Annotated in this window: 102 protein-coding genes and 1 tRNA gene (2 of these 103 running past the window's edge); 44 read left to right on the top strand and 59 right to left on the bottom strand. The window is 58.6% G+C overall.

Going from position 1 to position 115343, the window contains the following annotated elements; translation table 11 throughout:
• Nucleotides 1-183 carry the 3' end of an AraC family transcriptional regulator gene (locus PH603_RS01060; RefSeq protein ID WP_289504064.1) on the top strand. It extends 741 nt beyond the left edge of the window, so the window shows 183 of its 924 coding nt (coding positions 742-924); its start codon lies off the left edge, out of view; its stop codon occupies nt 181-183.
• Between the two features lie 3 nt (nt 184-186).
• On the opposite strand, the gene PH603_RS01065 is transcribed toward PH603_RS01060, so the two are convergent.
• Both PH603_RS01065 and PH603_RS01070 read right to left on the bottom strand, forming a co-directional pair.
• On the bottom strand, nt 187-999 hold the full coding sequence (locus PH603_RS01065) for a ferredoxin--NADP reductase (RefSeq protein ID WP_289504065.1): 813 nt from the start codon (nt 997-999) through the stop codon (nt 187-189).
• Nucleotides 1000-1137: 138 nt separating this feature from the next.
• On the bottom strand, nt 1138-1455 hold the full coding sequence (locus tag PH603_RS01070; protein ID WP_289504066.1) for a CehA/McbA family metallohydrolase domain-containing protein: 318 nt from the start codon (nt 1453-1455) through the stop codon (nt 1138-1140).
• Nucleotides 1456-1654: 199 nt separating this feature from the next.
• Between PH603_RS01070 and PH603_RS01075 the strand changes: the two genes are divergently transcribed.
• On the top strand, nt 1655-3430 hold the full coding sequence (locus tag PH603_RS01075) for a monovalent cation:proton antiporter-2 (CPA2) family protein (RefSeq protein WP_289504067.1): 1776 nt from the start codon (nt 1655-1657) through the stop codon (nt 3428-3430).
• Nucleotides 3431-3437: 7 nt separating this feature from the next.
• On the opposite strand, the gene ybaK is transcribed toward PH603_RS01075, so the two are convergent.
• The 7 genes from ybaK to PH603_RS01110 form a co-directional block, all read right to left on the bottom strand.
• The gene (ybaK, locus tag PH603_RS01080; protein WP_289504068.1) at nt 3438-3911 is read right to left on the bottom strand and encodes a Cys-tRNA(Pro) deacylase; all 474 of its coding nucleotides are present in this window, start codon (nt 3909-3911) and stop codon (nt 3438-3440) included.
• A gap of 4 nt (nt 3912-3915) precedes the next feature.
• The gene (locus PH603_RS01085; protein ID WP_289504069.1) at nt 3916-5049 is read right to left on the bottom strand and encodes a PepSY-associated TM helix domain-containing protein; all 1134 of its coding nucleotides are present in this window, start codon (nt 5047-5049) and stop codon (nt 3916-3918) included.
• 105 nt (nt 5050-5154) lie between these two features.
• Nucleotides 5155-5616, bottom strand: a complete 462-nt coding sequence (locus PH603_RS01090; protein ID WP_289504070.1) for a DoxX family protein — start codon at nt 5614-5616, stop codon at nt 5155-5157.
• Nucleotides 5613-6362, bottom strand: coding sequence for an HvfC/BufC family peptide modification chaperone (locus tag PH603_RS01095; protein ID WP_289504071.1), 750 nt, complete (start codon nt 6360-6362; stop codon nt 5613-5615). The genes PH603_RS01090 and PH603_RS01095 overlap by 4 nt, the downstream gene beginning before the upstream one ends.
• Nucleotides 6359-7252, bottom strand: coding sequence for an MNIO family bufferin maturase (gene bufB, locus PH603_RS01100; protein WP_289504072.1), 894 nt, complete (start codon nt 7250-7252; stop codon nt 6359-6361). Before bufB ends, PH603_RS01095 begins: the two co-directional genes overlap by 4 nt.
• Nucleotides 7253-7254: 2 nt before the next feature.
• A complete protein-coding gene (locus tag PH603_RS01105; protein WP_289504073.1) occupies nt 7255-7551 on the bottom strand; it encodes a BufA1 family periplasmic bufferin-type metallophore in 297 nt (98 codons plus the stop codon).
• A gap of 78 nt (nt 7552-7629) precedes the next feature.
• On the bottom strand, nt 7630-8124 hold the full coding sequence (locus PH603_RS01110) for a YHS domain-containing (seleno)protein (RefSeq protein ID WP_289504074.1): 495 nt from the start codon (nt 8122-8124) through the stop codon (nt 7630-7632).
• 382 nt (nt 8125-8506) lie between these two features.
• On the opposite strand from PH603_RS01110, the gene PH603_RS01115 reads away from it, so the two are divergent.
• A complete protein-coding gene (locus PH603_RS01115; RefSeq protein ID WP_289504075.1) occupies nt 8507-9079 on the top strand; it encodes a TetR/AcrR family transcriptional regulator in 573 nt (190 codons plus the stop codon).
• 337 nt (nt 9080-9416) lie between these two features.
• Here the strand turns inward: PH603_RS01115 and PH603_RS01120 are convergent, their stop codons facing one another.
• From PH603_RS01120 to mutM, 10 genes are all read right to left on the bottom strand, one after another.
• Entirely contained in the window at nt 9417-10229 is an 813-nt protein-coding gene (locus tag PH603_RS01120) for a DNA adenine methylase (protein WP_289504076.1), read from the bottom strand.
• The gene (locus tag PH603_RS01125; RefSeq protein ID WP_289504077.1) at nt 10229-12580 is read right to left on the bottom strand and encodes a DGQHR domain-containing protein; all 2352 of its coding nucleotides are present in this window, start codon (nt 12578-12580) and stop codon (nt 10229-10231) included. Before PH603_RS01125 ends, PH603_RS01120 begins: the two co-directional genes overlap by 1 nt.
• A 313-nt stretch (nt 12581-12893) precedes the next feature.
• Nucleotides 12894-15326, bottom strand: a complete 2433-nt coding sequence (gene gyrB / locus PH603_RS01130; protein WP_289504078.1) for a DNA topoisomerase (ATP-hydrolyzing) subunit B — start codon at nt 15324-15326, stop codon at nt 12894-12896.
• A 31-nt stretch (nt 15327-15357) separates the two neighbouring features.
• On the bottom strand, nt 15358-16608 hold the full coding sequence (gene recF, locus PH603_RS01135; protein WP_289504079.1) for a DNA replication/repair protein RecF: 1251 nt from the start codon (nt 16606-16608) through the stop codon (nt 15358-15360).
• Between the two features lie 39 nt (nt 16609-16647).
• A complete protein-coding gene (gene dnaN, locus PH603_RS01140; protein WP_289504080.1) occupies nt 16648-17763 on the bottom strand; it encodes a DNA polymerase III subunit beta in 1116 nt (371 codons plus the stop codon).
• 332 nt (nt 17764-18095) lie between these two features.
• Nucleotides 18096-19472: a chromosomal replication initiator protein DnaA gene (gene dnaA, locus PH603_RS01145; RefSeq protein ID WP_289504081.1), complete on the bottom strand. Its 1377-nt coding sequence runs from the start codon at nt 19470-19472 to the stop codon at nt 18096-18098.
• A 593-nt stretch (nt 19473-20065) separates the two neighbouring features.
• Complete coding sequence (rpsT, locus tag PH603_RS01150; protein ID WP_289504082.1) at nt 20066-20329, bottom strand: 30S ribosomal protein S20; 264 nt, start codon at nt 20327-20329, stop codon at nt 20066-20068.
• A gap of 252 nt (nt 20330-20581) precedes the next feature.
• Nucleotides 20582-21358 carry an enoyl-CoA hydratase gene (locus PH603_RS01155; RefSeq protein WP_289504083.1) on the bottom strand — a complete coding sequence of 259 codons (777 nt, stop codon included), beginning with the start codon at nt 21356-21358 and terminating at the stop codon, nt 20582-20584.
• A gap of 89 nt (nt 21359-21447) precedes the next feature.
• On the bottom strand, nt 21448-21831 hold the full coding sequence (locus tag PH603_RS01160; RefSeq protein WP_289504084.1) for a hypothetical protein: 384 nt from the start codon (nt 21829-21831) through the stop codon (nt 21448-21450).
• Nucleotides 21832-21839: 8 nt separating this feature from the next.
• A complete protein-coding gene (gene mutM, locus PH603_RS01165) occupies nt 21840-22673 on the bottom strand; it encodes a bifunctional DNA-formamidopyrimidine glycosylase/DNA-(apurinic or apyrimidinic site) lyase (RefSeq protein WP_289504085.1) in 834 nt (277 codons plus the stop codon).
• A gap of 93 nt (nt 22674-22766) precedes the next feature.
• Here mutM and ubiE point away from each other — a divergent pair, with 93 nt between their 5' ends.
• The 7 genes from ubiE to PH603_RS01200 are packed head-to-tail and all read left to right on the top strand — an operon-like array spanning nt 22767 to nt 28808.
• On the top strand, nt 22767-23537 hold the full coding sequence (gene ubiE / locus PH603_RS01170) for a bifunctional demethylmenaquinone methyltransferase/2-methoxy-6-polyprenyl-1,4-benzoquinol methylase UbiE (protein WP_289504086.1): 771 nt from the start codon (nt 22767-22769) through the stop codon (nt 23535-23537).
• Between the two features lie 4 nt (nt 23538-23541).
• Nucleotides 23542-25059, top strand: a complete 1518-nt coding sequence (gene ubiB / locus PH603_RS01175; RefSeq protein ID WP_289504087.1) for a 2-polyprenylphenol 6-hydroxylase — start codon at nt 23542-23544, stop codon at nt 25057-25059.
• Nucleotides 25060-25095: 36 nt separating this feature from the next.
• Nucleotides 25096-26322 (top strand): bifunctional phosphopantothenoylcysteine decarboxylase/phosphopantothenate--cysteine ligase CoaBC, encoded by a 1227-nt coding sequence (gene coaBC, locus PH603_RS01180; RefSeq protein ID WP_289504088.1) that lies wholly within the window; start codon nt 25096-25098, stop codon nt 26320-26322.
• Between the two features lie 6 nt (nt 26323-26328).
• The gene (gene dut / locus PH603_RS01185) at nt 26329-26784 is read left to right on the top strand and encodes a dUTP diphosphatase (protein ID WP_289504089.1); all 456 of its coding nucleotides are present in this window, start codon (nt 26329-26331) and stop codon (nt 26782-26784) included.
• Nucleotides 26735-27559: a HesA/MoeB/ThiF family protein gene (locus PH603_RS01190; RefSeq protein ID WP_289504090.1), complete on the top strand. Its 825-nt coding sequence runs from the start codon at nt 26735-26737 to the stop codon at nt 27557-27559. The genes dut and PH603_RS01190 overlap by 50 nt, the downstream gene beginning before the upstream one ends.
• Nucleotides 27556-27978 (top strand): DsrE family protein, encoded by a 423-nt coding sequence (locus tag PH603_RS01195; protein ID WP_289504091.1) that lies wholly within the window; start codon nt 27556-27558, stop codon nt 27976-27978. The genes PH603_RS01190 and PH603_RS01195 overlap by 4 nt, the downstream gene beginning before the upstream one ends.
• Before the next feature lie 26 nt (nt 27979-28004).
• Nucleotides 28005-28808 (top strand): hypothetical protein, encoded by an 804-nt coding sequence (locus PH603_RS01200; RefSeq protein WP_289504092.1) that lies wholly within the window; start codon nt 28005-28007, stop codon nt 28806-28808.
• A 29-nt stretch (nt 28809-28837) separates the two neighbouring features.
• Here the strand turns inward: PH603_RS01200 and PH603_RS01205 are convergent, their stop codons facing one another.
• A complete protein-coding gene (locus tag PH603_RS01205) occupies nt 28838-29698 on the bottom strand; it encodes a prephenate dehydratase (protein WP_289504093.1) in 861 nt (286 codons plus the stop codon).
• 218 nt (nt 29699-29916) lie between these two features.
• Here PH603_RS01205 and PH603_RS01210 point away from each other — a divergent pair, with 218 nt between their 5' ends.
• A complete protein-coding gene (locus PH603_RS01210) occupies nt 29917-30549 on the top strand; it encodes a c-type cytochrome (protein ID WP_289504094.1) in 633 nt (210 codons plus the stop codon).
• 72 nt (nt 30550-30621) lie between these two features.
• A complete protein-coding gene (locus tag PH603_RS01215) occupies nt 30622-31137 on the top strand; it encodes a GNAT family N-acetyltransferase (RefSeq protein WP_289504095.1) in 516 nt (171 codons plus the stop codon).
• Between the two features lie 3 nt (nt 31138-31140).
• On the opposite strand, the gene PH603_RS01220 is transcribed toward PH603_RS01215, so the two are convergent.
• The 5 genes from PH603_RS01220 to PH603_RS01240 form a co-directional block, all read right to left on the bottom strand.
• Nucleotides 31141-32001, bottom strand: a complete 861-nt coding sequence (locus PH603_RS01220; RefSeq protein ID WP_289504096.1) for a C40 family peptidase — start codon at nt 31999-32001, stop codon at nt 31141-31143.
• The gene (locus PH603_RS01225) at nt 31998-32390 is read right to left on the bottom strand and encodes a MarR family transcriptional regulator (RefSeq protein ID WP_289504097.1); all 393 of its coding nucleotides are present in this window, start codon (nt 32388-32390) and stop codon (nt 31998-32000) included. Before PH603_RS01225 ends, PH603_RS01220 begins: the two co-directional genes overlap by 4 nt.
• A 118-nt stretch (nt 32391-32508) precedes the next feature.
• Nucleotides 32509-33915 (bottom strand): leucyl aminopeptidase family protein, encoded by a 1407-nt coding sequence (locus PH603_RS01230; RefSeq protein WP_289504098.1) that lies wholly within the window; start codon nt 33913-33915, stop codon nt 32509-32511.
• Between the two features lie 36 nt (nt 33916-33951).
• On the bottom strand, nt 33952-34272 hold the full coding sequence (locus PH603_RS01235; RefSeq protein WP_289504099.1) for a 2Fe-2S iron-sulfur cluster-binding protein: 321 nt from the start codon (nt 34270-34272) through the stop codon (nt 33952-33954).
• Between the two features lie 96 nt (nt 34273-34368).
• Nucleotides 34369-35994 (bottom strand): esterase/lipase family protein, encoded by a 1626-nt coding sequence (locus tag PH603_RS01240; protein WP_289504100.1) that lies wholly within the window; start codon nt 35992-35994, stop codon nt 34369-34371.
• 230 nt (nt 35995-36224) lie between these two features.
• Between PH603_RS01240 and ahpC the strand changes: the two genes are divergently transcribed.
• The 4 genes from ahpC (at nt 36225) to PH603_RS01260 (ending at nt 39543) form a co-directional block, all read left to right on the top strand.
• Nucleotides 36225-36788, top strand: coding sequence for an alkyl hydroperoxide reductase subunit C (gene ahpC, locus PH603_RS01245; RefSeq protein ID WP_289504101.1), 564 nt, complete (start codon nt 36225-36227; stop codon nt 36786-36788).
• Nucleotides 36789-36888: 100 nt separating this feature from the next.
• Nucleotides 36889-38469: an alkyl hydroperoxide reductase subunit F gene (gene ahpF / locus PH603_RS01250; protein ID WP_289504102.1), complete on the top strand. Its 1581-nt coding sequence runs from the start codon at nt 36889-36891 to the stop codon at nt 38467-38469.
• Nucleotides 38470-38626: 157 nt separating this feature from the next.
• The gene (locus tag PH603_RS01255; protein ID WP_289504103.1) at nt 38627-39208 is read left to right on the top strand and encodes a PadR family transcriptional regulator; all 582 of its coding nucleotides are present in this window, start codon (nt 38627-38629) and stop codon (nt 39206-39208) included.
• Between the two features lie 11 nt (nt 39209-39219).
• Nucleotides 39220-39543, top strand: a complete 324-nt coding sequence (locus tag PH603_RS01260) for a DUF2218 domain-containing protein (protein WP_289504104.1) — start codon at nt 39220-39222, stop codon at nt 39541-39543.
• A gap of 61 nt (nt 39544-39604) precedes the next feature.
• Here the strand turns inward: PH603_RS01260 and katG are convergent, their stop codons facing one another.
• Nucleotides 39605-41857 carry a catalase/peroxidase HPI gene (gene katG / locus PH603_RS01265; RefSeq protein ID WP_353507432.1) on the bottom strand — a complete coding sequence of 751 codons (2253 nt, stop codon included), beginning with the start codon at nt 41855-41857 and terminating at the stop codon, nt 39605-39607.
• Nucleotides 41858-42039: 182 nt separating this feature from the next.
• Entirely contained in the window at nt 42040-42909 is an 870-nt protein-coding gene (locus PH603_RS01270; RefSeq protein ID WP_289504106.1) for a MurR/RpiR family transcriptional regulator, read from the bottom strand.
• A 260-nt stretch (nt 42910-43169) separates the two neighbouring features.
• On the opposite strand from PH603_RS01270, the gene PH603_RS01275 reads away from it, so the two are divergent.
• Complete coding sequence (locus PH603_RS01275; protein ID WP_289504107.1) at nt 43170-45518, top strand: aminotransferase class III-fold pyridoxal phosphate-dependent enzyme; 2349 nt, start codon at nt 43170-43172, stop codon at nt 45516-45518.
• Between the two features lie 98 nt (nt 45519-45616).
• Here PH603_RS01275 and PH603_RS01280 read toward each other — a convergent pair whose 3' ends face one another.
• The 6 genes from PH603_RS01280 to PH603_RS01305 all read right to left on the bottom strand — a co-directional run bounded on the left by PH603_RS01280 (nt 45617) and on the right by PH603_RS01305 (nt 54915).
• Entirely contained in the window at nt 45617-46456 is an 840-nt protein-coding gene (locus tag PH603_RS01280) for a sugar phosphate isomerase/epimerase family protein (protein WP_289504108.1), read from the bottom strand.
• A gap of 21 nt (nt 46457-46477) precedes the next feature.
• Entirely contained in the window at nt 46478-48181 is a 1704-nt protein-coding gene (locus PH603_RS01285) for a GMC oxidoreductase (protein WP_289504109.1), read from the bottom strand.
• A 1-nt stretch (nt 48182) separates the two neighbouring features.
• Nucleotides 48183-48794 (bottom strand): gluconate 2-dehydrogenase subunit 3 family protein, encoded by a 612-nt coding sequence (locus PH603_RS01290; protein ID WP_289504110.1) that lies wholly within the window; start codon nt 48792-48794, stop codon nt 48183-48185.
• 133 nt (nt 48795-48927) lie between these two features.
• The gene (gene ygjK / locus PH603_RS01295; protein WP_289504111.1) at nt 48928-51315 is read right to left on the bottom strand and encodes an alpha-glucosidase; all 2388 of its coding nucleotides are present in this window, start codon (nt 51313-51315) and stop codon (nt 48928-48930) included.
• Nucleotides 51296-52096: a 3-keto-disaccharide hydrolase gene (locus PH603_RS01300; RefSeq protein WP_289504112.1), complete on the bottom strand. Its 801-nt coding sequence runs from the start codon at nt 52094-52096 to the stop codon at nt 51296-51298. The genes ygjK and PH603_RS01300 overlap by 20 nt, the downstream gene beginning before the upstream one ends.
• A gap of 101 nt (nt 52097-52197) precedes the next feature.
• Complete coding sequence (locus PH603_RS01305) at nt 52198-54915, bottom strand: TonB-dependent receptor (protein ID WP_289504113.1); 2718 nt, start codon at nt 54913-54915, stop codon at nt 52198-52200.
• Nucleotides 54916-55185: 270 nt separating this feature from the next.
• Between PH603_RS01305 and PH603_RS01310 the strand changes: the two genes are divergently transcribed.
• From PH603_RS01310 to PH603_RS01325, 4 genes are all read left to right on the top strand, one after another.
• The gene (locus tag PH603_RS01310; protein WP_289504114.1) at nt 55186-56733 is read left to right on the top strand and encodes a tryptophan halogenase family protein; all 1548 of its coding nucleotides are present in this window, start codon (nt 55186-55188) and stop codon (nt 56731-56733) included.
• 149 nt (nt 56734-56882) lie between these two features.
• Nucleotides 56883-57428 (top strand): hypothetical protein, encoded by a 546-nt coding sequence (locus PH603_RS01315; RefSeq protein ID WP_289504115.1) that lies wholly within the window; start codon nt 56883-56885, stop codon nt 57426-57428.
• 47 nt (nt 57429-57475) lie between these two features.
• Complete coding sequence (locus tag PH603_RS01320; RefSeq protein WP_289504116.1) at nt 57476-59446, top strand: TonB-dependent receptor plug domain-containing protein; 1971 nt, start codon at nt 57476-57478, stop codon at nt 59444-59446.
• Between the two features lie 122 nt (nt 59447-59568).
• Complete coding sequence (locus tag PH603_RS01325) at nt 59569-61371, top strand: methyl-accepting chemotaxis protein (RefSeq protein ID WP_289504117.1); 1803 nt, start codon at nt 59569-59571, stop codon at nt 61369-61371.
• Between the two features lie 258 nt (nt 61372-61629).
• Here PH603_RS01325 and PH603_RS01330 read toward each other — a convergent pair whose 3' ends face one another.
• A complete protein-coding gene (locus PH603_RS01330; RefSeq protein WP_289504118.1) occupies nt 61630-62319 on the bottom strand; it encodes a PEPxxWA-CTERM sorting domain-containing protein in 690 nt (229 codons plus the stop codon).
• A 535-nt stretch (nt 62320-62854) separates the two neighbouring features.
• Here PH603_RS01330 and PH603_RS01335 point away from each other — a divergent pair.
• From PH603_RS01335 to PH603_RS01345, 3 genes are all read left to right on the top strand, one after another.
• Nucleotides 62855-64120 carry a tyrosine-type recombinase/integrase gene (locus PH603_RS01335; RefSeq protein ID WP_289504119.1) on the top strand — a complete coding sequence of 422 codons (1266 nt, stop codon included), beginning with the start codon at nt 62855-62857 and terminating at the stop codon, nt 64118-64120.
• A gap of 83 nt (nt 64121-64203) precedes the next feature.
• Nucleotides 64204-64428 (top strand): helix-turn-helix transcriptional regulator, encoded by a 225-nt coding sequence (locus PH603_RS01340; RefSeq protein ID WP_289504120.1) that lies wholly within the window; start codon nt 64204-64206, stop codon nt 64426-64428.
• A 103-nt stretch (nt 64429-64531) separates the two neighbouring features.
• Nucleotides 64532-66322, top strand: coding sequence for a VRR-NUC domain-containing protein (locus tag PH603_RS01345; protein WP_289504121.1), 1791 nt, complete (start codon nt 64532-64534; stop codon nt 66320-66322).
• Nucleotides 66323-66385: 63 nt separating this feature from the next.
• Here the strand turns inward: PH603_RS01345 and PH603_RS01350 are convergent, their stop codons facing one another.
• Nucleotides 66386-67474, bottom strand: coding sequence for a hypothetical protein (locus tag PH603_RS01350; protein ID WP_289504122.1), 1089 nt, complete (start codon nt 67472-67474; stop codon nt 66386-66388).
• Nucleotides 67475-67638: 164 nt separating this feature from the next.
• Between PH603_RS01350 and PH603_RS01355 the strand changes: the two genes are divergently transcribed.
• On the top strand, nt 67639-67938 hold the full coding sequence (locus tag PH603_RS01355) for a hypothetical protein (protein WP_289504123.1): 300 nt from the start codon (nt 67639-67641) through the stop codon (nt 67936-67938).
• A gap of 127 nt (nt 67939-68065) precedes the next feature.
• Here PH603_RS01355 and PH603_RS01360 read toward each other — a convergent pair whose 3' ends face one another.
• Genes PH603_RS01360 through PH603_RS01370 form a run of 3 tightly spaced genes read right to left on the bottom strand, consistent with a single transcriptional unit; the run spans nt 68066 to nt 69821 of the window.
• On the bottom strand, nt 68066-68479 hold the full coding sequence (locus tag PH603_RS01360) for a hypothetical protein (protein WP_289504124.1): 414 nt from the start codon (nt 68477-68479) through the stop codon (nt 68066-68068).
• 8 nt (nt 68480-68487) lie between these two features.
• Nucleotides 68488-69021 (bottom strand): hypothetical protein, encoded by a 534-nt coding sequence (locus tag PH603_RS01365; protein ID WP_289504125.1) that lies wholly within the window; start codon nt 69019-69021, stop codon nt 68488-68490.
• On the bottom strand, nt 69018-69821 hold the full coding sequence (locus tag PH603_RS01370; protein WP_289504126.1) for a TIGR04255 family protein: 804 nt from the start codon (nt 69819-69821) through the stop codon (nt 69018-69020). Before PH603_RS01370 ends, PH603_RS01365 begins: the two co-directional genes overlap by 4 nt.
• A gap of 100 nt (nt 69822-69921) precedes the next feature.
• On the opposite strand from PH603_RS01370, the gene PH603_RS01375 reads away from it, so the two are divergent.
• Together PH603_RS01375 and PH603_RS01380 are read left to right on the top strand one after the other, a co-directional pair.
• Nucleotides 69922-70344 carry a hypothetical protein gene (locus tag PH603_RS01375; RefSeq protein WP_289504127.1) on the top strand — a complete coding sequence of 141 codons (423 nt, stop codon included), beginning with the start codon at nt 69922-69924 and terminating at the stop codon, nt 70342-70344.
• 50 nt (nt 70345-70394) lie between these two features.
• A complete protein-coding gene (locus tag PH603_RS01380; protein ID WP_289504128.1) occupies nt 70395-70730 on the top strand; it encodes an antitoxin Xre/MbcA/ParS toxin-binding domain-containing protein in 336 nt (111 codons plus the stop codon).
• A gap of 11 nt (nt 70731-70741) precedes the next feature.
• On the opposite strand, the gene PH603_RS01385 is transcribed toward PH603_RS01380, so the two are convergent.
• Nucleotides 70742-71566: a metallophosphoesterase gene (locus tag PH603_RS01385; protein ID WP_289504129.1), complete on the bottom strand. Its 825-nt coding sequence runs from the start codon at nt 71564-71566 to the stop codon at nt 70742-70744.
• 1846 nt (nt 71567-73412) lie between these two features.
• Between PH603_RS01385 and PH603_RS01390 the strand changes: the two genes are divergently transcribed.
• The gene (locus PH603_RS01390; RefSeq protein WP_289504130.1) at nt 73413-74339 is read left to right on the top strand and encodes a S8/S53 family peptidase; all 927 of its coding nucleotides are present in this window, start codon (nt 73413-73415) and stop codon (nt 74337-74339) included.
• A 471-nt stretch (nt 74340-74810) separates the two neighbouring features.
• Here the strand turns inward: PH603_RS01390 and PH603_RS01395 are convergent, their stop codons facing one another.
• The 6 genes from PH603_RS01395 to mobC form a co-directional block, all read right to left on the bottom strand.
• The gene (locus PH603_RS01395; RefSeq protein WP_289504131.1) at nt 74811-77099 is read right to left on the bottom strand and encodes a DotA/TraY family protein; all 2289 of its coding nucleotides are present in this window, start codon (nt 77097-77099) and stop codon (nt 74811-74813) included.
• Nucleotides 77099-77560: a hypothetical protein gene (locus PH603_RS01400; RefSeq protein WP_289504132.1), complete on the bottom strand. Its 462-nt coding sequence runs from the start codon at nt 77558-77560 to the stop codon at nt 77099-77101. Before PH603_RS01400 ends, PH603_RS01395 begins: the two co-directional genes overlap by 1 nt.
• An 89-nt stretch (nt 77561-77649) precedes the next feature.
• Nucleotides 77650-77856, bottom strand: a complete 207-nt coding sequence (locus PH603_RS01405; protein WP_289504133.1) for a hypothetical protein — start codon at nt 77854-77856, stop codon at nt 77650-77652.
• Between the two features lie 71 nt (nt 77857-77927).
• Nucleotides 77928-78128, bottom strand: a complete 201-nt coding sequence (locus tag PH603_RS01410; RefSeq protein WP_289504134.1) for a hypothetical protein — start codon at nt 78126-78128, stop codon at nt 77928-77930.
• Complete coding sequence (locus PH603_RS01415; protein WP_289504135.1) at nt 78125-79984, bottom strand: LPD7 domain-containing protein; 1860 nt, start codon at nt 79982-79984, stop codon at nt 78125-78127. The genes PH603_RS01410 and PH603_RS01415 overlap by 4 nt, the downstream gene beginning before the upstream one ends.
• Complete coding sequence (mobC, locus tag PH603_RS01420) at nt 79981-80448, bottom strand: plasmid mobilization relaxosome protein MobC (protein WP_289504136.1); 468 nt, start codon at nt 80446-80448, stop codon at nt 79981-79983. Before mobC ends, PH603_RS01415 begins: the two co-directional genes overlap by 4 nt.
• A gap of 401 nt (nt 80449-80849) precedes the next feature.
• Between mobC and PH603_RS01425 the strand changes: the two genes are divergently transcribed.
• Both PH603_RS01425 and PH603_RS01430 read left to right on the top strand, forming a co-directional pair.
• A complete protein-coding gene (locus PH603_RS01425; protein WP_289504137.1) occupies nt 80850-82205 on the top strand; it encodes a Y-family DNA polymerase in 1356 nt (451 codons plus the stop codon).
• Entirely contained in the window at nt 82202-82447 is a 246-nt protein-coding gene (locus tag PH603_RS01430; protein ID WP_289504138.1) for a hypothetical protein, read from the top strand. The genes PH603_RS01425 and PH603_RS01430 overlap by 4 nt, the downstream gene beginning before the upstream one ends.
• 10 nt (nt 82448-82457) lie before the next feature.
• On the opposite strand, the gene PH603_RS16495 is transcribed toward PH603_RS01430, so the two are convergent.
• From PH603_RS16495 to PH603_RS01445, 3 genes are all read right to left on the bottom strand, one after another.
• Complete coding sequence (locus PH603_RS16495; RefSeq protein WP_353507359.1) at nt 82458-82964, bottom strand: thermonuclease family protein; 507 nt, start codon at nt 82962-82964, stop codon at nt 82458-82460.
• A gap of 152 nt (nt 82965-83116) precedes the next feature.
• Nucleotides 83117-86197: an AAA family ATPase gene (locus PH603_RS01440; protein ID WP_289504140.1), complete on the bottom strand. Its 3081-nt coding sequence runs from the start codon at nt 86195-86197 to the stop codon at nt 83117-83119.
• Nucleotides 86194-87948, bottom strand: coding sequence for a hypothetical protein (locus tag PH603_RS01445; RefSeq protein ID WP_289504141.1), 1755 nt, complete (start codon nt 87946-87948; stop codon nt 86194-86196). Before PH603_RS01445 ends, PH603_RS01440 begins: the two co-directional genes overlap by 4 nt.
• A gap of 819 nt (nt 87949-88767) precedes the next feature.
• Between PH603_RS01445 and PH603_RS01450 the strand changes: the two genes are divergently transcribed.
• The 5 genes from PH603_RS01450 to PH603_RS01470 all read left to right on the top strand — a co-directional run bounded on the left by PH603_RS01450 (nt 88768) and on the right by PH603_RS01470 (nt 92325).
• Entirely contained in the window at nt 88768-89070 is a 303-nt protein-coding gene (locus PH603_RS01450; RefSeq protein ID WP_289504142.1) for a helix-turn-helix transcriptional regulator, read from the top strand.
• A gap of 143 nt (nt 89071-89213) precedes the next feature.
• On the top strand, nt 89214-89969 hold the full coding sequence (locus tag PH603_RS01455; protein ID WP_289504143.1) for a hypothetical protein: 756 nt from the start codon (nt 89214-89216) through the stop codon (nt 89967-89969).
• Nucleotides 89959-90924, top strand: a complete 966-nt coding sequence (locus PH603_RS01460; RefSeq protein ID WP_289504144.1) for an AAA family ATPase — start codon at nt 89959-89961, stop codon at nt 90922-90924. Before PH603_RS01455 ends, PH603_RS01460 begins: the two co-directional genes overlap by 11 nt.
• A gap of 12 nt (nt 90925-90936) precedes the next feature.
• A complete protein-coding gene (locus PH603_RS01465) occupies nt 90937-91866 on the top strand; it encodes a toprim domain-containing protein (RefSeq protein ID WP_289504145.1) in 930 nt (309 codons plus the stop codon).
• 258 nt (nt 91867-92124) lie between these two features.
• The gene (locus PH603_RS01470) at nt 92125-92325 is read left to right on the top strand and encodes a hypothetical protein (RefSeq protein ID WP_289504146.1); all 201 of its coding nucleotides are present in this window, start codon (nt 92125-92127) and stop codon (nt 92323-92325) included.
• 263 nt (nt 92326-92588) lie between these two features.
• Here PH603_RS01470 and PH603_RS01475 read toward each other — a convergent pair.
• A tRNA-Arg gene (locus tag PH603_RS01475) sits at nt 92589-92665 on the bottom strand.
• Between the two features lie 359 nt (nt 92666-93024).
• Here PH603_RS01475 and PH603_RS01480 point away from each other — a divergent pair.
• Nucleotides 93025-93393, top strand: coding sequence for an energy transducer TonB (locus PH603_RS01480; protein WP_289504147.1), 369 nt, complete (start codon nt 93025-93027; stop codon nt 93391-93393).
• Between the two features lie 88 nt (nt 93394-93481).
• Here PH603_RS01480 and nadB read toward each other — a convergent pair whose 3' ends face one another.
• On the bottom strand, nt 93482-95110 hold the full coding sequence (gene nadB / locus PH603_RS01485) for an L-aspartate oxidase (RefSeq protein WP_289504148.1): 1629 nt from the start codon (nt 95108-95110) through the stop codon (nt 93482-93484).
• Entirely contained in the window at nt 95107-96054 is a 948-nt protein-coding gene (locus tag PH603_RS01490; RefSeq protein ID WP_289504149.1) for an ABC transporter ATP-binding protein, read from the bottom strand. Before PH603_RS01490 ends, nadB begins: the two co-directional genes overlap by 4 nt.
• A 179-nt stretch (nt 96055-96233) precedes the next feature.
• Between PH603_RS01490 and PH603_RS01495 the strand changes: the two genes are divergently transcribed.
• Nucleotides 96234-96416 (top strand): zinc-finger domain-containing protein, encoded by a 183-nt coding sequence (locus PH603_RS01495; RefSeq protein ID WP_289504150.1) that lies wholly within the window; start codon nt 96234-96236, stop codon nt 96414-96416.
• Nucleotides 96416-99190, top strand: coding sequence for a DNA polymerase I (gene polA / locus PH603_RS01500; RefSeq protein WP_289504151.1), 2775 nt, complete (start codon nt 96416-96418; stop codon nt 99188-99190). The genes PH603_RS01495 and polA overlap by 1 nt, the downstream gene beginning before the upstream one ends.
• Here the strand turns inward: polA and PH603_RS01505 are convergent, their stop codons facing one another.
• The 4 genes from PH603_RS01505 to PH603_RS01520 form a co-directional block, all read right to left on the bottom strand.
• A complete protein-coding gene (locus PH603_RS01505) occupies nt 99191-100066 on the bottom strand; it encodes a hypothetical protein (protein WP_289504152.1) in 876 nt (291 codons plus the stop codon).
• Between the two features lie 63 nt (nt 100067-100129).
• Nucleotides 100130-101605: an inorganic phosphate transporter gene (locus tag PH603_RS01510; protein WP_289504153.1), complete on the bottom strand. Its 1476-nt coding sequence runs from the start codon at nt 101603-101605 to the stop codon at nt 100130-100132.
• Nucleotides 101606-101751: 146 nt separating this feature from the next.
• Entirely contained in the window at nt 101752-102192 is a 441-nt protein-coding gene (locus PH603_RS01515; RefSeq protein WP_289504154.1) for a hypothetical protein, read from the bottom strand.
• Between the two features lie 437 nt (nt 102193-102629).
• Nucleotides 102630-105680 carry an SBBP repeat-containing protein gene (locus tag PH603_RS01520; protein ID WP_289504155.1) on the bottom strand — a complete coding sequence of 1017 codons (3051 nt, stop codon included), beginning with the start codon at nt 105678-105680 and terminating at the stop codon, nt 102630-102632.
• A gap of 238 nt (nt 105681-105918) precedes the next feature.
• Between PH603_RS01520 and PH603_RS01525 the strand changes: the two genes are divergently transcribed.
• From PH603_RS01525 to PH603_RS01545, 5 genes are read left to right on the top strand one after another with little or no spacing between them, the layout of a single operon-like run.
• Nucleotides 105919-106221, top strand: a complete 303-nt coding sequence (locus PH603_RS01525; RefSeq protein ID WP_289504156.1) for a YggT family protein — start codon at nt 105919-105921, stop codon at nt 106219-106221.
• Complete coding sequence (locus PH603_RS01530) at nt 106211-106555, top strand: DUF167 domain-containing protein (protein WP_289504157.1); 345 nt, start codon at nt 106211-106213, stop codon at nt 106553-106555. The genes PH603_RS01525 and PH603_RS01530 overlap by 11 nt, the downstream gene beginning before the upstream one ends.
• A gap of 33 nt (nt 106556-106588) precedes the next feature.
• Nucleotides 106589-107482: a bifunctional methylenetetrahydrofolate dehydrogenase/methenyltetrahydrofolate cyclohydrolase FolD gene (folD, locus tag PH603_RS01535; RefSeq protein WP_289504158.1), complete on the top strand. Its 894-nt coding sequence runs from the start codon at nt 106589-106591 to the stop codon at nt 107480-107482.
• A 55-nt stretch (nt 107483-107537) separates the two neighbouring features.
• Nucleotides 107538-108161 (top strand): MarC family protein, encoded by a 624-nt coding sequence (locus PH603_RS01540; RefSeq protein WP_289504159.1) that lies wholly within the window; start codon nt 107538-107540, stop codon nt 108159-108161.
• Nucleotides 108162-108201: 40 nt separating this feature from the next.
• Nucleotides 108202-109860 carry a M28 family metallopeptidase gene (locus tag PH603_RS01545; protein WP_289504160.1) on the top strand — a complete coding sequence of 553 codons (1659 nt, stop codon included), beginning with the start codon at nt 108202-108204 and terminating at the stop codon, nt 109858-109860.
• A 114-nt stretch (nt 109861-109974) separates the two neighbouring features.
• Here PH603_RS01545 and PH603_RS01550 read toward each other — a convergent pair whose 3' ends face one another.
• From PH603_RS01550 to PH603_RS01565, 4 genes are all read right to left on the bottom strand, one after another.
• Entirely contained in the window at nt 109975-110901 is a 927-nt protein-coding gene (locus tag PH603_RS01550; RefSeq protein WP_289504161.1) for an AEC family transporter, read from the bottom strand.
• Nucleotides 110902-110910: 9 nt separating this feature from the next.
• Entirely contained in the window at nt 110911-112128 is a 1218-nt protein-coding gene (locus PH603_RS01555) for an argininosuccinate synthase (protein WP_289504162.1), read from the bottom strand.
• 105 nt (nt 112129-112233) lie between these two features.
• A complete protein-coding gene (locus PH603_RS01560) occupies nt 112234-112785 on the bottom strand; it encodes a sortase domain-containing protein (RefSeq protein WP_289504163.1) in 552 nt (183 codons plus the stop codon).
• Nucleotides 112782-114773, bottom strand: coding sequence for a marine proteobacterial sortase target protein (locus tag PH603_RS01565; protein ID WP_289504164.1), 1992 nt, complete (start codon nt 114771-114773; stop codon nt 112782-112784). Before PH603_RS01565 ends, PH603_RS01560 begins: the two co-directional genes overlap by 4 nt.
• Nucleotides 114774-114955: 182 nt before the next feature.
• Between PH603_RS01565 and PH603_RS01570 the strand changes: the two genes are divergently transcribed.
• Nucleotides 114956-115343, top strand: the 5' portion of a protein-coding gene (locus PH603_RS01570) for a 2OG-Fe(II) oxygenase (RefSeq protein WP_289504165.1). 359 nt of this gene lie beyond the right edge of the window; 388 of the gene's 747 nt are visible here — the first part of the coding sequence; the start codon lies at nt 114956-114958; the stop codon falls past the right edge of the window.

Below are 115343 nucleotides of genomic sequence, written 5' to 3' on the forward strand. Positions count from 1 at the left end.
ACATGCGAGGCCGCCAACGTCACCCACGCCGCCTTCAAGGTCGGCTACGAGAGCACGTCGCAGTTCAGCCGGGAATATACCCGCCATTTCGGCATTTCACCGAAGCAGGATGCGATGGCAGTGCGAGGGGGGACGGCGCAGCCCTCGGACCCGGCAGGCCATGCTGCCGGGCGGGCGGCCTGAGATTTAGCCGACGAAGGCGCGTTCGACGACAAACTCGCCGGGCGACGCGTTCGAGCCCTCTTCAAGGCCGGCGGCTTCCATCAGCGCCTTGGTGTCTTTCAGCATGTCCATCGAGCCGCAGATCATTGCGCGGTCAATCGCCGGGTCCAGCTGCGGCAGGCCGAGTTCCTTGTAAAGGTCGCCCGACTGGATGAAGCTGGTGATGCGGCCCATGCGCGAATAGGTCTCGCGGGTCACGCTATCAAAATAGAAAAGCCGGCCTTCGACCATCTCGCCGAGATATTCGTGTTCCTGCAGTTCGCGGACGAGGTTCTTGCCATAGTCAAGCTCGGCCACTTCACGGCAGGTGTGGGTCACGATCACCTTTTCGAACTTCTCGTAGGTTTCGGGGTCGCGAATGACGCTCGCGAACGGCGCGAAACCGGTGCCGGTGGAGAAGAGATAGAGATTGCGACCGGGCTTCAGCGCATCCATCACGAGCGTGCCCACGGGCTTGCGGCCCAGAAGCACGGTATCGCCCGGCTGGATCTTCTGCAGGCGCGAGGTCAGCGGACCATCGGGCACCTTGATCGAGAAGAATTCCATCTCCTCGTCCCAGTTGGGGCTGGCGATTGAATAGGCGCGCATCAGCGGCTTGGCGTTTTCGCCTTCACCGGCAAGACCGAGCATGACGAATTCGCCGGACCGGAAGCGGAAGCCCTGCGGCCGGGTGATCCGGAACGAGAAAAGGAAATCCGTCCAGTGGGTCACGGACAGAACCTTCTCCTCGGTCGGGGCCGAGCTCGAGCGTGCTTTAAGGTCGACATTCAAATTCATCGGGCGTCTCCGAACAACGTGAACTGACTGCCCGTGTTTATTGCAATTGATAATAACTCTCAACAATAAAGATCAGGCTGATGGTGGAGGTAACGGATATAGGGGTGCCCTGGCAAGCCCCTGGCGGGATGTTTATACTTAATGGGCCAGATAGATTGGATTACCGACCAGAATAAGGCGCCCATCCGCCTCCCGCACATTGGCCCTGACCCATGTGGTATCAGCCCTCAAAACATGGTCAAAAGTCATCGTGTGGAGGTCATCTTTATCAATGCTCACAGACTTCGTTTCGGTTCCGTTTTCAATGATCTGCACGCGACCGCCGCTTGCCGATTTCACCGTCACCGAAAGCGCCACGGACGGCGTGAAAGGGGCCATTTCGCCCATCACAAACGTGTGCCCGCCCGCCTGAAGGGCGAGATCGAGGATGGAATCCGCCCTGCCGGAAGCGTCCACAAACACCCGCCCCTTGCGGATGCCGTCGAGAATCGCGGCAGCATCCCTGCCCTTTGTCGGCACAAATGGCGTCGGCACGGCGATTGCGGCGGGGCGGTCCTGTGCCGGACAACAAAAATGCTTTCATGACACGGGCTTGATATGATCACATCGCATCAGGCGCCATGCGGCTCGCCGACAAGCCATCGGAGGACAGACCATGACAGGGGAAGCGATCACTGCCGCAGCGAGCGCCGCACATGACGGGGTCAACCTGCTCGGTATCGTCGTCCTTCTGGGTGCCGCCGTGATCGCCGTGCCGCTCTTCCGCCGCGCCGGGCTTGGCAGTGTGATCGGCTATCTTGCCGCCGGTCTTGCCATCGGCCCCTTCGGGCTCGGCTTCTTCGACGATCCGCAGTCGATCATCCATGTGGCTGAGCTCGGCGTTGTCCTGTTCCTGTTCCTGATCGGGCTTGAAATGCAGCCCTCGCGGCTCTGGTCGATGCGCGGCGAGATTTTCGGGCTGGGCATGCTGCAGGTAGGCATGGCCAGCGCGGCGATGGTCTGGGTCGGTATCGCCCTCGGCTTCCCGGTGGCACAAAGCTTCATCGCGGGTGCTGGCTTCGTCCTCACCTCCACCGCGATTGTGATGCAGACGTTGGCAGAGCGCGGGCAATCCGACCTGCCGAAGGGCCGCCGCATCGTGGCCATCATGCTTCTCGAGGACCTGTCCATCGTGCCGCTTCTGGCGCTTGTCGCTTTCCTCGCCCCCGGCGGCGCGGAGGCGACCCTTGCCGACCGGTTGACCGGCATTGCCATCGGCCTTGGCGCGATTGCCGCCCTTGTCGTTGCCGGGCGGTATCTTCTCAATCCCATGTTCCGGATCCTTGCCCGTTTCGGCGCGCGCGAGGTGATGACGGCCGCCGCCCTTCTTGTTGTGCTTGGTGCCGCACTCCTGATGCAGGCCGGCGGGCTTTCGATGGCGATGGGCGCCTTCCTCGCCGGGGTGCTGCTTTCGGAAAGTTCGTTCCGGCATCAGCTTGAAGCCGATGTCGAGCCCTTCCGGGGGCTGCTTCTCGGTCTCTTCTTCCTCGGCGTCGGCATGGCGCTCGATCTGGACGTTATCGCTGCAAACTGGCAGCTGATCGCCGTCTGCGTGCCGGCCTACATGACGCTGAAAATGATGGTCGTCTATATCGTCGCCCGCATCGCGCGGGCTGACCGCCGCGAAGCGCTGGAGCGCGCTGCCCTGATGTCCCAGGGCGGCGAGTTCGCCTTCGTCCTGTACGCGACCGCAGCCCAAACCGGCCTCATCAGCGGCCAGGGAAACGCAATCCTTAGCGCGATTATCATCGTCTCGATGGCGCTGACGCCGCTGATCCTCCTCTTGCATGACCGACTGGTGCCCGAGGCCGGCACCTCGCTTGATGGTGTCGATGAGGCCAAGGACCTTTGCGCCAATATCCTGCTGATCGGGTTCGGGCGGGTCGGCCAGATCGTCACCCAGCCACTGCTGGCGCGCGGCCATACCGTATCGATCATCGAAACGGACGCCGAAATGATCCGCGAGGTTGTCGATTACGGCTTCAAGGTCTGGTACGGCGATGGCACCCGGCTCGATATCCTGCGGACAGCGGGCGCGGCAGACGCGAGCCTTATTATCGTGGCCATCGATAATCCGAAATCGGTGACAAAGATCGTCGATCTGGTGAAACACGAGTTTCCCCTCGTCCCCGTGATCGCCCGCGCCTATGACCGGGTGCATGCGATCGAGCTCGTCAAGCTCGGCGTCGATCATCAGGTGCGGGAAACGGTCGAAAGCGCGCTGGCCATGAGCCGCGAGGCCCTCACCCGCCTTGGCGACACAGGAGAAGACGCCGACGAACTGCTGGCTTCGATCCGCGAAAGGGATAGCGAACGGTTTGACCTTGATGTCACCGGCGGCCTGCAGGCCGGTATCACCATGCTGATCGGCAATATCGACCAGCACCGCTAAAAGGCGTTCAGGCCGTGATGGCCGCAACGCTGGCGCCGGTGGCGGTGTGCAGGTCGGCCGGCAACAGGCGCAGTTGCAGACCGCGCTTGCCGCCATTGACGAACACATAGGGTTCTTCAAGCGCTGCCGCATCAAGGCAGGTCGGCAAGCGCCGCCGCTGCCCCAGGGGACTGACCCCGCCAACCTTGTAGCCCGTGATGCGCTCGGCCTCCGGCACCGGCATCATGGCCGCACTCTTGCCGCCGAAGGCAGCGGCCACCTTTTTCATGCTGGCCTCCCGGTCGGACGCGAGGATGATGCAGACGGGCTTGCCGTCAACCGCGGCGATCAGGGTTTTCAGCACGCGTGAAGGTTCCTCGCCCAAGGCTTCGGCAGCCTGCAAGCCTACCCGTTCGCCCTTCGGGTCATAGTCATAGGTGCGTGTCTCGAAGGCGACCGACGCCGCCTTCAAAGCCTTCGTTGCCGGGGTTTCGGTAGCCATCCGCTCAGGCCCGCTTGCGGCGAAGCGGCGTCACATATTTCCGCCACGCGAGCGCGATCCCGGTCCAGACCATGATGGCGGAGAAAAGCGACACGATCCCGGCGATGGTCTGTCCGATCACACCAAGCGCCTCGCCGGTGTGCAGGAAGCGCACCATGCTGCGGGCCTTGCTGGCGGGGGTCTTGTCCTCGAATCCGGCCCATCCGGCAACCGCGCCGCTTGCCCGGTCGATCAGCAGGTCGCCCTTCTTCGTGGGTTCACCGCCCATGCCCCAATCGAGCGTGAAAGTCACCAGCGGGTCCGCCGGTTTCGGCCAGGCGAGCGTGAGGCTGGTCCAGTCCTGCCGATGGCTGCTGGCAGTGGCGAGCATGGCTGAAAGCCCGACGCCCCCTTCCAATGCAGCTGCTTCTGTCCCAGGGGCCTTATCCGGCGCACGCCCACCACGCACCGGCACTTCCTCGCCCGCCAGCCGGTAAACCAGATTGTTCGCCCATTCATAATAGAAGACGGTAGCAGTTGCCGTGATCACCACAAGCGGCACGACCGACCAGATGCCCATCACATGGTGCCAGTTGAAATCGCGCGCGTGCGCATTTGCATTCTTCTTGAAGAACAGCACCTTGCGGACATTCACCCAGCGCAGCACAGGCGGGAACCACAGATAGATGCCGGAAAGCGCGAGGAACAGGAACATCAGGTTCGCTGCCCCCGTCACCATGCGGGCCGTATCGCGCGAGGCACCTTCAAGTGCGAACCAGCGGTGGAACTGCGTGGTCCATTGCATGAAGGCCTGCATGGCGGTTGGCCCTTCGGCGATCACGCGGCCGGTGTAGGGGTCGAGATAGAGCTTGTCGCTCCGCCCCCGCACCGCCACCACAGCTGCATCAGGATCGTTCCGGTAAATCAGCCGTGCGACCGGCCGCGACGGGTCCACCGCACTGGCAAATGCGTGCAGTTCCTCGGGCGACAGGGCCGTGGCACCCTCAGGCGGCACCACATCGAACTGCCGTTCGGACCATGCCACCATCTGCTTCTCATAGGTCAGCAGCACGCCGGTGACCGACATGGTGAGGATGACGATGCCGGCGAGGACACCGCAGATCAGGTGCGGCCAGTACAGCAGCTTGCGAAAGGGCATGGGCGAGGTCCGCTCAGAAAAAATTGCGATCAATTCTTAACTGAAATCGGATGTACCGTCCCTGCGCCCGCCCCGCAAGCAGAAAGGGCGGGCAGCCTTGTTTCTTCAGTCCCGCTTGGCCCGGCGCGCAATCAGATGGTCAAGCGACAAACGTCCCGGGCCGTAGGCCATGATCGCCAGTGCCAGCGCGAACCAGCCAAGGTGCGTGGAGAGGAATGCCGAGGGATAGACGAAGAGCTGGATCACCAGCGCCATCACGAAAAGGCCGAGCGCGGAAACACGGGTCGCAAGCCCCAGAAGCAGCAGGACCGGCAAGGCATGCTCGGCATAGGTTGCGAGCGGTGCGGCGATATCAGCAGGGATGACAGGCAGCTGATATTCTTCTTCAAACAGATAATAGGTGCTGTCGCTGATCGTCATCAGGCCTGTCACCTTGGTGCGGGCCGATACCCAGAAAATACCGGCAAGCCCCAGCCGCAGCGTCAGTTGAACGAGATCGGCCGGGATGCGGGTGAAGAGGCGCGTGTAGGTGACTGCCAGATTAGGGGTGTCTTTTTGAGGGGTCATTGGTCGTGCTCCTTGTTTTTATTGTTCACATCGTTCGGAACCAGCAGCCCTGACTGCACAAATCCGGCGAAGGCTCCGATCAGGCGGACGGCCTGTTCCTGGGTTGCCGTCGCGTCGAGGAGTGCGATCAGGGGAATATTGTTCACAAGCCCGGCCAGAACCGGCTCAAAATCCGCCGGGATGATCTCTTGCTGGACCCTGCCGTCCTGCGCCCAGACAGCTATGGTTTGCGCGGTCCAGTCCGGGATCGGTGCCAGTATTTCGGCCTGATGGCGTTCCCATATTGTGCCCGCCGGGAAAGGCGAGCGGATGAGGCTGGCACCCGGCGCCAACTGGCACGGTGTTTCAATCGCCACTTCGATATCGGCGCTGCTTTCGATCCGGAATACCGGATGGTCCGGGGCGATTGATGCCACGCACCGCGCCCATTCAATCCGCGCTACATCGGGGAGATAGGGCAGCGAACGGAGCGGCGGGAAGGCCTCCAGAAAAGCGGCGAAGGTATCGCCGTAAAGGTCAAGAATGGGCGAGACGGGCGGGTGATCGCCCACAAAAGCCCGCACAAGTGCCTCGAAATAGGCCTCCCCGACCAGTTGGCCGGTGACCGGGAATTTGGCGCCGAGAATGTCCGTCAGGCCCGCCAGAAAATTGTTCCGGTAAAGATTGAAGCGACCGCCGGTATTGATGATGCCAAGCGGCACATCCGCCGCCGGCGCGAGGACCGCCTGTGCAAATACCCGGTTCATGCTGCACCCGCCAGTTTCGGCCGCATCAGCAATCGCGCGTGATCCACTTCCACCAGAAGCTCGGCAAGCGGCGGGATATTGTTATCGCGCTCGATCAGCGTCGGGCGCGGCCCGGCGAGGGCGAGGAAATCTTCATAAAGCGCCCAGACAGCATCGGCGACCGCGTCGCCGTGGGTGTCGATCAGGACGGGGCTGCCGTCTTCGTCCAGGCTTTGCTCATGGCCGGCCAGATGGATTTCGCCAACGGCGCCAAGCTGGATGCGGGAGAGCCAGTCGCGCATGTCCCACCCGTGGTTCCGGGCGGAGACATAAAGATTGTTAAGGTCCAGAAGGAGGCCGCAACCGGTGCGGTGCACGAGTTCCGCGATGAAATCGGCCTCGAACAGGGTGTCCGACCGGAAGCGCACATAGCTTGCCGGATTTTCAAGGAGAATCCGCCGCCCGAGATATTGCTGCGCCTCGTTGATGCTCTCACCCATCCGGTCGATGGTCAGTCGGTTATAGGGGATGGGAAGAAGATCGTTGAGATAGATGCCATCGTCGCGGGACCAGGCGATATGCTCGGAAAAGCTCGCCGGTTTGACGGTATCGATCAGGTGCCGCAGCCGCGCCAGATGGTCGCGGTCGAGCGGGTCGTCACCGCCAAGCGAAAGGGCAACGCCGTGGACCGAGACCGGCCAGACCCTGGCGACATCCTGCAGCATTTCAAGGTTTGGTCCGCCGAGCATGAAATTCTCGGCATGGACCTCGACAAAGTCGATACTTGTGGGGTTGGCCAGAAGCTGCTTCAGGTGAGGCCGCTTCAGACCAACCCCGACACCAGGGGCAAGCTCCCGCCGGTTAGCGGGGGATGGGGCTGGGGGACCGGCGATGTCGAGCTTGCCAGCCATGGTCAGCTCTTTGCTTCCTCGTATTCGCTCAGCTGGCCAAAGCCGGTGGGCGAGGAAGGCGTTTCGATTGTGGTGCAGGTGCCTTTAGGAACGAGCTTCCAGGCATTGCCCTGAAAGTCGCGCTTGGAGCTGCCGGCGCAGGACGTGCCCGGCCCGGCGGCGCAATCATTGTAGCCGGCTTTCGAAATCCCGTAGCATTTCTCCTGCGGCTCACGCGCCTCGGCTGCCGAGGCGACCACCATGTTCGACATGACGACTGCGACCGCAGCCGAAAGATATGTCGCCTTCTTGATGTCCATTTGACTGTCCTTTCAATGAAGGGGGAAAAGGGTGCCGGGCGAGCGATGCCGCCGCCCGGCGAGGGGCACTCGGGGGGCTTAGTTCAGGGAAGCCGGGGTGCGGTACTTCAGGCCCGGCCAGTATTCGTCGGCTTTTTCGAGGTTGCCGGGGATATCGCGCTGCCACGCGACCGATACGTCCTTGTTGACGTTGAGATAGAGCTTGTCGTCAACGATCTTCCAGACATTCGGATCACCGTCGAGTTTCTTGCCAAGCGCTACGCCCATGGCGCAGAAGCCGCCATATTGCGGCAGGTAGCGGTCGGGGTCGGCCATGAAGGTGTCGCGGTTTTCAGCGCTGGCGAAATAGTAGGTGCCGCCGGTGTGCTGAAGGGCAAATTTCTTGTCACCTTTCTGCGGGCCGCCTGCCGTGAAGTAGGCAACGGGATCGTAGCCCTGCATGGCGAGGCCATGGGCATCGGCATTCACTTCAGAGGTCGAGGTTTCGACGACCGCGAAGCTCGGGGTCCCCATGGCGAAGGTGGCGGTTGCAAGCGCAAGACCGATTGCCGCAACTGCCGATCGAGAAGTCATTTTTTTCATTTCCAGTTCTCCTGTGTGACTCGGGTTGCATCTCGGGGGTCCGAGGTGCGGTTTCAGTTATTTTTGAGCTGTCGTTTTCAGTTCATTTCACCTTTTGCGAACGGGGGCTGTTGTTGACCCAGCCTTGTTCCCCTCCGCGCCGGTGTATCTGCTTTTTGAACCAGCCAACGTTGACTGATCGGTTAATGTAAATAACCAAGGGTAACCGACCTGTCAACGTTAAATTTTCCTATCACCCGAAAATTTCTCCGAAACCCCCGTGGTAAAACGTGAAAATTCTTTATTTTCCGGCGCTATTGCCTTTGCCAGCCACCGTGATATGGTGTTGACAGAGTCGTATATGTTATAGGTATTTCGGAGAAAGCGGCCGGCCATGAGCGCATCGAAGCGAGACGAACTGGTCCAGAGGGCGTTGAAGACATTCTACCAGGGTGGCTTCCACGCAATCGGGATGGACAAACTTGCCAAGGAAACGGGGGTCTCGAAGACCGCCATTTACAAGCATTTCCGCACCAAGGAGGATCTGATCCTTGCCGTGCTGCGGCTGCGGGATGAACAGTTCCGCAACTGGCTGATGCGCCGGGTGGCGGCGCTCGCCGAGGCGCCGGGCGCCCAGCTGCTGGCGATCTTCGATGCGCTGGATGAATGGTTCCGCGAATCGGATTTCAGAAGCTGCATGTTCATCAAGGCCTCGTCCGAATATCAGGACAGGGCCCATCCGATCCACGCCACGGCCGCCGAGCATAAAAGGCTTCTGCTGATCTATTTCACCGATCTCGCCCGCCGCGCCGGCGCGAAGGCACCCGAAGCACTGGCGCGCGAGCTGCTGACGCTCAAGGAAGGCGCCATTGTGCTGGCCCACCTGTTCGGCCCCGACGACGCCGCCCGCGACGCCCGCCGCACCGCCGAACGAATCCTGCAGGCGGAACTACCCGCCAAGGGGTGAATGAAAAAGGGGAGCTGGATGCTCCCCTTTTCGTATCTCGATTGTCGGCGACATTCTTCCGGCATTTCTGGCTCATCCTGCCGGCAGGCACGAACATCGTCGACCGGCTTAGGCGAGACCTGCATGTGCTGGGGTCGCTATCGATCGGGCTGATGACCTTCGACTAGGATGTCGCGGAAGGCTTGAAGATTGAGCGGCAACCGGAAGGAATGCCAAACCCTGACCGCACGCAGGTCTCACGCTCAGTCATCATGGAGCAAGGATTGGCCGGGGCGGCGATGATATAGATGATATTAAGGACGGACTGTTTTCCAGCCAAACCGCACTTTTCAATTCTTCATTCACGAAGGGCAGAAATAAGCAGCTCGCTTGAAAGAGTGCGGTTTTCTGCGTTGCCCGCAATGACGCTATGCCTCCAAAGTTTTTTCTGGTCTCCAAAACCACAATATAGATCTCTAATACTTTGATGGTCCGCATTGGTGAGTGCGAATGATACGCCTCGAGCATGCGCCCTTTTCAACGCATCACGTAATCTTTCCTGATCATTCCAAGAAAATATTTTCTGATTATATTTAACAAATCCATTCAAATTATGGCGAACTGTGTACGGAGGATCAACGAATATAAAATCACCTGTATGTGCTTCGTTGATTGCTTCCTCGAAGTCTTTGTTCTCCAAAATGACGCCCCTAAGTGCCTTGGACCAGGCTCCGAAATTATCGCTTTCAAAAATTACTGTTTGCTTAGTGCCAATAGGGACATTGAATTCGCCTTTTAAGTTCTCTCGATACAACCCATTCCAACAGGTTCGGTTGAGGTAGAGAAATTGTGCTGCTCTTTCTACGGCAGAATCAAATTGCTGTGCACGAGTTTGATAGTAGTATTCCTTGGAATGTGATTCTGCATGTCCTGCCAAGAGAATTTCAAAATCCTCCAGATTATCTCTAATCTGCTGATATAACTCAATCAGTCGCCCATTGAAGTCGCTCAAAATCGCATTTCTAGGCTGATTCTCGAAGAATACCGCGCCCCCCCCCAGAAAGGGCTCAATATACTTTCCGCTGAACTCAGGAAGTCTGAACTGGCCACTTTCAAAGAGCCAACGTTTGCCACCCGCCCATTTGAGAAATGGCTTAAGGGGTTTCCGCATTATAATGGCACCTTCGGGCTAACTTCAGAGCGAAGCCAATCAACGAATTCGAGGTCATCGTCGGTATAGGTCTTAAGTTGGTTTTTGTGAGCCGCTATGTTTCGAAGCTCATTGAATGTCTGAATCCAACCAAGATAGTATTTTTGACCCGAACGCTCGCCAGGCCGAGCATTTTTGAATACATGCTCAAAGTGTGACCAGTTATTGGGCTGTTTCACAATTTCCGCTAAATCAACAATGTTCAAGTAAGCTTCTTTTGGCTTCCTGCGCGCTTTATCTTTTTGTTGTGCATCGAAAGCATTTCTTCTAATCCTTTCGCTCTCCACACCGATTTCCCAAAAAGCTGGCTCATCGCTAGGTAGGCGATGTGTACCATGGACTTTCTTCAAAGTATCTATAACAAAGTCTGTCAGGCGCTCAGATAGTTTCATCAAAAACTGATTTACCTCATCAATTTTCTCAGAGCTAATTTGTTCCATCCATCTCTGAAACTCTTCCCCACCAAAGTCTGGGGTCTCTTCTCGTAGTATGCTCATCAAATTATAGGCATACTCCTTGACACCGCCTTCGCCAAATTTGCGTGAAAACTTGGATCGTATATCTTCATCAGATGCACGCCCAATATATTCAAAGATTGGCTGACAGAACTCCAGAATGTGAGCCACAAAATCACTAGGTTTCATTAAATCAAAATCGAGAGATTTTTTATGTGAAAGGTATGTGATGGACTCAGCGATTATGGTTAGGTGAGCACGAATACCCGGATTGACGGCTATATAAGCTTCCCGGCCAGCTTCCCAGCGTTGGGGGTGGGCTGCCCTAACCGCTTCGAAATAACCTCGCAAAATAAATCCTGCTCGTTCCACGGTAGCCTCATCGGTCTCCGCTGAGAGTGGACCGGGGGCTACAGATTTGCCCATTACCTTTCCAATCAATCCAGAGCGACGTATGCCATTTACCGCTTCGGATATTGTCAAATTTTGGTTTTGCTCTGGAGGGACCCCGGGGATCGCAAACCGACGTATCAATGGACTAGTTTTATCCGTGTTCAGAGATCTAACTATAGCTGACCCAAGCGCACTCAAAGCAGTTGTCGGCTCAGCGTCTCCCATTCTTATATCTGCTAGAAGACTAACAAGCAGACTTTTGGGGACGCTTTTTTGTTTGTGATTGATCGTAATGAATAGATCTGCCTCTTTTTGGACGGCCATTTTTTCAAAAGCGAGAACGAATAAGCTCTGATCAAGATATGCTTCGTCCAGATGGGAAAAGCCGTAGAGCCGATGTTGCCCATCAATTATCCATGCTGAGCGATATTTTGATGGCAATGTCAGCCAACCAAATTTGATATTTGGGTCAGTATTCTCAGAGTTCGATATAAGATCAAATCTTGGCTCATCTGAAAAGTTAACCAAGATATTTGTGGGGAAATAGCCGCCTTTTTCAATGAATGAACCAATTTCTTTAATTCTAGGAGCTGAAATCATTCGTTGGTAAGCGGGGCGCCCATCTGGATGGTTGAGCGCTTGGTGGTTTATAAATGCGATTTTCAGCAAATGTCGAGGTGACGTAACGAAACTATAGAATGTCTCCCCACCAATTTTTCCCCTTATCGCGGGAATCTTTACATCGGTGAGTCCAGGTACTTTTTGCCCCCTCAAGAATTCCCCGAGAATCTGGAAGCGACCTGCTGGTCCCATATGCTTAACAAACGTCTCAAAGTACTGAAGTTCATTTTCGGTAATAATTTTTATGTCATAGGCATCAGCCCGCTCGATATCTGGAACTGACCATAGAATATTGTCGGTCACATAAATCCAGATAATCTTTGGTCTTGCGCGTCCTTCAAACCGTTTGAAGACAACTTCGCGAAAATGTTGTTGTAAAGAAATCGTTTCATGCAAATCTTTCTGTAATGTCCGTCGGCCACGTTCGCTTCGCGATTTGCACTCAATGATAAGTGCTGTTTCCTCGTCTTCGGCATATACATCAATCTGCTTCTTGCCTGCTGACCCGTCTGGTCGTGTGTATTCAATGTTGAAGTTTGTTCCGTTTAAGGTTGGATAGCCCATCGCATGCATTAGGCACCACACGCGGTCTTCTAGCCACTTATCGTGCCTTTTCGGTCGCTTCATACTTGTCGTGCGCTTACCAGCACGGACAACAATCCAACCCTTTTCCTCTTCAATAGAGACGTCCGCCGGATGAACACTCTTTAATTCGTAATTTCTCTTACGCCTGCGCTGCTCACTTGCGAGCTCTGCCGCTGCGAGTACCAAAGGCGATAACGAGGAATTCTCGTTAGTAATGTTCAATTGGTCGGGTGAAAAACTTGAGTTGTTTTGATTCATTGAAGCAGGTCAGTCCCAGTATGGTTGGGTTTCATTGCCTCAATTGAAGGCTGTGCCACCAGCTCATGTCAAGAATTCATTCGTCTTATACGAGTATACTTGTCGGATTTCCATCCATGCAGATCCAAGTCTAAACGGGCGGAAATTGGAGAGCCGATAAGCACAATATCGAATGCTTCTGAGCGCTAGAGGATACTGCGCAAAACACCAAAGCTGCAACCTGTTGCACTTTATGTGTCACGGAGATGCATTTAATGCGTCACCCGTTGCACTTTATGTATCACCCGACAAGATGATCGCTGCCTGCCGACGTTTAAACGTCGAGGTTGGCGACGTTCAGAGCGTTGTCCTGGATGAAGGTGCGGCGCTCCTCGACCACATCGCCCATCAGCTTCGAGAAAATCTCGTCGGCTGTGTCGGCCTGCGCCACCTTCACCTGCAGAAGCGAGCGGACGGTGGGGTCGAGCGTGGTTTCCCACAGCTGTTCGGGGTTCATCTCGCCAAGGCCCTTGTAGCGCTGGATCGACAGGCCCTTGCGACCGAAGGCGAAGAGGATCGCCAGCATCTCGAGCGGCGTACCGACCGACTGGCTGTCCTCGCGGCGGGTCAGCGTGATGGGGCTCGCGAACAGGTCGCGCACGCCTTTCATGCGGGCATGGAGGCCGCGGGCTTCCTGGCTGTCCATCAGCTGGGCATCCAGCTTGTGAACGTCGGTCACGCCGCGCACTTCATGATGGAAGATATAGCCGCCCTCTTCCGCCGCCTTGCCGGACCAGCCGGCGTCGTCGGGGTTGATGGCAAGGCCGTTCAGGCGGTCCGCCACACGGGTGGCAATCGCCGTGCGGCCATCGATATCGCCCTGCAGGGCGGGGTCGAAACCGCCCAGAAGCGAGACGGTTTCCACGAGGCCGGCGTTATAGCGCGGCGGCACATTCTGCATCAGGTTGCGGATGGCGCGCGCCTCGCCCGCCAGGAACTTGATTTCCTCGCCGGCATGCTGGGCGCCGTTCGCGTCCACGATCACGACTTCCGAGGTGCCGGCATCGAGGAGATAGTCATCAAGCGCCTTGTCGTCCTTCAGGTAAACTTCGGACTTGCCACGCGCGACCTTATAAAGCGGCGGCTGGGCGATATAGACATAGCCGCGCTCGAACAGCTCCGGCATCTGCCGGTAGAAGAAGGTAAGGAGGAGCGTGCGGATGTGGGCGCCGTCGACGTCGGCGTCAGTCATGATGATAATCTTGTGGTAGCGGAGCTTCTCGATATTGAAGTCCTCGCGCCCGATGCCGGTGCCGAGCGCCGTGATCAGCGTGCCGATCTCGTTCGATGCCAGCATCCGGTCGAACCGCGCGCGTTCCACGTTCAGGATCTTGCCGCGCAGGGGCAGGATCGCCTGTGTGGCGCGGTGACGGCCCTGTTTCGCCGAACCACCTGCCGAATCACCCTCCACAATGAAGAGTTCGGATTTCGCAGGGTCGCGTTCCTGGCAATCGGCTAGCTTGCCGGGGAGCGACGCGATATCGAGCGCCCCCTTGCGGCGGGTCAGCTCGCGCGCCTTGCGGGCTGCCTCGCGGGCGGCGGCGGCGTCAACGATCTTGCCGATGATATTGCGGGCTTCGTTCGGATGCTCGCCAAACCATTCGGTCATCTTCTCGGAGACAAGGCCTTCAACGGCCGGGCGCACCTCGGACGACACCAGTTTGTCCTTGGTCTGGCTCGAAAATTTCGGGTCCGGAACTTTTACCGATAGCACAGCCGTGAGGCCTTCGCGGGCGTCATCACCCGACAGCTGCACCTTCAGCTTCTTCGCCATGCCGGATTCGGTGACATAGGCGTTGATGCAGCGGGTGAGCGCGGCGCGGAAGGCCGCAAGGTGGGTGCCGCCATCGCGCTGCGGGATGTTGTTCGTGAAGCAGAAGACATTCTCGTGATAGCTGTCGTTCCACTGCAGCGACAGTTCGGTCGTGATGCCGTCACGCTCGCCCATGATGGTGATGGGCTCACCAATGGCGGACGTCTTGTTGCGGTCCAGATATTTCACGAACGCGGTGATGCCACCCTCATAGTAAAGCTCGACTTCCTTCGGCTCGGCGTGGCGCTTGTCGGCCAGGCGAATGCGCACGCCGGAGTTCAGGAAGGCAAGCTCGCGGAAACGGTGCACAAGCCGCTCGAAATCGAACTCGATATTCTTGAAGGTCTCCACCGACGGCAGGAAGGTCACTTCAGTACCCTTCTGGCCGGGCTTGGCATCACCCATCACCTTCAGGTCTTCGACCGCTTCGCCGCGCTCAAAACGCATGGAATGCTCTTTGCCGTTCCGCCAGATGCGGAGCTCAAGCCAATCGGAAAGCGCGTTCACCACGGATACGCCCACGCCGTGCAGGCCGCCCGAGACCTTGTAGCTGTTCTGGTCGAACTTACCGCCGGCGTGCAGCTGGGTCATGATCACCTGCGCCGCCGATACGCCTTCCCCTTCGTGGATATCCACGGGGATGCCGCGACCGTTATCGGTGACCGAGCAGGAGCCATCAGCATTCAGGGTCATGGTGACAAGATCGCAGTGGCCGGCAAGGGCCTCGTCGATCGCGTTGTCGGTTACCTCGAACACCATGTGATGGAGGCCGGAGCCATCCTCGGTATCGCCGATATACATGCCCGGACGCTTGCGCACGGCATCGAGGCCCTTGAGGACCTTGATGCTGTCCGCGCCGTATTCGGTGTTTTGAGGAAGGGTGGTTTCACTCATGATACTGACCTTTTCAGTCCCGGAAATCGTGTCATTTGGCAGGGGCCACCTGGCCGCCTTCCACATTGAAAAACAGGGCGGACGTTTCCGCCGCCTCGAACACCGCCCGGTCAGTACCGGTGAGCCAGCACTGGCCACGGAGTTCGGAAAGAACCGCAAAAAGCGCAGCGCGGCGATCCGCATCCAGGTGCGCCGCCACCTCGTCCAACAGGAGCAAGGGGGCACGTCCCCGGTGCGCCGCTACGAGCCGCGCATCGGCAAGCGTCAGCGCGATCAGGAGCGCCTTCTGCTCACCGGTCGAGCATAACCCGGCCGGCATGTCCTTCGGGGCATGCACAACCAGAAGATCCGTCTTGTGCGGGCCGGTGCCCGCCCGGCCGGTCGCCGCGTCCACGCGCCGCGCCTCGGCCAGTTTGTCGCGGTAGGCAGCTTCCGCTTCCACGGGTGCCATGCCGTCCGCCATCAATCCTTCGAGCCAGCCATCGATCGCCAGCCGCGCCTCGGGGAAGGCTGCTGCCTCCGCGCCCTTGGGCTCGGCCAGGAACCCGGCAAGCTGCCCGGCGAATTCAAGCCGCGCGGCCGCCACTGCCGCACCATGCTCCGCCATCCGGGCCTCCAAGGCGCCAACCCACGCAGGATCGGCATGGGCCCCGCGGTCCGCGAGCAGGCGGTTGCGTTCCCGCATCACCCGCTCGTAAGCCGCAACCTGACGGCTATGATCGGGGTAAAGCCCGATCACCAGCCGGTCGAGGAAACGCCGCCGACCCGAGGGGGCCTCGATGAACAACCGGTCCATCTGCGGCGTCAGCCACGAAACGCTCCAGCGGTCACCCAGCGCGTTGGTGGAGCCCACCGTTTCGCCGTCGATCCGCACAAGCCGCCGCCCCGCGGGGCCGCTGTCGTCCTCGTCCGCATCGTCATCGTTGGCACCCGGCGCAGCACCTGCCTCGATCCCGGTGCCGACCTTCACGGGCTCATCGCCCAGCATCAGGTCCGCCGCCACCGCCCACGGGCCATCGGCCCCGAAACGGCTGACTTCACCAAGGGCGGCCCGCCTGAGGCCCCGGCCCGGCGCCAGATAGCTCAAGGCCTCCAGAACGTTCGTCTTGCCGGCGCCGTTCGGGCCTGTCAGTACCACCAAGGGGGCAGCCCCTTCCAGCGTCAGCCGGGCCCGGTCGTAACTGCGATAACGGGTCAATGTCAGGGACGTCACGGCAAGATCAAGCGGACCGGCCTTTGCCCTGCCCGCCATTTCCTGCTCATCCTCACGTCTTGCTGTCATCACCACGCCGTTATCCCGCCGTCAAAGGCCGGACGGGCCTCAGACCCGCATCGGCATCAGAACGTAAAGGGCACCTTCGTCCATCAGGTCGCGCAGGATCGTGGGCGCCTGCGGATCGGCGAGGAACACCTGCACCGTATCGCCTTCCACCTGGGCCAGGATGTCGAGGAGGTAACGGCTGTTGAAGCCGATATCCATCGCGTCACCGGAGTAGGCTGCCTGCAGTTCCTCGGTCGCGGTGCCGCTGTCGGGGCTGTTCACCGAAAGGGTGAGCGTATCGCCGTTCATCGACAGTTTCACCGAACGGGTCTTGTCGGAGCTGATGGTCGACACGCGGTCGGTCGCTTCGGCAAAGAGGCGGCAATCCATTTCAAGGCGCTTGTCGTTGCCCTGCGGGATCACGCGGCTGTAATCGGGGAAAGTACCGTCGATCAGTTTCGAGGTGACAATCACATGGCCGAAGCTGAAACGGATCTTGGTATCGGAAAGCGCGATCTTCACCTCGCCTTCATATTCTTCCACAAGCTTGCGGATCTCGGCGACGGTTTTGCGCGGCACGATCACGCCCGGCATGCCGGCGGCACCCTCGGGCACGTCCTGCTCGACCTGCGCCAGACGGTGGCCGTCGGTCGCCACGGCGCGCAGGCGCTGGCCTTCGCTGCTGTCAGCCACATGCAGGTAGATACCATTCAGGTAATAGCGGGTCTCTTCGGTCGAAACGGCGAAGCGGGCCTTGTCGATCAGGCGCTTCAGCTCACCTGCCACCAGCGCAAAGCGGTGCGGCAGGTTGCCTTCGTTCATCACCGGGAATTCGTCGCGGTCGAGGCACGCCAGCGTGAAGCGCGAGCGGCCAGCGGTCACCACCAGACGGTCGCCGTCCTCGAGGCTCAGGTCCACTTCCGAACCGTCCGGCAGTTTGCGGGCGATATCGAAAAGCGTGTGCGCGGGTACGGTGGTCGCCCCCGGGCGCCCGACCTTTGCCTCGGTTTCCTCGACAATCGCGATATCGAGGTCGGTAGCGGTGAGCGAAACCTTGCCGCCGTCCGCTTCGATCATCACGTTCGAGAGGATCGGCATGGTATTGCGCCGCTCGACGACCGACTGTACGTGGCCAAGCGTCTTCAGGAGGGCGTTGCGTTCGATGGAGACTTTCATAGGTGGATCTTCTTATCTGCCTCGGACTATCGGATGGCAAGGCACGGTGTTTTTCGGGGGTGACGCTCCCGCCCGGCACCGCTGACGCGGCCCCGTTCTGGGCTATCTCCAAGCATCAGGAAAGTCCCCCGGTCCCGGCCTTGATCGTATCGCCTCGACAATAGCGAATTTGCCCGCCAAACCAAACAAAAATACTCCTGAAAGGCGGATTTTTTTGCCCCCGCAAAATGGCGGATTTCTGCCGAGTCGGAGCGGGTTTCGGGTAGGCAGAGAAAAGGGGACGAAATGCCCCCTCAAATCGTGCTCAGGATAAGCGTCGGATCAGCCCCGGATCAGCCTTCAAGAAGCCGGAGAAGCCGGGTGATATCGTCCTCGAGATGGCTGTCATCGCGCCGCAGGTCCTCGATTTTCCGGACAGCATGCATCACCGTCGTATGATCCCGCCCGCCGAAGCGACGGCCGATTTCCGGCAAGCTGCGGCTGGTCAGCTGCTTCGCCAGGAACATGGCGATCTGGCGCGGCCGGGCGATATTGCGCGAGCGGCGCTCGGAAAGAAGATCGGCGAGGCGGATATTGTAATAGTCCGCCACCGCGCGCTGGATCTCGTCGATGGTCAGCTTGCGGTCGTTGGCGCGGATCAGGTCCTGCAGCACGTCGCGGGTCATGTCCATGGTGATCGGACGGCCCACAAGGGTCGCATAGGCCACAACCCGGTTGAGCGCGCCCTCGAGCTCACGCACGTTCGAGGTGATGCGGCGGGCGAGGAATTCAAGCACGTCAGCCGGTACATCGACGCCGGTTGTCTGCTCGGCCTTCGACTGAAGGATGCCAAGGCGCAGCTCATAGTCGGTCGGATGGATATCGGCCACCAGCCCCCAGCCAAGACGGCTGATGATGCGGTCCTCGATGCCCTGCAGGTCGGTCGGCGAGCGGTCGGCGGTGATGATCACCTGCCGGCGGCTGTCGACCAGCGCGTTGAATGTGTGGAAAAATTCTTCCTGCGTGCTGTCCTTGTTGGCGATGAACTGCACGTCGTCGATCATCAGGAGATCGACGTTGCGATATTTCTGCTTGAACTCGTGCGTGTCCTTGTAGCGGAGCGCCGCGATGAATTCGAACATGAACTTTTCGGCCGAAATATAGACGACCTTCTTGCGTGGCTTCAGGCGCTTCACCTCATGCGCGATGGCATGCATCAGGTGCGTCTTGCCGAGGCCCACACCTCCGTGCAGGAACAGCGGGTTGAAGGGTACATCATCCGATTCTGCGATGCGCTTGGCGGCGGCATAGGCAAGCTCGTTCGACTTGCCGACCACGAAACTGTCGAAGCTGTAGCGCGGATCAAGCGCGGAGCCCGTGTCCTGCGCCCGCGGCTCGATGATCGTCGGGGCCTGGATGCGGGTGACCTTCAGCACGTCCTCGTCATTCGCGGGGCGTGCCGCCGCGGTGCCGAGCCGGATGCTCAGGGCCTTCACGCGCGGGTCTTCGGCCACGAAGAAATCCTTCAGGCGCGGCGCATAATGCTGCTGGATATAATCCCGGTGAAATTTCGTCGGCGCGGTCAGTTCAACCGTCGAGCCATCCAGCCCGCGGTAGCCCATCTGCTCCAGCCACGACGAATAGACATGAACCCCGAACTCGGCCTTGAACTTCTCGCACACGCGCGACCAGGCTGCCACGCCACGGTCGATCCCCCCGGATGCCCCCATCGACTTAGACTCCTTTTCGTCGTTCATCGGTCTTGTAGCCTTTGCCGCTTCTTATTGTTTCGTCGGCCAATGCGTTACAGACCGCCCTGCCCAAACTCCAAGGGCGAAACATCCGCCCAGCCCACACGTGCCCGCGCACGCAATGTCGGTACCATGAATGGACGAAGCGAACCTTCGCCATCCGTTCCAACGTTTCATTGTCATATCCCGGCAGCGTGACCCCAGCCGTATCCAGCCTGTCGCTGTTACGTCTACGCCTGAGCCACTTGCGGATGCTCCCGAATGGGGAAGGGGGGGTATCCGACCGGCCTGCCGAGCCAGAGATGGAAAATACAGACGCCCCCCGGATGCGGCAACTGATTCGATGGCTGAAGCCAAAAGAATCTGCGGGGTCCAAGTCGCCTAGGGGCATGGGTGTGGGGTGACCTACTAGATGTTGTGATCGACCCTCACTTAGCCGGTCGCTCGCGCACGACCGAAAATTCCAAACTGTGCGAAAATGAAAAAGCCACCCGAAACTCGGATGGCTTTACCGCATTTCTGCGCGCCCAGGGGGCGAATCGGGCTGCCTGTTCAGGCAACCCGGCGATCGATCAGGCCATTGCCTTGATGCGAGCCGACAGACGCGAAACCTTGCGCGACGCCGTCTTCTGGTGCGAAACGCCTTTGGTCACACCGCGCATGATTTCCGGCTCGGCAGCTTTCAGAGCAACGTTTGCGGCGTCTTTGTTGCCGGTCGCGATGGCTTCTTCAACCTTGCGGACGAAGGTGCGGATACGGCTGACGCGTGCCTTGTTGATCTCGGCGCGGCGGGCGTTGGTGCGAATGCGTTTCTTGGCTTGCAGCGAATTGGCCATGTTTCTCTAACCTATCTTCTTTTCATGTCCCCTGTCGGGGGCTTGTTCTGTGGTCCGCAAGCCGCGCCGCTTAAACCCGTCCAGCGCACATGCGATCCGAATATTCCGTTTGTTGCCTCTGCCCCGAAGCCTAGTGGCCCCGGAAATCCGGCAATTCGAGGTCGGGTCTATAGCTCCGATCCCGACCCCAGTCAACACGAAAGGCTGGCAATGCCACCCTTTTTCGGGGCTGGAGCCACCCCGGCGCTTCCGTCAGCGGTTCTTGAACTGCGGCTGGCGCTTCTCGGCAAAGGCATTCATGCCTTCCTTCTGGTCTTCCGTCGCGAAAAGCGAATGGAACACCCGGCGTTCGAAAAGAAGGCCTTCCGAGAGGCTGACTTCGAGCGCACGGTTGGTGGCTTCCTTGGCAAGTGCCACCGAGGGGCGCGACAGGGCAGCGATTCCCGCTGCGATCTCGAGCGCCTTTTCGATCAGGTCCTCGGCCGGGAAGATACGGCTGACAAGGCCTGCGCGTTCGGCTTCCGTTGCATCCATCATGCGGCCGGTCAGCATCATGTCCATCGCCTTCGACTTGCCGATGACCCGGGTCAGGCGCTGGGTGCCGCCGATGCCGGGAATAACGCCAAGCTTGATTTCCGGCTGGCCGAATTTCGCATTCTCGCCCGCCACGATGAAATCACACGCCATGGCGATCTCGCAGCCGCCGCCAAGCGCGTAGCCCGCGACCGCCGCGATGACCGGCTTCCGGACTTTCGCGAACACCGCATTGATCTCGGCGAACTTGTCTTCGGCCAGCACGTCGGCGAATTCGAGCTCGGCCATTTCCTTGATATCGGCGCCGGCGGCGAAAGCTTTCTCGCTGCCCGTGATGACGATGGCGCCGATTTCCTCATTCGCCTCCAGCGACAGGAGCGCCTTGCCGAGTTCGGACAGGAGCTCCGCGTTCAGCGCATTGAGCGCTTCGGGGCGGTTGAGGGTGATAAGCCCGACACCTTCCTGGTGGTCGAGCAGAATGGTCTTGAAGGACATGGGTTTCCCTATGATTGCCTCGTTGGACCCGACTCCTACCCGCGACACCGGATTGAATCAAAGAAAATTGTATCTATCCGCTAGCGCTATCACTCGGCAGGTTCGAGCTTGATGACGATATAGCCCGCGCGACCCGTGGTCTTGCGGGGGCTGAGGGCCAGCTTGTCCTTGCCGCGTTCGCAGGCGAGCACCCCGCCATGCTCCAGGCAGTTCCAGCCAAGCGGCGGCAAGGCAAGGGCATAGGCATCAATCAGTTCGGCCGAGCTTTTGCCGCCCACCAGATGCACCTCGCCAAGGGTGCCCGATGGCGTGTCGAACAGCATCTTTTCGCCGTCCACCTCGCGCACGCCCGCAATCAGCGGCACGTCAGGAAAACCTTCGATAAATGCGTCGTCCGCCCCGGCATGGGGCGCGGCGAAAAGGCTGAGGGCAAGGGCGGTGAAGGCGAGTCGCAAAGGAAATTCCCGGGTCATCTGTCGTCTCAGCGCTGGCACGAAGGGCAGAAGAAGGTGGACCGGCCGGCCTGCGTGATACGGTGGATCGTACCGCCGCAGCCTGCTGTCCGGCATGCCTCGCCCTCGCGGCCATAGGCTTCGAACCTATGTTGGAAGTAGCCGAGCTCCCCGTCAACCTGTGCATGGTCCTTGAGGGTCGATCCGCCGGCGGCAATCGCCTCGTTCAGCACGTCTCTTATATGGGGCACCAGCCGTTCGGCCCGCTTGCCGGCGACCGTGGATGCCGTGCGGCGCGGACTGATCCCGGCCCGCCAGAGCGATTCGCAGACATAAATATTGCCAAGCCCCGCCACAAGCGTCTGATCCAGAAGCGCCGTCTTGATCGGCCCCGAGCGCCCCTTGAGGCCTGCCGACAGGATATCGGCATCAAAGCCATTCCCCAAGGGTTCCGGCCCGATCCGGGCGAGAAGCGGGTGACTGGCCGCCATATTCACATCAGTGAAGGCCACAAGGCCGAATCGCCGGGCATCGTTGAAGACGACCCGGTAGCCGGCGTCGGTGACAAAGATGATATGGTCATGCTTTGCGCGCGGCGGGGCACCCGCATCCGCCATGATCTGCACGCGGCCCGACATGCCGAGGTGCCAAATCATCACAAGGCCGTCATCCATCTCCATCAGCATATATTTGCTGCGCCGGGAAAGCCCTCTCACCTGCCGCCCCGTCAGGCGCGCAGCAAAATCAGCGGGCACCGGCAGGCGCAAGGTAGGCGCATGCGCCTCCACCCGGGCGAGCGTGCGACCGACAAGGACGGGGGCAAGGCCCCGCGTGACGGTTTCGACTTCGGGAAGTTCCGGCATAAGGCTAGTATTCCTGTCCCCGTTTGCGCTTGGCGGGACCGCCTCTCCGGGCTATGGTCCGCCGCGCACCAGCAATCGAGCGGAAGAAGGCATATGTCAAGGACGGATCAGACAGCACAAGGCAGCGCCGGGACCACCCATTTCGGGTTCCGCACCGTGGCCGAAGGCGACAAGGCGGGCCTTGTCCGCGCCGTGTTCGATTCGGTCGCTGACGATTATGACCGCATGAACGATGCCATGAGCTTCGGTGTCCACCGGCTGTGGAAAGACAGCCTGATGGACAGCATGCGCCCGCGACCCGGCATGAAGCTTCTGGATGTGGCGGGCGGCACCGGCGATATCGCCTTCCGTTTCCTTGAAGGGGCGCCGAACACCGAAGTTACCGTCTGCGATATCAATGCCGAGATGCTGCGCGTGGGCAAAAAACGCGCCGAGGAGCGCGGCTTTGCCGACCGTTCGGCCTTCGTGTGCGGTGACGCGCAGAAGCTGCCGATCCCGGATCGTTCGATGGACGCCTACACCATCGCCTTCGGCATCCGGAACGTGACCCGCATCCAGGATGCGCTCGATGAAGCCTACCGCGTGCTGAAACCCGGTGGCCGCTTTTTCTGCCTTGAATTCAGCCCGGCGGTCGTGCCGATGCTGAAAGGCGCCTATGACGCCTACAGTTTCCACCTCATCCCCTGGATGGGCGAAAAGATCGCCGGCGACCGCGACAGCTACCAGTATCTGGTGGAAAGCATCCGCCGTTTCCCGGAGCCCGAGACATTCGCCTCCATGATCGCCAAGGCGGGCTTCGGCCGGGTGAAATACCGCACCATGTCGGCAGGCGTGGTGGCGCTTCACAGCGGCTGGCGGCTCTGACGCGATGATCGCGAGCCTTCGTCACCTGTTCCGGCTTTATGGTCTGGCTGTCGGCCTGCGCCGCTACGGCGCGCTTCGCGCACTCGCGCAGATCGAAACCGTGCCGCCCGCAGCGCCGGGGCTTCTGCGTGCCCTCACCTTCTTCATTCCGCGTCGCCGCGGCCTGCCGGATGCGGCAGGCGAACGACTGGCGCTGGCACTGGCCGCCATGGGGCCGACCTATATCAAGATCGGCCAGACGCTGGCGACCCGGCCCGATCTTGTCGGTCGGCCACTTGCCGAAGGGCTCGCTACCCTGCAGGACAGCCTGCCGCCGTTCCCCTTCAAAGCCGCCCGCGCCACCATCGAGGCCGAGCTTGGCGGCAAATTGGAAGACCATTTCTCGGCCTTCGAGGAAACACCCGTTGCCGCCGCCTCCATCGCGCAGGTCCACAAGGCTATCACCAAGGATGGCCGCACGGTTGCGGTGAAAGTGCTGCGCCCCGGCATCGAGGCGCGCTTCTCGAAGGATCTTGCCCTTTTCTCGTGGCTTGCCGGGATCGCCGAGGCCAATGTGCCCAAGGCCACCCGCCTGCGCCCGGTCGCGGTCGTCGCCAAGCTGAAAGAAACCGTGCTGCGCGAGATGGACCTTAGGCTTGAGGCTTCGGCTGCGGCCGAGCTTGCCGACAATATGGCAGGCGAAGACGGGTACCGCGTGCCGCAGATCGACTGGGACCGCACGTCGAGAAGCGTGATGACGCAGGAATGGGCCGATGGTATCCGCCTTGGCGACCGCGACGCGCTCGTCGCTGCCGGACACGACCTTGAGGCCCTGTCCGCCCGCATCGCGCAGATCTTTCTGCGGCAGGCCATGCATGACGGTTATTTCCATGCCGATCTCCATCAGGGCAACCTGATCGTGGAGCCGCACGGCGGCATCGTTGCTGTCGATTTCGGCATCATGGGACGGCTTTCCAAACATGACCGGCGATTCCTGGCTGAAATCCTTTATGGCTTTATCGCGCGGGACTATCGCCGCGTGGCCGAGGTGCATTTCGACGCGGGCTATGTGCCCGCTAACCAGTCGGTCGAGGAGTTTACGCAAGCCCTGCGCGCCATCGCCGATCCGATCATGGACCTGCCGGTGGAAAAGATTTCTGCGGGCAAGCTTCTCGCTCAACTTTTCGCGACGACCGAGCGTTTCTCGATGCAGACCCAGCCACAGCTTCTCTTGTTGCAGCGGTCGATGGTGATGGCCGAAGGCATCGCCATGCATCTCAATCCGCAGGTCAATATGTGGCAGGTCTCGAAGCCGGTCCTTGAAGGCTGGATGCGCGATAACCTGTCGCCCGAGGCCCGCATCGCCGATTTCCTGAAAAGCCTGCCGCGCCTCATGGAGCGCCTGCCCGACCGGATCGACCGGCTGCTCGCCGAAAAGCAGGCAACTGCCCCGACCGTGATCGTGAAGCATGAAAGCCGCCTCGGCGCCTTCGCACTCGGCCTGTTGGCCGGTGCCATCCTGTTGAAACTTCTCCTTCTATAATGGCCCCGAAACCGCTTATATGACGGGGAGCAGGAAATGACGGAAAATCAGGCCATGACCCTTCAGGGGAAAAGCATCCTTCTTATCATCGGGGGCGGTGTTGCCGCCTACAAGGCGCTGGACCTTTCCCGCCGCCTGATGGAACGGGGGGCGCGTGTGCGCGGGGTGCTGACAGACGGCGGCCAGCAGTTCATCACGCCGCTTTCGGTTGCAAGCCTGACGGGCGAGCCCTGCTATACCGATCTTTTCAGCCTGAAGGATGAGGCCGAGATGGGCCATATCCGCCTGTCGCGCGAGGCGGACCTTGTGCTGATCGCACCGGCAACCGCCGACCTGATGGCCAAGATGGCAAACGGCCTCGCGAGCGATCTGGCCTCGACCATTCTTCTCGCCACCGACAAGCCGGTGATGGTGGCCCCCGCGATGAATGCCCAGATGTGGGCGCATCCGGCCACCCGCCGCAATATCGCCACCCTCAAGGGTGATGGCGTCACCTTCATTGAGCCCGGCGACGGCATCCTCGCCTGCGGTGAGGTCGGCCCCGGCCGGCTCGCTGAAGTGATGGATATGGTGACCGCCGTAGAAGCCCATTTCGGCAAAAGTCCTGCCCGTCCGCTCAAGGGCCGCCGCGTTATCGTAACCGCCGGGCCGACGCATGAGCCCATCGATCCGGTACGCTATATCGCCAACCGCTCGTCGGGCCGTCAGGGCTTTGCGGTGGCCGGTGCGCTTGCCAAGCTCGGCGCCGAGGTCACGCTTGTCTCCGGCCCCACCCATCTCGCCACCCCGGATGGGGTTTCCCGTGTGGATGTGGAAACCGCATGGCAGATGCAGGCGGCGGTCCGCAAGGCGCTGCCCGCCGATATCGCCGTGTGTGTGGCCGCCGTTGCCGACTGGCGGGTCGAGGGCGAAGGCGCCCAGAAGATCAAGAAGACAAAGGCCGGTATCCCGGCGCTCAATCTGGTTGAAAACCCGGACATCCTCGCCGGGCTTTCCTCGATGAAGGAAGGCCGCCCGGCGCTGATCGTCGGCTTCGCCGCCGAGACCGAACAGGTGATCGATTTCGCCCGTGCCAAGCGCGACCGCAAGGGCTGCGACTGGATCGTGGCGAATGATGTGTCCGCCGCCGGCGGCGCCATGGGCGGGGCCGACAACCAGATCCATCTCATCACACGGGAAGGCGAGGAAAACTGGCCGCGCCTCCCGAAGGAACAGGTCGCGGACCGGCTTGCCCACCGCATTGCCAGCCATTTCGGAGTTTGAAACTTTATGACCGACACGCTTTCGATCCATGTCACCCGCCTGCCCCACGGCCAGAACCTGCCGCTGCCGAAGTATGAAACTGAGCAGAGTGCGGGGATGGACCTGATGGCCGCGATCGATGCGCCCATTGAGCTGAAGCCGCTTGCCCGCACGCTTGTCCCCACCGGCCTCGCCATGGCACTGCCAAAGGGATACGAAGCCCAGGTCCGTCCGCGTTCGGGCCTTGCCGCCAAGAACGGCGTTTCGGTCCTCAATTCGCCGGGCACCATCGATGCCGACTATCGCGGCGAAGTGAAGGTGATCCTTGTGAACCTTTCCGACACGCCCTTCACCATCGAGCCCGGCATGCGGGTCGCCCAGATGGTGATTGCGCCCGTAACACAAGGCCACTGGGTCGAGGTCGACACCCTGGATGAAACCGCGCGCGGTGCAGGCGGCTTCGGCTCCACCGGTACGCGCTGACATCATGGATTTCACTGACGAGCAGCTGGAGCGCTACGCCCGCCATATCGTCCTCAAGGAGGTCGGCGGCGAAGGGCAGAAAGCGCTCCTGAAGGCACGTGTACTGGTGATCGGTGCAGGCGGCCTTGGCTCGCCGCTTCTCCTCTATCTCGCCGCTGCTGGCGTCGGCACCATCGGTATTGTCGACGATGACCGGGTGGCGCTGTCGAACCTGCAGCGCCAGATCGTTTATGGCAGTGACGATCTTGCCCAGCGCAAGGTGGATGCCGCGCGCGACCGGCTGCAGGCGCTCAATCCTGATGTGAAAATCGAACGCCACGTCCTGCGGCTCGATGAAACGAACGCCCGCGACATCGTGAAGAACTATGATCTCGTCGCCGACGGGTCGGACAATTTCGCCACGCGCCTGACGGTCAACGACGCCTGCGTGGCGCTCGGCAAGACGCTCGTTTCCGCCGCCATCGCCAGCTACGACGGCCAGATCGCGACCTTCAAGCCGCACGCCGGCAAGGGCCTGCCCTGCTACCGCTGTTTCGTGCCCGACCTGCCGGGCGAGGACGCCGACCGTACCTGCGCTGATACCGGCATCCTTGGCGCGGTGGCCGGTGTTGTCGGCAGCCTGCAGGCCTTGGAAGTGATCAAGGAAATCACCGGGATCGGCGACAGCCTTGCCGGCAAGCTGATGATTTTCGACGGGCTTTCGATGCGCACACGGCTGATCAGCCTGCCGAAAGAACCCGATTGCCCGGTCTGCCGCAAGGTGACCGAGCAATGAGCGCGCAGCGACCGAGCCGCCGCCCGATGACCCTGATGGTCATCAGCCCCTTTGCCGAACGCATCCATATGGCCCTGATGACCGGCGCCACCGGGGCCGCGATGGGCCTGCCCGTCACCTTCTTCTTTTCGAAAGGCGCGGTTCACGCGCTGAAAAAGGGCGGCTGGGAAACCCTAAAAACCAGCGACGGCCGCACGGTGCCGGATATGGACAAGGCGCAGGACAAGAAGGGGCTGGCGGATTTCTCGGTCCTGATCGACGCCCTTGCCGCCCTCGAGGTCCGCTTCGTGGCCTGTGAAAACGCCATGACGGAAGAAGAGCTGACGGTCGACGAGCTGATCACCCGCCCGGCCATAGAGCTTTCCGGCCTTGCCGACATCATCGAAAAAGGCCATGGCGGCGACTGGCTGACCTTCTGAAAAGTACCTTCCAAAAGGACAAATGAATGGTTTTGGCCCAATACCGCATCACCAAATACGACAAGTCGAAGCGTGATGGCGACGGAATATATTGGGACTGGTGGGACCAATGGACCGAAGCTCATCAAATTGGACGAGTGATTAGCGGACGCAAGGTCCGGTTTCGCGACTATCTCCGTGTCGAGAACAAATATATTGAGGCCGTGCTGAAATTGTTCGACGCCGCCGGTCACGCTCACCTGAGGCTTACGAACGTATCGCTCGACAAATGGAAGATGCAGAACCTGCGTAAGCGCAACAAGGATCTGCACAAAAGTGAGTTTTTTCTCCATCCTTTTGAAGAAGACATAGTCCTTGAAAGAGACGATATTCCCCGCGTCATGCGGATGATCCTGCGCGGCATTGGCTGGGGCAAGCTAGAGCTGCGGGACAAGTTTTACGTTCATTTCGCAGACGACTTTTACATGTTCGTTGGAACTGATCGCCCAGACAAACGTATCATAGCAAATATCGAGCAATCGGGGCTCTATTGCGAAGACTTTCAGACCCCCTTCTTTGTCGAGCCCCAGCTATTGGATATCTCGAGAGGTGGTCCGATAAATCATGACGATCCGGATGATTTTTTAGCTTGGGATGAGGCGTTCAGAATCCGCATCCCGCTCGAATCCCATGCAGCAGTTAAAGAGGCCTTTGGCTTTAGCGACGATCATCCCTTTGTGGGAGCGTGGGAAATAGAAGATATCGTCTCGCCGCAGCTCCAAGCCATCTGCGGTCACAATTTCGACTTCGCCAACTTCCGGTATTGGCTCCACACAGAAAGATGGGGCTGAGCTGAACCTGGCGCCGTTGCTACCAAAGCCTAGCCGACGGTGCGGAGCCGCGCCTGCGGATAGGTGCCGAGAAGCCGCACACGCTTGGTGTGGAAACGCAGTTCCTCCATCGCGCGGGAAACATTTGCCATGCCTTCGTGGCCTTCGATATCGGCATAAAACTCGCTCGCGGTGAAGCTGTCCGATTCGTAATAGCTTTCAAGCTTGGTCATGTTCACATTGTTGGTCGCGAAGCCGCCGAGCGCCTTGTAAAGCGCGGCGGGGATGTTGCGCACCTCGAAGGTGAAGCTTGTCATCATCGGCACGCTGAAATCGGGGTTGGCAAGCGGGCTGCGCGACAGCACCACGAAGCGCGTGGTGTTATGCCCCTGGTCCTGCAGGTCGGCTTTCACGACGCGCAGGCCATAAACCTCTGCCGCCAGCTGGCTGGCAACCGCCGCGACCGACTTGTCGCCGCGCTCGGAGATTTCCTTGGCGGCCCCGGCGGTATCATAGAAAGGCATCGAGGTCAGCCCGCGGTCGCGGATCGCGTTGCGACACTGGCCGAGCGCCTGCACGTGGCTGATCACAGCCTTGAGGTCGGCATCGGTCGATTCCTTCAGGGCCAGAAGGCAGTGGCGGATCGGCTCGAAATGCTCGTCGATAATATAAAGGCCCGAACCCGGCAGCAGCATATGGATATCGGCAACCCGGCCCGCGGTCGAATTTTCGATCGGGATCATGGCAAGTTGCGCCTTGCCCTTCTTCACTGCCTCAAGCGCGTCATCGAAGCTCGGGCACGGCAGAGCGGCCATGTCCGGAAACTTGGCCGTCGCTGCCATGTGCGAATAGGCGCCAAGCTCGCCCTGGAAGGCGATTGTGTTCGATGGATCGGTGGCAGTCGGGCTCATTTCCGGGCTTTCGGTTAAATAATTCAGGGCTGACTTTGTGCCAAGCGCCCCCTCGGCTTGTCAACCGGCGTGAGCGCAGGCTGGCCGCGCATGCAAAGTTTTTGGCGAAAGGGCGAAAATCGTGTAAATCACGGCTTGAGTAAGGGCAGGGGTGCCGCTATTGTCGCCGCGAATTTTTGTCGCTTTGTGGCGCTTGCCCCTCCAAAGGAGAAGAGCCTGTGGATTCCTTCGAGTGGAATAAAGTCTTCGCGTCGGTTATTGCCGGTGCGCTTGTCATCATGGTGATCAGCACGGTTTCCGAGTCGATCTTCCATAAAGAACATGCCGAAAAGCCGGCCTTCACGATTGAAGTTGCCGATGCTGATGCCGGTGCGGATGAAGCTGCGGCCGAAGAAGGCCCGTCGCTTGCCGTGCTGCTGCAAACCGCCGACCCGGCCAAAGGCGAGCGTCAGTTTGCCAAGTGCAAGGCCTGCCACACCGTCGATCAAGGCGGCAAGAACGGCACCGGCCCGAACCTTTACGGCCTGATCGGCCGTGCCATCGGCGGCCATGAAGGCTTCAAATATTCGTCGGCTGTTGCAGGCCATGGCGGTGAATGGACCTACGAGCTTCTGGACCACTGGCTTGCCAGCCCGAAAAACACCATTCCGGGCAACTCGATGTCCTTCGCCGGTATCGGCAAGGCCGACCAGCGCGCCGACCTGATCGCTTTCCTGCGCCAGCATGCTGACGCCCCGGCTGACCTGCCGGTTGTCGAGGAAGCCCCCGCTGAAGAAGCCCCGGCCACTGAGGAAGCTCCCGCTGAGGAAGCTCCGGCCGAGGAAGCCGCGACGGCAGCCACCGGCTCCTGATCGTTCGGGAAATGTAAATCAAGAGAAGCGGCGGGCCCCACGGTCCGCCGTTTTTCGTTTGGGAGATACCCTATGAAGGTGATGGAGCTGAGCGGCAATCAGGCGCGGGACCGTGCGAAAGAACTGGCCTTCGTGCTGTATGACTGCGTGGCCGGCGGGGCATCCGTCAGCTTCATGGCGCCCTTTCCGGCAAAAGACGCCTATGCCTTCTGGCTTTCAGTGGCAGAAGGCATAACGCGTGGTGAACGCCACCTTCTGGTCGCCGAAGTCGATGACCAGATCGTCGGCACCGTGCAGCTGGTGGTGAATACCCCGCCCAACCAGCCACATCGGGCCGACGTTGCCAAAATGCTGGTGCACCGGTCAGCGCGCGGCAAAGGCGTGGGCGCGGCCCTCCTGCAAAGGGTCGAGGCAACGGCCCTCGCGCTTGGCCGGACCCTTCTGGTGCTGGATACGGTCACAGGCAGCCCGGCGGACCGGCTGTATCGCCGGCACGGCTGGCAGGAAGTCGGCGTTATCCCCGATTATGCCCTGCTGCCTGAAGGCGGACTTGTCTCGACCACTGTTTTCTACAAGAAACTTGGCTGAATTTCAGGGGCGACGATAGCCGAGGAAGGCGGGGTTCTTGCCCTCGGCGGTCAGCCAGTCGGCGACTTCCGACACCCGGTTGATCGTGACCGCCATATGGGTGGCGTTTGCGTGGATCATCCGGGTTTCATCCACCATCACCCCCACATGGCCGGGGAAGAAGGCGAGATCACCGCGTGAGGGCGCCTCCCCGTCGGCGAGCGGGGTGCCGATGCTTTCGCGCTGCAGGTCGCTGTCGCGGTGAACGCGCTTGCCCACCGCCGCCATGGCGAGCTGCACAAGCCCGCTGCAATCAAGCCCCATGAAGGTGCGCCCCCCCCACAGATAGGGCGTGCCGATGAAGCGCTCGGCAATCGTGGTAAAATCGAGCGCCGGCACCGCACAGAGCGACGCCACATGGCCCGAGAAGATCCAGCCCCCGTGGCTGAGCGGCAGGAAACGCTGGCGCGGTACATCGTCCGCGAGCGACACAAGCGCCCCCATCGGCAGCGGCATCACGGGTTCGGCCTTCAGGTCCGGGTCGCTGTAAAGATGGGTGATACCGGCGGTGACGCGGTGCGAAGCCACCAGCCCGCCGATGCGTTCAAAGCCGCTCGCCTGCGCCCAGCCGACATAGGCATCCATCAGATTGACGACCTTCACCCAGCCGCCGGCCTGATCGAGGATCGCGACCGGCTCGCCGTAAAGGATTTCGCTCACCGCGCGGGCGCCGTCATCGGGCGTTGCCTTCAGGGCTGCCCAAGGCAGGCGGCAATGGGCATCGACACTGACAGCCGGATCGAGCCGGTTGTCGGTTTTCACCCGCTCCTTGGGATCAAGGAGCGGCGGGAAACGGTCGATTGTCCAGAGGTCGGCACGGTTCATTGGTCGGACTTGCCCTCCGACACTGCTGCTTCTGCGGCGTCTTGCTCGTCCAGTTCACGCTCGGCCTGCACCAGCCGGTCCGAAAGCTCGCTCAGGAACACCGCGCCCTTCACCGTGCGCTGCACCAGCACGCTACGCTTGTCGGCGTCATCGCGCTTGCGCTTGGCGAGGCCAAGGCGGGACAGTGTATCGAGCGCGCGGGTGATCACCGGCTTCGTCACATTATGTTCTGCGGCAAGACCCCGCACCGTATGGGGCGGCTCGGTCATATAGACACTGAGAAGGACAGACATCTGACGCATCGTCAGGTCCGGCTTGCGGTCGCGCACATCGGCGAGCATCGCCTCGCGCCACAACCGCAGCATCTTCGGGTTCGTTTTTTCGCTCATCGCCCAACCCCCATGACCGGAGGCCGGATGATCAGCACGCCCCCGAAACAATCATGGTCGGAGGGTCGCCGATTCGGGCCGCCGGGTCAAGGCGGGCACCATCACTTTTGGTTGGATTTCAGGCGCCGAAGCGATCCTCAAGGTAGCGGAGCATGGCACGGATGACCTGCGCCTCCCCGCCCTTGGGCCGGCCGGGGCGCGGCTTGGCGTTCCAGGCATAGATATCGAAATGCAGCCAGGGGAGCCCCTCGCCCACGAACCGCTGCAGGAAAAGAGCTGCGGTGATCGATCCCGCAAAGCCGCTTTCGGACGAATTGCAAAGGTCGGCAATGGGGCTGTCCAGATCGTCGCGGTAGCCGGTATGCAGCGGCATCCGCCACATGGGGTCGCGCACGTCGCCCGATGCTTTCTCAAGCGCTTTCCAGACACCCTCATCGTTTGCATAAGCCGGTGGCAGCTCCGGCCCGAGCGCCACGCGCGCCGCGCCGGTGAGGGTCGCAAAATCGATCAGGATATCCGGCGTTTCCTCGCTTGCAGCCGTCAGTGCGTCCGACAGGACCAGCCGGCCTTCGGCGTCCGTGTTGCCGATCTCGACCGAAAGCCCCTTGCGGGTCGGGAACACATCGCCGGGGCGGAAAGACGAACCAGACACCGAGTTTTCAACCGCCGGGACAAGCACCCGCAGGCACACCGGCAGGTTACGGCTCATGATCAGGCGGGCAAGGCCCAGCGCATGGGCAGCCCCGCCCATATCCTTCTTCATCAGCCGCATGCCGGAGGCGGTCTTGAGGTCCAGCCCGCCGGTATCGAAACACACGCCCTTGCCGACAAGCGTCACTTTCGGCGCGTCCTCGTCGCCCCATGTCATGTCGATCAGGCGGGGGGCACGCCCCGCTTCCGCTGCGCGGCCGACCGCATGGATCATCGGGTAATTTTCGTCGAGCAGCTCCTCGCCAACGAGGGTGGAAATCGCGGCGCCGAATTCCTCAGCCAGTTCCTCGGCGGCGTCCTGCAGCGCGTCCGGCCCCATGTCTTCAGCCGGTGTGTTGACAAGATCGCGCACCAGCGTCACCGCCTCGGCTTCTTGCCACACCGGCACGGGGTCGGCACCGTCCGGCAGCATCAGCACCACGGGTGTCTTGCCGTTTGCTGCCTTGTAGCGGTCGAACCCATATTGGGCGAGGCACCAGCCAAGGGCTGCCGTTTCGGCGAAGGTGCGGCCCGCAGTTGCCAGCTTGTAGGTACCCGCAGGCACTGCCGCCGGGACAGCTGCGATCACGAAGGGATCAAGCGCCTTGGCGTCACGGGCGCCAAGCCCCACGAGCACCGCCTTCACACTGCCCTTCGGGCCGGGCACGAGGCAGACGCTGTCTTCCCCCGCCTTGAAACCGACCGTCGCCGCCCATTCGCGCGCGCCTACCGGCAGGCGTTTCCCGTTCGCGAGATCGGCGGGCGACACCAGATAGATCGGCGTGGCGTCCAGCGTCTTGTCAAACGGGGCGAGGCATTCGATGGGGGCGGGCATGGGATATCCTTTCCGCTGGATGACCGGGCGGGGATCTTAAACTTCAGGCGCGATGGTGACGGTGAGGCCTTCCATGTCGCCCGAGACCTCGATCTGGCACGACAGGCGGCTTTTGCCCGGCTGGAAGCATTCGCTGTCTTCGATCAGCATGGCTTCATCATCTGCCTGGGTCGGGAGCTTTTCATACCAGCCGTCTTCCACATAAACGTGGCAGGTGCAGCAGGAACAGCAGCCGCCGCAGATGGCTTGCAGATCGTCGAAATCGTTGGCGCGGATATTTTCCATCAGGCTCATGCCTTCGTCGGCATCGATGGTGCGCGTCTGACCTGCGAGATTGGTGACCGAAATCTTGACCATTGCTGGCTCCTGTAACGTAACTGAAATCGGGCGCCAGTGGAGCCCATGACCGACCCAAAATCAAGGGGGCTTTCGGCTAAGGGCCGACGCTGAGGCTCAGTCGCCCGCTTCCGGCGGCCAGCGGCGAAGATGATCCAGAACGAAGTCGAGCGTTTCGGGTTTGCGGAAACTGTCGTGGCCCGAGCGGACAACCAGTTCGTCCGCACCTGCTACATGTGCGCTTTCATAGGACACCACCCCGTCCGTAGCCGTGCAGTCCGGATCGACCACACAGTCAGCCCCCTTCTTGACACCGATCACGGAAACTACCGTCGCGCCTTCGGGCAATGGCAATTCCGACAGCTTCTGCACCATCGGATGACGGGGACTGAGCGCCCCCACGCTGCTGGAGCCCCGCCGCGCGATATAGGGTGCCATGTCGGGGGTCACCTGCGCTTCAAATTCGGATTCTCCCGCAAAAATCTGCCGAAACTCGCTCGGGATGGAAATCAGCGCCGAGCCGATCCGGCCGATAACACCATCCGCAATCGCGCTGCCCCGGTGCGGCGTATTGATGAAGCCGACAAAGCCGATGCCGGGCTCGCGCCGGGGCATCATGATTTCCTTCCATGTCTGCAGATGTGCCGGGTCCACCGCCAGTTCTTCGGGCGGTACTGTGAAGGTGATGTCCCAAAGCGCGCTGCCGGCATCTGTGGAAAGGATGCGGGCGATGATCCCGCCCATGCTGTGGCCGATCACCGCCATATGGCGCCGTGGCATGTCGGCCCCTGCCGGATCATTCCGGTCCAGAAGCTCATTCAGCGCCCGACGCAGGCGTGAGGCAGTGTAGAAAGACGGCACTCCGGTCGGATAGAAAGCATGCCACACCTGATAGCGGGCATGCAGGTCCGAATCCGACAGGATGCCGAGCGTCAGATCCCGCCAGATGAGCGGGCTCGATTTCAGCCCGTGGATCAGGAGTACGGGGATACGGCCCGGGTCATAGGGCTCGATCAGGTAAATGCCATCCGGGTGCCCGGTCATGCCGGCAGGGTTCGCCAGCCCCTTGCGGATTTCACGGTCGATCTGTTGCCGCGAGGCCGCAACCAGTTCCAGAAGCTGGAGATAGGCCTGCCCGCTGGCATCCGCATAGCCACGCCGGTGCAGCGCAGGTTCGGTTTCCTCGTAAAGCCGAATCAGGAGGCCACCATCCGCATCGAGCGTTGGATCGGCCACCATGGCCACAGCATCATACATGCCTTCAGGCGGATAATTGGGGAAGTGTTCGTCGCTATTATCGCGCTGGCGCACCAGCGGCATGCCAAGGCCCGGCAACACACCGATAGCCGGGGTGCCATCGACCCCATAATCTTCGGCCAAGAGATACGTGGCGTCCGCCTGCGTCTCGGTCACGATGCGGATATTGGGGGCGATCTGAAGCTCGGGCCGGAACCGGCGTTTGCCGCGCTCATAGGCGAGCCGCGCGAGATAGCGAAGGCTTTCCGCTTGCGCTTCGCCCCCGCACCAGAGGCGCAGGGCGTGCCCTACTGATTCCGATGGCGCCGCACTTGCGGCTTTTTCGCACGCTGCGGCTTCTTGGCTGTCTGGAATGGCAACTGCCGTTTCCACCACCATCAGCCGCGGCTTCGGCTCTGGCCTGTGCTGCAGCGTCAGCGGCCCGCAACCGGCAAGCAGCGAAACAGCCGCTGTCAGCAAGGCACGACGGGAAAGCGCGAATATCATACGGCAACTCCGGCACGGCAGGGGAAAGCGACAGTCAAGCGCCTGAACAGACACCGTCATCCTGCCACAGAGCCCGTGCCCGCAACAGGTGCTTGGCGGTGCGCCTCTCAATTAATCTTGTTTTTCGATTACTAAATCGAAATCTATCGATTGGATCAATTTCAGCGCCACGGGTATCTAGGGGGTGCAGCCGGAAACGGCGACCCATTTTTCAAACAGGAGACATTCCCGTGAGCTTGATCAACAAATCGATCCCGACCTTCAAAGCCGAAGCCTTCCATGACGGCGAATTCCGCACCATCACCGATGCCGACGTGAAAGGCAAATGGGCGATCTTCATCTTCTACCCGGCCGACTTCACCTTCGTCTGCCCGACCGAACTTGAAGACATGGCCCATCACTATGAAGAGCTCCAGAAGCTCGGCGTTGAAGTTTACTCGGTCTCGACTGACACCCACTTCAGCCACAAGGCCTGGCACGATAGCTCGGATGCCATCGGCAAGATCAAGTTCCCGATGCTCGGCGACCCGACCGGTACCATCACCCGCGGTTTCGACGTGATGATCGAAGAAGACGGCCTTGCCCTGCGCGGCACCTTCCTCGCCAACCCCGAAGGCATCATCAAGGTTGCCGAAATCCACGACCTCGGCATCGGTCGCTCGGCCAAGGACATGGTCCGCAAGGTCAAGGCTGCCCAGTATGTCGCGACCCACGATGGTGAGGTCTGCCCGGCTGCCTGGGAAGAAGGCCAGAAGACCCTGACGCCGAGCCTCGACCTCGTCGGCAAGATCTAAGTAACACGCGTTTCCTCCCTGAGCACTGGCGGCACACCTTTCAATCCCCTCGGGGTGTGCCGCCATTTCTTTGCCCAACGCCCAAACACGGAGCCCCATCATGTTCAACAAGGAAACCCTCGACGCCCTCAAAGGCTATCTGGCCTCCATGCAGCATGACATCACCTTCGTGCTGCAGACGGGTGAGCACGCCAAGCGTGCCGAACTGAAAGAATTTCTGGAGGCCGTAGCCTCCACCTCCCCGCGCGTGGCCCTCACCGAGCGCGACACCGGAGGCCTGCTCGCTAGCCCCGTCAGCTTCCTTCTGGAACGCGACGGCGTGGACAGCGGCGTGCGCTTCTCCGGCATCCCGGCAGGCCACGAGTTCAATTCGCTGATCCTTGCAGTGCTGCATCTCTCCGGCACGCCGATCAAGCTGGATGACACGATCCGCGGCCTGATCGAAGGCGTGGCCGAAACTTTGGACTTCAAGGTTTTCGTCAGCCTGTCGTGCCACAATTGCCCGGACGTGGTTCAAAGCCTCAACCAGTTTGCGGCCCTCAACCCCGAGATCCGCAGCGAGATGATCGATGGCGGCGTCTTCCCGGAACTTGTGGCTGAGCACAATATCCAGGGCGTGCCGACGGTGATCCTGAACGGCAAGCCGTTCGCCACCGGCAAGATCGATACGTCGGTCATCATCGCCAAGCTTCTGGAAGCCTATCCGCACCTGAAAGACGGTGCCGCGAAGAAAGCCGAACCCCTGCCCCTGCAGGACGTGACAGTGATCGGCGGCGGCCCGGCCGGTGTGAGTGCCGCCATCTATGCCGCCCGCAAGGGCCTGAAGGTGACGATGATTGCCGAACGCTTCGGCGGTCAGGTCAAGGATACGATGGGAATCGAGAACCTCATTTCCGTGCCCAAAACCACCGGCCCCGAGCTTTCGAACAACCTGATGGCGCACCTCAAGGACTATGAAGTGACGCTGAAGGAGCATGTCCGCGTCGAGACGGTTGAAAAAGGCCCGATCAAACGTCTGACACTGACCTCCGGTGAAGTGATTGCCACCCGCAGCCTGATCGTCGCGACCGGCGCCCAGTGGCGCCAGCTGGGCGTGCCCGGCGAGCGCGAGAATATCGGCCAGGGCGTGGCTTACTGCCCGCACTGCGACGGCCCCTTCTTCAAAGGACGCGACGTGGCGGTGATCGGCGGTGGCAACTCGGGCATCGAGGCAGCCCTTGATCTCGCCGGGATCGTGAAATCCGTCACCGTGTTCGAGTTCCTGCCCGAACTGAAGGCCGACAAGGTTCTCGTCGATCAGGCCCTGAAGCGCAGCAACATCACGATCGTGAAGAATGCCGCGACGAAGGAAGTGACCGCCGCCGACGCCAAGGTGAACGGCCTTGTCTACGAAGACCGCGCGACGGGCGAACAGAAGCGCTGGGACGGCGCCGGCATCTTCGTGCAGATCGGCCTTGTTCCGAACAGCAAGTTCATGGAAGGCATCGTTGACATGACCCGCTACGGCGAGATCAGGATCAACGAGAAGGGCGAAACCTCGGAGCCCGGCATCTATGCCTGCGGCGACGTGACGACCGTGCCCTACAAGCAGATCGTGGTTGCCATGGGCGAAGGCGCCAAGGCATCGCTCGCCGCCTTCGAATATCTGATGCTCAACGAGGCCGAAAGCCTCGCCGCCTGACCGGCACAGACCAGAAAAACCAGAAGCCCCCGTGCCCCCGTGGTCCGGGGGCTTTTCTTTTGTCCTGAACGCACCCCGGCAACATCATCGGTGGCTCTTGACAAAAACATATTAAGATATATCTTAGTCACATCTGAAACACTCAAAGAGAAAAACAATGAGACACAGACAGCACAGATTCGCCCATGGCCCGAACCGTCACGACGAAGCGAGGGACGACGATCTTTTCCATGAAGGTCATGAACACCGGCACCGCCATGGTCCCGGCTACGGTCGGCGCCGCATCCTGGATTCCGCCGAGCTGCGGCTTGTCCTCCTCAAGCTGATCGCCGAGGAACCCTGTCATGGTTACGACCTGATCCAGGCGGTGGGGACGCTGACCTCCAGCGCCTATGCACCGAGCCCCGGTGTGGTTTACCCCGCGCTTTCGATGCTGGAAGACACCGGGCTGATCGATCCCGTCCAGTCCGAAGGGGCGAAGAAGGCGTTTGCCATCACCAATGCGGGCGAGACGGAACTCGCCGAGAAAGCGGACATGGCGGAAGCCATCTTCCAGAAGCTTTCGTCGCTGACCCCGGCTGAGGAAATGCCCGACGCCGCCCCCGTGAAGCGCGCCATGAACAACCTGCGTTTTGCGCTGCGCACTGCGCTGCACCGGACGGGTGCCCGCAAGGATCTGGCCCACGATATCGCCACCATCCTTGATACGGCGGCCCAGCAGATCGAGCGGCTGGAATAAGGAGAAAGGCCATGACACACGCATCGAAAGCCGATGTCCCCACCCCCAATGCCAGCCGTTACCTGCAGCAGCTGTGCAAGCACTGGGGCCATAATCTGGCGGTGGAATTTACCCGCGAGGCCGGCACTGTCACCTTCCCCCGGGACGCCCGCGGGGCCGACTGGCCGGGAGACGCGCGGCTCACGCTTGCGGCCAATGCCGACACACTGACCTGCCATCTGGCAGCAAGTGCGGACGCGCAACTTGAAGCCCTGCAGGGCACGGTGGAGCGGCATATCAATCGCTTCGCCTTCCGCGAAGGCGAGCTCGCTTTCGACTGGCAGCAGAGCCAATAGATCAAACGAAAACGGCGGTGCCAGTGGCACCGCCGTTTCCCTGTTCAGCTATGAGGCCGGATCAGTAACGACCGAGGTTCATCACCTTGGTCCAGGCGGCCACGAAGTCCCCCACGAACTTGTCTTCGCCGTCAGCGTAAGCGTAGACCTCGGCAATCGCCCGCAGCTCGCTGTTCGAGCCGAAGGCGAGATCGACCGGCGTTGCCGTCCATTTCAGCTTGCCGGTTGCCCGGTCATGGCCTTCATAAACGCCTTCGGTCTTTTCCGCTTTCCTCCACTCGGTCGAGATATCGAGGAGATTGACGAAGAAGTCGTTGTTGAGCGTGCCCGGCTGGTCGGTGAAGACCCCGTGCTTCGCTTTGCCGGCATTGGCACCAAGCGACCGCATACCACCCACAAGCGCCGTCATTTCCGGCACCGACAGATTGAGGAGCGCTGCTTTTTCCACCAGCATTTCGGCGGGCGAGCGTTTGTTGCCCGCTTCGAAATAGTTGCGGAAACCGTCAGCTGTCGGCTTCAGGAAGCTGAAGGACTGGACGTCCGTCATCGCCTGCGTGGCATCGTTGCGGCCCGGCGTGAAGGGAACCTCAACCGGATGCCCGGCCTTCTTCGCCGCATCTTCGATCGCTGCGGCACCACCAAGGACGATCAGGTCGGCCATCGACACTTTCGTGCCGTCTTTCTGGGCCTTGTTGAAGTCCTTTTGGATGCCTTCAAGCTTCTTCAGCACCTTCTGCAGTTCAGCCGGATCGTTGGCAGCCCAGTCCTTCTGCGGGGCGAGGCGAACACGGCCGCCATCGGCGCCGCCGCGCATGTCGGTCCCGCGGAAGCTTGCAGCCGACGACCATGCCGCACGGACAAGCTCATCCGTCTTCAGCCCGGACGACAGGATCTTCGCCTTCAGGTCCTTCACGTCAGCGGCATCGACAAGCTTGTAGTCAACCGCCGGGATCGGGTCCTGCCACGCCAGTTCTTCCTTCGGCGCCATGGAGCCGAGGTAACGCGAACGCGGACCAAGGTCACGGTGGGTCAGCTTGAACCAAGCCTTGGCGAAGGCAAGCTCAAACTCTTCCGGGTTTGCAAGGAAGCGTTTGGTGATCTTGGCATATTCAGGATCTTCGCGGAGCGCGAGGTCGGTCGTGAACATGATCGGCGCGTGGAACTTCTCCGGGTTGTAGGCATCCGGCACCATCTCTGCCGCGTTCGGATCATCGGGGACCCACTGCGTGGCACCGGCCGGGCTCTTCGTCTTTACCCAGTTGAAGGCATAGAGGTTTTCGAGATAGTTCATGCTCCACTGCGTGGGGCTCACCGTCCAGGCGCCTTCAAGGCCCGAGGTGATCGTGTCGGCGCCCTTGCCGGACTTGTATTTGCTTTTCCAGCCCTGGCCCTGCGCTTCAACGCCTTCAGCTTCCGGATCAGCCCCTACATATTTGGACGGATCAGCCGCACCGTGCGCCTTGCCGAAGGTGTGACCGCCGGCGATCAGTGCCACGGTTTCTTCGTCATTCATCGCCATGCGACCGAAGGTATCGCGGATATCCTTCGCGGCGAGGAGCGGATCGGGCACGCCGTTCGGGCCTTCCGGGTTCACATAGATGAGGCCCATCTGCACAGCTGCGAGCGGGTTTTCGAGATCGCGTTCACCGCTGTAGCGCTTGTCGCCAAGCCATTCGCCTTCAGGCCCCCAGTAAACTTCCTCGGGTTCCCAGCCATCAACACGGCCACCGGCGAAACCGAAGGTCTTGAAGCCCATCGATTCCATGGCAACGGTCCCGGTGAGCACCATCAGGTCGCCCCAGGAAATCTTGTCGCCATATTTCTGTTTGATCGGCCACAGCAGGAGCCTGGCCTTGTCGAGGTTGGCGTTATCGGGCCAGCTGTTCAAGGGCGCGAAGCGCTGCATGCCGCCGTCCGAACCGCCACGGCCGTCCATCACGCGGTAGGTGCCGGCGCTGTGCCAGGCCATGCGGATGAAGAAGGGGCCATAATGGCCATAGTCAGCCGGCCACCAGTCCTGCGAGGAGGTCATCGCCGCCTCGATATCCTTTTTAACAGCCTCGAGGTCGAGGGTTGCGAATTCCTTCGCATAGTCGAAACCGGCCCCCATCGGGTCGGATTTCGCCGAATTCATCCGAAGCGGGTCAAGGTCCAGCCGGTTCGGCCACCAGTAATCATTGGTCGGGCCGCCGTCCTTCATTGCCACATGGGCAGTCTTGGCGGCAGTCTCCTCCGCAATGGCAGGGTTCACCAGTGCCGTGGACGAAACGCCCATCGCCAGCACTGCAAGTAAAGGCATCGATTTTCTGAATATCGACATGATTGGTCTCCTTCCATTCCCCTCTGGACGTGGAGATTTCCACGAGGCCCACAGGATATGGGACGAGACTTTCTGCGGATAATTGAAAAACCAGATAACCGTTTAAGGAGAATTCGATTAGTCAGGCTATGGCTTCACCGGCTTTTTCGATGAAGCCGAGTCGCGGATACTGCAATTCAACCAGCCGTGCTGGTGTCATCGCTTAGCTGGCTGCGGAATTTCTCATAGCGGGCCATATGATCGGCGAAGCTGCCATCCATCCGGTTGGTCACCGCTGCAACAAGCGCCTCGCTCAAAGCCACCGCCGCCGCCTGGCTGTCGAACGGGGTCGGAAACTCGATCCGCACCGGCAGCACGATATCGGCAACCTCCGCCACCGGCGACAGGTAAGGATCGGTGATCAAGAGCACCGTTGCGCCGGCCTTGGCAGCTGCACTGGCGAAGCGGCGGGTGCTTTCGCTGTAGCGCCGGAAATCATAAACAACCGCCAGCGTGTTGCGGCCCATCTCCATCAGGGCACGGGTCCGCGCCTGTGCGTCCTCGGCCACGAAGGCGGTGCGCGGGCGCAGCTGCTGCAACTGCAGCACCAGATAATGGGCGACAAGCTGCGAAGTGCGTCCGCCGACGGCCACCACCGGGTGCTTCTGGTCACTCAGCAGCTCGACCGCGCGGTCGAACTCGGCAAGCGGCAGGCGCGACAGGGTTTCCCTGAGGCCATCTTCAAGCACCGAAAAGGCAGCTGCCGCCGGATGATCGCCGGGAGGCAGCTCCTGCCCTTCAAAGCGCGAAAGCGGCGTCTGGCTCCTTGCCTTCACCTCGCCGATCAGATGCTGCTGGAAGGCCGGATAGCTTTCGAACCCCAGCCGGGCAACAAAGCGGATCACCGTCTGCCCGCTGACCGCGCTGCGGCTGGCGAGCTCCGCCACCGTTTGCAGGCCCGCGGCGGGATAGTCGGCAAGCAGCACGCGCGCCACCTTGCGTTCCGATTTGGTGAAGCTTTCCGTCTCGTTGCGGATACAGTCGAACAAGGATTGACCGGCTTCCAAATTTCATCTCCCCTGATCGCCAAGCAGGCAGGCAATTCAACTCGTTGTCGCATATTGTGCAGAACATGCCAATAATGCGCTGGCATCCGGCAAACGGGCTATCTGTGCCAGATGTGAACGCTAGCATTATTTTGGAATAAATATCACATATTTCCTTTGTGCAGCAATTTTGGTGTGTTAACAACAATCGAAAGCGGCAGAAGCCGAGCCAGAAATTCGGCCCAACTGCCCCCATGTCCCGCTTGGAGTTGTCAGCAGGTATGAGCACATTCAGGACTTCCCCGCCCGCCTTGACGGGTGACGAGATTCTGGCACTGGCCGAACACCTTTACGGGCTTCAGGGCCGCCAGTCGCCGCTTGTCAGCGAACGCGACCAGAATGCGCTTATCGATGCGGATGGCGCCCGCTATGTGCTCAAGATCGCCAACCGGGCGGAACGGACCGAATTCCTCGCCTTCCAGAACGCGGCGCTGACCCATGTGGCAACCGCAGCCCCCGGCCTTGGCGTTCCCCGCCTGATTGCGGACCGCAGCGGCAATGCCATCGCCACCCACATGGCACTGGGCGAACCGCATGCCGTGCGGCTGCTGACCTATCTCGAAGGCAAGCTTTTCAGCGAGGTGCCCAAGACCCCTGCCCTCTTTGCCGGGCTTGGCCGTTATATGGGCGGTCTTTCGAAAGCGCTGAAAAGCTTCGGCCACGCCGAGGCGCATCGCAGCGATTTCCTGTGGAATCTCGATAACGTCGCGGCGCTTAAGCCCTATGTCGCCGATATCGTCGACCCTGCGACCCGCGCCCGCGCCGCCGCCGCCTTCGCGCATTACCGCCAGCATGTGCTGCCCCGACTTGGGGAACTGCGCGCTGCGGTGATCCATAATGACCTCAATGACAATAATATCGTCGTCGCGGCAGACGGCGAAACGATCGCCGGCGCCATCGACTATGGCGACATGGTCTTCGCCCGCCAGATCAATGAGCTCGCCACCGCGCTCGCCTATGCCTTGTTCGATGTGGCGGATGTGCCCGCCACCGCCAGCACGATCATCACGGCCTATGCCGAGGTCTTCCCGCTGGAGCCTGCCGAGGCCGACCTGCTGTTTGACCTTGTCACCATGCGGCTGGTGATGAGCCTGTGCATTTCCTCGCACCGGGCGAAGGATTTCCCCGATAATGACTATCTGCTGATCTCGCAGGCGCCGGCGATGGAGCTGCTGGCGAAGCTTGAGGCGATGGACAGGGGTGCCCTCGTCGCACTCGCCCGCCGCGCCGCCGGTTTCAGCCCTTACGGCGACATCGTCACGACGCCCGAAAACCCGCAAAGCATCGAGGACATGATTGCCGAACGCGGCCGTCTCCTTGGGCCGTCGCTCAGCCTTTCCTACCGGAAAAAACTGAAGATCGTAAAAGGCCGGGGCGCCTGGTTGTACGATCAAACGGGCCGCGCCTTCCTCGACTGCGTGAACAATATCAGCCACGTGGGCCACTGCCACCCGCATGTGGTGCAGGCGCTATCGAAACAGGCTGCCGTGCTGAACACCAACACGCGCTACCTGAACGACAATATCCAGCGCTATGCCGAACGGCTGCTCGCCACCTTCCCCGATCCCCTGTCGGTCGTCTATTTCGTCTGTTCGGGCTCGGAAGCGAACGAGCTGGCACTGCGCCTTGCCCGCACCGCCACCGGGCGGCGCGGCACTGTGGTGGTCGACTGGGCCTATCACGGCAACACATCGAGCCTGATTGAGATCAGCCCCTACAAGTTCAATCGCAAGGGCGGCAAGGGACGGCCCGATCATGTGCGGATCGCTGCCCTGCCCGACCCCTACCGCGGCCCTTACAAGGGATATGGGCCTGAGACCGGCAAGCTTTACGCCGCCGGGGTCGAGGCCTGCATCGCCGACCTGAAGGCCGCGAGCGGCGAAGGCCCGGCTGCCTTCATTGCCGAATCGATTGCCGGCGTGGCGGGCCAGGTTGTCTATCCCGAAGGCTATCTGAAGGGCGCCTACGCGGCCACGCGCGCGACGGGCGGGCTTTGCATCGCGGACGAGGTTCAAACCGGTTTCGGCCGGGTCGGCACCCATATGTGGGCATTCGAGCAGCAGGGCGTGGTGCCGGATATCGTCACGCTCGGCAAGCCGATCGGCAATGGCCACCCGATGGCGGCGGTTGTCACCACCCGCGCGATTGCCGATGCCTTCGCGAACGGCATGGAATATTTCAACAGCTTCGGCGGCAACCCGGTTTCCTGTGCCGTCGGTATGGCGGTGATGGATGTGATCGAACGCGAAGGGCTGCAGGCCCATGCGCTTGAAACAGGTCGCCATCTGCTCGCCGGGCTCGAAGGCCTGCGCAAACATCCGCTCGTCGGCGATGTGCGCGGCACCGGGCTGTTTGTGGGTATCGAGCTTGTCGAAGACCATGAAACGCTCACGCCTGCCACGGCAGCGGCTGACCGTGTGGTGCAGTTTGCACGGGAAGCAGGCGTCCTCTTGTCCACCGACGGGCCGTTCGAGAATATCATCAAGATCAAGCCGCCGATGGCCTTCGGCAAGGCGGAGGCGGACCTGCTGGTCGCCACGCTCGATGCGGCTTTGCAAGCGGAATCCTGACCGGCCGCGCACCCTCTCTCCCGGCTGGCAGTGAAAAGCCCGGCAGACCTGTTAAAAGGCCTGCCGGGCTTTGCGCTTCAGGGAGGGGAAGACAGGTATCAGAAGCGCAGTTTCTTGAGATATTCGACACTCGCGCGCACGCTCGCTGCCGCATCGGCGGGCTCGTCATGCTCGACAAAATAATGGCGGATGCCGGCTTTTTCGCTCGCCGCGAAAATACGGGAGAAATTGATGGTGCCGCTGCCAACTTCCGTCATTTCGCCGTCCGCCCGCATATCCTTCACATGGCAGCTGACGAAGCGGCCAGGATAGCGCGCGAAGTAATCGAGCGGGTCGCGGCCCGCCTTGGTCGTCCAGTATAGATCGAGCTGGATTTTCAGAAGCTCGGGGTCGGTTTCACCCATCAGGATGTCATAGGGCTCGATGCCATCCACCGCTTCAAACTCGAATGCATGGTTATGGTAGGCAAGCGTCAGCCCGGCCTTGCGGCACGCTTCGCCGGCGCGGTTCAGCTGCTCGGCATAGGTCCGGTAAACGTCGGCACCGCCGCGTTCCTCGGGCGCCAGCCACGGCATCACCACATAGCGGTGTCCGACCGTCAGCGCAGTTTCGATCACCGCATCGATATGCTCGTTAAGATGGGTCATGCTGACGTGCGTTGAAGGCGCCGTCAGGCCCTCGCTTGCCAGCATCGCCTTGATCTCGGCGGGTGTGTGATCGAAATAGCCGGCAAACTCCACTTCGCGGTAGCCAAGTTCCGCCACAAAGGCGAGCGTTTTGGCGACGTCCTTCTCCATGAGGGAACGAAGCGTGTAAAGCTGCAGGCCGATCCGGTCGAGCCCGCGTCCGCCACCAGCCAGCGCCGGCAATCCACCAAGGGCCGCTGCCCCGAACCCGGCGGCGGCTGCCATCAGGAAATTACGCCTGTTCATCTGCATTGCTGTTTCCTTTCCGAGCGGTCAGAGGAGGCCGGCCTGCATCTGGTCCGCCGCATAGTTTGCCGCGCGGGCCGTGATGGCCATATAGGTGAGAGACGGGTTCTGGCACGCGCACGAGGCCATCGCCGCCCCGTCGGTGACAAACACATTCGGCACATCGTGGCACTGGTTATAGCGGTTGAGGACCGAATCCTTCGGGTCCTTGCCCATGCGCGCCGTGCCCATTTCATGGATCGCCATCCCGGCAATCGAATCGCTGCTGTAGGAGCCAACATCCTTCAGCCCGATGGCCTTCAGCATCGACGTGGAGGTCTCCACAATATCCTTCAGCATCTTGCGGTCATTGTCGCCAAGCGAACAATCGATATGCAGGACAGGCATGCCCCATTGATCGAGCTTGTTATGGTTGAGGCTGATCGAATTTTCATAGCGCGGCAGCATCTCGCCGTAGCCTTCGATATGGAAGACCCACGGGCCGGGCTTGCGCACCGCCGCCTTGAGGTCCGCGCCCACACCGGGCTGATCGGCCACCGAATTCCACGCCGCGCGCGAGGCACCACCCTGGAAGCCATAACCGCGCAAGAAGTCGGCGTCGTCCGCCTTGATATTCTTGAAGCGCGGGATATAGACGCCGGTCGGCGAGCGTCCCTTGTAATAATGCTCCTCGAACCCTTCGAGGATGCCATAGGCGCCGTGCATCGACAGGTGATCCATCAGATAATGGCCAAGCGCCCCGCTCGAATTCGCGAAGCCGTTCGGGAAGGCTTCGGACGTACTGTTAAGGAGCACCTGCGTGGAGCCGATGGTGGACGCGCAGATGAAGATCACGCGGGCATGATGCTCGCTCTTTTCCTTCGTCAGCCGGTTGATGACCCGCACGCCGGTCGCACGGCCGCTTTTCGGGTCATGGATCACGCTATGGACAATGGCATCGGTCAGCATCGTCAGGTTGCCGGTACGCTCCGCCGCTGGCAGCGTGGCGCTGAGACTAGAGAAATAGGCCCCGAACGAACAACCGCGCTGGCACTGGTTGCGCGACTGACAGCGACCGCGACCGAGTTCCAGCTGTTCTTCGGTCGGTTCCGTCAGGTGCGCGCAGCGGCCGACGATCAGCTGGCGGTCATCATAGGTTTCGGCGATGCGGCGCTGAATTTCGATCTCGGCGCAGTTCATCTCGATCGGCGGCTGGAACTGCCCGTCCGGCAGCTGCGGCACACCGTCGCGCGCGCCTGAAATACCGGCGAACCGCTCCACATGATCGTACCAAGGGGCGAGGTCTTCATACCGGATCGGCCAGTCGCTACCATAGCCGTCGCGGGCGTTCGATTCGAAATCCTGCGGGCCGAAACGATAGCTCTGCCGGTGCCACAACACCGATTTGCCACCCTTGTGATAACCCCGGATCCAGGTGAAGGGATTACCTTCCTCCTGCGTGTAGGGATTTTCGCGGTCATTGACGAAGAAATGCTTCGTCGTTTCCTTGAAGGCATAGCATTTCGACTGGATCGGATAGTCGCTTTCCGCAAGATTGCGGTCGACCCGGTCGCGGAACTCGGTTTCCCAAGGGCCTTTGCCTTCGCCCGTATAATCGGTGCCGTGCTCGACATTCTTGCCGCGCTCGATCACCAGCGTCTTGAAGCCGCGCTCCGTCAGTTCCTTCGCGGCCCAGCCGCCCGAAATGCCTGAGCCGACAACGATCACGTCAAATTCTGGTTGTCCTGCCATGTCAGATCCCCCTGATCGCCCAGGGGCGGCCGATTTCTGAAAAAGGTACGCAGCCCTCGAACGGGCCGGGAACCGGGTCGTAAAGCAGTTCCTGCGTCGCCCCGATCTCGGATGTGTAATAACCCGCCACGGTCAGTGATTTGATCTGGCGGAAGAAATGCTCGCCTTCGCTGCTGCCGTAGGCCTCGGCGTCAAACCCCTGCAGGAGGGAGAGCCGTTCAGCGGGTGTAAGTTTGGTGAAGTCGCGCCCATGGCGTTCGCGAGCCCGCGCACCAATGGCCTTGAAGCCATCAAGGATCACCTTGCGCTCGTCGGATTTGTACCAGCGCGCCAGCATCAGATGGATGTAATCCGGCACGCCGGCAGCAATCGCGCCAGGTGTGTCGGTTGTCGGGATGATGGTTTCCACAAGGTCGGAAACGAAGGCCATCTCGTCAGGGCTGAGGAGATCGAGCCCCTTGGCGTCGGCGCTTGAGGCCCCAGAAAGGATCGCTGACATCAGGGGGGCAGCCAGCACGCCGCCCGTCAGCATGGTGATGCGGGCCAATACCTGCCGCCGGGACAGGTTGGCCACGCGGCGCGCGTCTTCGGCGCCGGTTTCTTGTTCGGTCACGTTTTCCCTCCCTGCGGCGGGCACGCCGCGCATAGTCCCTCCCCAGGGACAAGTCTGACCTGTGTCATGGGCAAGTGTAACCGGTTACATTTTCGCATGCAAGCCACAGATATTCGTGCCGCCCAAGCCGTCATCACTGGCCGGACAGGAGGATCAGAAGCATGGCGGCGGACCAGCTGAAATTGGTGGCGCCCTGCATATGGCCGGTTTCGGGATTATAGTTTTCGCGGATCGGCGCACCGTCCGAGAGGCCTTCGGCATTCTTGAAAAGCCGGGCGACAAGGGTGTCTGCCTCCCGCGTGTAGCCATATTGCCTCAGCCCTTCGACCCCGAAATAGACCTGATCGAGCCACACCCGGCCACGCCAGTAAATCTCCGGATCATAGGCTGGGTTGGTGCGGCTGGCGGTCGGCAGCGGCACAAGCGTGCCAAACTCAGCCTCGTCCAGCATCACCTTCACAACGGCTGCGGCATGCTCTCGGGTGGCGGCCCCGGCGAACAGCGGCGTCCATCCTTCGCTGCCCCGCCCGCGTGCGGTGACGCGCGGGCCGGCGCAACCGTCGGATAGCGGCGCAGGCGCGATATGGACGTCATAGTAAAAGCCGGTTTCAGGGTCGAACATGCAGCGGTTGATATAGTCCCGCGCCCGTTCGGCCTCGGCCCGATAAGCCGGAATATCACCCGCATGCCCCAGAAGCGTCGCCATGCGGGAAAGGATCCGGGCCTCAAGGAACAAATAGCTGTTCTGGTCCACACTTTCCTGATCGAGCGAATAACCAACAAGCGCCCCCGCCGCATCGCGGTTTTCAAGGATGCCGACCGTCCAGTCCTTCGCCGCGCGGGCGATATCGCCGCCATGGGTGCGATCCGCATACCGGGCAAGCTGGTCGTCGCTGATGAAGCCGAAGCGGGCGGCATTGTCCATGCCCGATTCCCAGCCTGCCGCGACCTGTGCGCCGCTCCGAAGGGCTTCGAAACCGCCTTCGGAAAGGAGCCGGGCGTAGGCGTCTGCCCCCTTGCAATCGTATAAGCCGCGCTCGCCTGCCACGCACTCAGCCGGTACTGCTGCATTGCCCGGCTTCAGGCGGAAGGTCATCCGGCCTTCGGTGTCGTTGTGGGCGGAATCGACCGTCGCGCCATATTCCACGATGCCGTTGCCGTCGTGATCGCGGTTGCGGAACCACCAGGCGCGATAGGCGCGCAGCTTGGGGTACATTTCGGCAAGGAAGGCCTTGTCGCCGGTGCGCTCGAAAATTTCCCACACCGCCCATGCCGCCAGAGAGGGCTTGGTGTTGCGTTCGTTCCAGTTGGGGCCGTCGCCGCCCCGCTCCGGGCTCTGGTTATAGAAAACCGTATCGGGCAGCATGCCGGCGTCCTGCGGGCGCAGCGGATCATCCGCCGCAATCTGGTGCGCGAACATAGCCCGCATGTTAGCCGCGGCAAGATCGGGCACGACAGGCGCCAGCGCGAAGGCATGCTTCCAGCTGTCCCACGGCCAGAGGCCGCTGAAATAAAGGTAGGTGTTCGACGGCGTCACCCCACCATGCGCGATGGCGCCGGCAGGGGCGCGCCAGTTGCCGACAAGCGTTTCAAGCGCCTTGATACCAACCGACGCCTGCGTCGCATCTTTGGGGAGCCGGGCGAGCCAGGCTTGCCAGCGCGCCTCGCTCGCCGCCTGCGCCGCTTCGGGCTTCGCCAGAATATCGCGCTGCTCGCCTTCAAGGGCTGCAACCTCGGTGGCATCATGGCCGTAGCTGTGGGCCGCGAAGAAGGATTTTCCTTCGTCGGGGGCAAGCTCAACCGGGGCGGTTTCGGCGCTATAGGCAGCACCCTCCTGCACCTGCGACACGGGCACCGAACGGGTAACGAGATAGCCTGCCCCCTCATGCAGCAGCACATGCGCCGGATCACGGATTTCACTGTAGGCAACCCGGCTGCCGGTATCGCTGAAAGCTATGGTGTAACCAAATCCGTCGGGCAGCGTGGCATCTTCGCCCTTGCGCCATGCCGTCATCAGCTCGTTTCGCCAGATCAGACGGACGCTCGCGCCCTTCGCGCCGGTATTCCGGACAGCCGTTTCGATCAACGTAGTACGGGGGCCAACGAAGCGAAGCGTCAGCGTGACCGCAAAATCACCGAGCCGGTAGGACTGGCGGAGCATGCCAGGGCCACTTGTCACCGCCGCGTCGCTGGCGTCCTTGGGCGTCAGGATGCGGCCGTCCGCCAGCTTCAGCGACAAGGCATCGACGGTGCGACCGAAATAAAGCGGCATTTCCTCAGCGATCACATAAGGCCCGGCGAAATAGCCGGCCTTGCCAGCTTCGGGCAGCAGATAGCCGTGCCACGCACCGGCATCCATCAGCGGGTTGAAGCGCTGGTTGCCATAATCGTCGAGATCAAGCATCGCGGCTGGCGCCCCGCGCCGGTCCAGCGCCCCTGAAGGCGTATCGGCCAGAACGGAAGGCGCTGCGAAAACGAATGCCGCTGCCGCCAGCAGCAGTCTAGTCTTTCTGGTCGGCATCGATGACCTGCAGTTCGATATGGCGGAAATCGACCGGGTGGCTTTCCGCCTGGAAGGAAATATAGCCGCTGGTGAGCGGCACGGCGCCGGCCCCGAGGCGCGCCGTATCGGCAGCTGCCGGATCGTATTTGAGCGCGCCATACTCAAGGACCTTCTGGCCCTCGATCCAGTGTTCCACAAGCTCGCCACCTTTCACCACGACCTCGGCCTTCACCCAGCCGTCACCCGCGAAGGTTGGCGAGGACGAATCGACACACTGGTCGGACATGACAGGCTGGCCAGCGAGCACCACCTGCGTGCCCGGCGTGCAAAGGTTGCCGGTGGCGCGCTTTTCTGTCCCCTCCTGCCCCAGCAGCTGGACCTCGACCGATACCGGGAAATCCTGATCGACCGCCATCGTCTCCGGCGCCTGCGAATGCACCATCACGCCGCTGTTGCGGAAGGCCCAGCCGGGCGCCCCTGCCGTTTGCTTGCCGTGGAAGCGATATTCGAAGCGCAGCCGGTAATGGCTGTAGGGCACATGATAGAAAATATGGCCGAAGCGACCCTCGAACCGGTCGTAATCGTCATAAACAACGCTCAGGACCCCGTCTTTGGCCTGAAAGGTGTTCTTGTAATTCTCGCCGAGCGGCAAACCGGCGAACTTGGGGATCCAGCCATCAAGGCTTTCGCCGTCAAAGAGGCTTTTCCAGCCCTCGTCCCCCGCGTGGGCAGGTGCGAGGCCGAAAAGCCCCACAACAATGGCTGCAAGCGCGAATGGCCGACATGAAAGCTTGATCATCGTTTCCCCCTCCGGTTTGCCGGCAGGCCCGGCATGAATGAAAGAGGAATGTAACCCATTCCTCTTTCTTCTTTCAGCAACTGATCACCTGCCTGAAGCGATCAGAACTTGCCCCGGATGCCGAGCGTGTAACGCGGGCCGGTTTCGGTGACCTCAAGCGTCTGGTTCTTGAATTCGGCATTCTTGATATAAAGCTCGTTCGTCACGTTGATGCCCTCGAGGAAGATCGAGAAATTATCGTTGATCGCATAGCTGGCGCTGACATCGACCTGATAATAATCATCCACATAATGGCCATCGCGGTTGGAGCGCGGCTTGCTTTGCAGGAAGCGGTCGCGGTTGTTGTAGGCAACCCGGAACGACAGCGGGCCTTTCTCGTAGAACAGGATCAGGTTCTGCGAGTTGCTGAGGCCGATCAGCGGCAGCTTTTCGCCCGGCACATCGGTGCTGCTGGAGCTGTCCACGAAGGTCATGTTCGCGGTGATACCGATGCCATCGAACGGCGAAGGCAGGCTCGTGAACATATGCTGCACGGCAATTTCCAGCCCCTTGATCTTGGTGCTGTCGAGGTTGATCGGCCGCGAGACTTCATACTCGTACGTCCCGCTCGGGACCGTCACGCTTTCCTTCACCTCGCCGGTGCCGAGATAGCCGTCGACATCCTTGTAGAAGCCGGCAACCGCCACATAGCTGCCTTCCGAATAATACCATTCAAGCGACGCATCGAAGTTGTTCGACTTGTAGGGCATCAGGAGCGGGTTGCTGCCCGAGGCTGTCAGCTGCCCGATCTCGCCACCCGAGTAGCTCGTCAGCGGCGACATCTGGTCCAGCTCCGGCCGGGTCAGGCTCTTCGACCAGGCAACACGACCGATGAGGCTGTCGGTGATATCGAGCTTGGCGTTGATGCTGGGCAGGAAGTCACTGTAGGTGTTCTTCACGCGCACCGGCACATAGTCATCAGATTCGATCGCCACCACCTGGTTAGGCTTCGAGGGATCGACATTGATCAGGTTCACAAGGGCGACCTGACGGCCGATCGAGGTGCTGGCGGTGCGCACATAGCGAAGGCCGAACACCGCCGACCACGGCATGCTGCCAAGCTCGCCGTCAAGGTGGGCGTCGGCATAGAGCGACATCAGCTCTTCATTCACCTTGTAGGCCGCAGGATCGGCAACCATGTCGAACCCGCCGGTGCGGGCGATCAGCTCGCGGATCGGGTCCGGGTCATCAAGCTGCGACAGGGCTTCTTCCGAGGTAAGGAAGGCGAACAGCTCGTCCGAATTGAAGGTCAGCCAAGACTGGGTCGGCGAGCCCGACGCGCCCGAGAGGAAGCCATCGGAATCGTAGGTGCGGAACAGGCTCATCGGCAACACGACGCGGGTGCTGTTGTCGCCGAAAATCCACGGCAGCGGATATTCGGTCTCGCCCCAGGTGGAGCCGAGCGTGCGGTCCGAATAATGGCCGCCGAAGCGGATCTCGGAGAGAAGACCGCCCGAGAATTCGTAGCTGTTGTCGACCTTGGCTTCGAGGACTTCGTCCTTGATCTGGGTGCCTTGCAGCGAAGCCCAGCCCGCGGTCAGCGGTGCGTTTTCGTCCGCCGGCGCGTAGGTGATGGTCGGCACCAGATCACCCGACGAGCGATCATAGGAGAAATCGCCCGGACGACCGGCAACTGTATCCGAATAGCCCTGCTTGGGATCGGATTCGGCGCGCGACTTCGAAACATCCACAACCATGTTCCAGCGGTCATTCACCTGCCAGTCGATATTGAGGCCGCCACCGAGAAGATCGTCGCGGGAGCTTGATTGGCGCACCAGCGTTTCCACGAAAGTACCTTCAAAATCGCCCTTCACGACCGTGTTGTTTTCATCAAGGACGGGGTTGCGGATCGTGCCGGTTTCAAACCAGTGCGGCAGCACATCCTGGCGGTAATCGAGGTCGAGCCGCGAGTAGATCCCATCAACCGTGACTTCAAGATTGTCGCTCGGCCGGTATTGCAGCACGAGGGTGCCGCTGATGCGCTCGCGCGCTTCGGTTTGCGCGATCTGGTCATAGTTGCGCGGGAAATAAACCTCGCCGTAATTCACCCCGTCGAGGTCAGCGCTTGTCTTGAAATAGCTGGCGGTGTTCGCCTGATCATACCGGCTCTTGCGGTTATAATAGGAGAAGGACGCCAGCACGCCGAAGGTGTCGTCGGCAAAGGTGTTGCTGATGAGGCCAGAGAATTGCGGGCGGACCTTTTCGGTCATGCCGTCATAAAGCGCCTTGGTGCTGCCCACGGCCTGAAAACCCGGGAAGTTCATCGGCTTCAGCGTGGTGATATTGACGGTCGCGCCAATCGCGCCTTCCTGCAGCTCGGCAGACTGGGTCTTGAAGACCTCGGCACCGTTGATCAGCTCGGACGCCAGGATATCGAAGTTGAAGGCGCGGCCACCGCTGGTGGTCGCCAGCGTGCGGCCATTGAGGAGCACGGCGTTGAATTCCGGCCCCATGCCGCGCACGGTCAGAAGCTGGCCTTCGCCGCCGCTGCGGTCGATCGTCACGCCGGTGATCCGCTGCAGCGATTCCGCGACGTTCTGGTCCGGGAACTTGCCGATGTCTTCAGCGGTGATCGCATCGACCACCACGCTCGCGTCGCGCTTCACGCCAACCGAATTGATCAGGCTGGCGCGCAGGCCGGTAACGACGATTTCCTCGAAAGCCGGATCGTCGCTATCGCTGCCTGCATCCTGCGCGGACGCCGCCTGATAAAGGCCGCCGAGATTAAGAATCAGGGCGGATGAAAGAAGTCTGGTTTTCAGTGTCATATTTCTGGGCATTGTTTCCTCCTGTAGTTCTTGACGCAGTCAAGTCCCACCCCCTTGGGCCCGACCGGATGACGCTTCTCCCTGCCGGGACGCACCGCCAAACACAGCAGCGACAGCGCCTTTCGACCGGAATTGTTACGCCATTCCAAATTAGAATGTTTATAACATTTTTGTATTGTGATTATATAATGGAATGTGTCAATCACAAAATGTAACCGGTTTCACGCGCACATTCCGGGCGTGGTTGCGCTTTGGCGATGGTGGGAAAACGGGAGGGAATCGGTGATACGGTCGATTGTGGTGGTGGGCGGCGGTGCCGCGGGATGGATCACGGCGGGCCTGATCGCGGCGCGTTACCGCTGCGGGGACGCTGGCGCCCCGATCAGCGTCACACTGGTCGAATCCCCCACAATCGGCATCATCGGTGTCGGCGAAGGCACGTGGCCGACGATGGGCCAGACGCTTCGGCAGATGGGGATCGCCGAATCCGATTTCATCCGCGCGTGCGACGCCACTTTCAAGCAGGGTTCAAAATTCATCGGCTGGGTGACGGGTGCGCCGGGCGACGCCTATTATCACCCCTTCTCGCTGCCGCAGGGTTTTGATGAGGTGAACCTCGCCGCCCGCTGGCAGGAAAAGCACCGTGACATCCCGTTCGCCGCGGCGGTCGGCATCCAGGCAGCCTTGTGTGATGCCTGGCGGGCGCCGAAGCCGCTGGATGCTGCCGATTATGCGAGCGTCGAAAACCACGGCTATCATCTGGATGCGGGCAAGTTTGCCGCCTTCCTCGCCGACCATTCTATCCGCCGCCTTGGGGTGCGGCACCATCTTGCCGACATCACAGGCGTGAAGGCGCGCGAGAACGGCGATATCGCCTCGCTCACCTGCGCAGACGACCGCGAAATCCCCGGCGACCTTTTCATCGATTGCAGCGGTACAGCGGCACTCCTCATTGGCCGTCACTATAAGGTGCCCTTCATCAGCCGGAAGGACACCCTGTTCATCGACCGCGCAATTGCCGCACAGGTGCCCTATCCGGCGCCGGACGCTGAAATCGAATCCGCCACGCTTTCAACCGCCACCGATGCCGGATGGATCTGGGATATCGGCCTGCCGTCGCGGCGCGGGGTCGGGCATGTCTATTCCTCGACCCACACAACGCCCGATGCGGCGAAGGCGACACTTGAGGGTTACATCGCCCGCCTCGGCGCTGATCCCGCCAGCCTGCAATTCCGCGACCTGGCGTTCGAGCCCGGCCACCGGGAAACCTTCTGGGTCAACAATTGCGTGGCCGTCGGCATGGCGGCAGGCTTTCTGGAACCGCTCGAAGCCTCGGCCCTTGTGATGGTCGAGCTGGCCGCTGCCATGATCGCCCGTCATCTGCCGGCGGCACGGGAAGGGATGGATGTGGTGGCAGGCAACTTCAACCGCATCTGCCGCTTCCGCTGGGACCGGATCGTCGATTTCCTGAAACTGCATTATATATTGAGCCAGCGGAGCGACAGCGCCTTCTGGCGCGACAACCGGCGCGCAGAGAGCGTCCCCGAAAGCCTCACGGACCTTCTCACCCTCTGGCGCCACCAACCGCCGGCCAACAACGGCTTCCTCAGTCCCTATGACCCGTTCCCGGCGTCAAGCTACCAGTATGTTCTTTATGGCATGGGGTTCGAAACGCTGCCCTGCCATCTGGAACAGGTGCCCGAGCGTATCGCACTTGCCGACATGCATCTGCAAAAAGCCCGCGACCGCAACAAACGTATCCCCGCCCTCCTGCCCGGCAATCGCGCGCTGATTACAGCAATCCGGTACCGATTGCAGATCGCCGGTTGAAATATACGAATCAAGATTGCTGCCTTGATACTTCGTTAATACTAATTAATTGGTAATTAATGAAAAAATTAACCGTATTTTATCTATGTGACAGTAAACAGAGCCTATCCAGGTAACGCATTTTGATTACTGAGAGATAGGTGCTTCCAATGAAAAATAAGGTAACAGGCTTTGCTGCGCGGGCGGCAGGGCTGGCGATGCTGGCCACCTGCATGGGCGGTATTGCACATGCCCAGTCAACCACCCTCGATATCCAGGTCGGTGCCAAGGCAGCTGCTTTTGTAGAACCGGCCCTGACAGGCGATGTCCCCACCGCCGTCGTGTTTGATCCTGCCAACCCCGCTTCGAAAGCCGATGCCGACGCCATCATGGCGGCCATGGGCGACGGCCTGAAGATCAAAAGCGGCACGCTCCGCCCTCAACTGGTAGCGGTTGGCGATGCGGCGAGCCTTGCAAACGTGCAGGTGGCTTTCCTCGCGCACGGTGTTGGCGACGGCATGGGTCCGGTGAGCGCGGCGGCTGCCGCCAATTCGGTCCTGACCATTTCAAACGACATGAGCTGCGTTGAGACCGACCGCTGCGTGGTCGGCGTCCAGTCAAAACCGAAGGTCCTGATTGTCGTCAGCAAGAGTGCGACGAGCGCGTCCAAACTGCAGTTCGGCGCAGCCTTTCTCATGATGGTCAAGGAACGCTGAGCGCGGACCTGACCCTTCGAGCCCCATTCCCCCAGGAGTTCTCCCAAATGAAAAAACTGATTGTGATGGCGTCTGCCCTGATCCCGGCAACGGTGAGCAACGCAGCCTTCGCCCAGGCCGTGAACTACGGTGACCTGCAAGAACTGTTCGGCGAGCCCGTAACGACGAGTGCGACCGGCAAGCCGCAGCGCCAGTCCGAAGCCCCGGCTTCGATGGTCATCATCACCGGCGAGGAGGTCCGCCGTTCAGGTGTACGCACCATTCCCGATATCCTGCAGAACTATGCAGGCATCGATGTGAACCGCTATGCCACCGGCCAGCGTGAAGTGGGCATCCGCGGCGCCAACATGCCGCTTAACCCGCGCCTCCTTGTGATGGTCAATGGCCGTCAGACCTATCTCGACCATTATGGCTACACCGACTGGAGCCTCCTCGGCATCGAGATGAGCGAGATCCAGCAGATCGAAGTGGTAAAAGGCCCGAACAGCGCCCTCTTCGGCTTCAACGCCGTTGCCGGCGTGGTGAATATCATCACCGTCGATCCGCTTTCCACCGGCAACAGCTTCCACGGCAGCGCCCAGGGCGGCACCGATGGCACCTACGAGCTTTCTGCTGTCGGCAACATGAAGATCAACGACAAGGTCGGCATGAAATTCTCGGGCGGCGTGACCGAAGCGAACGACTGGAAAGGCATCACCGCCGATCATGACCCGGCGCGCGAAAACTTCTCGGCCGAACTTGTGGCACAGCTCGCCAGCAACATCCGCGCGGACGCCAGCTATACCTACAGCAAAAGCCGTCAGATCATGCAGGCCTACCAGTATGATCTCTATAATTTCACGACCACGCTCGAAAGCCTCAATGGCTCGGTCGCAGCCGACACCAGCCTTGGCCTGATCAAGGCACAGGTTTACAAAAACTCGGTCGAACAGGACACGCCGGGCATCGGGAATAGCATCAGCAACGTTGTCATCGCCAAGCTTGAAGACCTGTTCAAGATCGGCGCCCGTCACAGCGTCCGTCTCGGCCTCGAATATCGCCGCGACGAACTTGAATTCGTCAATGAAGATGCTGGCCAGACCTATTATTCGGTCTATTCCGGCAGCGGCATGTGGGAATGGCAGGTCACCGACAAGCTGGTACTGACGAACGCCCTGCGCCTCGACAAGCTGAACCTCGGCCACGGCCCCATCGGCGACCCGCGTTTCCCCTATACGCAGGCCGACTATGACCGCTCGATGACCGAATATAGCTATAACTCGTCGCTCGCCTACACGATCGACGACGAAACGCGGGTTCGCATCGGCACCGCGCGCGGCGTTCAGGCGCCGGCCCTTGTCGGCTTCGGCGCCGCAACCCAGCTGCCGAGCGGCTTCTATTACGCCGGCAGCCCGAACCTCAATGCCTCGATCAACCAGGCTTACGAAATCGCCCTTGACCGCAACGTTGCGGCCATCAATGGCGCTTTCAATATCACCGGCTCGCTGACCAAGGTTTCGGACTTCCTCGCCGCTGGCCAGAACGTCACGATCAACCTGCCCACCGCCGAATATCCCTATGTGCGGCTGACCGAAGACGTGATCGGTGACTTCAAGGCATATGCCATCGAGGCAACGCTGCGCGGCCGCACCATGAACGACAAGCTTGGCTGGGCCGTGAACTATACCTGGACGGACGTGAAAGAGGACTTCCTGTCGCCTGCGACCGAAGCCATCATCTCGCTCGATGAAGGTACCGCAGCCCACAAGCTGAATGTGAAGCTCGATTATGTCGACGGCCCGTTCAACGCCTATGTCGTCGGTCGTTACCGCTCGTCGACCGAACAGCGGCTCGTCACCGGCCCGGGCTACCGCGATCTCGGCGGCAATGTTACCGTTGATGCCAAGGTTGCCTATGCGATGGACAACGGGATTTCGCTGTGGATGACCGGCGAAAACCTGACGGCCAACAATGCCGCCGGCCTCTCTGTCTTCAAGGCAGACACCCGCGTCCTGATGGGGATCGGTTTCAACTTCTGATCCTGAGGACACTGTACACGACCCGGCAGCACGCTGCCGGGTCGCCGGTATCTCTAGAACCGGCCTCTCGGCCAGCGTAGCGGCCCGCCCTGAAATGCTCGAAACACAAGGATGACGTGACAATGATGCAGCGATTCTCCAGCGATAACTGGCCCCTCGCCGTCAAGGTTGGTCTGCCCCCGTTCCTGTCCCTCGCAGCGCTTGCCTTCATCGCTGTTCTCAGCCTGAACGCGCTTGGCCTGCAGGTTGGCAACTTCAGCCGCGTTCTCAATGAAAACGTGGGTGTCGTGACCGAACTGAAGGAAGTCGAGGCGGAACTCCTTGCCATCGACGGCCAGTTCTACAATGTCACGACCTCCATCGCCGCCGCCGGTGGCACCTATGACGCCGCAACCGGCTTTGGTGCCGTCAAGGACCGCGTTGACCGCCTCAATGAAAAGCTTGTGGAGCTCGCGGGCAAGGTCACGACGCTTGATGCCGGCGCCGGGCAGGAAATCGGCCAGTTGCCGGCTGAGCTTGAAACCTACAAAGGCACGATCGATGTGGTGCTGGAGCTTGCCGAGATCGATTTCCAGAGCGCGATTTCGGTAATCGAGCCGTTCCGGGAAAACTACGACAACCTGATCAACAAGACCCGCTCGGCCATCGCGCGCGTACAGGCGCTGTCGCAGGAAAGCCTGGAACATAGCGAACGGGAAGCCGCCAGCACCGAGACAAGCTTCATCCTGATCGCGGGCGGCGCCATCATCCTTGTGATCGCTTTCTCGGCCTTCACGATCATTGGCTTTGTGCGCTCTGCATCCAAACTCTCCAATGCAACCGGGGCCCTTGCCTCCGGCGACTATGACATCGACCTTGATGCCCTCGAGCGCGGCGACGAGCTTGGCCAGATCGTCGATTCGCTCAAACTGTTCCGTTCCGAACTCCTGCAGGCCCGCCAGCTGGAGGAAGAGCAGAAACAGGCACGCGAACAGGCCGAGTTTGAACGCCAGCAACGCCTGGAGGAAGAACTCCAGCGCGAACGCGACGAGCAGCAGCGCCGCCGTCAGGCCGAAGAAGAAGCAGCAGCCGAGCGCCGCCGTTTCCTCGCCGGCCTCGCCGAAGATTTCGACAAATCGGTGAACCTGACGGTCGAGGAACTGCAGACGACGGTCGCCTCCGTGATGCAGCTCGTGGACGAAGTCGGCAACCGCGCTGAAGAAAACAACATGACGAGCGACAGCCTTCACAAGGTCGTCGAAAGCGTCACCGCCAGCATGAACAGCGTGATGGCCGCATCCGAGCAGATGGCAGCATCGATCCAGGAAATCTCGCGGCAGGTAGTAAGTGCCGCCCAGCTCAGCAGCAGCGCGGTCGAGGTCGCAGGCCAGTCGTCCGACGGGATCGCCTCACTCAATGAACTCGCAGGCAAGGTGGGCGCGGTGGTGACCATCATCAATGATATCGCCGAGCAGACCAACCTTCTCGCCCTCAACGCCACGATCGAGGCGGCGCGGGCGGGCGAGGCCGGCAAGGGCTTCGCCGTGGTGGCAAGCGAGGTGAAGAGCCTCGCGAACCAGACAAGCAAGGCGACCGACGAGATTGCCACCCAGATCGCCACAATGCAGGAAGCTACCGGCGACGTGGTGAAGATGATCGAGAATGTCGCATCGGTCATCCGCCAGATCGACGAAGTGTCGACCGCCATTTCCTCGGCAGTCGAGGAACAGGGCGCCGCCACCCAGGAAATCTCGCGCAGCGTGAGCATCGCGGCCGGCGAGATGGCCGAGGCGGCAACCGGGTCGACCCGCATGACCGAAATCGCCGCCGCCAACGGCACTGCCGCCCGCGAGATGACGGTCGCCATGTCGGTCCTGCACGAGAATGTCGACAAGATGCAAACGAGCGTCGGCTCGTTCGTCGGGCAGATCCGCGCCCAGTCCTGATACAACAAGCGCCCAGCAGCCCTCGCTGGTCGCCCTTCATCCCCGAGAGACCAGTCCGGTCGTGACGCCAGCCGTCACGGCCGGATTGTCATTTGCCACCCAGACGCATGGATCGCGCCAGGTGAAATGAAGTGCCGTGCCTGTAAGGGGAGTAATTGGCGCACCAACGCGGTTGAAGATGGGAACTGGAGCCTGCAGATTCTGATCTGTCGTAAGACGTAATGAAAAAGCGACCCGAAGGCCGCTCTTTCAATTTCTTCAGGCAGCAACAGCGCCCTTGCGCCGCCGCGCCGCCACGGCGACAAAGCCGAAGCCCATGATCATCATCAGCCAGGTCGCCGGCTCGGGCACACCGCCAAGCACGGTCATGCTGATGTTAGAAAGTCGTATTGTGCCTATCGTAGTATATATTTGACCCGAGTTGGAACCGGCCGCCACTTCATTCCAAGCGCCGATTGCAGAAGCATCAGCGGTCGTCAAAAATGTCTCATCCCAATTGTATGATTCTATTCTGGACTGAGTGATTGAGCCGCCTGCAATAGCATGATTGCTGCTAGTACCTTCAACTCTTAGGCTGTCACTGACATCCGATGTGCCATCATCACCGTCCAACACCGTCAACCAATCACCAGAGAAAAATGACCCATTATAAGCCCAGCTTACCGACCCCAGCGACCATGAGAAGCTGTCATAGTCATAATAGGCGCGCGTGTAGCTAAAGTCCGAACCACTGCCCGAAAGGGTAATTATAGCGTCAGGGACAATGGTCTGGCTGTCATCGAAATCGAGGAGCGCGGTGAAGCTGTCGCCCGTGACTGCCCCGAAGGCCGCCGCCAACGGATCATTGCCGCCAAAACTAACAGTGCCGGTAAACTGATAGACGGTCGCCTCAGCCGTACCGCCAAGCGCGAGCGCAGCGAGGCCCGCGAGCAGAGCTCTCCTGAGCATGACGTTTCTCCCATCCGGTCAGGTCCATCGCCTGCCGGGTATATCAATTCAGTTTCAACAAGAAAAAGCTGTCATGCCTGATTGACCGCTAGCCCCAAAACGGCGGTGCGTAAACTTTCTTTATAACAGTTTTGGCGGGTCGTCACGCGATTTGTTAACAAGTAGTTAACACGCAACTTGCCACTTATGCCCGCGATCATTAACGCAAGAGCAGCATCAACAGCCGTGAGATTACACGCCCGGACGCTAATCCGGGCAAAACGCAGTCGCAGCACAAAAGTCTGGAAATGGGGAAGTGCCCATCTTTGACCGGAAATGGCGCACCCGAAGGGATTCGAACCCCTGGCCTCTGCCTTCGGAGGGCAGCGCTCTATTGTTTACCCTGATTTACCGTTGCTTACCGATGTCGTGTAACATATATATTTTACACGATAATTAACGTATTACATGAACTTCATGGCTTTCCTGAGATTACCCAGAATCGCCTGAATTGGATTTTTTTGGCTACCTATTGGCTACCTGAAGGAAGCACACTATGCCCAAGATCAACAAGACCCTGGTCGATAGCCTCACATCCACAGAGAAGGACTTCGTTCTATGGGACGATGAGGTGAAAGGGTTTGGTGTTCGGGTGTGGCCTTCTGAAAAGAGAACATTCTTTTTTCAGTACAGGCCCAGGGGCTTCCGGCAAATCAAAAAAATCACGCTTGGACATCACGGCAAGGTAACGGCCGAAGAGGCGCGGCGCCAGGCAAAGACATATGCTGGCCAAGTGTCAGCGGGAGGTGATCCAGCCGCAGACATTGCCATGAAACAGAAGGAAAAGGCCCAGCAGGTTCTTCTTGCGGATTTTTGCGATCGATATCTTGAAGCCGCCGACAAAGGACTGATTCTTGGGCGAAGCGGCAAACCTAAAAAAGAAAGTACGCTCAAAATCGATCGGGGTCGCGTTGCGCAGCACATCAAACCACTGCTCGGCAAGATCAGCGTGAAGGATATTTCTCAAGCCGACATCTCCAAATTCATCAAGGATGTGACGGTTGGCAAAACTGCCAAGGACGTTGAGTCAGGGAATCTGAGGGGTCGAACGGTAGTGAAAGGCGGGGCTGGTACAGCAACTAGAACGGTTGGCTTGCTTGGAAGCATTATGTCCTATGCCGTTTCAGAAGGATTGATCGCATACAACCCGGTGACTGGTGTGAAAAAGCCAGCCTACGTTAAGCGAACCACGCGCTTAACTAAAAAGGAGTATCTAAAGCTCGGAAATGGCTTGGAAAAGTCAGAGTGGGAAGGTGATACGTATCAGGCGATCCTAGCGGTTCGCCTATTCGCTCTGACCGGATGCCGCAAAGCAGAAATTATCAACCTTAAATGGGATGAAGTGGACTTCACGAACCGATGTTTACGCTTGGGTGATTCCAAGACAGGTGAATCGGTTAGACCTCTTGGCAAGCTGGCCATCGACCTCCTTAAGAATGCCCCACGATCCAACGAATGCGACTTCGTACTGCCTGGTGCTCGACAAAAGACGAAGCCCTTTGGTGGAATGGCAAGGGCATGGAAAAGAATTTTGAAGAGATCTGAATTGACCGGATTCACAATTCATACGCTTCGTCACTCGTATGCCAGCATGGCTGGTGATTTGGGCTATTCAGAAATCACTATCGGCGCCCTAATCGGCCACGCAGCAGGATCTGTAACGAGCCGCTATGTGCACCACCTTGATGAGGTCCTTTTGGCTGCTGCGGATCGGGTTTCAGAAGCGATCGACACGGCCATGAGTGAAAAAAATGACGATTGATGCATTTTTTTCGGGTCGATCTGCATGGATTTTCAGTTTCGTTTGATACGGTCATCTCAAGCAAACAACAGCGAGCTTGAGAAATGATCGACAACGATAATAAACCTGCACTCCTGACCAAACCGCGCCTTCGGCGTGATGAGGTGCCAACTTATCTGTCACTCGTGCACGGCATCGAGATTGCCAAATCCACATTGGCAAAGTGGGCGGTGGTGGGAGGTGGGCCCCACTTCCAAAAATTTGGTCGCCGGCCGCTTTATCAGCCCGCTGACATTGATGCATGGGTGGCGAAGCGGCTAAGCATCTAACAAGTTTCACCTGCCCTCTCTGACTTTTCGGTTGCGACTGAACTTTGTGCCACGCCAAAATCTCCCCAGAGGTTGAGATTATTGCTTTCTGGGGGAATGCGGCATGGAGGACAGGATAGTTTACGGAATTGGTGTCCTGCTGGTGCTGATCTACCTCTGGCGTCAGACCCGACGAGATCATTCCCGCAAATCAGGCGAGCCCCGAAAAGAGCCTCGCATCCACACACCCAGGGTCCGGGTGTCAACCTATGTTGACACAAACACGATGGACGCCTCCTACGCGCGCCGCGAACAAGCCCTCGCTTCTTTCAAAAAATCCCACCAGTTCCCGAAAGACACCGACCAGGCCCTGCAAATGGCCCATATGGCGATGGAATACTATGCGACCAATCATGGACAGGATCTGGCGCTGGTGCGCTCAGAGGCTTTCGATCTAGGATTGTCTGAGGATCCGGTAGAGCGCGACAAGGTCCTACGCAAAGCGATTGCGACCTACTACAAGGACCGTGACGACCCGTTCGCCAAGACGGTCGCCGTATATCTCTCCCTTGAGCATGTCATCCTGCAGCTGACCAATCCCTTGCAGGGCTGGAAAAACTTCCTTGGTCTCCAAAAACTTCAAACCAACTGGAAGGCTGAAGAATATTTTGAGGCCTTGCTAGGGCTCCAGAATGCATACGTCGTCACTTTTCCCTTCTCGACAATGGATATAGCGACAAAAACCAAACAGGACATCGGCAGGACCCTGGAGCTGTGGCATGGGCGCACAGCGGCACACGAGCATTACGAGACCAACAAGGCCTATTACGAGGAGGCAACACGAGCCGGTCAAAGATACTTTGCTGCTGTTTCGGTCGTGGACTATCTGACACGCCGCTACAAGTTCAACCCCGTAGGGTTTAGGGATGAGCTGGTCATGTGGTGCGAGCGCGGAGTTTCCCTAATCGAGCCGTTCCTGGTTGAGTATAACGCTCAAAAAGCCTTCGACATCTATGACCCGAACAGGGACAGGAAAATCGCCAGAATGACACTGGAGAAGGTTCAAGCACTGCCATCATATGAAGTCCCGCGCCTGTCTCTTTATGAGACCCTGAAAGGCGTTCTGGAAGGCGAGAATGACCGCGAGGGACTGGCCAGGCTGCATCATCTTGGCGCCAGAATCAGATACGAGGATGGTGCCGAGGTAGCAATGGCGGCCCCAGATGTAACCGAGTCCCTTTCCATCGATGATATTACAACAATGATCGAAGTGAAGGCCTCTGGCGAAAAGGGCAAATTGGCCTTTTTGCGGAAAGATGGAACGCCTTGCTCAACAGAAGACGCGTTCGCCGATCATATGGAAGCGGATGGATGGAAGGTTATGCGGGCTGAAGTTTCATTCTGGCAAGCCATGTTCTGTCTTACCTTCTGGGACGAGATATTCACCGGGATGGGAACTCCGCAGCACGGAGCAGATATTCCCATCGACTTGTTCCGTGATGAAACCTTCTACAGAGCGCGCGAACAAAGCATCGATCAAAAGTTTGCAAACCTGTCATCGGCCAATCTGAAGGTCTTCATTAATCGGCAGATCGGCAAGACAAGAGGGGCCTGGACCCGGCTATTGTTCGATGGGGATGAGGATCTCCTTCGCTATGCTAGGTCGTCAATCGTGCAGGAGTTTCTGGAGATTTTCCCGGCTCCTCTTTTCGCCAAGATCGTCTACAGGATTGCTACAAATCCAAACCAGAACCGTGCTGGTTTGCCCGACTTTATTGTGTGGAAGGAAGACACGATGAAGTTCGTAGAAACCAAGAAGGTCCGCGAGCAGCTACGGGAGGCGCAATTCGAATGGCTCCAATGGCTTTCAGACGAAAATGTGCCGATCGAAATTTGTCGGGTGAAGGCTGCTTAGCTGTTAGTGCCCCGGTCGAAGCACCAGCCTGCTCGTACAGATGCAGTTTATCTTCACCCTATATTAGACTCCAGGAAGAGCATCCAATATCTGATTAGGATCAGGCAGTGGGGGCACGATGAACTGACCTGGCCTATCAATAGAAGCTAGATACTCACCGATCCTGATATCCACTCTACGACTTGTGAAAGTGACCGATTGGGATGGAGATACCATAGGCGCCCATTGGCTGAGAAGGCCTAGATTCTGATTAGAATAAAATCGGTTAGCGCTCTCAAAAATTGGCAAACAATTATCGATTTCCTTGAAAGCAGCTTTTGCTGCCTTAATCAAATCTTCAAGCTCGTCATTGCTGAAAGAGTCGCTCGATGTAGCATGCCTCATTTGTTTCATGGTTTTTCTAAGGACAATATCTGCCTCAGCGAATCTCGTCTGTTCTGAGGAGGCCTCCTTCAAAAATTCAAATCCAAGAGCTCGATCCTTAAGATACTTAGTAACCTGTCGCATGACAGGCTTAACGGCTCTGATCCGTAGATTTATGTCTTGGACTCGTTTCTTAAAGATTGTCTCTTTTATGCGATTTTGTTTGAAGTCAGCTTCGATTTTTTCCAGCTCCTTAGCGACGGCTTCCTTTGCCCGCTGAGTGGCCTGAAAATCCTCTTCGAAGGTGTCGTAAGCTAGTCTCCCATCAGATCCTATGTGATCAAGCAGAGAGTCAAACTTATCGATCGAGTTATCAGCCAGCTCAATAAGACGGGGAAATAAGTCATTCTCGATTCTGGTTATCTTCTCGAGGTATGTTGGAAGAAATTCCTTCAGTAAAATATATCGATTAACAGAAATCTGCCTTTTTCTGGCAGTGTCGTGCCGGGTCTTGAGTCCGGCAAAGTCACCCCCAAATTCCTTCTTCCCACAGTCGATTCCAGCAAGGAATTTTACCCCGCTAGGGGACATCATTATGAAGCCCTGGTTGTGTTTATGTCTTCCAGGCAATGAGCACTGGAGCAGCTTGGTTCCCTTAGGTGCAGGCAAAGAGTATTTTGCTTGGATTACCGCCTCCGCCCAATCTGGGGGGGCGATGATCGCATATGGAGAAACAAGGGCGATATCATCATAGAATAGCCTGAGTTTCAGGAGGTCTTCGTCAGACATTTCATGCTGGTTGTCATGCTTGTCAGGCAATGCACAATCTCAATACGTTTCTATTTTGTTCCAGATAATTATGTATATCAAATCTACTGACATTTGCGAGTCATAATGATCTACTTGAACGGGTGCCTCTCATCAAAAGGGGGGTCATGTTGGGACGCGGACTGATGATAGCAATCTCACTCCTAGCTGTTCATTTTATGCATGCTGCAGGTGTGCCAGCATGGGTAGCCGGGACATTAGCTGCTCTCAAATTTACTTGGTTTGCTTGGCAAACTTGGGTGGAGCCTTGGCTTGCCGCAAAGAATCTTCCAGACCATGTCAAAGAAGAGATTGCCGCACATAATGAGCGGATGGCACAAGCCAAACCAATAGAAGCCATGGCCCAGATTGTGAGAGCCAATGCAAAGAAGGAACCGGATTTTCTAAGATCACCCCAAGCCTCTGCTTGGCTAGCATCATATTAAGCTCACCCCAACCCTAAAGACTTTGGATGGTGGGTGCATAATCTGACTGCGAAGGTTGAAGTTGCACGATCAGTGACAACAGACGAATGAAGCGAGCGGTAGCTCCGCTTCATTCGCGAGAATGGGATCAGGTTCTCTTATCGATCTCTACGCCGGTCAGGGGCACAAGCCATTCTGATGCTTCCATCAAGGCCCGTTTCTGTGAGCGTGAAAACCTCCCCCATACCTCACCGTGGCAGGGGTTGCTGTCCAGCGGATCCAGTCCGACCATGAGCTCAACATCTCTGGCCGCGCCTGCCGTAAACTGCACAGCGCCTTTCCACTTGGGGGTAACGACATATTCTTCCGGCATGCTGCCGGTAGCAGTGATCAACTTTTCAATATCGACTGACATCCCGCCACCAGAGGACGGAGAAAATACCTGACTGGACAGGCGATTGGTCTGCAGGTTCTCATCGTAAACGAGGTGGTTTTCGGGATCGATGCGGCGAATGATCAGGTCGTCTGCCTCAATCGAGTCATCATCGTACGGCGCCACCATACGAAAAATCAGCCTTCAGCAGCGACGGCTACAGCATCAGTCCGCCCGCGGTTCGAAAGCTGCTTCACCCAATTTTGGACCGAACTGAAATCGTTTGTCAGGTTAAACTCTTCTTCATGCCCGGAGTTCCTATCGTAACGATACGCATTCACCTTATTTGGGGCCAAGACATGGATTTCGACATCATAGCCGTTGCGATGCCATTCGATCTGAACGGTGCCGTCACTTCCAGGTACTAGGCTCGGCGGCGGTACATACTCTTCATTGAGACGGTCCAGAATGTTTGCCGCGAATTCGGCACAACTCCATGAGACAGGAACCCCCTGATAGCCATCCCACCCTCTGGGCAAAGCCGTCAGTTCATCAAATCGCGGACGCAGAACGGACATCCATTCAGACTGATACGTCTCGACAACAATACGATGAGGTCTGAAGTCGCGTCGAATTATCTGGCCTGAGCTCTGTGACAAGTTGAGAGTCGAAAACAGGTCCATGTGATTTTGAAACGCACTTGTGAATATTGCATTGGCTTTTGGGCTCATTGCACTTTACCCCACGCTTTGTGGGCCTGCTCTGTTGTTACTTTGTCGAAGGTGGTAACGATTTTGTCTCGCCCCATCTCAAGAAACTTAATGGCTGATACCAGATCTGTTCCGTCCGGTGCCCCCCGAACAGTGAAGTTCAGCCTTAAGGCAAAGGAGGAACCATCATTCTTCAGCCCTGATATAAGTTCACCGAACAGCCTCCCGCAAGGCCTGCCATCTGAATGCTTCAGGATTTCTACGAAACTTGACGATACATTCTCGATGTCGCCATCCTTCAATGAGCTGAACCTGAACCAGTCCTCGATCTCACTATAACTCGAAACCGGGATTATATTGAAATAGCTGATCTCCGCTTGGGTCACTTCCGGGACGAAGTTATGAAAAGCTTTGTACCAAGCTTTCAGACGCTCGAAATAAGTGCTGAAATTTTCCGCCATCCCCTCAAAGCGAGGGTAGCGGTTTCCGTCCCTCCGGCGCCAGTTCAATAGTAACCGGTCGTTCTGGAACTGAAGCAAATGGCTTTCATCAGCAGCAATAAACCACGAGCGAGGACGCAGCGGCGGCGGCGATAACCTAAACTGGACACCTGGAGGTCGTGACCCTCCGAACGTCTCGAAAGTGGCATCCATAGGGAATTGCTCTTGGAAACTAGGGAATTCCTCACTGAAAAGGTCATGGAGCGTATGAAGGCCTAGTGACGTATAGGTCGGACAAGCCGTGAATTGCAAACCAACCACCACTTCATCGAGTGGCGGATGTGTATAATCAGGTAAATGATCAGGTCGGCTAGTTTGCATGATGTCCCCGTAATGCGCCTAGAACACTCAAATTTGGCGCGTTCGTCAATGGCTAGTATTATTGCCGCTTACTCAGAACAGCAACTGGGGCCCAATCGCATTGGCGCGTGATGCCTTTGAAAGGGAATACGACAAATTGCAGAAAACTCTCAACACCTCAAAAGGATTGATTACCATCCTTACAGACGAGCATTCGGCATCGGCATTCAATACGAGTGGCGAGAAAGTTGGTGAAATCATCTGTGGTGAATGTTGCGTTAGGCTCGATGCGATGGGCGAACCTCAGTATGAATTATTGTTGACCTCAGCCAATGTCGACCAAATGTATCGCAGGCTCGGGATTGCTGAAGCTTGCGTTGAAGCTATTTGTGAGACGAGTGGCCAAATCATATTTGCTAACATGGATGCCTATATGCCCCAATCAGATGGGAGCCATTTAACAAGCGATGGCAAAGCGTTTGCGTACAAAATGATAAAAAAAGGAAAAATGAACAGAATGACATCTGATGATGTGGACTCCTAAAGCCTGATACGTCTATGTCAGGAAAGCGATATACTGCTGAAGATGTGAGAATGCTGACCAAGGCGATCAATCGGATTGCTGACCTATGGAGCATCAAAAACTCAGATCTTGGCGCCATTCTTGGCGTCTCGCCTGCGAGCATCAGCCAACTTCGCAATGGCGCTCGGGAGCTTTCCCCCGAAACGAAAGAATTCGAACTTGCACAATATCTGGCGCGCCTGTTCCACAGTCTTGATGCAATGGTGGGCAGTGATGATCGAGCCGCAAAGAGCTGGCTGAACACCGAGAATAGAGAGCTTCAGGCTAGGCCGATTGATCTTCTCAAGACCATCCGAGGTCTCGTAGCTTGCGCTGACTACCTGGATGGGTATCTAGGCACAAACTAAGAGCCGGATGCTCAGACCTCAACGACTCCCCATTGAAACGGTGGAAGCCCTTCTCCTGGATAACCTCTTTGACTAGATAGGATTCTGGTCCGACCGATTATCTGATCATAATTCCAGTGAGTATGACCAGAAATCCAATAATCCGGGATTAGCTGACCACCTGCAATTTCATCGGCCCAGGAGTTGTAAAAGTAAGGCCCTAGCTCGTCTCCAGCATGAACAGGATCGGACATAAAAACGGGCGGGAAATGGGTGAGGACTACTGTTGTCCCGACATGAGTTTTAGCGAGTTCCTGATATAGCCAGTCCCGGGATTCCGCATTGATGCGCTCAGCATCTTTCGGCGAAAAAGGACGATCTACACCAAGCTGGCGGATTTGAATCTGCCGAAAATCGTGCAGAAATTTTCTGGCGGCCTCCTGAGCAGACTCTTTCCACTCAGAGCCATACGCCAGAAAATCGGTCCAAAGCGTGCAGCCCAAAATCCTGACGCCATTAATCTCGATAACATCTCTTTCTAGGAAAAAGACACTGCCCTGGAGACCATGTTTTTCGGCATATGTTCGGCAAGATTCGAGATAGTCATCCAGCACCGCGCCGTAAAACTCATGGTTTCCGGCGACTGCTACTACCACTTTCCCAGTTCTTTCATGCACCAGATGCGCCCACACCATCAGCCGAGGGGATGATGGGTCGTCCCTCCCATTCCACGCCGGCTCGTACCCGACATCGACGTCCCCCAGGAGAGCAATCAAATCCACGTCCAAAACAGGCGACAGATCCGGCAAACCTTGTCCAAATTCAAAATGCAGATCCGATCCGAATGCAATTTTCATGGGAGGTGATCTCAGTCTTTTGCAGAAGGGGTTGAAGCGGGAAAAGAGAGGGGCCGAAAGAGCGAGGAGACGTCAGAGATTTCGCCCGGCCCTACCTCCCGAGGAGGTGGATGATGGACTTACCCACAGAAGCCCGCCGGAGATCCCCATCAAGATACCAACTGTCTCAATTTTAGACAAGACATCCTCGCATGAAGTAATTGTTGTGTGTAATGTATATTATACACGAATATTGAAGTGAAAATCCGTCATGTCTGTGACTTTTTGTTGGATTTTCAATTACGTGCCGATTCTTTAAATGATAAATTGGCCTCATTAATACATTATGAGGCCAGCATAATGACACATGCATCTCCCACCCTGAAAATATTCACTGCGTTATCTTTAGCCGTAGCGGGACTTTTGGCCTTTGAAGTATCCGTTCGTGCAGGTGAATCGGATGGTCGAACATCAGCATATGAAGCACAGGACGGGGCGTCGTTAACCCCGGAACAGATGGAGGCTGGCTATAGTCTCCCGATACTCGCTCACGCTAAAACGGTTGGACATGCAAGAGAGGTAGGCTTTGCCAATACGGCCGGCACGGCGGCGACCGTCGACCTCGCCACACAGGCGACGCGCGCACTGAAGGCAGATGATGCCGACAAGCTTTCGGGTAACAGCGCATCCTATTATACGAACGCGAGCAATCTCTCGAGCGGCACTCTCAACATCAATCGCCTGGTCGGATCGCTTGTCGATAGCGACAACAAGATTCTGAACTCGCTGATGAGCGGTGAGACCTACGACATCTCGATCAGCGGGAATTCGTCGACGGCCACTTCTTCGGCAAATTGTACAGGCGGCAGTGCGAACTGCGATTATTTCACCTTTGCCTGGAATCCATCTTCGTGGACCGCCTGGTCGGCTTGTATGGCTGGAATGCAGTCCCGGACACGCGCGGTAATTTGTGAACGCTCGGACAAGCCGGGTGTGGTGCAACTCGACACTAACTGCTCGGGCCTAAAGCCTGACATGTATGAGAGCATTGCATGTGCGGGCTATTCATATAGCTACCAGACCGGTAATTGGGGCGGCTGGTCCGCTTGCTCCGGCGGGTCCCAATCCCGCAGCCGTTCTGTCTGGTGCGAGCGCTCTGACGGCGCCACGGTGCCTGACTCCTACTGCTCGGGATCGAAACCTTCGACGACATCATCGCAGTCCTGTACTGTCACGACTTATGACTGGGCCTACTCCGGCTGGAGCGGTTGGTCTTCATGCTCGGGTGGCAGCCAGTCTGCCACTCGGACAGTCTGGTGTGAGCGTTCAGATGGTGCAACCGTGTCCGACAGCTATTGCTCGGGCTCAAAGCCTTCGTCATCGAAAACACAATCCTGTTCGTCGGCGTCTTACAGTTGGTGGGCTGGAAGCTGGGGCTCTTGGGCTGGGTGCGCAACGGACCCGTCAGCCGGCACTCGAACGAGGACAGTTCAGTGTCGCAACGACCTGACTGGTGCAAAAATTTCGACAACTTATTGCGCGGGCGCCACAAAACCGGCGACGTCGGAAACTAAGGCCTGCCCGCCGCCTCCAACTGGTTTGAAGTGGATTTTCACCCCCTTCCCTTCCACAGTCACCTGTCCGCGGGGCTGCACGCCTACGACTTACGCAAAGTCGCCCCCCATGGCCGGAGAGAAGCGTTCGCTAAGTGCTCCTTCCTCATCTGCCGCCTGCACCATCGGCTCGACGTACACGCATGTAATTAAGTCCGGCTGGACTGCGAAGTGCACCGGCACTACCGGCATCTGCATGGAGACAATACAGATCAAGCGGTACAACTGCTCATAGTTACTCACGAGTTAACTATATGACAAAAAACAAAAAACTTGCTCTTCTCGCTGCCACATGCTTGAGCGCCGCCTCACCAGGCGCCGCTCATGCCAGCGAGATAAAGATCGGCCTGCTTGACACGGAAATCTCGACAAGTTTGGATGACCGGCCAAACTTGTCGATCATCCTCGGCCCCAAGGCTCCGGACCGCCCAGGATATCATCGCGCGAGCTATCCGATTGCTGATGCAATGATTAGTCATGGCGACTTGATGGTGCACGGCATTATCGATGGAGTTGACCGAACGTTGGGCTCTGGCGGGGCGATCATGATCTTTCATGCGAACCCATTTCTGGAGAAGGATGGTTCAGGCGGCAAATTGGCGGTTGATTGGCGAGCGGCTCATGAAGCACTCAGTTGGTATCATGAAAATGGCGTGAAAGTTGTCGTCACAAGCTTTGTTAACGAAAAAACAGCTGCAACGGAGCACTTCATGAAAACGGCTGAAGAACTCGGCCTGCAGATCATAACTTCAACAGGGAATAAACGTGCTGACTTTGCACCCTGGCCTGCGTCACATCATGCGGCAATCTCCGTTGCGGGTACAAACAAAGGACTGCGGGTCAATTATGACAGTGTTTTAGAAGGGATTGTCGATCTGGTTATAGATGGAGAGCCGGCGATCAATTTCAGCCGCACCGGATTTGGTAAAAAGGATGCGACATCCAGCTCATATGCCACCGCCCGAGCCGGCGGCATGATCGCCGCCCTGGTCTGCACCTTCGACCTTGAAGGGAGGGAGGAGATCATGGAGGTGCTGCATGGCCACACCGAGCCCCGCCAGTTCGGCAAGTTTACCTATGATTTTCTCGATTTCGACGCGCTGAGCCCGGGTGTCTGGGCAGCTTATCAGATGGCAGTAAAGCTCGGCGACGGTGGAGGCGGGTTGAGTCCGGGGATGTGATCTCTCCTGACATACGAGCATAAATCAATAACTCCCCCCTTGAAATTATGGGCAATTGCCCATATATTATAAACATTGGTATGGTCGTGGAGTTTCCTTGATATGATGTTGCCAGACGAGATTAGGAAAGCTCGCGAGAGTTTGGGTTTGAAGCCAGCCCAGCTCGCTATCTTGCTTGATACGGATACTCTTTCGATCAGGAGAATGGAGCTCGGCTCTCATTGTTCAACACACCGCAAGCCGGCACCACGCATGGAGCGACTGATACGCGCTTACCTATCCGGCTACCGACCCGACGACTGGCCGGATAACAGAAAGGAAAAATGACATGGCGATTCTGAAGATCTTTTGGCCACCCAACTTGCTGGCTGCCATCTGCGTCCTGGAAGTGACCCTGAACACGGTCTTCTTCTAAAAATTCGAAACCAAAAGGAAAGGCCCGAGAAATCGGGCCTTTCGCATTATTCCATCTTAATCCTTCACGTTCGGTCGTAGAGATCCACCCTCCGGATTGACATTTTCAATGTCGACACCAGCGCTGCGTACACGGCCAGTCGGGGTCTTGTTCATGGTAGCGGCAGCAGCCACGACCCCCTCAAATCTCTGGGTTATCCCCGTCCCCGCGAGTGCTCCAGCTACATCCCCCTCGACGTTGCCGCGGCTCTGGATATTGAACCAAACGTTGAAGATTGTATCAGGGACCGACGTCATTAGTCGGAAGGAGAGCTTTCCGATGTACCAGGCCACCACGACCTGGAAAACGAGCATGACAATCGTTGCGGTGATTCCGACTTTCCCAGCAACCATCCCGTTAAAGAAGGGGATGAACTGACTCATGGCGATTGATATGAAAATATAGTAAACCGCTATCGTTAGGAAAAATCCGATCACGATCAGCATCGGTTTAATCAGCACGCCAAGGAGTATCAGCCATCCAGGCACCATCCGGTTGTCGACGAACTCATCGCCCTTGAAGCTCATGTGGATGACCATCCACAGGGGGGCCGCCAGGATTGCTTCAACTACGCCTATCATCCACTGAAAAATGGCGAAGAGGTAATTGATCCAGACCATGAAGGGGATGACAAAGGCGAAATACACACCAACAAGGAACAGCGTTCCAGCCATGCTATTCGTGTAGGTTGAGAGGCTCTGATGAAGAGAAACTGCCGCTGCCAGGCCTCCGGACAGTGGAGCAGCAGCGGCTCCTGCGACAGGTTGATTAGCCAGATTGTCCGCCGACTTGGCAGCTGCAGTAAGGATCATTTTTGCTCCAGCCATCCCGCCGAATATGGCCTCGGATGTATTCAGCAGGATGTGCCCGAACCCGGTCAGTGAAGTGATGGGGTCAACCACCCCTCCGCCTTCCATCATATCAGCGAGTTTTTCTGGATCTGCTCCATTTGCCATCGCTTCACGGTATTCAGCACTATCCTCGGCACTCCCGCCTTCCGCCGAGAAGTTTGTGATCGACAGGGTTGCATATTGTGCCCTTCTCACCGATTGCGTGAGGTACTTACTGAACCAGTTTTTCAGGCTGTCGAAGCCGTCGCTCCATACTTCGACGGACATCATGTCCGACCATTCCAGTTCTCGTTCTTTTTCATTCACATCGATTGAAAATCCGGTTCCGCGGTCAACCATCAGCCACGTGTCATTTATTGTGTGCCGGAACGCTTCAACCTTTCCCGAAATGTGATCGTCGTTATTGAACTGTTCGATAATGTAATCCCAATCCGGCCCGACAATTTTCGGGAGGAAGCGCATCCCGCTTGCTGCGCGAGCGTTCAGCTTGCTAATTTCCAGCCAGTACATTCCCGCGCCGGCCCAACCACTTTTCAGGGCTCTGTCTTTGAAATCAGCCCGCAGGCGATCCCCTTCTTCGTCTGCAATCATGGCAGCCTGCGCGATAACTAATTGATTATATTCTGAAATCGTACCGCCGATTTTGCCCGCAGCAGTGCGGTTGGAACTGTCTTTCCATTTCGTCGTTCGCGAATTGAGTGTCATCCCTGCGATATTGACAAGCATCGGCTGCGCAGCCCTTGCAATTTTTTTGATTTGCTGGGCGTGCAGATTTTGCATGGCGGTTACCGCCGGGGCTGACACATCTTCTCCCGCAATTGCTGGTCCACCAATTTGGGCACTGCCACACGCGTTCTTGCCAAGGATCTCTTCCCCGTCGACCATCAGTGGCGTTGTCGTTAATTGCAGATTACCCTGACCATCCTCGCCCATTAGGATGAGTTCTATCTCATTGATCTTTTCCAAGTCGTATCTTTCAAAAAAGATCGAATTAATGAGCACTCTGCAGCTTTGGATTTCCCAGATCTGCTGCGCAACTCGCGTTACATCCAACCCGTTTGACGCCGAGATAGGCGATACGTGTTCGGTCATCTGGTTCACGCCTCGCTCCCAAAGGTCGTTTGCCATACCAACAGCTTGCCCCGCGATCGCCATGATCACTGAAATAATAATAGGGTAGCCCGAGGCAGTCGGCGCCAGCATCGTGAAAGAGCCGACCACCCGGAGCATGCCCCAGGTGCCAGACCAGCCGCGGCCGAAGGCCTCACCATCTTTGGCGCTGTTCACGATTCCAATCAGAAGAAGATAGGTCAGCCAACCCGTCGCTACGACAAGAACATACGAGTTGTACTGGTCAAATAAAGTTGCGATGACAGAGCCACCCTGCCCGCTGGCGGAGGTGATCACGTCAAGGGCGCGATAGATTTGATCGTTTTCATATCCAGTTTCGACCATTATTTTTCCCCTTTTCTTTTGAGGAGGTTGAGGCACGAAATTACTGATTTCGGCAGTGGAAGTTGTTTCAACCAGTCGCAAAATTCGAGGAATGTCCGTTCTTCTGCCTGGCGCACCCGCCAAAACTTCTCGAGGCTGAGCACGAAAAAGAGAATGGAAACGGCCATAGGATACAGGCCACGATTCCACTCGGTTTGGCAAAAGTTGTAGATTCCGAGGCCGAGGCTGCTGATGCTCATCGCACCAAGTATCAGTCCAACCGTCCGCAGGTGTTCGACGGTGGATGAGAGATCAGCAGATGACATGTTTCGCATCTGCATCATTTCTCGAAACGTGCTGAATGGCATGGCGGGGCGAACCAGACGGTCTTTCAGCGCTCGCAGATTGTTGCGGCTTCGAAGAGCAATCCGCCCGACCTTGTCGGCACCGAGATCGGGTTTAACGAGATTTGTAATTTTCATCTAGGAATCCTCTTCCGTTCACTGCCTGTTGCGGGCAGCGTTTTTCGACCAATCTTATCAGCTGAGACTGAAAATCCCGGCGAAACGGCTCAGTAAAATTGCGGCTTTTCGCGATTTTCGAGATCGGCGATGAGCAGTTGGGCCTCTTCACAATCGAGGTCCGGGCAGGATGCGAGCATATCGCGGAGATCGGCTTCGTCTCCGTGCGCGCCAACGGCGTCGAGCTCTTCGATCCAGACCTGAAGAGGGGTGGCGATAGGATTGACGGTTTTGGAAGTGGCGGTTACGTTTGTCATGTCGATTCTTTCTATCTTAGAGGTTAGGGTCGCGACCTTATGGCCAGGCTTGTTGCACCAAGCTTGGCCATTCACTTTTGATCGTTTGGTTTTGATGGAAACAGCCCGCGCACAAAGACGGGGGCGGCGACTACGAACAACGCAAAAACGAAGCTTTTCGTAAGCCACCCATAGTAGCTCGCCACGGCACCGGCCATCGCCATTGCGCAAAAAAGGATATGCCAAGCTTCGGCGATATCCTCCACGAGCCTATTAAAAACAGGTTTTTTCAAAGGGTGACTCCTTCATTAAAGTATGGATCGCTGTGATCGAATTCAAATTCGTCCTGGTTGTCGTTCGATTTTCGATTTTTGATCTCTTCTAGTTTTTCCTGCCATGCTGCGTGCAGGGCTGGATCTGTGGCTTCGATCGGCAACTTCATGCGTGCCGCTTCTTGCGCGATCAGCATCTGAAACGCAGCCCCCTCGCCTGGCGGGATGGGCACGGCCTTCATTTTCCGGCGACGGGCCGAATAAACAAATTCTCGCGCCCGATCGGGAAGCTGTTCTACCGAGATTTTTTCGAGTTCAGCCTGGTAAATTTCCTGGGCACGCGGGTCTTCTGCCTCGATGACGACGCCGATCCGGGCAGCCTCGCGAGCGGCTAGAAGTTGAAACTCGAGACCACCTTCGACCACGACTGTCGACCATTCCTTGGCCTTGGCCATTTGAAGCATGACGGCGACAGCGTCTGCATCGACGGCACTCGCTTCAAGCGCATCGCCGCGATCTCGAATCTGGATAAATTTTGGCTCGGCATCCTGCTGCCGCGAACGGATAACTGTCTTTTCTTCGCTGGCCCAGACGATTTGAGGCAGGATCCAGCTCGGCAGATCTGCGTCACGGTAAATTACAAAAAAATGCCGAACGCGCCGCTCAGACTGCCTGCCTGCCGGTTTGACCGCGCACACCATCTCGGGCTCCCGAGCCACTTCGGCAAGGGCCTCAAGGGCATCTTCCTGCTCTTCCGCGATCGTTGCTGCGGGCTGATATGGCGGTTTGTGCGGGTCAATATTATACAAGCCATACCTTTTACGAACCGCCGCCGCGCGTGCCTTCAGGACTTCGGCAAAATCTGCTGAGTAATATTCTGGGTCCTGGCGTCGCTGGCCAATTTCGCCGGCGAGCATCCCCATGATTTTATCGGCAGAGGTGAATTCGCGACTGAAGAGTGCACCAGCCACTTTGATTGGCCGGCCGCCTTCGCGTCCCGGGACGTTGAACGTGACATGTTTTCGGCCTTTCCCACCTGCCGCGCGAGACTTTTGCCAGGCCTCGGAGGGCGTCCATCCGGCCGCTGCAAACTCATCAACGAGCTCGTCGACATTATCAACGAGGCCGGCGCCGAACAAAATTCTTGCCGCGCGCCCAAGGCGACACTCCATAACTTGTCGATTAGCGCCCCGCGCGGAGTTTAGCGTCATCCGCACCAGGTCCCTAACCGCCTTCTCATTTCCCAGGAATTCAATTTGTGGTTCTGCGAGCTCCGCCTGAAGATTTTCGTCCCCCGCTGCTGCTTTTTTCTGAATTTCCGGTCGCGCCCGAAACAGCTGCATCCGCTGCGGATTAAAGGGATCAGCTAAGCCGTATTTTTGATTGATGTGGTCGCCTAGAATGTTGAAGTGGGTGATGGAATAAGAGTTTGGCTGCGGGTCAAACGCGCGCTCTACCCCGTCCACAATGATAGAGGTAGAGAGCATGCAATTGATCTCAACGCGCCCCCGATCCAAATGGAAATTCCAAAACCGGGCCGGCCAAATTGATTCATCCAGGCCTGCGAACATCATTTTTTCGGCTAGCGAGACGATATCGGTGGCCCTCTTCAATTCAGCCGGGTCGTCAGTGAGAATTTTTTGCCAGTCGAGGTCAAGCTCATGACCGCTAAGAGTAAATGTTCGATATTTGACGTCTCGGCTGATCGCGCTAACTGCTGCAAGAACCGCTTTCGGATCGCCAAGGAATGGCTTCGGCGGCACAGAACGTCTGATCAGCTGACCGCTCTGCCACTTCGTCTCTCCTGTCAAGTATCGCCAGGCGCCCATTCCTGTTGGGTCGGCCTTGCCCTTGTGCTTTGACCACGTCGGCATCATTTCGCGACACCCCGCTCGCGCTCGTCTGCGATACGGGCGAAATGGAAAGTTGCTTTTTTTGCCGATTCATCAATGGCATGAAGCACATCTTTCATGCGATCAATGAGGTTGATCATTTCATCGGCCCTGCCCGCGGCAACAAGGTAGTTGGCCGCGTGCGAGATCTGGTTGACGTTCACGCCGATTTTCTGAAGCTGGTACGAAAAATGGGTCATAGCTTGGGCAAGCGCGCGATCTGCTGACCTATCAGTGTCGCCGATTGTGGTGCTGCGATCTCGCCCCCATTCTGAATCGTTTGAGCAACCAGCAGCACGCGCGCAGCGAGTGATTAGGGCGCGCTCGCGCGGAGTCACACGAAATTTAAAGTCAACCGACTTGAGGTTATCGCACCCCCCACTTGCAGCACCATCCTCGGGAGAGGTGGGGAAAGTGGCACGGGAAGAGATTGCAGTTACATCATCCATCTCGGTCGAACTCGTTCACACTGCGCGCCAGCGCCAGGCCAGGGGTGTCAAGAGGGGCGCAGCCCCTTTTGCAAGGATCAAATGGTGGCTGTGGCCACGTTTGATATGCTTGCTCCAAGCAACAACAGAATCACACCAACCAAGTGAACAGTCAATAATAATTATGAAAATCCATCAATAAAACAAGTATCGTGTGTAATATATATTATACACGATACTTGTTTTTATAAAGACGCTCGAAAAGTTGAGATAGGAACATTAGACAAACCCTTACACCATATAGGAAATCAGGCTAATTAACGAAGTTAAGTTCCTAACTATGAGATAGGAACTTATCTCGATTTATCGATAATACCACTGTCGATTTACGTAGTTAATACATGTATTTAGATATAGGACCAATGAATGTTCCTATCTCAACTTTTCTGCAGCATCTGAAATTCACCCCCTTTACAGTTTGTTCTATTTTTGTTCTCATTGTGTGCCATGACCCTATTGAGTCTCTGCACATGCGCAAACCCGACACCATCGAACGCCTTTATCTGGACTTTGACGGCTTCTTCGCCGCCGTCGAGGAAACCGCTCGTCCAGCCCTCAGAGGCAAGCCCATCGGGGTCATTCCTTTCGAGCACACCACGGCCACTATGGTCATCGCAGCGAACCGCAAAGCCAAGCTCAAGGGGGTGAAGACAGGTGTATCCGTAACCGATGCCAGAAGGCTATGCCCGGACATCGCATTAGTCCCCCAGTCGCCTGACCTGTACGAGCGAGCACATCGCCGCCTGTTGCTCTCAGTTGAGCGAGTTATCCCTATCGATGCCGTGTGCTCCATCGATGAACTGACCTGTCGATTGGACAAGGGTGACATCCGAGACCCACATGGACTAGGGCAGCGCATCAAAGCCCGGATCAGGGAAGATGTGGGCGACTATCTCACATGCTCCATCGGGATGGCTCCGAACCGTCAACTGGCCAAGATCGCTGCCGACATGGACAAGCCAGATGGCCTGACGATCCTGAGACCTGAGGAGCTACCGGGACGGCTGCTGACGCTGCCGCTTGAGGACATCCCCGGCATCGGTGGACGCATCAAGACCCGGCTGATTGATGCAGGTATCTGGACCATGGAGGCGCTCTGGAAGACCCAGCCTAAACAGCTCAGAGCCATCTGGGGGAACGTGACTGGCGAGCGTCTCTGGTATGCCCTGCATGGGTACGAAGTGCAGGCCCTGCCGACCTCTCGGGCAATGTTCGGTCATGGCCGAGTGCTGCCCCCGGAGTGGCGGGACTTTACCCATGCGTTTGAGGCAGCAAGGCTGCTGACTATCAAGGCAGCCCGCAGGCTCAGGCGGGGCAAGTATCTCGCCAATACATTCGGCCTCTGGCTCATGATGAAAGAAGACAACTGGCACGGCGAAAGGCGACTGGGAGAGGCCAATGATGATCACGCTGGGCTCACCGCATTGACGACACTTTGGCAGATCGCCAGACGCGACCTGCCGAGCCGCAGCCGCATCGTTCAGGTCCATGTGGCCTTCTATGACCTCAAGCCCTCTGATGCCCGTCAGCTGGACCTTCTGGAGCAGGACGATGCAGTCCGCCGCAAGTGGGAGAAGCTAAGCGAGGCAGCCGATGCCATCAATAGCAAGTATGCGAAGACGGTCCTGAGCGTTGGTCCATGGACGCCGCCACCAGGGGGCTATGCCGGCGGGAAGATCGCCTTCAGCCGGGTTCCCGACATGGAGGACTTCTGGTGACCAAGGATCTCCAGCTGAGAGACTATGAGGAAGGCTACCGCTTTCGCGTCCTCTGTCGGACTTGCAGGTACGGCTGGAACGAGGAACCTGCCGGCCTGCTGACCCGCAAGGGACTGCGGAAGACCTTGTACCTTGAGGAGCTTGAAGCCAAGCTGTGCTGCCCCAGGTGCCGCAGGACCAGCACGAAGATCACCCCGATCATCATCAAGCCACAGCATCACTTTGTGGGTGGGATGGCCTGAGATCAATCTATCAGCAGGTTCTCCCGCCTGCCCCATTGTAATATCCCTTTGAAAACCGGCAGTATTGGTCCGCAGTACCGGTCTCGATCATGGCGCGGCTCACGTCGCGGCCGTCCGCCAAATAACAGCGACCGACCGTGCGATTGTAGCTCTCGCCCATGTCGTCACAGGTCACAAAGGAGCGGCCAACAATAACTTCAAGGGCCGCTGTGGCAGCTGGTCCTTCCGCAGTATCCCGTTCCGGGGCATCAAGACCCCAAAGCCGGATCCTGCGACCGTCCGCAAGGACAAACGTGTCACCATCGATCACGCGCTCGACGTGTCCCGATAGGGCGCCATTTGTGCCTGCAGCAGCATCTGAATCAGTTGAGGTATAGAATCGGTCAGTGGCTACCGCTGCAAAGATGAGGACAAGCACAAGGAGGGGCTGGCGCGATAAACGTCGCAGCGTGCTTTGTTTACTCGTCGTGGCCCGTTTGCGGGGCCGGCGCGGAGGCAATGGATGCAAGGTGGCCATATGACAAGTCCCTGCCTATAGGCTATTCGCTCAACCGCAGACACGATCTGAGAACGCCAAATAAAAGACGTGAGCTAACTTCAGAATAATGTCTTGCGCTTTCCAGAAAACGTCTATCTTTGAAGCAGCACCTGTTTTGGATTGCACCGCTGCTAATCAGACTTTCGCGATAATGTGAACTTCCGAAACTCACCGTCTCCAAGAAAATCGAACTTCCGTTCGAACAGTGTCGCAAGTTTGTCATTAGCTGTAGCAAAGAAAATTTGACGACGGCCTGTAATGGCTATTTCGCGCAGGTAATCGAAAAACGAAAGTGAGTTCAAATCGTCAACATGCGCGATTGGGTCGTCAATCAACATAACCGGCGGCGCTACTGTGAGTTGGCTGTTTTGAGCTAGAAAAAGTGACAACCCAAATGCGGCACGCTGTCCGGTGCTAATTTCGGTCAGTTTGGATTGGCACCTGTCACTCTTGCGGACCAAGGTCGCAAGCGAGGAACCCAACCCTGAGAATTCCCGCGGAGCGTGGATAGCAGAAAATATTGACTCGATCGCAGTACGGTTAAGCTGAAGTGTGGACTCCATCGCGGCCTTGAGTGAGTGGCCTTGCCTTATCTTGTTGAGGGCCTTTTGGGCTGTTGCAAAACGATCGATGCGTTGCGAAAGCTTCGTCAATTGCTCACTTAGTTGTTCCTTGCGCGCTCGCGCCTCCGATTGGATCTTATCAGCCTGCCTTTCACGAGCCGATGCTGCCTGCGTCTCAGCGGCCACGCTGCGAACGGATTCCCCCGCAACGATGAATTCTGAAATAGGGTGATCGCCGGGCCATGGAATGGACTCACGAAATCCATCGAGCCGCGAAAGGATTGATTCAGTCTTGGAGAGCTGTTCTTTGGTCTTGAGAAGGACAGGTCTAATCTCGTCTGCGCTTAGCGCGGCCCCCAGCCGATCCCGCAATGAGACTTGGAGTTCCGCCGCCTCCTTCGACAATAATTCGAGTTGTTCGGATGTCGTCGATATCTGCTCTTGGATTGACGACACCAACTGATCCGCAGCCTTGTGGGAAAGGTGCTCGAGAGGAAACCCAAGGTCATTCATTCGAGAGACGAGCCGATCCATTTCCTCGAGAGAAAGACCGGCATTGTCGAGATCTTCGATTTTCTGCGTCAGAGTTTGGAGGCGAGCCCGGGATGATGCCAAGCTTTCACTTATGCCCAAGGCTTGGGCCGCAGCTTCCCCTATCGTCAACTCCACCTTCTGGTCTGAGCGCTCGCAAAATTCGCGCAACCGAAGCAAGGCCGTTTCAACTCGTTTCGCATCATTGAGAGCGGCCTCCTGATTCTCTATCTGATTGAGGAGTGATCGCCCGAGCGGTTCAAGGTGAGCGTCCAAACCTCTGCTCATGTGGTTGGCCAACTCGCCCGGTTCGAACTGTGTATGGCACAGCGGGCATTCATCCGGATTGGTGGCGCGGTCTAGTATGGCTGCGGCAAGTTGCCGCAATTGCTGCGTCAGGTTTTCCGATTCATCTCTCAGCTTGGCGAAATTGGCATATTCAGCCTTTGTCGCTGCAAGCGCCGACTCTGCGATCACACGCTTTCGAGTTGCGGCCCGCTCAGAGATGGCCACGACTTCATCCTTCTCAAGTCCAGCAAGGATTTCGAAATGCTCGGCTTCGAACCCTGCTACCCTCATAGAACTAAACGTGATGGTGTCGTTCAGCTTACGACGCTCTGCGCTGAGGTTGGCCACGCCAGCGTCGATAAAACGCTGAGCTTGAACTCCTAGCTCCAAAGCCTGTTTCGCGCTGCTCAGTACGCGAGTTAGCCGTAGATGCTGACCTGTAGCCTTTTCAAGCCGGTCGATTTCGGGTGTGACTTCATTGACAAGCGCGATGGTATTTTGGTGGTAATTGACAAGGGCATCATATGTGACCGGTGAGCCAGCCCAATGAATTTCAACAGCTTGCTGGGCGATGGCGATCGCTTCCGCGAGCCCTCCGACAAATTTTTCCGTCGAATCCTCATCCACATCCGGTTCGAGGTGCCAGTGATGGCGGGCGATCATCTCAAATAAGCGTGTTCGAAGTGAATCCGATTGGTGCCGTTCATCCGCAGAGTCGCTGAGTTGTTTCTCTATCCGCGAAAGCTCGGACCTGATTTGGTCTTGGGTGGATCGGAGGTCTTTTAATCTGACTTTGACACCATCGCTTACGCGCTCGATATCTCGCCAAATCTTCGAAGCATCAGGGCCAACGAGGAGTTTGGATAGATCTTCTTCCACGTGGTCGGCCGATTCGGAAAGGCTAACTGCAGCGTCAGTGTCGAGAAAATTGAATTGAGCAAAGCTCTTGTACAAATTATTGGTTTTGATCTCGAACTGCCCATACCATGCGAGATTGCGCTCACGAAAGTCTTGTGGCGTCCGGCTGGACACCGCCCGCTCCTCGGTTCCATCCGCCAAGACGGCTTTTAGCTCGTATTGAGTATTGAGGTCGGGATTTCGCTTGGTTCGACCACAGTAGAATAGCTCTATCGCTTCAAGAAGAGAAGTCTTGCCAGAAGCGTTCGGACCGAAGATCAGGTTCACGGCACCAAAGTCATAGGTTCGGCGGAGGGGGAACTGTCGATAACGCTTTAGTTCAAGTGAACGAAGCGATTGAGCTGATTTGGCGAAACGCCTGCGCGGCGGCTCGGCTGCTTTGCGACCCTCTGGGGAGTTAACTTCAATCTTTTTCAGTCGAGTTGGGAGATCATCATCGCTAAGGATCGCCCCTTGGATGCCAGCTTCCGTTAGAATATTGATCCAAGCCGACAAAACGTTCTCTTGTCGTTTGTTCTCAGTGGCCGTAACGATGGGAGGGTTAAGGATTTCCTCAAGATTTCCTTCCGGAATTACGAATTTGCGCGCATATGATCTATCGTTTTCAATGAGTTCCTTCGCTCGCTGCGCTTCGGCGAGAGCGAGTTCCTCGTTGGTTCTCAAGAAGTACAGATAATTGCTCCACTGAAGACTTTTCCTGCCTTCAAAATACCGTTTCCCTATGACTTCGTCCTGATAGCGGTTCAAATCATGGAGGCTATTCGGAAGCTCGTGCGCGATGTCGAGATAGTAGACCGCAAAGGGGCAAGCTTCGGCGCTTCTGGTGAAACGGATAACAGAGTCATTGACTTGTTCTGCGCCCGGGAATTGGCGCTCGATGCGTTCCCGAAGGTCGCCCATATTAATGGTCATCCCTGCCTCCCGATATCAAATTCTGAACGATCTGCTGTCTTGTCGATCCTAGTGTAGTTATGTGTGCCATAGACTACGAACTGGTCATTCTCGTCACGATACCAAACTGCCAGTCGCTGGCGAGACTGGAGACTTTCGTCCAGATTGGAAGACCTCCTTTGAAGGAATTCGGCTATCCTTTTCGTTGTGGCCTCCACCTGTTTGAGATTCGCATCTTCGCCCAGGTAGACGACGGTAGCTTTGAGGCCTTGCCCGGAGACTACGTTTTGATGTGGGGCGTCGGGCGACCAATGCAGGTGGAATCCTTCCCGCAAGTCGGCCAATGCAGGAGGAATTTTCGCATCGTCTTGCAGTATATCCCAAAGATGGCCGCAACGCTTGAGGCGAGCGGTTCTAAATTCGCATGCGCTCTGGTCGCTATCCTGACAGAACGTGAGCCTATAGATGATCTCGGAGGTATCAATACGGCAAGAATCCAGATTGGACACTTTGTGCCAATCGTCTGTTTCATCGATCTTACCCGCGCAAAGAGCCATTACGCGTTCTGCTGCAAAGGGGTTTTGATCGGATATTTGTTGGATATCGTGCTTGGCGCTTCCGGCCTCACCGACAATGGCGGAGAAGCCGTCTTTCACAGCCATTTGTTCGGCCCAGGCACCCGAATCATTATCCCAGATGGAAACTCTTGCAATTTGTGGACCTCGCCTGCGTGAGCTGACAGCGGGAACCCCGACATGCGCTACTTTGGTCGCATTTACGAGATACGTCGCTGGCTGGTAATTAAAGAAGAGGGCATGGACGTATAATGGTTGAAGCCATGTATAGTAGAGGCCGAGTTTGTGGTTTGCGTGGAGCGTTTCATCCCGGATGTCGAACTTGTCTGGTTTCAAATACCAGGCCGAACCAGAAATATTTTGCCAATTGATCTCGTTGCCGCCAATCCTTATGCGGATATCGCTAGCCCAGTTAAGGCAAATAAGTTCGGTGGCGTCTCCCTGAAATTGCAGCAATTTGTCCCGATATCGCCGGAACTGATCCTGTCGTGGCTTAGGGTTAAGCTGTATGTGGAGAACCATCCCACGGTCGTAGATGGCCTGAGCGTCTGCGTCATAAAAGGCTAAGGCATCGGAACAGATCAGAGAGACGAAGCTTATCTCCTGTCCGGCAAAGCCGCCAAACCTGTAAATGCGCGTACCACGCTGCATCCCATTGACCTCGAAATGATCCTGATCGGCCATAGGATGCGTCTTAAACTGGATTAGGACGACAAGTTTCGTTTCCTCTTGGTTTTGCTGAACAGGAGCAAGAAAGATATAAGCGAGAGGATCGAGAAAGCGATCAGGATCGGGTTCTAGCCCTTCGTAGAGCAAGGTAGCATGCGGTTCGAGTTCAGCTTTTAGCGCATCGAGCTCAGCATGCGATATGCTCTCGCATCCAAGGGCCCAAAGCCGCTCGGCTTCAGGCGTTTGTCCGGCTTTGATTGCTTCGGACAAGACCTCCCAGGGCATCGCATATTCTGGAGTCGCTATAAGATCCGGCTGGGTGGCGCAGGCGTCGGTGAGAAACCGGCCAAATTGAGCTCTCGCCAGATCACGATCAAAGTTACGCACTCCCGCATCGTCTACCTCTAAGACACCTTGAGGCTGCATCAAGAGGACCTTGTAATTGTCGACGTTTGGAATCAGAGCGCGGAGGGTTGGCGTATCGAGACCCTCGGTTTGCAAGATTTGATGAACATGCGCTATTTCCATACCTGCGGCAGCACCTAGCAAAGCTTCAAATTCGTCCCTAGTGGCATATGGCGATGGACCTAGCCTATCATCACTAAACGCATCTAAATAGTTCAACGTGTGGTAGTTTTAGTGATTAAATCACCGTATCCAATGACCAGTGTAAAATCAATGCGCAGCCGTCCTTTCGCCACAAGTTCACCACAGACGAGAGCAGTCTCAGTCAGTCTTTGGCGGATTTCTGCGGATTAGCGGCAAACCGATTTTGCGGCAAGAAAGAGGGCATCTACTCTCCTTTGGCTGTGACATATTCCAGTAACCACACGTTGTTGATGCGGGAAAAGATGCCTTCTATCCGCTTCCAGCGGCATTCACCCCTTTTCCCCGCATCAACACCCTTCTCCACCGCTCGCCCTCAAGGCGAAGCAGTGGAGAAATTCATTATTGATCCTAACAGGATCATAATGAATCTTAGAGAGAGAGCGATACTTGAAATATACTATATAATTCAACATGTTGTATTTTATCTGCGGAACACTGATTGGCAAAAGCGGAACACTGATTGGCAAAAGCGGAACACTGTTTGGCAAAAGCGGAACACTGTTTGGCAAAAGCGGAAGCATCTCTTTGCCGGCCATTTACTAGGGCATGCGAAAAATATTTTTCAAATGAAAAATCCGCAGAATTCCGCCACTTCTTATCAATGAGTGTTGCGTATAATATATCTAGCACGCGAATGTTGTTGACTCTGTGATTATTTCATAGTATGTCATGATTGACCGCTAGCATGCCATGTGCATAATATGACCTCATAGTTACACCACTTTGAGGACGTATGTCATGATCCCCCAACATCTTCGAACAATCGGTATCGACGAGCTCGCAAAAATTCTTGCGCTCGAGCCGAGGACAATTCAGAGGCGCCTGACCGAGATGCCCGACCGCCTGCCAACCCCCATTCGCGCAACCTCAGGTCAACCCGTTCGCTGGCGAGTAGACGTCGTCGATGAATGGGTAAAGGCGCAGGAATCTGCCACTTATATCGGCCTTCGCGAGCGCTGCCGCAAGACGGCGATTGGTGCAAAGCGGATCTCGAAAATGACGCCCGAAGAGCGCGTCGCCCGCGGCTTCCAGGCAGCATAATCGAAAGAAAAAGACCCGCAAGCTGTTGGCGCAGCAGCGGGTCTTGTGGATCAATTAGCGCGATCTCGGCGCGACAAAAAGATCTAGCCACAGATTGATCTTACTGTCGGGAGGCCGATTGCGCAATAAAAAAGCGACGATTCATGGCCATCCCAAACTTTGAATTTGCTCTAATCCCGCAGAAACTTGCGCTTGAGAACAGCTTTTTGTCCTGTGGCCGCCGCCGCGGACTAAAGCCCAATCACCTTCGACTTTTCCTGTATCTGATGTCAGCCTCTCAAGCTGCCTCTATGCCCTTCAATCGGCTCGAATATGAGATTTCGGTAAGCTCCATTTTTTGCAAGATGGGCCTGAAAGGGAGATACAGCACATCGCAGATTCTTTTTATGATTGCACCCCTCAACTCGTTGCTGATCAACGATGAGCCTGCCCTGGAAATATCGTTCCACCCCTCATCCGCCGGCCATAGTCGATTTACTGTTTCCCTCTCCCCAGCCCTATCCGCGGTAGTGGTTGGCCATCGCGGCGAAGACGGAAAAGCACTGCCCCGAGGGCCAGAGCATGCTTTCACAAAAATTCCCCTCAAATGTGTCAATGCATTGCGCGATCTGTCGCTCCTTCTGCTCGTCCGCGCTGCAGCACGCGGCCACTGGAAGCCAAGTCTCGAAACGCTCGATTCCCTCCTTTTCGCTGCCCCTGCTGCGCCCCTTGGGTCGCGAGGCCAGCGGCGCAGAAATGCTGCGATCAGGGCGGCTGTAGCAGGCCTCGAGAATAGCGGCAGTGACATCTACATGGCTCAAACCTCTGAAAATCAATTCGAAAAGATTGAACGTCCGAACTCCAAGAAGGCCGAAACGCCGAGACTAAAACTAGTAAGGAGTTTTAAAAATGCAGCGTGATCCGATCATCCTCGACGCCCTGTTTCCGCATCGAATTGCGGATGCATTTTCTCGACGTATTGATCTTGCAAAACTCGCTGAAATTGGCCCAACCCCGATCGATTTTGTCCTGCCAGGATTTGCGAGAAAAACGGTCGGTGTGATGGCCGGCAAGACCGGCGTGGGTAAAAGCTGGGCCGTACTCCAGCTTGCGATCTCAAAAGCTGTCGGTCTCGACTTATGGGGCATATTTCCGGCCGGTGTAGACGACCCTAAGCCGGGCGCAGTTCTGTATGTTGCCCTCGAGGATCCGATCGAGGTGATTGAGCAACGACTGCACACCCTATGGAATCATATTCAGTGGCAGATGTCAGATGAGCAGAAATGTCTATATCACTTGAACTTGCATATAATTTGCGAAGATCGGGGCGTTACTCTGTTTGAAACAGCTCGTGAACGTGGGCAGGTCGCGCCCACACTGTATTTCGATCGTTTCGAGAAGGTCGTAGCTGAGATCAAGCCTGATCTCACAATAATTGATACAATGTCGCAGGCCGCCGCTGGAATTGACGAGAATTCTTCCGGCGAAATGAGTCACTTTCTGCAGCAAGCCCGCGCTTTCGTCCATCGTCAGTCGACATCTCTGCTACTCCTCGCTCACGTTGTGAAAGGTGATGTTGCAGACCTGATCGATGCACTCCGCGGATCGAGCGCGATCTCGAGCAACACTAGATTGATGCTGCACCTGGGGAAGTTGAATGAACGGGAAATCGAGGAGCTAGATATCGATCCCTCCGCTGCGGCCCAGCTTGTCAAATTTACATTCGTCAAAACGAATTTCGACCGACTGTCTGGCATGTCGACAATCCTCAACAAGGCGATGAACGGCGTCCTAAAATTCTTCGATCGCCATCCAATCCCACGGCTGCCGTCTGCCCGACACGACCGGTTTGCGCACCGTCGTCATAGGTCATAGTGGAGGTCGCTAATGGCCAGAATTCCAGAAAATCTGATCGACCGGGCTATGCAGACAGATATGTTGTCCATTCTGCAGTATTTCAACGTCGCGCCAGACCCTAACGATCGCAAGCGATATAAAACGCTGGACAAGTCAAATCATATAAAAATTGAAAATGATGTCTGGGTCGACTTCAATCAGCCCGGCCGGCCAGGCAAAAAGAACGCTGGCGGGCGCGGACCGATATCACTGTTCCAACATCTTGCAGCAGTCGACTTTACGACAGCCGTGCATGACCTGGCTGGCACACCCCTACCTCATCCCTCCAAAGAATTCCTGACACAGAGAAAGCGGGCACATGATCTCAATGCGCCCAAATTCTTCCCTCCCCGTCTCAACAGGTCAGTCCTTCCCGCTGCCCTGGATTGGCTAGTAAGCGTGCGCGGCATCCAGCCTAATTTTGTGAACCGCATGATCGCAGCCGGGAAGATCATCCCAGCTCAATCTAAGTCGCTTGGCCCGGTAATTTGCTTTCCAATGACAAGTCCGACAGGCGAAATAGTGGGTGCCGAGGTTATCCTGCTCACTCCGCCTTCAGGCATGAAAAACAAGCAGGTTTGGGGTGGGGCTGCCGCGAAATCCTCCGGCCGTTTCGCGCTTGAATCCGGGAAAAATGGCCCAAACGTACTGGTTGAGTCTGCAGTCGACGGCCTATCGTATTTTCAAATGTACGAATCAGACCGACAGTTCCAAGTGCTCAGCATAGCTGGCAGGCCATCCCTTCCCCTCGCCTGGGTTGAGCCCGGTCGTTCACTTATCTGCGCGACCGACGCAGATGCAGCCGGTGATGAACTCTACATGAAGATTGCCGAACATCACCCCCTCCGCGCGCGCGAGACACCCCCCACTGGCAAAGACTGGAACGACCATCTGAAAAATCAGAAAATCCCGATGGGTTAAGCGCAGTGGTGCGGGCGGGGGTTGTCGGCGGGTGCAGGGCCACCCTTGTGGCACCCCAGATCCTCCTGGATCTGGGGTCAAGGGCCTACGGCCCGATGCCCGGAACCGGCAGACAAGGCCTCCCCAAAAGGTTCCGGGCGGCCCTATAGGGACGTCTGGAAGGGGGCCGACCCCTAACACGGTGCGCCCTATCAAATCTGAAAATGCAGCGTTGTGATTGACGTGTTATAAATGCGGTCAGAAAAGAAGGCCGTATACATGATCAAGAAAACGCTCGACCAGATGAGCCGTGAAATCGAAGCCCGGCGGGCAACCGCCGAGATCGATTGTGATCGCCCGATTGCCAATTCCGGCCTGCGCAGAACCGAGCGGAAACGGATTATCTTGCAAGATATGACGAACCGCTTCCCCGACGCGGCCATCAAAAGCAACTACGTACCCGGTGCGCCCAAATTTTAATGGGTTATCAGGTATCAGATAACCCCATACCTGATATGGGCTTATCTAGTATCAGGTATCTCATATCTGATACTTTCTGGGTAGGTACGCTGATAGAAAGCAAGGAGATACCTGATATCAGGTATCCAGATACCTGATTCTACAAAATCCCAAACCTACATTTCTCAGGAAATCATTAGCCAAGAGTCATATCAATGGCTACCTATTGGCTACCTGTAGCTAACAGGTTGATTTCGGAAAATCTTCTAAGTCATTGAAAGAAATGGCGCACCCGAAGGGATTCGAACCCCTGGCCTCTGCCTTCGGAGGGCAGCGCTCTATCCAGCTGAGCTACGGGTGCATGGCCGATTCGTTTGTCGGCGCGGACACTATACGGTTCGTATGCCTTGCGCAAGCGCCAAGGCGGGACTCGGGCCGGGTGGCGGGCTCGATTCGACGGCCGATTTACGCTGCGCCGCAGCATTTGTCACCACCGCCTCAGCCGGCATCAACTTTTTATATCCATATATTTCAATGCGTTGAATGAATTTTTCTGGAATCGATAAAATTTGAATCATTCAGTTACCGGCCCTTAAGAAGGTTAACGGTAAAAGCTCGCCAACGCCGGACGGGACCCAAGTGGTTCCGATTAGTACCCCGGACCGGCTCAATAAGAACATCTGACTGACGTAACAATTCGTTTCCATGAAGGACTGACTGATGATCGCCAAATTCAAAAACATCGCCACCGTTGCTGTTGCTGCCGCTCTTCTCGGCTCGACCGTTTCGTTTGCTGCTGCCGCCAAGGACATGAACGACTGGCGCCGTGAAGTGGTTTCCGAAATCTCGAAAAAGCAGACCTACCCCCGTTCGGCTCTCTCGGCTGAAATCGAAGGCAAGGCAAAGGTCCGCCTGACCGTGGCTCCCGATGGTGCGATCACCGCTAGCGAAATCATTGAGCCGACTGGCCAGCAAGTTCTCGACGACGAGATCCCGCAACTGATCAACCGTCTGAACCCGCTGCCGTCGCTGCCGGAAGGCCAAGCTGCGCTGACCTTCGTTCTGCCGCTGACCTGGTCGCTCGACTAATCATCAGTCGTTCCGAGTATATCTGACGGCCCCCGGTGTCTCGGGGGCCGTTTTCTTTTGTGCGGGGTTCGGGAAAGAGGTGTTGTCGTCAGGCGACGCGTTCGGAAACCGCGCGGCCGAAAGGCACCAGCACCGAATCAACGGCATGCGACATGGTCTCGGGATAATCCGCCGTGAAATGCAGGCCGCGTGATTCTTTCCGGATCATGGCGGAGCGCACGATAAGGTCAGCAACCGTGACAAGGTTGCGGAGCTCCAGAAGGTCCGCCGTTACCCGGAAGTTGCCATAATAGTCCTGGATTTCGGTCTGCAACAGATCAACCCGCCGCTTGGCGCGCGACAGGCGCTTGTCGGTGCGCACGATGCCCACATAATCCCACATGAAGCGGCGGAGCTCGGCCCAATTGTGGGTCACCACCACTTCCTCGTCCGAATCCGTCACCTTGCTTTCGTCCCAGTCGCGGGCCTGGCCCGGCGGGGGCAGGTCATCGAAGCGGGCAAGGATGTCGTCAGCGGCTGCACGGCCATAGACAAGGCATTCCAGAAGACTGTTCGAGGCCATGCGGTTGGCGCCGTGCAGGCCGGTGTGGGCGCATTCACCCACAGCATAGAGCTGGTCGAGATCGGTCCTTGCCGTGAAATCGACCATCACGCCGCCGCAGGTATAGTGTGCGGCCGGCACCACGGGGATGCGGTCCTTCGTGATATCGATCCCGAAGGTGCGGCAATGCCGGTAAATGGTCGGGAAATGCGACAGGATGAAATCGGGCTCGCGGTGGGTGATATCCAGCCACACGCAGGGCTGGCCGCGGCGTTTCATCTCGCTGTCGATCGCGCGAGCGACGATATCGCGCGGCGCCAGTTCCTCGCGCGGGTCATAGTGCGGCATGAAACGACTACCGTCGGCGTTCCTGAGAACCGCCCCCTCGCCCCGCATCGCTTCGGTGATCAGGAAGGTCTTGGCCTCGGGGTGATAAAGGCAGGTCGGGTGGAACTGGTTGAATTCCATATTGGCGACCCGGCAGCCGGCCCGCCACGCCATGGCGATGCCGTCGCCCGTGGCGCCGTCAGGGTTCGAGGAATAGAGATAGACCCGGCTTGAGCCACCGGTCGCGAGGATCGTGGCGCGCGCCGTGAAGGTCTCCACCCGGTTCTTGCCGCGGTTGAGCACATAAACACCGTGCGCCTGATCGTTATAAGGCGCCTTCGATTTCAGGTGGCGGTTGGTGATCACATCAATCGCCATATGATCGGTGAAAAGGTCGATATTGGGCTCGGCCATCACCCGCTCGATGAGCGTGCCCTGCACCGCCGCCCCCGTGGCGTCGGCCGCATGGATGATGCGGCGGTGGCTGTGGCCGCCTTCGCGCGTCAGGTGATAATCGTAGCCGTCTTCAACGCTGCCATCGGCCTTGTCGAACGCCACGCCAAACTCGATCAGTTCCTCGATGGCCTCGCGGCCGCGTTCCACCACGAAGCGCACGGCGGCCTCGTCGCAGAGCCCGGCACCGGCGATGAGCGTGTCGTCGATATGGGACTGGATCGTGTCGGTTTTCTCCAGCACCGCCGCGATACCGCCCTGTGCCCAATTGGTGGAGCCCGCATCAAGCTCGTTTTTCGAGATCACCGCGATGCGCATGTGTCGCGCCAGATGCAGCGCGGCGGTAAGGCCTGCCGCCCCCGTGCCGACAATCACCACATCATAGGTGCGTCTCATGCTGCTTCCCCGCTCTGGCGGCGCGTCAGCTGCAGGAAGATATCCTCAAGGTCTGTCTCGCGCGTCGAGATATCAACGATGGTCAGTCCTGCCTTCTGCACAGCCGCAAGCACCGCGCCCACATTGGCGACCGACTGGTTGAGCTGCACAGTCACGCCGTGATCGCCGTTGAGGCTGGCGTCAAAGGCCGCGAGGCTGCCGGGCACTTCGGAAAGCGTCTCGGCGACCATGATGGTCACCTGCTTCTCGTCGATGCGTTTCAGGAGTTGCTTTGTCGGCTCGCAGGCCACCACTTCGCCGTGGTTGATGATGGCGATGGTGTCGCAAAGCTCTTCGGCTTCCTCGAGATAATGGGTGGTCAGCACGATGGTGGTGCCGCGCGCATGCAGTTCGCGCACATAATCCCAAAGCTGCTGGCGAAGCTCGATATCCACGCCCGCCGTCGGCTCATCAAGGATCAGGATCGGCGGGGTATGTACCATCGCCTTGGCAACCAGCAGGCGGCGCTTCATACCACCCGAAAGGGTGCGGGAATAAGCGTCGCGCTGTTCCCAGAGATGCACGGCCTTCAGGAGTTCCTCGGTGCGACGGTCGGCTTGCGGCACGCCGTACATGCCGGCCTGCACCTCGAGCATCTCGCGCGGGGTGAAGAAGGCATCGAAGGTCAGTTCCTGCGGCACCACGCCGATATTGGCGCGGGCATTCCTGGGATCTTCCTCGATATCATAGCCCCACACGCGCGCGGTGCCGGCGGTCTTGTTCACGAGGCCCGCGAGAATATTGATCGTGGTCGACTTGCCGGCGCCGTTCGGCCCCAAAAGCCCGAACATGGAACCGCGGGGAATATTGAGGTCGATACCCTTCAGGGCGACCTTGGGCTGGCTGCCCTTGCGGCCCCGGTACGCCTTTGTCAGGCCTTTCAGTTCGATGGCATTCTCGATCACGTCGCTGTCCTCTGGGTCAATTCTTGGATGCTTAAGATTCCCCTTACCCTGAAGCGGTACCAGATGGCGCCGGTAGCGGTCAATTGCGCCGGACATGCGCCGGGCGGCCTTCGCGTGCTTGTGAAGGCGGGAAGCCTTGTTTATATAGGGGCAAAGCCAGCGCAATGTAAGGTGACGCCATGTCTGTAGACGCTCCTGAAATCAAGCATGTGAACACGAAAACCGTAGCCTGCGACGGCGACGAGGGCCCGCTCGGCCATCCGCGCGTCTATCTGACGATGAACGAAGACGGCCAGGTTGAATGCCCTTACTGCGACCGCCTCTTCATCCTTGACGGCGAACCTGTCGACGATCACCACTGATGGCTGAAACGCCTCATCTCTATCTGATCGACGGATCGGGCTATATCTTCCGCGCCTATCACGCCCTGCCGCCGATGACGCGGCCGGACGGCACGCCGGTTGGCGCGGTGTTCGGCTTTTCGAACATGCTGTTCAAGCTTATCCAGGATCTGGCCGACGGCGAGAAGCCGAGCCATCTGGCCGTGATCTTCGATGCCGCGCGCAAGACCTTCCGCTCGGAAATCTATCCGGAATACAAGGCCCACCGCCCGCCGGCGCCCGAGGATCTGGTGCCGCAATTTTCGATCATCCGCGATGCGGTGAAAGCCTTTGGCGTGCCCGCGATCGAGATGGAAGGCTATGAGGCCGACGATATCATCGCGACCTACGCCAAGCAGGCAGCCGACAAAGGCTTCAAGGTCACCATCGTTTCTTCGGACAAGGACCTGATGCAGCTCGTGAACGAGCAGGTCACCATGTTCGACAGCATGAAGAACAAGCGGATCGATTACACAGGCGTCGTCGAGAAATTCGGTGTGGGGCCGGACCGCGTGGTCGATGTGCAATCGCTGTGTGGCGACAGCGTCGATAACGTGCCCGGTGTGCCGGGGATCGGCATCAAGACAGCCGCCCAGCTGATCACCGAATATGGCGACCTCGATACGCTTCTCGAACGCGCAGGTGAGATCAAGCAGCCGAAGCGCCGCGAAACCCTTCTCGAGAATGCCGACAAGGCCCGTATGAGCCGCGAACTGGTGCGGCTGGTGAACGATGCGCCCGTGCCCTTCGGCCTTGATGACCTGACGGTCCGTGAGCCCGAGCCCGGCCCACTTCTCGCCTTCATCGACGAGCAGTCCTTCCGCTCGCTGAAGGTGAAGGTGCAGCATCATTATGCTGGCTTCCTTGATGACAGCCCGACCGTCGATCCGGTGAGCGAGGCTGTCACGGTCGAGAAAGCCACCTACAGCTGCATCACTGAGATGGCCGATCTCGAGGCATGGATTGTCCGCATCATGGCTGCCGGTCAGGTAACTGTTGATACCGAGACCACGTCGCTGGATGTGATGCAGGCCGACCTTGTCGGTATCTCGCTCTCCATCGTGCCGGGTGAAGCCTGCTATATCCCCGTGGGCCATACGGGCGACGGTGACGGCATGTTTGCCGAACGTCCCCACCAGCTCGATAAGGCCGAGGTGCTGAAGCGCCTGAAGCCGGTGCTGGAAGACCCGTCGATCCTGAAGATCGGCCAGAATCTGAAATACGATATCTCGATCTTCGCGCGGCAAGGTATCGATGTGGCGCCGATCGACGACACGATGCTGATGTCTTACGCGCTCGAATCCGGCCTGCACGGGCATGGCATGGACGAGCTTTCGGGCCTCCATCTCGATCACACGCCCATATCCTTCAAGGATGTGGCGGGAACCGGCAAGTCGCAGGTGACCTTCGACAAGGTGACGCTTGAAAAAGCGACCGACTATGCGGCTGAAGACGCCGATATCACCGGTCGCCTGTGGCGCATCCTGAAGCCACGCCTTGCATCCGAACAGGTGATGGGCGTTTACGAGCGGCTCGAGCGCCCGCTGGTGCCCGTGCTTTCCGCGATGGAACGCGAAGGCATCCGGGTTGACGTCCCGGCACTGAAAAGCCTGTCGAACGAGTTTGCAGCCTCGATCCAGAAGCTTGACGAGGAAATCCAGAAGCTCGCCGGGCGGCCCTTCAATGTGCAGAGCCCGAAGCAGCTGGGTGAAATCCTTTTCGAGGATATGGGCCTCAAGGGCGGCAAGAAATCATCGAAAACCGGCGCCTGGGGCACCGGCGCCGATGTGCTTGAGGCCCTTGCCGCTGAAGGCCATACGTTGCCTGAGAAGGTGCTCGAGTATCGCCAGTTCGCGAAGCTGAAAAGCACCTACACGGATTCGCTCGTCAATGATGTGAACCCGGAAACCGGCCGCATTCATACGAGCTATCATCTGGCTTCCACCACCACGGGGCGGCTGTCGTCAAACGATCCGAACCTGCAGAATATCCCGATCCGGTCGGAAGAAGGCCGCAAGATCCGCCGCGCCTTCATCGCAGAGAAGGGCTGCAAGCTCCTCTCCGCCGACTATAGCCAGATCGAACTTCGCATCCTCGCCCATATCGCCGATATCCCGGCGCTGAAGAAAGCCTTCGCCGACGGGATCGACATTCACGCCATGACGGCTTCCGAAGTATTCGGCACGCCGATCGAGGGCATGGACCCGATGGTGCGCCGGCAGGCCAAGGCCATCAACTTCGGCATCATCTATGGCATTTCGGCCTTCGGGCTTGCCCGCCAGCTCGGGATCGAGCGGTCGGACGCGCAGAAATATATCGAAGCCTATTTCGAGCGCTTCCCCGGCATCCGCGCCTATATGGACAATACCATCGCTGCCGCCAAAGAGTCGGGCTATGTGACCACCCTTTTCGGCCGCAAATGCCATATCGCGGCGCTCCGAGACAAGAACCCGATGCACCGCGCCTTCGGCGAGCGGGCAGCGATCAACGCCCCCATCCAGGGCACTGCAGCCGACGTCATCCGCCGCGCCATGATCCGCATGCCGCAGGCGCTGGTGGACGCTGGCCTGACGGACGTGAAAATGCTCCTTCAGGTGCATGACGAACTGGTGTTCGAAGCGCCCGAAGCCCGGGTTGACGCGGCCATTCCGGTGATCCGCACGGTGATGGAAGGGGCAGCCGCCCCGGCGATTGAGCTGAGCGTACCGCTTGATGTGGATGTGGGCTCAGGCGACAACTGGGAAGAGGCGCACTGATCAGCGTGTCTCTTCTTCCCTGACCGCCGCTTCGAAATCGCGCCGGGCGTCTTCATCGAGCCAGTCGGTATAGTAACCGTGAATCTCCGCCCGGATGGCGGGATCAGCGATCAGCCGGTTCATCTCGTCTGCCATTTGCCGTCCAAGAGGGCCGCCCGAACAGGCGAAGCCGCCGGGCTTGGTGATCGGCTCGCCTTTCACGGCGAAGGACACAAGCTCGCCGCCGGGCACAGCGGCGTCCCCGTTCAATGACTGGTAATAGATTTCGGCGGCAAGGCCGAAGGCGAAGTCGATGCGGTCATGCCGCAAAAGATCCGAGAAACGGTCATTCGGGATCAGCACCCGCAGCCGGCCTTCGGGGTCAGATTCCGTGCGCTCCTCGATGAAGCGCTGGATGAGAGTGCTGTAGAAACGCTGCCCCACATAGCCCGCGACGAGGCGTTTGTCTGCCGCCAGTGCCATCAGGTCGACATGATTATCGGCACCGAGATAAGGCGCCAGCATGGGGCGCTTGGCTCGGATCGTGACCAGCCGGTTGACGAGAACCGGATAGAAGGAATCGCTGTAAACGAGGACATTTTCCCGTTCCGGCGTGCGCAGAAGGCCGCCGGTGCAAATGCCATCACGCACCTGCATGGTGGCAAACATGCGCACCACCGAACTTGCTACATCTTCATGGCGGTAGCCGGGCATGGACCGTTTGAACAGCGCGATGATCCGGTCGACATAGCCCGTACCCTTGCCGTCGCCCTCAAGGATCATGGCGGGCGGCACATCAACATAATACCACTGGGCCAAGGGCCGGTCATCGGCCACAGCCGCCCGACCGGTGAAAGCCGGGGCCAGAAGCAGTATCAGGATAAGCAAGTGTCGCATCGTCTGCCCTTTCGCCCCGTTTTACCGCAGATAAAAAGGGCAGACAATCAAAGCGGGCAGACTTCAGCCAAAGAAGGTGCGGGCGCCGAGGTACAGAACAGCGGCAAGCGAGGCCGAAAGCGGCACCGTGATGATCCAGGCGGCAGCGATATTCATCGCCTGCTTGCGGCGTACCAGACGACGCTTTTCCTTCTTCTCGGCCTTGGCGGCCACCTTTTCAGGCGTCGTGATCTTCGACAGTTCGCGGGCGTTGCCATTGGCCTTGTTGGCCAGATATTCGCGCAGGAACCCAACGCCGAACACACCGCCAACGGCGATATGGGTCGAGGAAACAGGCATGCCGAGCGCCGAGGCCGCAATCACCGTGATAGCCGCCGACAGGGCCACGCAGAAGGCGCGCATCTGGTTCAGCTTGGTGATCTCGCCGCCAACGGTACGGATCAGCTTTGGGCCAAACAGCAGAAGACCGATCGAAATGCCGATGGCGCCGATCACCATCACCCACAGGGGCAACGACACTTTGCCAGCGGCAGACGCGCCCGATTCGGCTGCGTTCACGATAGCGGCGAGCGGCCCCACGGCATTCGCCACATCGTTGGCACCGTGCGCGAAGGAAAGAAGGGCTGCCGAACAGACAAGCGGTACACGGAAGAGAAGCGACACGGACTTCTTGCGGTTCTCAAGGCCGAGCGCCCGATGTGCCACATAAGGCCGCATCACAGCCCAGGAAGCGACTGCAATGGCAAGGCCGGTGGCCCAGACAATCGGCGCTTCCGGCTTCCAGAGATGCTTCAGGCCCTTGGAGACCAGATAGACCGTGAAGGTGCCCGCCATGATGGCAACAAGGATCGGCACCCATTTTTTGGAAGCAGCGATCTTGTCTTCCTTCTCGACGATCACCAGCTTGACGAACCGCAGGAAGGCGGCAGCGATAACCCCGCCAAGGATCGGCGAAATGACCCAGCTCGCGGCTATGCCCCCCATCACCGGCCAGTTGACCATGCCAAAGCCTGCAGCCGCGATACCGGCCCCCATCACACCGCCAACGATGGAGTGGGTGGTGGAGACAGGCGCGCCAAGCCAGGTGGCGAGATTGAGCCAGAGTGCCGCGGCCAGAAGCGCCGCCATCATGGCCCAGATGAAGGTGATGCCATCGGCGAAGGCGGTGGGCGAGATGATATCCTTCGAGATGGTGGAGACCACGTCCCCGCCCGCGAGGAGCGCACCGGCGGCTTCAAACACGGCAGCAATGACAAGCGCGCCCGCCATGGTGAGCGCCTTGGAGCCCACCGCCGGCCCGACGTTGTTAGCCACATCGTTGGCGCCGATATTCATCGCCATATAGGCGCCGATCACAGCCGCCGCGATGATGAAATAGCTGATATGGCTGCCGATATGCACTTGCGTGGCATAGAGGAAGACGAGAACGACGAAGAAGAGCGCGAGGCCCAGCTTCATGAGGCCGCCTTGCTCGGCCGCGACAGCCTGTTGCACCTTCGCGACCCGCGCGACCTCACGGTCGACCTTGTCCAGTTCCATATGTCCGCTCCTCACCCCTGGCGTCGTGCCGGGCGGTTATACCATTTGGGCGGTCTGTAACAAAAGTGACATTAAAATGTAAGGATTCTTTTGGGCTGCAAACGGCCTGGTTTCCAACCCCTTGAAATGGAAGGATGACGCCTGCGTCACATCGGGCGGATCAGCGCCTGTTTCACCAGTACATTCACTTTGTCCGGCCCCAGCCGTCGTTCGGCATAGGGGGTGAGATAGGCCACCACGAGGTCAGGGTCGATGGGCCGGTCCACCCGGAAAACCTGCCGGGCCATTTCCATGCCCGCCGCCGCGAAATCGCCCTCGATCTGGCGAAGGCGCTCCGTGATCTGCGCGCTGTCATGGGCCGGGTCCTTGACCTCAAGGACCAGCTCAAGCGTCACAACGCCGATCACCCGGCCCTTGTTGAGGACAGAGAGATAGATCGGGGCGAGGTCGATATAGGGCTGCGGCGCTTCTTCGGCCTTTTCGGCGGCCCACACCGGCAGGGGCGCGATCATGACTGCAGGCAGGCACAGTGCGACCGCCAGTGCCACGCGCCGCCATGATCCGATCATCCCGTACCCTTCACTCATCAACCAGCGTCCTGTTCACTAAGGAAGGCCTATCCTAGACCAGAAACATGAGTGGCGGCCAGACCCAGTTGGTTCGTCCGCAGCACGATATCGTCAATGCATATTGCAATTATATTTGCATTTTGCATTTACATTATATTGCATAATGCGAAATTCAACCCTGAGGTAGTGACCAGATTGGAGGATGGCTTTTTATAACCCTCTGTTTTTCATGGCGTAAATCCGGAAACGCCGGATTGGCACAGCACTTGTAATGATAGAAGTGCCTCCCGCGCCGGGGCTCGAAGCAGGGAAAACTCGACCCCCAATCGTACTCCTGTTTCTGCGCCGGCCGGGAGGCACGCAGTCAGCCTTCTGAAAGAAAAGCCGCTTCGTGAGACACCCCGAAGCGGCTTTCTCTTTTTTGCGCCCACCAGGGCTGCAATCCTGAAGAATTGTCAGAAGAAGAAGCTCGTCGGGCTCGCGATCGTTGACGATTGCAACCGGTTCAGCGCGTCCTGATAATTGGCAATCTTGGCCGTCAGGTAGGCGGGCGCCTGCCCGATGTTGGCATTCTTTTTCGAATCTTCCAGAAGCTGCGCCTTGATCGGATCGTACTCCAGCGACCGGAAAGCCCGCTGTACCGTCGAAATGGCGCTATCCATAAGGCCCAGCACATATTTGGCCGCCTTCTTGTCACCGATATTGAGCGCGCCATCGAGCTTCAGCGCATAGGCGCCGCCAAGGTTGAACGGGTTGGCCGGATCGGGTTCGACCTCATCCTGGTCGATGCCGAGCGCTTCATTCTTCGGCAGCAGCTTGCCTGGCGTCAGGCCGATCCGCTCCAGAAGGTCCTGGTCGCCCTTGCCGGCGATCAGGTCAATCGTCGCATTCTTGGCTTCAAGCTTCAGCTTGGCGCCCTCGCTGGAGGTCGAGACACTTACCGTCAGCTTGCTGAAGGCGGCGATACGAATCTTGCGGGCGATATCGTTGAAATCATCACCCTCAGAAAGGGTGATCTTTTTCTTCGTGCCGCCATCGACCGAGATATAGAAATAGTCGCCAGCGCGCGCCGATGTCTGCGTCTGCAGGTCGCGCTTCTGGTCCTCGAGGATCGTGCCTTGCGGCAGGCCGAGCGTTTCCAGCACGCTGTTGCCCTTGGTGGTGAAGGCCACACCGCCAACGGTCGATCGCGCCAGTTGCTCGCCAAACTGCTGGGTATCTTCAACCGCGCCCGTGGCGGCATCGATCCGCGTCACGAAGCCATCGTAGGAGCCTGTCTTGTTTTCGCCCGCGATGGTCCCGGCGGTTGAGCCCGCCACATAGACCTTGCCGCCCGAGACAGCCACATCGGCGAGCCGGTCGGTGCCGCTGGTGCCGATATAGGTGGTATAGTCAGCAGAGAGCGAGCCACCGCCATCGGTGACCTTGGCAACAAACCCGTCATAGCCGCCAGCGAGGCTGCCGTTCTGCGTCGCCGAACCGCCAGCGGTCAGCGCCGAGGTGGTGGTGCCGACGAGATACACGTCGTTGCCGTCAACCCTCAGACCCTCGACCGAGCCGCCGGTGCCAAGATAGCCGAAATCGACCGTATCGATGACCGAGAAATCGGTGGCGCTCAGCTTGCGGACAACGGCATTGCCGCCTTCTTCCGCAGCGATCAGGATATTGCCGTCAGCCGAGACCGCCACACCCTTGACGCTTTCGTTCGAGCTGGTGCCATAAACAGCAGAAGCGAGCTTGGTGCCCGTGTCGCCGTCAAGCTTCAGGAGAAGGCCGTCCTTGCCGCCCGAGAAGCCCGAAGTGGCGCTGATGCCGGACTTCGTATAGCCCCCAAGGATGATGTCGCCCGCAGCATCGACAGCGAGGGACAGACCGCTCGTCTCCCCTGCCGTATCCAGCTGGTAACGGAAAATCTCGTCGCCGCGCTTCGAAAGCTTGGTGACAAAGGCATCGGTGCCGCTGATCACATCTTTCGTGGAAAGCGCGCTGTTGGTCTGCCCGGCGATAATCACATTGTCTTCGCCGTCGATGGTGATCGCATAGCCCGAGGCACTGTCTGCGGCACCCAGAAGCCGTGAGAAGACCACATTGCCGGTGCTGTCAAACTTGGTGAGGAAGACATCCTGCGTATCGGCCGCATTGATCTGGTGACCGAAGCTGCCGGTCGTTGTGCCGATCACATAGACATTGCCTTCGCTGTCCGTGGCGATCTTGGAAGCAGACGTGTCGGCGCTGACGCGATTCTTGGCGTCGACATTGGTGATCGAGGTCGCGTCTTCGTCCTCGGCCTCCGCCTCTTCCGCGGCCGCATCCTCGCCGATCACATCGGCGCGGCTTTCGGCCAGCATCTTGTCGCGCATTGCCTTGATCCTGGGGTCGATATCTTCGTCTTCCTCATCGGACACGAGGCCCTTGAACTCGGTGCCGCCAAGATCGACGCCCGAGAAGGAGAAGGTATCGTCCACCGAGATGGTACCAGTCAGGTTGTTCAGCTCCGTCACCCGGCTGGTGATTGCAAAAGCATCATCAAGCTGCGAAACGGCCGAAGACACATAAAGCGTCGGCTCATTTACCGCTGCCTCGAACTTCGCATCCTCAAGGATCGTGCCTTTCACGCGAATGGCATAGTCGCCGGTACGGCTGTCCTGCGCCGCCACAAAGCGCGTGGTATATTTGGAAACCGGATTGCCCTCGCCGTCCACCAAGGGGTTACCCAGCTCGTCCTCGCCCTGCAGCGCTTCGATCTTCGAGTTGATCAGATCGGTCACCGCCTTCAGCGAAAGCGTGCCGCTGATCTCTGAAAGGTCAACGGTGAAGGTATCGCTATCCAGCTGATTGCCCGCCACGCTGTTCTTTGACAGCGTCACGGTGAAAACTTCATTGCCGGTCAGGCCTACAACCGCATCGGTCGCGGTCTCGGCGACGGGCTTGCCGTCATATTCCGAGGCGTTCTTGCCAAGGCGCGTCGTCGTCTCTGTCTTGTATTGCTTGTCGCCAAGGAACAGGTCGAGATTGTTGAGCGACGTGGAAGAGAGATAATCCCGCACTTCGGTGAGGCCGGATTTGAAAAGCGCATCGAGCTGCGCAATCGTCGAGGATGTCGTCGACTTCTGCGAGGCATATTCCGCCAGCACCCGAAGGTTATTCAGCGCCTTGTAGAGCACGAAAGTCGCCTGCTGGTCGGGGTCGTTTGCCAGACCCTTGATATCTGAATCCTTCAGGTTGATGAAGGAATTCAGGCCACGCACCTCGCGCACCTGCTGCTCCAACGAGCGCGGCGTTTCGGCATTTTCCCACGGCGGAGTGGTGAGCGTATTGGTGGGGACGCGCTGGTTGAGCTTGGCGCGATCTTCGCTAGAGAGGCTGTTGAGCGCAATCTGGGTGAGCTTGGCATCATTGACGGCAGAGAGAAGCGAGGTCGAAATGCCAACAATCGTCGGCCGGAAGGATTGTGCATTCCCGCCGAACAGGCCACCTGACCCGCTGATATTTCCAAAAAACGCCACTTTTCGCGCCTTCTGCTTTCCGCCCTTCAGGGCCACTCACCCGGCAATTCTTGCCGATATGGACATTCTTGCCCACCGAATATTCTCAAGCCATCCAAACGACTCGGAAAAATCCGGCAAATTCTGCCGCCAGATTGCATTCCAGCGGTTTTCACCCTACATCTTTGCAAGATGCGTGACAGAATCCTTCGGGCTGTCAGCACCACCATAACGGAAAAGGCGCAGGGAGGCGAGGCCGATGACGGCAATTTTCATGCTGATTGATACCGTTCTGTATCTCTACAGCACAGCACTCATCATCTGGGTGATCATGAGCTGGCTCGTTTCCTTCGGCGTGATCAACAGCTACCAGCCCTTCGTGCGCACCGTCATGGCCTTCTTCGACGCCATCACCGCACCGATCCTGAACCCGATCCGGCGCATCATCCCGAACGTTGGCGGCTTCGATATCTCGCCGATCATCCTGCTGTTGCTGATCCATTTCCTGCGAGTCCTTTTTGCCACATCAGTAGCGCCAATGTTTGGGGTCTATGGTTGGTAACGGCGTCCTCAAGGCAGTGGACGGCGGGCTGACCCTCGCCGTGCGCCTGACGCCGAAGGCTGCCGCCGAGCGGATTGATGGCTGGATCAGCGACGACGCCGGCAACACCCGCCTGAAGGTGGCCGTGACCGCCGTCCCTGAAAACGGCAAGGCGAACGCCGCGCTCATCAGGTTTCTCGCCAAAAAACTCAAGTTGCCGAAAACAGCCGTAAGGCTTATAGGGGGCGACATATCGCGGCAGAAACTCTTGCTTCTTGAAGGCCCCGCCGATGCGGCAGGCCGCGCCGCGTTCCAGGAAGAAATCACCGCCCGGCTGGCCGAGCTTGCCCCTTGAGCCCCTGACCGGCACCAGAACGGGAGCCCGCCCATGACCGCCAGCATCATCGATGGCAAAGCCTTTGCCGAAAAAGTCCGCGCCGGTGTCGCGGCGGACGTTTCCGCCCTCAAGGCCAAACACGGTGTCACCCCCGGCCTCGCTGTCGTGATCGTGGGCGAAGACCCGGCAAGCCAGGTCTATGTGAAAAACAAGGTGAAGCAGACCGCCGACACCGGCATGAACAGCTTCCATTTCGAACTGCCCGCCGATACGAGCGAAGCCGACCTTCTGGCCCGCGTCGAGGCGCTGAATGCCGACCCTGCCGTGAACGGCATCCTTGTGCAGCTGCCGCTCCCCAAACAGATCGACGAAGCCAAGGTGATCGCCGCCATCGACCCCGCCAAGGATGTGGACGGCTTCCATGTGGTGAACTCCGGGCTTCTGGCGACCGGTGGCCGCGGCCTTGTGCCCTGCACGCCGCTTGGCTGCCTTCTGATGCTGCAGGATGCACTCGGCGATCTTTCAGGCCTCAAGGCCGTCGTCGTTGGCCGCTCGAACATCGTCGGCAAGCCTATGGCGCAACTGCTGCTGGATGCCAACTGCACTGTGACCATCGCCCACAGCCGCACGAAAGACCTGCCCGGTGAAGTGAAAGCCGCCGATATCGTTGTCGCCGCCGTTGGCCGCCCCGAGATGATCAAGGGCGACTGGATCAAGCCCGGCGCCACCGTCATCGACGTTGGCATCAACCGTATCGCGGCGCCCGAGAAGGGCGAAGGCAAGACCCGCCTTGTGGGCGACGTCGCCTATGACGAAGCCGCAACTGTCGCCGGGCGTATCACGCCGGTGCCGGGCGGCGTGGGGCCAATGACCATCGCCTGCCTTCTTCGTAACACCGTTACGGCCACCTGCCGCCAGCACAGGCTTGACCCGAAAGCGATCTGACGCCACCCTGTGGCGCAGTTCAGCCCAACTTCATCAGGAATAACGGGTTTTCGCCATGCTTGACGCGTTTGTAACCGCTTTCATCACGCTTTTCATCATTGTGGACCCGGTGGCCATCGCGCCCGTGTTCGCGAGCCTCACGCAGGACGCGCCGAAGGATCACCAGCGCCGGATGGCGATCAAGGGTGTGGTCGTCGCGACCGGCATCCTTTTCTTCTTCGCGCTTGTGGGCAAACCCTTCCTTGGCGCCATGGGCATTTCGATGGACGGCCTGCGCGTCGCTGGCGGCATCATGCTTTTCATCATCGCGCTTGAAATGGTGATGGAGAAGCGCTTTGAGCGTAAGGAAGAAAGCGCCCACAAGATGGAAGACTATTTCGAGGATATCTCGGTCTTTCCGCTTGGCCTGCCGCTTCTTGCTGGGCCCGGCTCCATCGCCACCGTCATGCTTCTGATGACCAACGTGGAAGGCGATTTCCCGGGGCAGATCATGGTCTATCTGGCGCTTGGCCTCACCATGCTGATCACGCTCGGCTTCCTGTTTGCGGCCGGCAAGGTGATGCGCGTGCTTGGCCCCTCGGTCAATGGTGTGATCACCCGCGTGCTTGGTATCATTCTGGCTGCCATGGCTGGCCAGTTCGTCCTCGATGGCCTGAAAAACACCTTCTTCGGCGCCTGACGCCGCTTCAACCCTCCCCGAGAAGAAACTGGAGTTCACGGTGAAACAGCTACCCCTTCTTGCCACGGCGCTTTTCGCGCTTGCCGCCTGCGATACCGAAAGCGAGGCGCCCACGTCGGCCCCTTATCTGATCAATGAAGCGGCCTACAAGGACAGCGTTGCCACCCTGTCGTCCGACGAGTTCGGCGGCCGCGGCCCGGCGACCCCCGGCGAGGACAAGACGGTGGAATTCATCGCGAAAGCCTTTGCCGAAGCCGGCCTGAGACCCGCGAACAATGGCAGCTACGAGCAGCAGGTACCGCTCGTTTCCATCGAAGCGCTGGGCGCGCCGATGCTGTCCGTCGCCGGCGGCAACGAGCCGCTCGCCCTCGCCTACCGCGCCGATCAGGTGATCTGGACCCGCCGCGAGCAGGAATCGGTGGCGGTCAGCGACGCCGAGCTCGTGTTTGTCGGCTATGGCATCAACGCGCCGGAGCGGAACTGGAACGATTATGAAGGCGTCGACATGGCCGGCAAGATTGCCGTCATTCTTGTCAACGATCCGGGCTTCGCAACCGGCGACGCCAAGCTCTTCAACGGCAAGGCCATGACCTATTATGGCCGCTGGGACTACAAGTTTGACGAAGCCGCCCGCCAGGGTGCCATCGGCGCCATCCTTGTTCATGAAACTGCCCCTGCCGCCTATGGCTGGGTAACGGTCGACAGCAGCTGGACCGGCGCCAAGTTCGGCCTCGTGCGCGAAGACAAGGGCGCCTCGCTTTCCGCCTTCGAAAGCTGGATCACCACCGAATCCGCCGACAAGCTGTTCGCCGCTGCAAGCCTTGACCGCCGCGCCCTTGAAGCGGCGGCCCTGAAGCCCGGCTTCAAGGCCGTGCCGATGAACCTCACCGCCTCGACCGAGTTTTCGAACAAGGTGGACCACGTGACCTCGCGCAACGTGGCGGGGGTCGTCGAGGGCAGCGAGAAGCCGGACGAATATTTCGTCTATATGGCGCACTGGGACCATCTCGGCACCGATCCCTCGATCGATGGCGACGGCATCTATAATGGTGCGCTCGACAATGCCACCGGCACCGCGGGCCTCATCGAGCTTGCCCGTTCCTTCGCCGGCGCACGTGAAAAGCCGAAACGGTCGGTTCTCTTCCTTGCTGTCACGGCGGAAGAACAGGGCCTTCTAGGCTCGGCCTATTATGCGGCCCATCCGCTCGTCCCGCTTGCCAAGACGGTTGCCGGACTCAATATGGACGGCATCAACAATTTCGGCCGCACGAAGGATGTCACCGTCACCGGTTACGGCAATTCGGAACTCGACGGCCTTCTTGCCAAAGTCGCTGAAAAACAGGGCCGCGTGATCGTACCCGACGCACACCCCGAGCACGGCGGCTTCTACCGGTCAGACCATTTCTCGCTGTCGAAATTCGGCGTACCGATGATCTACCCCGGCAGCGGCACCGACCATGTGGAACGCGGCAAGGCCTATGTGGCGGCTGTCGAGGAAGCCTTCCTGCGCGATCATTATCACGCGGCCTCCGACGAACTGACGGAAGACTGGGTGTTTGACGGCGCGATCGAGGACCTGACGCTTTATTACGATTTCGGCCGCTCGATCACCGATACCGGCATCTGGCCGGCATGGAACGAAGGCACCGAGTTCAAGGCTGCCCGCGAGGCCAGCCTGAAGGGCGCGGGGCAGGACTGAGCAACGGTCTTCGAGACGCGCCTTCGCCGCTCCTCAGACCGAACGGACTATGCTTCCGTTCGTCCTGAGGAACCCGGAAGGGTGTCTCGAAGGACGCCGCGCTGATCCAAAGGTTCAGAGAAGACTCAGAAGCACCACAAGCGTGATGGCCGAAAGGCCGGTGGAGATCAGGACGGTGCTGGCGGTACGCCGCGGCGCCGTCTGGTAGCGGGCGGCGATGGTATAGGGGATGATCCCCGTGGGCAGGGCCGCCATCACCGTCGCCACGCCGACCCAGAGGGGCGGCAAATCCAGCACAAAATGCAGCATTGCATAAACCGCGACCGGCAGGCCGAGGAGCTTCAGCGCCGTGGCTGTCAGCGCCGGGCGCAGGTCACCGGCGATGCTGACGCCCGCGAGCGAAAGGCCGCCCGCAAAGAGCCCAACAGGGGCCGCAGACGCGCCGAACAGGCCGGTCAACCGGTCGAGCCATGCCGGCACAGGGATTTCAAGCCCTGTCCAGACAAGGGCGGTGCCGAGCGCCATCAGGATAGGGTTTGAAACCACACTGATCGCCGTCGCCCGGATCATCGCGGGTGACACCGCACCCGCCTTCGCGCGTTCCATCACAAGCGTTGTGGCGGTGACAAGCGTGAGCGAATGGAAGGCAAGGATCATCAGGTAAAGCCGCACGCCTTCAACGCCGAACTGGCCTTCGATGATGGGGTAGCCGATGAACATGCCGTTCGCGAAGCAAACGGACAGGGCAAACACCCCCTGCTCGGCCAGATTGCTGCCGAAGGTGAAGCGGGTGATGAACATCGAGGCGATATAGACAAGCGCCAGCGTGCCGTAATAGCCGCCAACCATCAGCATCTCGTGCCCGCCCGGCAGGGGCCTGACGGCAATCGAATGGAAAAGCAGGCAAGGCACGGCGATGAGCATCACATAGCGCATCAGCGCGGGCGTGACGCTTTCGTCAAACAGCCCGCGCCGGCCAAGCCCGTAGCCGAGCATCATCGCGAGAAAAACCGGCGCGATGATGGTCAGGATCCCGGCCATGCTGTGTTGTTACCCCTTCAGCGTGCCGCGCTGCTTCAGGAGCTTCAGGCGGAGCGCATTCAGCTTGATGAAGCCGGCTGCGTCGCGCTGGTCGTAAACCGCATCTTCCTCGAAGGTGACGTGGGCGAGCGAATAGAGGCTGAAGGGGCTCTTGCGACCAACAATCGTGGCCGAACCCTTGTAGAGCTTCAGTCGCACGGTGCCGGTGACAAACTCCTGGCTCTTGTCGATCAGGGCCTGCAGCATCTCGCGCTCCGGGCTGAACCAGAAGCCGTTGTAGATGAGCTCGGCATAGCGCGGCATGATCTCGTCCTTCAGGTGCGACGAGCCCTTGTCGAGCGTGACCTGTTCGATGCCACGGTGAGCCATCAGGAGGATGGTGCCGCCGGGGGTTTCGTAAATGCCGCGCGACTTCATGCCGACAAAACGGTTTTCAAGGAGATCGAGACGGCCAATGCCATGCTTGCCGCCAAGCTCGTTGAGTTTGGTCAGAAGCGTCGCCGGGCTCATCTTCACGCCGTCGATGGCGACGGGATCACCCTTTTCGAACTCGACTTCCACATATTCGGGCGTATCGGGGGCAGCTTCCGGCGAAACCGTGCGGCTATAGACGAACTCTTCCGCCTCTTCCCACGGGTTTTCCAGCGCCTTGCCCTCGCTCGAGGTATGCAGGAGGTTGGCGTCGACCGAGAAGGGCGCTTCGCCGCGCTTGTCCTTGGCGATCGGAATCTGGTTCTTTTCAGCAAACTCGATGAGCTTGGTGCGGCTCGTCAGGTCCCACTCGCGCCAGGGGGCGATCACCTTGATGCGCGGGTTGAGGGCATAATAGCCGAGCTCGAAACGGACCTGGTCGTTCCCCTTGCCGGTGGCGCCATGGCACACGGCATCGGCGCCCACCATCTCGGCGATTTCGATCTGGCGCTTGGCAATCAGCGGCCGGGCAATCGAGGTGCCGAGGAGGTAAAGACCTTCGTACAGCGCGTTGGCGCGGAACATCGGGAACACGAAATCGCGGACAAATTCCTCGCGCAGGTCTTCGATGAAAATTTCCTTGATGCCGAGAAGTTCGGCTTTCTTGCGCGCGGGCTCCAGCTCTTCACCCTGCCCGAGGTCAGCCGTGAAGGTCACGACCTCGCAGCCATAGGTGGTCTGCAGCCATTTGAGAATGATCGAGGTGTCGAGGCCGCCCGAATAGGCGAGGACAACTTTCTTGATCTTGTCCGACATTGGTGGGGAACTCCCGGAATGAAAGTATGTAAGCGGTGCGCGAGTATAGCGGCGCTTCGGGGTCGGTCAATCGCTTTAAACGGCTATTTTCCTACCATTTCGGCCCTATTTCGGCACCGCCCACACCAGATAACGCCCCTTGCCACCCGCCGTGATCGCATCGAACGGAAAACAGGTGACAAGAAGAAGCCCGGCCTCGTCCCCGCCGCCCGGCACATAAAGCGCGTCTTCGTTTGCCACCCAGTGTCGTTCGACCCGCCATTCGCGGGTGTGTCCGCCCGGTTCCGCCGTCACGATCCGGTCGCCTTCGATAAGGCGGCCAAGGGCAGCGAAATGGGTGTCCCGGTGACCAAACACCAGATGCGCCGCCCCCATGCGCTGGTGCACGGGGCCAAAGGCCAGCGCGCGCATCGTGGCGCCTTCAAGCACGAACCGGTCAAGCCCCACGGCTGGGGCTGTCAGGTGCCAGCGCGGGGTGGCATCGGCCCACGGCCACGGTTTTTCCGGCTTGCCCGTTTCCGCCGAGCGTTCGAAGGCCGCTTCGATCAGTACTGGGGCAGCGAAGGCCTTGGCAGCAATGAGCCCGGCCCTGCCCCCTTCGACAAGCGCGACGAGGGCCAGGGCCCCCGCCGCCGCACCATAAAGCCAGCGCTTCATGCCGTCCGCCGCCGGGCGAGGGCATAGAAGAAGCATGCAGCCAGCAGGGCAAGGAAGGCAGCATAGGCGTGAAGGCCAAGGCCCGCCGCCGTTTTCGGCCCGAAGAACTGCTTGGCACTGGTGCCTTCGGGCAGGTTGCCTTCAGCGACCTGACGGTCCAGCCCTTCCTTCTCCGGCCGGCTGATCTTTTCCTCCACCGCCACGAAGCTCGTGTAGGGGGTGAGAAGCCGGTGTTCGAGCGCGATATCGACAATCGCCTGCCGGTTGGCATTGATTTCGCGCCGGATGGCGGCATCGTCCATCAGCCCTTCGACCTTGCGCCGTGCCCAGAGGCTGGCGATACCCTGCCCCTTCTCGGCACTCGCCGGATCAAGGCTCACTTGCCATGGCCGTCCGGCACCGTCCGTGCCCTTCAGGACAAGCGGGCCGCTGCCGCCGGCCTTCAGCGCAAACACAACGGGACGGGTGCCATAAAGATCGGGCAATGCCGCCGGCGCCATGTCTGCCCCCTTGCCATCGAGCACAAGACCGGTGAGCGAGGGCCGCGCCATGTCGGCATAAAGCGCCTTCATGGCGTCCGCCGCCCTCGTCAGGTCATCGATCTGGATATGGATGCCCCGGCCCATTTCGGCGGCCTTGCGCATGAACCAGCCGTTGGGCGCGGGGCCAACGCCGACTGTGAAGAGCCGCGCCTTGCCTGCCCCGGCCTTCACCTGCGCGAACAGGGCAGCTTCATCGCCCACGGCCCCGTCGGTGAGGAAAAGGATCTGGCGCAGGGTCTCGCCCTCGCCGGTTTCATTCAGCGCGGCGGCAAGGGCCGGCGCCATCTCGGTGCCGCCGTTGGCACTAAGCCCCATCACCCATTCTTTCGCCTTGTGCAGCGTTTCAGGGGTAGCGGTGCGCAGTGACCCGAACAGCGGATGGTTGTTGCTTTCAAAGGCGATGATATCGAACCGGTCCTCAGGTGCCATCAGGTCGAGCCCGGACAGTAGCGCCACCTTGGCTTCCATGATCGACCGCCCGCTCATCGAGCCCGAGATATCGATCACGAAGGTCACATCGCGCGGCGGCACAGCACGCGGGGCATCGCCGCGGGGCGGCAGCACAAGGCCCAGAAGATAGCTTTCCTCGCCCCTCGTTTCGCGGAAGAGCATGGCGGAGGGCATTTCGCCCGCCCGGTAACGCCAGTTGAGGATCAGGTCGCGGTTCGCGGGCTCGGCACCTGCCGCGAGCTCTGCCTTCAGCTGCTTGCCTTCACCGGTGATATTCAGCTTGTGCGACGGGCTTTCAAGCGCATCGATCGCATGGGGCGCGGTGAAGCGCGCGTGGAAGCTGGTGGGGTTGGCCTTGCCGTCCGCCGAATAAAAGACTTCGCCTTCAAAAAAACGATCCGCCACACGCGGGGTGGCTTTCGCTTCCGCATGATAGCGCGGGGTGATGGCCTGCGGCAGCCGCCAGCTGAAGGTATCGCCCTCCACGCTTGCCATCGACTGCAGGCCGATTTCCACCGTTACGTCGCCATGCGGCGGGATATTACCGACGAGGGTGGCGAAGATATTCGGCCGGTATTCCCTCAGCAGGGCGGCTTTCTTGCCGGCCCGGACGGCTTCGTTATAGGTGCGCTGGGCTTCTTCTTTTTCCTTGATGGTGCCGATGATGCGCCGGTCACCGACCGTCAGCACCATCGTATCGACCGCTGCATTATCGGGGAGCGGGAAACGGAAAAGCCCCTCGCTCCAGAAATCGCTGTCGTTCCTGAAGGTTTGTTTCACCGTCAGCCGTACAATGGGTCCGGAGACTTCGGCCCCGATATCACTTGAAACCATCAGGGCGGGGCGGGTGACCGCCGGCTTGCCTTCGGGCTCCATCGCGCGGATTTCCATCCCGGCATTGGGGACGACATTGGTGGCAGCCTGACCAGGCGAGAAGCCAGCTGCGACGGAGAAGAAGAATAAACAAAGGAAACGCACGACTGGGCCGGTTTGCATGGCCGCCTCCTATGGCTGAGGGGTGGGTGAGGCTGGCATCATCAAAGGCACTTGTGCCGGGCGCAGGGCGGGCTGATGGCAGCCGCGTGATCAATTGCGGCAGGCCGGGGGCAAGGCGCAAATCCCCTGAAGCTTTGACGACCAGTGATACCGGCGTTAAGAGAGACCGAACGGAGGTGCCGATGACTGAGCCCGATACCGGCCCGATACTGAACCCCGCACTGGACGGGGCCGCCCTCGCGCGCCTTTATGGTGCGGCAGGACGCCTGCATATCGCCGGGATCATGACCGAGCCCTCGGCCAAGGCCCTGCATGACGTGATCGCGACCTTCGCTGACTGGAACCTAAGCCTGCGCAAGGGGGACGGCGATCACAGCATCCCGCCCGAACAGCGCCGGCACATGAGCGCCGACCAGATGGCGACGCTGCGGCGGCTCATCGACATGTCGGCCACACAGGGCTTCCAGTATCTTTTCGAGAATTACCCCATATATGACGCCTGCCACGCAGGCATCGCACCACCCGCCTTCCGGCAGCTGTTTGATTTTTTGAACGGCGAGGCTTTCCTTG

The organism is Gimibacter soli, from assembly GCF_028463845.1.
Lineage (GTDB): Bacteria > Pseudomonadota > Alphaproteobacteria > Sphingomonadales > Kordiimonadaceae > Gimibacter > Gimibacter soli.

What these genes read in the sequence shown, in the direction of transcription:
- PH603_RS01065 (WP_289504065.1), bottom strand. Translation starts at nt 999, where the DNA reads ATGAATTTGAATGTCGACCTTAAAGCACGCTCGAGCTCGGCCCCGACC.
- PH603_RS01075 (WP_289504067.1), top strand. Translation starts at nt 1,655, where the DNA reads ATGACAGGGGAAGCGATCACTGCCGCAGCGAGCGCCGCACATGACGGG.
- ybaK (WP_289504068.1), bottom strand. Translation starts at nt 3,911, where the DNA reads ATGGCTACCGAAACCCCGGCAACGAAGGCTTTGAAGGCGGCGTCGGTC.
- PH603_RS01085 (WP_289504069.1), bottom strand. Translation starts at nt 5,049, where the DNA reads ATGCCCTTTCGCAAGCTGCTGTACTGGCCGCACCTGATCTGCGGTGTC.
- PH603_RS01090 (WP_289504070.1), bottom strand. Translation starts at nt 5,616, where the DNA reads ATGACCCCTCAAAAAGACACCCCTAATCTGGCAGTCACCTACACGCGC.
- PH603_RS01095 (WP_289504071.1), bottom strand. Translation starts at nt 6,362, where the DNA reads ATGAACCGGGTATTTGCACAGGCGGTCCTCGCGCCGGCGGCGGATGTG.
- bufB (WP_289504072.1), bottom strand. Translation starts at nt 7,252, where the DNA reads ATGGCTGGCAAGCTCGACATCGCCGGTCCCCCAGCCCCATCCCCCGCT.
- PH603_RS01105 (WP_289504073.1), bottom strand. Translation starts at nt 7,551, where the DNA reads ATGGACATCAAGAAGGCGACATATCTTTCGGCTGCGGTCGCAGTCGTC.
- PH603_RS01110 (WP_289504074.1), bottom strand. Translation starts at nt 8,124, where the DNA reads ATGACTTCTCGATCGGCAGTTGCGGCAATCGGTCTTGCGCTTGCAACC.
- PH603_RS01115 (WP_289504075.1), top strand. Translation starts at nt 8,507, where the DNA reads ATGAGCGCATCGAAGCGAGACGAACTGGTCCAGAGGGCGTTGAAGACA.
- PH603_RS01120 (WP_289504076.1), bottom strand. Translation starts at nt 10,229, where the DNA reads ATGCGGAAACCCCTTAAGCCATTTCTCAAATGGGCGGGTGGCAAACGT.
- PH603_RS01125 (WP_289504077.1), bottom strand. Translation starts at nt 12,580, where the DNA reads ATGAATCAAAACAACTCAAGTTTTTCACCCGACCAATTGAACATTACT.
- gyrB (WP_289504078.1), bottom strand. Translation starts at nt 15,326, where the DNA reads ATGAGTGAAACCACCCTTCCTCAAAACACCGAATACGGCGCGGACAGC.
- recF (WP_289504079.1), bottom strand. Translation starts at nt 16,608, where the DNA reads ATGACAGCAAGACGTGAGGATGAGCAGGAAATGGCGGGCAGGGCAAAG.
- dnaN (WP_289504080.1), bottom strand. Translation starts at nt 17,763, where the DNA reads ATGAAAGTCTCCATCGAACGCAACGCCCTCCTGAAGACGCTTGGCCAC.
- dnaA (WP_289504081.1), bottom strand. Translation starts at nt 19,472, where the DNA reads ATGGGGGCATCCGGGGGGATCGACCGTGGCGTGGCAGCCTGGTCGCGC.
- rpsT (WP_289504082.1), bottom strand. Translation starts at nt 20,329, where the DNA reads ATGGCCAATTCGCTGCAAGCCAAGAAACGCATTCGCACCAACGCCCGC.
- PH603_RS01155 (WP_289504083.1), bottom strand. Translation starts at nt 21,358, where the DNA reads ATGTCCTTCAAGACCATTCTGCTCGACCACCAGGAAGGTGTCGGGCTT.
- PH603_RS01160 (WP_289504084.1), bottom strand. Translation starts at nt 21,831, where the DNA reads ATGACCCGGGAATTTCCTTTGCGACTCGCCTTCACCGCCCTTGCCCTC.
- mutM (WP_289504085.1), bottom strand. Translation starts at nt 22,673, where the DNA reads ATGCCGGAACTTCCCGAAGTCGAAACCGTCACGCGGGGCCTTGCCCCC.
- ubiE (WP_289504086.1), top strand. Translation starts at nt 22,767, where the DNA reads ATGTCAAGGACGGATCAGACAGCACAAGGCAGCGCCGGGACCACCCAT.
- ubiB (WP_289504087.1), top strand. Translation starts at nt 23,542, where the DNA reads ATGATCGCGAGCCTTCGTCACCTGTTCCGGCTTTATGGTCTGGCTGTC.
- coaBC (WP_289504088.1), top strand. Translation starts at nt 25,096, where the DNA reads ATGACGGAAAATCAGGCCATGACCCTTCAGGGGAAAAGCATCCTTCTT.
- dut (WP_289504089.1), top strand. Translation starts at nt 26,329, where the DNA reads ATGACCGACACGCTTTCGATCCATGTCACCCGCCTGCCCCACGGCCAG.
- PH603_RS01190 (WP_289504090.1), top strand. Translation starts at nt 26,735, where the DNA reads ATGAAACCGCGCGCGGTGCAGGCGGCTTCGGCTCCACCGGTACGCGCT.
- PH603_RS01195 (WP_289504091.1), top strand. Translation starts at nt 27,556, where the DNA reads ATGAGCGCGCAGCGACCGAGCCGCCGCCCGATGACCCTGATGGTCATC.
- PH603_RS01200 (WP_289504092.1), top strand. Translation starts at nt 28,005, where the DNA reads ATGGTTTTGGCCCAATACCGCATCACCAAATACGACAAGTCGAAGCGT.
- PH603_RS01205 (WP_289504093.1), bottom strand. Translation starts at nt 29,698, where the DNA reads ATGAGCCCGACTGCCACCGATCCATCGAACACAATCGCCTTCCAGGGC.
- PH603_RS01215 (WP_289504095.1), top strand. Translation starts at nt 30,622, where the DNA reads ATGAAGGTGATGGAGCTGAGCGGCAATCAGGCGCGGGACCGTGCGAAA.
- PH603_RS01220 (WP_289504096.1), bottom strand. Translation starts at nt 32,001, where the DNA reads ATGAACCGTGCCGACCTCTGGACAATCGACCGTTTCCCGCCGCTCCTT.
- PH603_RS01225 (WP_289504097.1), bottom strand. Translation starts at nt 32,390, where the DNA reads ATGAGCGAAAAAACGAACCCGAAGATGCTGCGGTTGTGGCGCGAGGCG.
- PH603_RS01230 (WP_289504098.1), bottom strand. Translation starts at nt 33,915, where the DNA reads ATGCCCGCCCCCATCGAATGCCTCGCCCCGTTTGACAAGACGCTGGAC.
- PH603_RS01235 (WP_289504099.1), bottom strand. Translation starts at nt 34,272, where the DNA reads ATGGTCAAGATTTCGGTCACCAATCTCGCAGGTCAGACGCGCACCATC.
- PH603_RS01240 (WP_289504100.1), bottom strand. Translation starts at nt 35,994, where the DNA reads ATGATATTCGCGCTTTCCCGTCGTGCCTTGCTGACAGCGGCTGTTTCG.
- ahpF (WP_289504102.1), top strand. Translation starts at nt 36,889, where the DNA reads ATGTTCAACAAGGAAACCCTCGACGCCCTCAAAGGCTATCTGGCCTCC.
- PH603_RS01255 (WP_289504103.1), top strand. Translation starts at nt 38,627, where the DNA reads ATGAGACACAGACAGCACAGATTCGCCCATGGCCCGAACCGTCACGAC.
- PH603_RS01260 (WP_289504104.1), top strand. Translation starts at nt 39,220, where the DNA reads ATGACACACGCATCGAAAGCCGATGTCCCCACCCCCAATGCCAGCCGT.
- PH603_RS01275 (WP_289504107.1), top strand. Translation starts at nt 43,170, where the DNA reads ATGAGCACATTCAGGACTTCCCCGCCCGCCTTGACGGGTGACGAGATT.
- PH603_RS01280 (WP_289504108.1), bottom strand. Translation starts at nt 46,456, where the DNA reads ATGCAGATGAACAGGCGTAATTTCCTGATGGCAGCCGCCGCCGGGTTC.
- PH603_RS01285 (WP_289504109.1), bottom strand. Translation starts at nt 48,181, where the DNA reads ATGGCAGGACAACCAGAATTTGACGTGATCGTTGTCGGCTCAGGCATT.
- ygjK (WP_289504111.1), bottom strand. Translation starts at nt 51,315, where the DNA reads ATGCCGACCAGAAAGACTAGACTGCTGCTGGCGGCAGCGGCATTCGTT.
- PH603_RS01300 (WP_289504112.1), bottom strand. Translation starts at nt 52,096, where the DNA reads ATGATCAAGCTTTCATGTCGGCCATTCGCGCTTGCAGCCATTGTTGTG.
- PH603_RS01305 (WP_289504113.1), bottom strand. Translation starts at nt 54,915, where the DNA reads ATGCCCAGAAATATGACACTGAAAACCAGACTTCTTTCATCCGCCCTG.
- PH603_RS01315 (WP_289504115.1), top strand. Translation starts at nt 56,883, where the DNA reads ATGAAAAATAAGGTAACAGGCTTTGCTGCGCGGGCGGCAGGGCTGGCG.
- PH603_RS01320 (WP_289504116.1), top strand. Translation starts at nt 57,476, where the DNA reads ATGAAAAAACTGATTGTGATGGCGTCTGCCCTGATCCCGGCAACGGTG.
- PH603_RS01325 (WP_289504117.1), top strand. Translation starts at nt 59,569, where the DNA reads ATGATGCAGCGATTCTCCAGCGATAACTGGCCCCTCGCCGTCAAGGTT.
- PH603_RS01330 (WP_289504118.1), bottom strand. Translation starts at nt 62,319, where the DNA reads ATGCTCAGGAGAGCTCTGCTCGCGGGCCTCGCTGCGCTCGCGCTTGGC.
- PH603_RS01335 (WP_289504119.1), top strand. Translation starts at nt 62,855, where the DNA reads ATGCCCAAGATCAACAAGACCCTGGTCGATAGCCTCACATCCACAGAG.
- PH603_RS01340 (WP_289504120.1), top strand. Translation starts at nt 64,204, where the DNA reads ATGATCGACAACGATAATAAACCTGCACTCCTGACCAAACCGCGCCTT.
- PH603_RS01345 (WP_289504121.1), top strand. Translation starts at nt 64,532, where the DNA reads ATGGAGGACAGGATAGTTTACGGAATTGGTGTCCTGCTGGTGCTGATC.
- PH603_RS01350 (WP_289504122.1), bottom strand. Translation starts at nt 67,474, where the DNA reads ATGTCTGACGAAGACCTCCTGAAACTCAGGCTATTCTATGATGATATC.
- PH603_RS01355 (WP_289504123.1), top strand. Translation starts at nt 67,639, where the DNA reads ATGATAGCAATCTCACTCCTAGCTGTTCATTTTATGCATGCTGCAGGT.
- PH603_RS01360 (WP_289504124.1), bottom strand. Translation starts at nt 68,479, where the DNA reads ATGGTGGCGCCGTACGATGATGACTCGATTGAGGCAGACGACCTGATC.
- PH603_RS01365 (WP_289504125.1), bottom strand. Translation starts at nt 69,021, where the DNA reads ATGAGCCCAAAAGCCAATGCAATATTCACAAGTGCGTTTCAAAATCAC.
- PH603_RS01370 (WP_289504126.1), bottom strand. Translation starts at nt 69,821, where the DNA reads ATGCAAACTAGCCGACCTGATCATTTACCTGATTATACACATCCGCCA.
- PH603_RS01380 (WP_289504128.1), top strand. Translation starts at nt 70,395, where the DNA reads ATGCTGACCAAGGCGATCAATCGGATTGCTGACCTATGGAGCATCAAA.
- PH603_RS01385 (WP_289504129.1), bottom strand. Translation starts at nt 71,566, where the DNA reads ATGAAAATTGCATTCGGATCGGATCTGCATTTTGAATTTGGACAAGGT.
- PH603_RS01390 (WP_289504130.1), top strand. Translation starts at nt 73,413, where the DNA reads ATGACAAAAAACAAAAAACTTGCTCTTCTCGCTGCCACATGCTTGAGC.
- PH603_RS01395 (WP_289504131.1), bottom strand. Translation starts at nt 77,099, where the DNA reads ATGGTCGAAACTGGATATGAAAACGATCAAATCTATCGCGCCCTTGAC.
- PH603_RS01400 (WP_289504132.1), bottom strand. Translation starts at nt 77,560, where the DNA reads ATGAAAATTACAAATCTCGTTAAACCCGATCTCGGTGCCGACAAGGTC.
- PH603_RS01405 (WP_289504133.1), bottom strand. Translation starts at nt 77,856, where the DNA reads ATGACAAACGTAACCGCCACTTCCAAAACCGTCAATCCTATCGCCACC.
- PH603_RS01415 (WP_289504135.1), bottom strand. Translation starts at nt 79,984, where the DNA reads ATGATGCCGACGTGGTCAAAGCACAAGGGCAAGGCCGACCCAACAGGA.
- mobC (WP_289504136.1), bottom strand. Translation starts at nt 80,448, where the DNA reads ATGGATGATGTAACTGCAATCTCTTCCCGTGCCACTTTCCCCACCTCT.
- PH603_RS01425 (WP_289504137.1), top strand. Translation starts at nt 80,850, where the DNA reads ATGAATGTTCCTATCTCAACTTTTCTGCAGCATCTGAAATTCACCCCC.
- PH603_RS16495 (WP_353507359.1), bottom strand. Translation starts at nt 82,964, where the DNA reads ATGGCCACCTTGCATCCATTGCCTCCGCGCCGGCCCCGCAAACGGGCC.
- PH603_RS01440 (WP_289504140.1), bottom strand. Translation starts at nt 86,197, where the DNA reads ATGACCATTAATATGGGCGACCTTCGGGAACGCATCGAGCGCCAATTC.
- PH603_RS01445 (WP_289504141.1), bottom strand. Translation starts at nt 87,948, where the DNA reads ATGGAAATAGCGCATGTTCATCAAATCTTGCAAACCGAGGGTCTCGAT.
- PH603_RS01450 (WP_289504142.1), top strand. Translation starts at nt 88,768, where the DNA reads ATGATCCCCCAACATCTTCGAACAATCGGTATCGACGAGCTCGCAAAA.
- PH603_RS01455 (WP_289504143.1), top strand. Translation starts at nt 89,214, where the DNA reads ATGGCCATCCCAAACTTTGAATTTGCTCTAATCCCGCAGAAACTTGCG.
- PH603_RS01460 (WP_289504144.1), top strand. Translation starts at nt 89,959, where the DNA reads ATGCAGCGTGATCCGATCATCCTCGACGCCCTGTTTCCGCATCGAATT.
- PH603_RS01465 (WP_289504145.1), top strand. Translation starts at nt 90,937, where the DNA reads ATGGCCAGAATTCCAGAAAATCTGATCGACCGGGCTATGCAGACAGAT.
- PH603_RS01470 (WP_289504146.1), top strand. Translation starts at nt 92,125, where the DNA reads ATGATCAAGAAAACGCTCGACCAGATGAGCCGTGAAATCGAAGCCCGG.
- PH603_RS01480 (WP_289504147.1), top strand. Translation starts at nt 93,025, where the DNA reads ATGATCGCCAAATTCAAAAACATCGCCACCGTTGCTGTTGCTGCCGCT.
- nadB (WP_289504148.1), bottom strand. Translation starts at nt 95,110, where the DNA reads ATGAGACGCACCTATGATGTGGTGATTGTCGGCACGGGGGCGGCAGGC.
- PH603_RS01495 (WP_289504150.1), top strand. Translation starts at nt 96,234, where the DNA reads ATGTCTGTAGACGCTCCTGAAATCAAGCATGTGAACACGAAAACCGTA.
- polA (WP_289504151.1), top strand. Translation starts at nt 96,416, where the DNA reads ATGGCTGAAACGCCTCATCTCTATCTGATCGACGGATCGGGCTATATC.
- PH603_RS01505 (WP_289504152.1), bottom strand. Translation starts at nt 100,066, where the DNA reads ATGCGACACTTGCTTATCCTGATACTGCTTCTGGCCCCGGCTTTCACC.
- PH603_RS01510 (WP_289504153.1), bottom strand. Translation starts at nt 101,605, where the DNA reads ATGGAACTGGACAAGGTCGACCGTGAGGTCGCGCGGGTCGCGAAGGTG.
- PH603_RS01515 (WP_289504154.1), bottom strand. Translation starts at nt 102,192, where the DNA reads ATGAGTGAAGGGTACGGGATGATCGGATCATGGCGGCGCGTGGCACTG.
- PH603_RS01525 (WP_289504156.1), top strand. Translation starts at nt 105,919, where the DNA reads ATGACGGCAATTTTCATGCTGATTGATACCGTTCTGTATCTCTACAGC.
- PH603_RS01530 (WP_289504157.1), top strand. Translation starts at nt 106,211, where the DNA reads ATGGTTGGTAACGGCGTCCTCAAGGCAGTGGACGGCGGGCTGACCCTC.
- folD (WP_289504158.1), top strand. Translation starts at nt 106,589, where the DNA reads ATGACCGCCAGCATCATCGATGGCAAAGCCTTTGCCGAAAAAGTCCGC.
- PH603_RS01540 (WP_289504159.1), top strand. Translation starts at nt 107,538, where the DNA reads ATGCTTGACGCGTTTGTAACCGCTTTCATCACGCTTTTCATCATTGTG.
- PH603_RS01550 (WP_289504161.1), bottom strand. Translation starts at nt 110,901, where the DNA reads ATGGCCGGGATCCTGACCATCATCGCGCCGGTTTTTCTCGCGATGATG.
- PH603_RS01555 (WP_289504162.1), bottom strand. Translation starts at nt 112,128, where the DNA reads ATGTCGGACAAGATCAAGAAAGTTGTCCTCGCCTATTCGGGCGGCCTC.
- PH603_RS01560 (WP_289504163.1), bottom strand. Translation starts at nt 112,785, where the DNA reads ATGAAGCGCTGGCTTTATGGTGCGGCGGCGGGGGCCCTGGCCCTCGTC.
- PH603_RS01565 (WP_289504164.1), bottom strand. Translation starts at nt 114,773, where the DNA reads ATGCAAACCGGCCCAGTCGTGCGTTTCCTTTGTTTATTCTTCTTCTCC.